Below are 112846 nucleotides of genomic sequence, written 5' to 3' on the forward strand. Positions count from 1 at the left end.
CTTCAGACCCTTGATGATTTCGATGGCGTCCGGGATCGACGGTTCATTGACGTCGATCTTCTGGAAGCGCCGCACGAGGGCGCGGTCCTTTTCGAAATACTGGCGGTATTCCTTATAGGTCGTCGAGCCGATGCAGCGCAGCACGCCCTGGGCGAGCGCGGGCTTCAACAGATTCGAGGCGTCCATGGCGCCGCCCGAGGTGGCGCCGGCGCCGATGACGGTGTGAATCTCGTCGATGAAGAGGATCGCGTCCTTGTGGTTCTCGATCTCTTTGACGACCTGTTTCAGGCGCTCTTCGAAATCGCCGCGGTAGCGCGTGCCGGCGAGCAGGGCGCCCATATCCAGCGCGAAGACCGTGGCGTTGCCCAGCACATCTGGAACCTCGCCTTGGATGATCTTGCGCGCCAGGCCTTCCGCGATCGCCGTCTTGCCGACGCCGGGGTCTCCGACGAGGAGCGGATTGTTCTTGTGACGGCGGCAGAGGACCTGAATAGTGCGCAGGACTTCGGCCTCGCGCCCGATCAGCGGGTCGATGCGGCCGTCGCGCGCCTTCTTGTTCAGATTGACGCAATAAGCCTCGAGCGCGCCCTCTTTCTTACGGCTGTCGCCGTCGCGGCTCTCGCGCCCTTCCGCGCGTTCGCTGTCCTCCTCGACGCCGCGCGGGGCGCGGGTCTGGTCCGAAAGGCCCGGCCGCTTGGCGATGCCATGGCTGATGTAGTTCACGGCGTCGTAGCGCGTCATATCCTGCTCCTGCAGGAAGTAGACGGCATGGCTCTCCCGCTCGGCGAAGAGCGCCACGAGTACATTTGCGCCGCTCACGTCCTCGCGGCCGGAGGATTGCACGCTGATGATCGCGCGCTGGACCACGCGCTGGAAGCCGGCGGTCGGCTTGCACTCGTCGGCGTCCTCGTTGACCAGATTGTCGAGCTCTCGGTCGATGTAGTCGCGCAAATTCTTGGCCAGCAGCTCGAGATCCACGGAGCAGGCCCGCAGGACGGCCGAGGCGTCGGCGTCCTCTATCAGGCTCAGCAGCAGATGTTCGAGGGTGGCGTATTCGTGATGACGCTCGCGCGCGGAGGCGAGGGCGCGGTCCAGGGTCTGCTTCAGATTGCGCGAGAACGTCGGCATATGCTGCGAGCCTCTCTATTTTTTCTCCATGATGCACTGCAAAGGATGCTGGTGCTTCCTTGCGAAATCCATCACTTGGGTGACCTTTGTTTCGGCGACTTCATATGTGTACACACCGCATTCGCCGACGCCATGGTTGTGGACATGCAGCATGATGCGCGTGGCTTCCTCGACGGATTTGTTAAAATACTTACGAAGAACGATAACGACGAACTCTTGTGTCGTATAATCGTCATTGAGCAACAATACCCGATACATGTTCGGGCGACGCGTCTGCTGGCGGGTGCGCGTGATCAGCGCCGTGCCGGCGCCGGAACCGCCGTCGCCGGATTTCTTTGGCTCTTTGCCGGCCCGCAGGGGCATGCCCAGCGGCTTGCCGCCCTGAAAAGGGGCCTGGCCGGGCTGGGAAGTCGCCTGTTGGGTTTGGATAGATGTCAACGCCGCCACGTCCGTCTCGTCCCCGGTCCTTTCCATGTAGGTCCCATGAAATGGTCTTTCAGGGGCGCATGGAGCAATTTCTTTGCCGCGGCCGCTCGCGCACATAATCGAAGGCGGCGGCGCAGCGCACACAGCATTCTGCTTCATGGGGGCCTTGGCAAGAGGCAAGGAGCCGCCCGGCGGATCAATCGCCGCCGTGAACCGGATTTTTACCATATCGCGCCAAAGAAAGGAGCGATCCTCATCAGGCGCCTCTCATGTCCAGATCTGACCAAAATATCCGCCGGTCATTCGCCTTGAGCGGATCTGTCCGGAACTTTGCAGCTTTTGCCGCCCTAGCGTTTTTTTGCAGTGTGGTGGGAGCCAAGCTCATGTCGAAGGTGGTCGATAGCGACGACTTTTCAAGGCTCGCCTATGAGCGCTCGATGCGTCAGGTGGCGCGCAATCTCGAGCGGCCGGAAACGCAAGTCTATTCGATCGTGCGGAGCGTGGGAGTCGACGGCGTGACGACCGCGACAATTCCCTTGCTCGGCCCCGCGCCGGCGTCCCCCTGCGGCGACGCTAAGCCAAAAAGATAGCTTTCTTCCCAATTTGCATGAAATGAACCCGTTCTTCGGGACACACGCCCGAAAAAATTCGGCCTAGGGCTCGCAATTTCATTGACATCTGCCCATTTGTTCTCCAAGCATGCGGCTGAGGCTCTCACCCCCGCTCCTTTGCGGCGACGGTAAGCGAGCTCTTCCGTCCTCGCGTCGATGACGGCGCCCTCTCTCAGGACATCTTGCGCGCTTTTCGATCGGCTGGCGCGCAGCGGCCTCCCGCTCTCGTAAGCCGTAACCAGGATAATTGATGACATTCAGCGAATTGGGCCTTTCGGAAAAGGTTCTCGGGGCCGTGCAAACGGCAGGCTACGCCAATCCGACGCCCATCCAGGCGCAGGCCATACCGCCGGCGCTTCAAGGCCGGGACATTTTGGGCATCGCCCAGACCGGCACCGGCAAAACAGCCGCCTTCACCCTGCCGATGCTCAGCCGCCTCGAACAGGGCCGCGCCCGGGCGAGAATGCCCCGGACGCTGATTCTCGAGCCCACCCGCGAGCTGGCGGCGCAGGTCGAGGAAAGCTTCAACAAATACGGCGCCCAGCACAAGCTGAACGTGGCGCTTCTCATCGGCGGCGTCGCCTTCGGCGACCAGGAAGCCAAGATCATGCGCGGCGCGGACGTGCTGATCGCCACGCCGGGCCGCCTTCTCGACTTCTTCGACCGCGGCAAGCTGCTGCTGACGGGCATCGAGATCCTCGTCATCGACGAAGCCGACCGCATGCTCGACATGGGCTTCATCCCCGACATCGAGCGCGTCTGCAAGCTCGTTCCCTTCACGCGCCAGACGCTTTTCTTCTCGGCGACCATGCCGCCGGAGATCACCCGCCTCACCGAGGCCTTCCTGCATAATCCGGTCAGGATCGAGGTCGCCCGCGCCTCCACCACGGCCTCGACGATCCGCCAGGCGCTCGTCGCATCGCACGGCCACGCCGACAAGCGCGAGACGCTGCGCAATCTGATCCGCGGCGCCGAAAACCTCAAGAACGCGATCGTCTTTTGCAACCGCAAGCGCGACGTGGCGATCCTGCATCGCTCGCTTGCAAAGCACGGCTTCCCGGTCGGCGCGCTGCATGGCGACATGGACCAGCTCGCCCGCATGGCCTCGCTGGACGCCTTCAAGAACGGCGACGTGTCGCTGCTCGTCTGCTCGGATGTCGCCGCGCGCGGCCTCGATATTCCGGACGTCAGCCACGTCATCAATTTCGACGTGCCGACGCATAGCGAGGATTACGTCCATCGCATCGGCCGCACAGGCCGCGCCGGCCGCTCGGGCGTGGCGCTGACCATCGTGACCGAGGACGACGCCAAATATGTCGATCAGATCCAGAGCCTGATCGGCAAGGCGATCGAGTGGGAAGGGCCGGGCTTCGCCGAATTGCCGCCACCCATGGAGACGACGCACGGGCATGAGCATCGCCGCGGCGCGAGAAACGAACGCGGCGGACGCCGCGAGCGTGGCGGAGAGCGCGGTCGCAGAGCCGAGCGCGGTGAGCGTGCGGAGCGGGCCGAGCGCCCAGCGCGGGTCGAACGTCCGGAGCGGGTCGAACGGGTCGAAGCCGAAGGTCCGGTGGCCATGGGCCGCCCGGCGCATGCGCCCCGGCGTCCGGACGCCGAACCGACGCGCCCACGCCCGCAACTGGACGATCGCCGCGACCGGCGTCCGCGCCGCCACCATGAGGACGACGGCCCGCCCGTCATTGGCCTCGGCGACCATGTGCCGTCCTTCCTGCTGCGGCCAGTGACGCTGCGGCCGGCGAAGGTAGCTGAGGAGTAAGGCCCTCATCCGACCCTCGCTGACGCGAGGGCCACCTTCTCCCGTAAACGGGAGAAGGAAGAATCCCCGAGATTTTGGATCACACCTTCTCCCGCTTGCGGGAGAAGGTGGCCCCTGCGTCAGCAGGGGTCGGATGAGGGCAGACCCCTCACCCCACAAAAGGCGCCATCGCCGCCCTGATCTTTTCCGCCTGTTCCGCGAGCTTGTCGTTATCCCCCATCGTTCCCGGCGGGCGCAGGGAGACGCCGTCCCAGCGCGGCAGCAGATGGAAGTGCAGGTGGTAAATCACCTGCCCGCCGGCGCTCTCGTTGAATTGATGCAGCGTCAGGCCGTCGCATTGGAAAGCCGCCTGCAGCGCCTTCGCGACATGCTGCACGCGCTTTATGAGTTCCCCGAGCGTGGTCGGAGACACGTCGACGAGCGTGCGCGCGCCCTCTTTGGGAATCACCAGCGCATGGCCCTCGGTGCGCGGCATGATGTCCATGAAGGCGAGGGCGACGTCGTCTTCATAGATCTTGTGCGCGGGGATCTCGCCGCGCAGCATCTTGCCGAAGATATTATTCGGATCATAAGCGGCGGGCATGTACTTCCCCCTGGTCAGTCCCCATACTCGAAGGCGCGTATATTGGTGACGCGGAACGCCGCCGCTGGATAAACGCCGAGTATCTCCACTTCCTTCGAAAAGAAGCGCAGTTCCTCCAGCGCGCGGGCGAGGGCCGGCTGCTCGGGATGGCCGTCGACGTCTGCGAGAAACTGCGTCGCTGCGAACTCGCCGCCGACCATATAGCTTTCGAGCTTGGTCATGTTAACGCCGTTTGTCGCGAAGCCGCCGAGCGCCTTGTAGAGGGCGGCGGGCACGTTGCGGACGCGGAAGATGAAAGTCGTCATCGTCGCGCCGCCATTGACGGGCGCCCATTGGCTCGTCTTCGACAGCACGACGAAGCGCGTCGTGTTATGCGCCTCGTCCTCGACATTCTCGCCGAGCACGTCGAGACCGTAGATGTCGGCCGCAAGGCGCGGCGCCAGCGCCGCCTTCGTGGGATCGTTCCATTCCGCCACCTCGCGCGCGGCGCCGGCGGTGTCGCCCGCCGTATGGGCTATGAGCCCGAGATCGCGAATCACGCGGCGGCATTGGCCGAGCGCATGGACATGGCTGTAGACGGCGCGCAATCCCTCGCGCGTTGCGCCCTTCGGCGCCATCAGGTGAAAATGGATCGGCAGAAAATATTCGCCGACGATATGCAGGCCCGAATGCGGCAGGAAATGATGAATGTCGGCGACGCGGCCGGCGATCGAATTTTCGATCGGAATCATGCCGAGCGCAGCGCGGCCTTCGGTCACGGCCGCGAAAGCGTCCTCGAAGCTGGCGCAGGGGAGGGGGGTAAGGTCGGGATAGGCCTCGCGGCAGACGATGTCGGAATTCGCGCCGGGCTCTCCCTGATAAGCGATGAACTGGTTCACTTGCGGCACTTTCACGACTCGCTCACCCCTCGGGATGAGGAAACTCGGCGCAGGGCTTCGAGGTCGCGCCCGGTATCTACCGATGGGCTCGTTTTGTCCAGCACAGTCGCGTCGATACGCATTCCCGCCTCGAGCGCCCGCAATTGCTCGAGGCGCTCGCTCAGCTCGAGCGGAGACGGCGCAAGCGACGCAAAGCGCTCGAGCGCGGCCCGCCGAAAAGCATAGACGCCGATATGCTTATAATGTGGTCCTTCGCCCCAGGGTGCGCGGGAGCGGGAGAAATAGAGCGAGCGTAGGCGGCGCGGCGTGACGTGCGTTCCCACGAGCTTGACCGCGTTCGGATCGTCGGCCTCTTGCGGCGCGGCGGGCGCCGCAAGCGTCCCGATATCGACGGCGGGGTCGCCGAGCAGCGCCAGCGCCGCTGCGAGCGCGCCCTCCGGAAGGAAGGGATTGTCGCCCTGGAGGTTGACGACGGCCTCGTAACGGCCTGCCGGATCGATCGCCCGCAGCGCCGCGGCGACGCGGTCGCTACCGCAGAGATGGGCGCCCGTTGTCAGCAGGGCCTCGCCGCCGACAGCCCGAACGGCTGCGGCGATTTCTTCCGAATCCGTCGCGACGACGACGGGGCCGATGTTCGCTTCGACGGCGCGCGACCAGACATGAGCGACCATCGGCCGCCCGCCGATATCGGCAAGCGCCTTTCCCGGCAGCCGAGTCGAGCCCAGCCGCGCGGGTATCACGACAAGCGCGCGCGGTTCCAAGAGAATCAGTAGACGTTGTTGTCTTCGGCCATCCAGCCTTTGTCGGTTTTCAAGAAATGCAGCGTGCCTTCGCTCGTGTGCACTTCGGCCTTCGCAAAGGTGCGATCCTCGTCGAGGCCGAGGAAGGCGCATTTTCCACGTTCGCGTTCCTCGCGGCACTTGGCCTCGAAGCCTTCGGGAAACTGAACTTCCGCCTCGTACATCAGCTCGAAGGCGTTGACCTTGTCGCGGTTGACTTCGCGGGCGTTGACCTTCTTGAAGGAGACGATCTTGGCGTCGACTCCATTCTTCTGGAGAATGTTGCGCAACACTTTCGCGCCGGTGGCGTCGCCGGGTTGGTGATCGCCGCAGCCAGCGAGCGCCAAAGCCGCCGCGAGTGCGATGGACAGGCGAAAGGTGTACGTAGTTATCATCTGTTTCCTCCAAGCGAGCGCGTCTTGAGCGCGCCATTTTCGGTCTCTTTAGCGGAAAAGCGCCGCTTCGTCGCCGTCTTTCATTTTTCAAATCGCGTCATTGTGAAAATCCATATCAGCCAGTTGCAATTTCGTGCAGTCGAGGTAACTTGATGTCCGCCAAATGGATTACGTGTCCGGCGGCGGCGCAAGGGCGAGAAATAAAGCCCACGTCGTAAGTCAAGCGTTCGATGCGTAACGGCAGAACTCGAATACCCTGCGGAGTGCTCAGGTCCGCCGCATCTCCTGGGTCCGTGGGGTTGGCCGGCTGACGATGGTTGGAGTGGCCTCCTTGAAGCCATTGTCAGTCGGCCGCCTTCATTCTGCTGGATGAAGGCGGCCGCTTCAGGCGCGCATTCTTCTTTTCACGACCATCTCGGCATTTCTCTCGTCGCTATGCGGGGAGAAATCGCTGGCGTCGACTCTTGCGCACTTCCACAGGCAAAAAAATTGGCCCCGCGGTCGGCGAGGCCATTTCGCAAAGACAAGTCGTCGGGCGGCGGCGCGGCCGCCTCCCGCTTTACTTGATCTTGGTTTCCTTGAACTCGACGTGCTTGCGCACGACGGGGTCATACTTCTTGAACACGAACTTCTCGGTCTTGGTGCGCGCATTCTTCTTGGTGACGTAAAAATAGCCCGTGTCCGCCGTGGACAGGAGCTTGATCTTGATCATGGCGGACTTGGCCATAGCGCTCGTTCCAGTTCGATTGAGAATAGGAAATCGTCCCCGCAGCATTTAGCGGCGGGCGACGAATTGGCGCGCAACATACGTGCGGCGCGTGGGATGTCAAGCTATATAGCCGGTGGCAATAGGGCAGTCGGGTGAAGGACCGTTTCCCTCTCCTCCATCCTACGGGGGCCGTCTCGAACGACGAAGGAGAGGAAATGCGATTTCGGCGTCGCTGCGGTCTTCCCATAATCTCTCCAAATTCAACGCCGCCGCTATGGTGGAGCGTCACCGAAAAGTGTATCCATCGCCGCCCAAGGAGTTACAGGCAATGGCAGGTTTTGCACCCGGCGACATCGCCGCGACGCCCGTCACGGGCGCGCGGATTCTCGTCGTCGCGGCGAGGTTCAACGCCGAGATCGTCGGCTTGCTGCGCGCTGGCGCGCAGGCGGCGATCGAGCGACTCGGCGCCAGCGCGACGATAATCGAAGTGCCCGGCGCGCTGGAGATCGCGACCGCTGCAGCGATTGCGCTCGATGCGGCCGAGCAGGCGGACGCGCCGTACGACGGGCTCGTCGCGCTCGGCTGCGTTATTCGCGGCGAGACCTATCACTTCGAGATCGTGGCGAATGAAAGCTCGCGCGCCCTGACCGACCTTTCGGTCGCGCGGCGTCTGCCTTTCGGGAATGGAATCCTCACCGTGGAAAATAACGAACAGGCGATTTTGCGCGCCGATCCGAAGCAGGGCGACAAGGGCGCCGATGCGGCGCTCGCGGCATTGTCCCTCATCCGCCTGAAGCGGAGCCTCGCATGAGCCTCGATCAGCGGTCCGCCGCGCGCCTGGCCATCGTGCAGGCGCTTTATCAAATGGAGGTCGCGGGCAAGGGCCTCAACGAGATTTACGCCGAATTCGAAGCCCATTGGATCGGCCGCGAGATCGAGGGCGTGCAATATAAGCCCGCGGAGCTGACCTTCTTTCGCGACGTGCTGCAGGGCGTGTTGACGGACCAGGTCGCGATCGATCGACAGATCGACCGCGTGCTCTCCGGCGGCTGGCCGCTGGCCCGCGTCGAGGCCGTGATGCGCGCCTCCTTGCGCGCCGGCGCCTATGAGCTGCGGTCCCGGAAAGACGTGCCGGCCCGCGCCGTCATCAAGGAATATGTCGACGTCGCCGGCGCCTTTTTCGGGCCGACGGAGTCGGGCATGGTCAACGCCGTGCTCGATAAGATCGCGCGGGAAGAGCGGTCGGGGGAGATGGGGGGATAATCCGAACCCTTGGTCGTGTTTCCCTCTCCCGCTTGCGGGAGAGGGTGGCCCTCGCGTAAGCGAGGGTCGGGTGAGGGCCCTCATCCGTCACGCCTTCGGCGCGACACCTTCTCCCGCAAGCGGGAGAAGGAGGGAGTCGTGATGCCCAGCCGCTACACCGAAGACGAGCTCATCGCCCGCGTCTTCGCGCCGATCGCCGGCGCGGCGGCGTTGGGATTGAAGGACGACGCTGCCCTCATCGGGGCCTCGCCCGAGCCGACCGTCGCCACGGTCGATATGCTCGTCGCGGGCGTGCATTTCTTCCCCGACGATCCGCCGGGCGCGGTCGCCAGAAAGGCGCTGCGGATCAATCTTTCGGATCTCGCGGCCAAGGGCGCCGCGCCTGTCGGTTTTCTTCTCTCGCTCGCCCTGCCGACCGGTTGGACGAACGACTGGCTCGCGGCCTTTGCGGCAGGCCTCGCGGAAGACGCCGCGACCTATGCCGCGCCGCTCATCGGCGGCGACACCACGGCCACGCCAGGGCCGCTGACGATCTCGATCACCGCATTGGGCCGGGCGTCTCGTTTCGTGCCGCGAACGGGCGCTAAGGCCGGCGATGCAATCTATGTGTCGGGGACGATTGGCGACGCGGCGCTCGGCCTCGCCATGCGCCGCGATGCAACGCTGGCGGCGCGGCTTTCGCCTGCAGCCCGCGCGCATCTCCTCGACCGCTATCTGCTCCCGCGTCCGCGGCTCGATCTCCTCCCGCTCCTGCGCGACCACGCCAACGCCGCAATGGATGTCTCGGATGGGCTCGCGGGCGATCTCGCCAAGCTTTGCGCGGCCTCGGGCGTGGGCGCGGTGGTGGAGGCGCCGATGGTCCCGCTGTCGGATGCGGCGCGGGAGGCGATTGCGCTTGCGCCAGGCCTCTTTGAAACCGCGCTGACGGGCGGCGACGACTACGAGATTCTGTTCACGGCCGCGCCCGGTTTCTCCCCGCCAGACGGGGTCGCGCGAATCGGCGAGATCGCTATCGGCCCGGCAACGCTCGAGTTCCGCAGTGCAGCAAAAAAGCCCCTCATTTTCAAGAAATTATCTTTCAGCCACTTTTGAGCGCTCCCAGTGGCGCCATTGCCGGAAGCCCCGGATTCTGGCACAAAGCGCGCCGGAAAATTTCGTGCGCCCGGGCGATTGAGCGGCTGGGAGGCGCTTCCTTTTTCCATTGCGCGACAGCCCTTTGTGGCGCGAATCGCTCGACCAACGCTGGTCGAAGAAAGAAAAGGCGAACCCAATGGTCCTTTTTCTAACCATCGTCTTTGGACTGACGTCCATCGCTTACGGCGTAAAAACTTCCCAAGAGTTGATCGCGGCTGATCCCGGCTCGCAGCGCATGCAAGAAATCTCCGGCGCCGTCGCGGAAGGCGCGCAGGCCTATCTCAATCGCCAATATAAGACCATCGGTTATGTCGGCGCCGTCATCTTCGTGCTGCTCGTCATCCTTCTGGGCTGGTCGGTGGGCTTTGGTTTCGCCATTGGCGCGGCCCTCTCCGGCGCGGCCGGCTATATCGGCATGAATGTCTCGGTGCGCGCCAATGTCCGCACCGCGCAGGCGGCGACTCAATCGCTCGCGGGCGGCCTCGACATCGCCTTCAAGGCGGGCGCCGTCACGGGCCTGCTGGTCGCCGGTCTCGCGCTGCTCGGCGTCACGATCTATTTCGCCATCCTCACCTGGTTCGTCGGCTATTCGGTCTCAGACCGCGCGGTTGTCGACGCGCTTGTCGCGCTCGGCTTCGGCGCCTCGCTCATCTCGATCTTCGCGCGCCTTGGCGGCGGCATCTTCACTAAGGGCGCCGACGTCGGCGCCGATCTCGTCGGCAAGGTCGAGGCGGGCATTCCCGAGGATGACCCACGCAACCCGGCCACCATCGCCGACAACGTGGGCGATAATGTCGGCGACTGCGCGGGCATGGCGGCCGATCTCTTCGAGACCTATGCGGTCACGGTCGTCGCCACCATGGTTCTGGCCTCGATCTTCTTCGCCGGCCAGGAAGGCCTCTATGGCGCGGTGATCTATCCGCTCGCCATCGGCGGCCTCTCCATCCTCACTTCCATCGCCGGCACCTATTTCGTGAAGCTCGGTCAGGACGACACGGAATGGGGCAAGTTCGCCGCCCCTTACTTTGAGAAGATCGGCCTCAAGAACGACTCGATCATGGACGCCCTCTACAAGGGCCTCATCGCGACAGGCGTTCTCTCGGTCGTTGGCCTGTTCCTCGCGACGCTCGTCACCGTTGGCCTCGGCGAGGTCGGCAAGGTGAACGGCCAGTCGATCTATGGCGTCGGCCTCTTCTTCTGCGGCATTGTCGGCCTGATCGTGACGGGCGCGATCGTCTACATCACCGAATATTACACCGGCACGGGCAAGCGCCCGGTGGTGTCGATCGCCCAGGCGTCGGTGACGGGCCACGGCACCAATGTCATCCAGGGTCTCGCCGTGTCGCTCGAGGCGACCGCCGCGCCGGCGCTGGTGATCGTGCTGGGCATCATCCTCACCTATAATTTCGGCGGCCTCTATGGCACGGCGATCGCGGTGACCACCATGCTCGGCCTCGCCGGCATGATCGTCGCGCTCGACGCCTTCGGTCCCGTGACCGACAACGCCGGCGGCATTGCCGAAATGGCGGGCCTGCCGAAGGAAGTGCGCCAGTCGACCGACGCGCTGGACGCCGTCGGCAACACCACCAAGGCCGTGACCAAGGGCTACGCCATTGGCTCCGCGGGCCTCGGCGCGCTGGTGCTGTTCGCAGCCTATACGAACGACATCAGGCACTTCGCCGAGACGGGCGTGCCCTTCTTCAAAGGGCTCGAGCACATCGACTTCAGCCTCTCCAACCCCTTCGTGGTCGCGGGCCTGATCTTCGGCGGCCTCATCCCTTACCTCTTCGGCGGCATCGCCATGACGGCTGTCGGCCGCGCGGCGGGCTCCGTGGTCGAGGAAGTGCGCCGTCAGTTCAAAGAGAAGCCCGGCATCATGGACGGCTCCGAGCGCCCGGATTACGGCCGTGCGGTCGACATGCTGACCCAGGCGGCGATCAAGGAGATGATCGTTCCCTCGCTGTTGCCAGTCGCTGCGCCGGTCGTGATGTTCATCGCCGTGCTGATCCTCGGCGGCGGCAAGGCCAATGCGCTGGCGGCGGTGGGCGCGCTGCTGCTCGGCGTGATCGTCAACGGCATATTCGTCGCCATCTCCATGACCTCGGGCGGCGGCGCCTGGGACAACGCCAAGAAGTCCTTCGAGGATGGCTTCATCGACAAGGACGGCGTGAAGCACCTCAAGGGCTCCGAGGCGCATAAGGCCTCGGTCACGGGCGACACGGTCGGCGACCCCTATAAGGACACCGCCGGCCCGGCCGTGAACCCGGCGATCAAGATCACCAATATCGTCGCGCTATTGCTGCTCGCCATACTGGCCCACTGGGGCTGAGCGGTCGCGATCAGATGTGGTAGGAAGGGCGGGGGAGACCTCGCCCTTTTCTTTTTGAGACTATGAAGGATCACTCCGTGCTGACGCTCGTCATCGGCAATAAGCGCTATTCGACCTGGTCGCTGCGGCCGTGGATTTTGCTCAAGGAATTCGGCGTTCCGTTTCAGGAAATCGTCATCCCACTTTATCGGGAGGACTCCAAAGGCGCTTTACTCGCACATTCTCCGGCAGGCAAGGTTCCGATCCTGCACGACGGCGAGACGAGCGTTTGGGATTCGCTGGCGATCATCGAATATGTCGCCGAGCTCTATCCTGATCTTCCGATCTGGCCGCGCAAACGAGAGACCCGCGCTCATGCGTGGGCGCTCGCCTGCGAAATGCACTCGGGTTTCGGCGCTTTGCGCAGCGAATGCTCCATGAATTTCGGCCGCGCGCCGCGCCCAATATCACTGACGGAGACGGCCCGCGCCGACGCCGCCCGTATCGACGCGGCGTGGCGCGACGCATTGGCGCGACATGGCGGGCCATTTCTGTTCGGGCAATTCAGCGCCGCCGACGCCATGTTCGCGCCTGTCGTCCAGCGGTTCGAAACCTACGTGATCCCCGTGTCTCAGGAAGCGCAGCGTTATATGGACGCGATCAAATCCCTGGAGTCGTGGAAAGAGTGGAGCCTGTCCGCGAAGAGCGAGGAATGGCGGCTGCCTCAATATGAGCGCGACTGACGGCCTCGCGGCCGCCTTGCTTTCCGGGCTCTGACCCACTCCAAAAGGATAGGTTTCCAGTTCCAGTGCTCGAGGGGATGTCATATCAGAGGGCTTTGAAGCGGCAAAGGAGCCTGCGCGCGGCCCTCTCCGGCGCGGCGCGATGCGCGCTCCTTGCCGCCGCCGTCGCGCTCTCAGGCTGCCTCCCGACCAATATTTCCTCTCTGGGGCCGAACATGGTGCGGCTCGATCTGCAAGGCGCCGATACGCTCGCGGATGAGAAGGCGCTCAAGGAAGCCTTGACGCTCGCCGCCAAGGAGACGCTCGCGCGCGGCTACACGCTTTTCCGCTTCACGGACTGGGCCGCCGGACCGCCGCAAATCATTCAACCGGGCCAGCCTGCAACGGCCAATTTCGCGGTGACGGTCGTCATGTTTCGCGACGGCGAGCAGGGCGCGAACCCGTTTTTCAACGCCCGTCAGATCGTGAAGGTTCAGTGACGCCAGCCCGCCGCGGCCAGCCTCTATCGGGGACTGCCAATCCACGCGGCTTTGAGGCATTATCCCGCCGTTCTCCACTGCGCTTCGGTCGCTGACGCGGGCTGATATGATCCATCCCTTCTTCTCGCTGCATACTCACGGCTTCATCCGCGCCGCCGTCGCCTGTCCGTCCGTTCGCGTCGCCGATCCCGCCTTCAATGCCGCCCGCACAATCGAGATGGCGCGCGACGCCCATGTACGCGGGGCCTCGCTCGTGCTCTTTCCCGAACTCGGGCTCTCGGCCTATGCGATCGACGATTTGTTGCAGCAGGAGGCGCTCCTCTCCGCCGTGGAGACTGCGCTTTGCGAGCTGGTCAAGGCGTCCCGCGCGCTGCAACCCATCATCGTTGTTGGCGCGCCGCTGCGCCATCGCGGCCGCCTCTATAATTGCGCGGTGGCCATCTTGCGCGGGCGCGTGCTGGCGGTGACACCCAAGACCTATCTGCCGAACTATCGCGAGTTTTACGAGAAGCGTCACTTCGCCTCGGGCGCCTTCGTCTCCGCCGAGGAGATAACGCTTGCCGGGCAGATTGCGCCTTTCGGTTCGGACGTGCTGCTCGAAGCCTCCGATTTCGACGGCCTCGCGATCCATATGGAAGTCTGCGAGGATGTGTGGGTTCCGATCCCGCCGTCATCGCGCGCGGCGCTAGCCGGGGCGACGGTGCTGCTCAATCTCTCCGCCTCCAACGCCATCGTCGGCAAGTCGGACTATCGGCAAACGCTGTGCGCCGCGCATTCGGCGCGCTGCCTCGCCGCCTATCTTTATTCTGCGGCAGGGCAGGGGGAGTCGACGACCGATCTCGCCTGGGACGGCGAAGCTTTGATCTACGAGAACGGCGATCTTCTCGCCAAGGCGCCGCGCTTTTCCGACGAACCGCAGATGGTCGTCGCGGACATCGATCTCGGACGGCTTCTTGCCGAGCGCGCGCGGCAGGGAACATTCGGCGATTGCGCCGATGTGGAAGCGGGCGCGACGCAATATCGCCGCGTCGAATTCGAGCTGGCGGCGCCGCGCGACGTGGACCTCGGCCTCCTGCGCGACGTTCCGCGCTTCCCCTTCGTGCCGAACGACGAGGCAAGACTGGCCGAGCTTTGCTTCGAGGCCTTCAACATACAGTCGCACGGGCTCGAGCAGCGCCTGCGCGCCGCGCGCATCCAGAAGGTCGTCATCGGCGTCTCGGGCGGTCTCGACTCCACGCAGGCTCTTCTGGTCGCCGTGACGGCGATGGAGCGTCTCGGCCTGCCGCGCACGAATATCCTCGCTTATACGCTACCCGCTTTCGCGACGACGGATCGCACCAAGAACAACGCCTGGCGTCTGATGCGCGCTGTGGGAGTCGCGGCGCAGGAGATCGACGCCTCCGCGGCCTGCAAGCAGATGTTGGAAGACATCGGCCATCCTGCGGCGCGGGGCGCGGCGGTTTACGATGCGACCTATGAGAATGTGCAGGCGGGCGCGCGGACGTCGCTTCTCTTCCGCTTGGCCAATCTTCACGACGCCATTGTCGTCGGCACAGGCGATCTTTCCGAGCTTGCGCTCGGCTGGTGCACCTATGGCGTCGGCGATCAGATGTCGCATTATAATGTCAATGGCTCGGTGCCCAAGACGCTGATCCAGCATCTCATCCGCTGGTGCGCGCGCGACGCGCGTTTCGGGATGGAAACGGTGTCGGTGCTGACCGACATTCTCGCAACCGAGATTTCACCGGAGCTTATCCCAGGCGAGGAGGCGCAGCGCACCGAGGCTTTCGTCGGGCCCTATGCGCTGCAGGATTTCAACCTCTATTACACCACGCGCTATGGCTTCGACCCGGCGAAGACGGCCTTCCTCTCCTGGCACGCCTGGCGTGACTCGCGCGCCGGCCAATGGCCTTCGGTGATCGCGGATAAGGACCGCGTCGCCTTCGACCTGCCAGAGATCAAGCATTGGCTCACGGTCTTTTTGCGCCGCTTCTTCGCGACGAGCCAGTTCAAGCGCACGGCCGTGCCCAACGGGCCGAAAGTCAGCTCTGGCGGATCGCTCTCGCCACGCGGCGACTGGCGGGCGCCGAGCGATTCCTCGCCCGAGGCCTGGCTCTCCGCGCTCTCTTCCATTCCCTAAAAAAGGACCGGCTGACGCCGGTCCAGTTGGGAGCACCGAAGAGAAAGATCGTCGTCAGGCTCTACGGACGAAGCTGATGACGGCGGAGATGACGAAGAGAACCAGCGCCACCCAGAACAGAATCCTTGCGCCTTCCATCGCCGTGCCCGCGACGCCTCCGAAACCGAAGAAGGCGGCGATGATGGCGACGACCAGAAACAAGATCGCATAGTGCAGCAGGCTGCCCATGTTGACCTCCGTTGGAAATTTCACTCGGAGGCAGAACGCACGCTTGCGAGCGCTGTTCCGGCGCAAGCGCCACAGAGGGCGTTTTGAGAACGTCGTACAGGCGTAAAATATATGAAGTGAGCTTGGGCGGAGTTCGCAAACCCCCGAGCCTTCCATGTGCTACTCACTTGAGGCGAGCGTTTTGGCTTGCGTCGGTCTCGCCGTCGCTGGCGGCGGGATGGTCGCGAAGGCCGCAATCCATGACCGGCGCATGTTCCTCTTCGCGCTTTTTCCGCTCGTGTTTTCGGTTCATCAGCTGACCGAGGGCGTGGTCTGGTACAGCTTGCGCCACCCATTCGAAGGCGACGCGGCCTTTCGCTATCTCTATACGATCATCGCTTTCATTGTCTGGCCGATGCTCACGCCTTTCGCCGCCGCTCACGCCGAGACCGATCCCGAGCGTCGGCGTCTGTGGCGCCTGCTGGGCGCGACGGGCGTCGCTCTCGGCGTCTATCTGATTGTCAAGCTGGCGTTCGCCGACGGAATCGAGCTTGCCGTGGTGAAGCATTCGCTTGCCTATACGCCCATGTTCGAGCGCCCGCCCGTTATCGTGCATTTTCTCTATGTCGTCTTGACCGTGGCGCCGCTCATCTTCAGCGAAAGGCGCTGGCTCGTGGTCTTTGGCGGAGTGGTATTCGTGACATTCGTCTGGGCGCTCCTCGAGAATCGGCCGGCCTGGTATTCGGTCTGGTGCATGGCGGCAGCCGTGTTCAGCCTTATCATCGCCTTCGCGATCGAGCGCGCGCGCGAGCCGCAATTGGGCGAGCTTGAGGCGCAGTAAGAGAAGGACCCCATCGTCGCTTTTCCAATCGCCGCGTCTACGTAATAGAGGGAGTGACGGAGGCGGCGTCGTGGGCCAGGAAATCAAGGCGGCGGGCTTTACGGAGGCGGACAAGGTGCGCTTTGCCGCCCGGCTTGCGGAAGAAACTGCGATCGCCCGCGCGCTTTACGACTCGGGCCGTTTTTCGTCTGCAGGCCATATGCTCGGCTTCGAGATCGAGATTTGGATCCTCGATCACAATTACTTCCCCGCCTCGATCAACCAGCAGCTCCTCGAAGCGATCGACAATCCCCTCGTCGTGCCGGAGCTGTCGCGTTTCAATCTCGAGCTCAACTGCGACCCTCTGGTCCTCGAAGGCGACGCTTTGGGGCGCGCCTATGATGCGCTGACCAGCGTCTGGGCGCAGTGCAATAGCGTGGCCCACCGCCTCGACGCCAATCTCGTCTTGATCGGTACCCTCCCGACGATCCGCGACGAGGATTTGACGCTTGCCAATATGTCGCCGCTCAACCGCTTTTACGCCTTGAACAGCGAAGTGCTGCGTTCACGCGGCGGCCGGCCCTTGCACGTCGATATATTGGGCCGCGGGCATCTCGTATCGGAGCACAGCGACGTAATGCTGGAGGCGGCGACGACCTCTTTCCAGGTGCATCTCAAGGCGCCGGCCGATCTCGCGCATCTTTATTACAACGCGTCCATCGCCGCCTCTGGGCCGGTTCTCGCCGCCTGCGGCAATGCGCCTTTCCTCTTCGGCAAGACGCTCTGGGAGGAGACGCGCATTCCGCTCTTCGAGCAGTCGGTCGTTGCGCCGGGGCCAGCGCGCGTCTGCATGGGGTCGGGCTTCGCCGCGTGCTCGCTGATGGAAATTTTCGAAGAGAATGCGCGAGACTATGAGGCGCTCCTGCCCATTGCCTTTGAGGATGCCCCCGAGGCCATGCGTCACCTTCGCCTGCACAATGGCGTGATCTGGCGTTGGAGTCGGCCGCTCATCGGCTTCGACGAAGATGGCGCGCCGCATTTTCGCGTGGAGAACCGCATTCTGCCGGCGGGACCAAGCTTCGTCGACATGATGGCGAACGCTGCGCTCTTTCTCGGCCTTGCGCGCGCGATTGCGCTGGCCGGCGAGACCGGAACAGGCGGGCTGTCCTTCGAGGAGGCGAAGCAGAATTTTTACACAGCCGCGCGCCTGGGGCTCGACGCGGTGCTTTACTGGCCGGGGCAGGGGGTGATCGGCGCGGACCGGCTTCTGCTCGAGCGGCTTATCCCTGCGGCGCGTGCGGGCCTCGCCGATCTCGGCGTCGAAGATCCGCGCGGCTTCCTCGATGTGATAGAAGCTCGCGTGCGCTCGCGCCAGACCGGCGCGGCTTGGCAGCGTCAGGCGCTCGAGGCCTGCGGCGGCGATCTCTTCGCGCTCATGGCCGCCTATTGCGAAGGGCAGCGCAGCGGCGCGCCCGTACATGAATGGGACTTGTGAGAATGGATGCAATCGACGCGCCCTGCGCCGTGATGGACAGACTGCCGGCGGGATTTCTCGACTGCCCGCCGGAAAAGCTCATCGACATATTGCCCGGCCCAACGCTCTTCGACTTCCCGGGCCACGACCCGCGTCCCTTGTTCGTCTCGACCCTGCTGCACGGCAACGAATATAGCGGCCTTGCCGCCATGCAGTCCGTGCTGCGCCGCCACATTGAGCGGGGCCTGCCGCGCTCGCTTTTGTTTTTCGTCGGCAATATTCGCGCCGCCGCGGCCGATTTGCGGACGCTTCCCGACCAGCTCGACTTTAATCGCGTCTGGCCTGGCACGCTTTATCCGGACGACCCGCAGGCGCTTCAGGCGTGCTGGATTTACGACTATGCGGCGAAACGCGGCGTTTTCGCCAGCATCGACATCCACAACAACACGGGCTTCAATCCGCACTACGCCTGCATCAAAAAGCTCGACCCGAAATTCATCGCTTTGGCGCGTCTCTTTTCGCGCATCGTCGTGCATTCGCAGCGGCCGGTCGGAACGCATGCGGCGGCCTTCGCAGATCTCTGTCCGGCGATGACGGTCGAATGCGGAAAGGCCGGCGCGGGCTCGGCTAATGAACATGCGATCGAGCTTGTCGAGGCGGCGCTTTCGATCTCGCATCTGCCCGACCACCCGCCGGCGTCGCATGACGTCGATCTGCTGCGCACCTATGCGATCGTGAAGCCGCCGAAGGGGACAAGCTTCTCCTTCGACGGGACGCAGGCGGACTTCATGTTCCGCTCCGATATCGACCACTTAAATTTCAGCGAGCTCACGCCGGGCGCTTCTTTCGGCAAGGCGCGCGCGGGGCTGAAGCTGGACATATTGCCGGGCGAGGGTGAGGGGACAGCGCCGGGCGAATATTTCGATTATGTGGATGGCGAGATCAGGCTGTCGCGGTCGGCGATACCCGCGATGCTGACGGTTGATCCACGCGCGGTCGAGCTCGATTGTCTGTGTTATTTGATGCATCGGATTGGGATGGATGGAGAGCGGGTGTGAGCGCGCCCTCATCCGACCCCTGCTGACGCAGGGGCCACCTTCTCCCGTTTACGGGAGAAGGGAGAACCTCGAGGTTTTGGATCACAAACCTCTCACCGCGATTCCTTCTCCCGCTTGCGGGAGAAGGTGGCCCCGCAGAGCGGGGTCGGATGAGGGCCTCCCTCTCAAAGCGCGAACTCCGCAACGATCGGCGCATGCAGCGATCCCAGGACCGGCTCCGGCGCAAACACCTCGTCCTGCAGCCCCTCGTTGAGAATACGCGTCTCTAGCCACGCCGTCGCCAGCGTCGGCGACGCCAGAATATGGTCGATCAGCTTCGGCCGTCCCGCATGCAGCACCGTGTAGCGCCGCGCAGCCTCGACTCGCTCCTCCAACGGCGCAAGCGCGCGCGCGCCCTGCTGAAGCTCATTGTCGCCGCCGCGCAACAACCGGGTCGGCGCGTCATATTCGTCGGCGTTGAAATCGCCGCAAATGGCGATGCGGGCGTCGGGCTCCGCGTCGAACAGCGTTTCGACGAAGAGTCGCGCCTCCAGCGCCTGGCCCTCGCGCTTCTGCGCGGCGACAAATTGCCCTTCGACTTGTGATTTGCTCGAGCCTTCGCCGCGCGCGGTCGCGACAGGCGTCGGCCGCGGGGCGCGCAAATGCAGGTCGATCACATGCAGCGCGGCGCCGGTCGGCAAGTCGATCGCCGCGTAAAGCAGCGGCCGGTCCCATTCGATGACGATCGGCGACGGCTCCACGTCGCCTTCGCGCGGCGGCGGCCATGACCAGCGCGCGACGATGTCGTGGTGAATCTGGCGCGTCGCCCGGATGGGCCAGCGGCTGAGAATCGCAAGATTATGCACATCTGCTGGCGCGCTCGTTCCCGGTCGCACGCTCGTTGCGCGGAAATAGTCTCGGTAAGGCGTGTCCGCCAGCAGCCGGTCCAGCGCAAGATATTCGCGGGCACCGTGCTTATGCGGCTTTTGCGCCCCGACTTCCTGAAGGCAAAGAACATCGGCGTCGAGCGCCGCCAGCGCGGGCAGCAGCGCCGCGCGGCGTTGGGCGAAATCGGCCTCGTGGGCGGCGGACCAGTCGAGATTTTCCAGATTGAAGGTCGCGAGCCGCACGTCCATTGTCGAATTCTCGCTTGTCTCGCCGTCTCACGCCCGCTCGGGTCGGCCAGGCTGGCATGCCCCTGAAATCTCTCCAGCAGAAGCCAAGATAGCGCGCTTCGCCCCTCGACGGCGGACTGTTTCGGCGTCTACTATTCAAAAAATCTTCGTGACTCCTACGGAGCTTAAATCCTTGTCGGTTTTTGATGGAATCCCTTTTTTCGCCGGTCTCGATCCCTCATACGGCGAGACCTTCGGGCGGCAATGCATACGTAAGCGCTTTTCCGAGGGTGAGCTGGTTCTCGACTTCGACGACCCCTCGACGGATGTTTATTTCATCGTGAGCGGGGACGTGCGCGTCCTCATCCGCACGGCGGCGGGCAAGGAGATGATCCTCGGCGACTTCGGTCCCGGCAAATTCTTCGGGGAGATGGCGGCGATCGACGGCGCCAACCGCTCCGCCAATGTCACGGCGCTCACCAACGCCGAGGTTTTACTCGTGCCGCCGACGGCCTTTCGCGAAATCGTCCTGCATTCGCCTGAGATCGCGGAGCGGCTTCTGCGGCTTCTCACCTCCCGCGTGCGCGAGCTCAACGTGCGCCTCTTTGAGCGTTCTGTGCTCGATCTGCGCCATCGCCTCTATGCAGAGCTGCTGCGCATGGCGTCGCCGCGCAAGGGGCACGAGGGGCAGTCCATCGTCTCGCCGCCGCCCTTCCAGCACGATCTCGCCGCCCGCATCGGCTGTCGCCGGGAGCAGGTCAGCCGCGAACTCGGCGCCATGACGGAGGAGGGCCTCGCCGAGAAAGTCCGCGGCGGGCTCGTGCTGCTGCGTCCCGGCGTGCTCGAAAAGCGCGTGCGCGATGCGATGAACGCCGCCGAATGAGCCATGTGCGGCCGCGCACAGCATTGAGCCCCGCCTGCTTTCATATTCGGGCGGCGCGGTGGAGCCCATCAATTCGGCCCACCGCTCCTACGGAGGAAAGTCCGATGGCTCCTCGATTGACGCCGATCGAACGCTGCGCGGAGGTCGCGGGTCTGGCCCCGCATGAGATCATGCTCGGGGTAAGCCCGAGCAAAAGGCACGGACAGATGCTTGCGAAATATCGCCGCGCGCGGCGCTCGATGGCCGTTGCGCGCGTGAAGATCGTCGCCGACCTTCGCGCCGCCATCCTGCGGGGCGCTCGCTGCGAGGCCGCTGATCTGCTGATCGTGCTGCGACGGCTCTTGGCTTTAGGCCCCGGCGCGAGAGGCGATCGCGCCATCTGGCCAGAGCGCCGGCCGCGCGGAGCGCCGAGGACGCGATCGAGGTGGCGTGCGCCAGCGGCGGCGGCATCGCATTTGAGTGTGCGGGCGGCGGAGGTCGTTGTACTGCGCCATTGCGATTTCGTCGTTTAGAAGCCGCTGCGGCAGGATGTTCAACCGCACTCGGATATTTCTCCTTTCGAGCCTCCTCGCCGCCGCGCTCGTCCTGCCATGGGGCGCGCTGCAGCCGCCGGCGCTCGACGATCTGCGCAACCTCGTCTTCGATAATTTTCAGCGCGCCGCCCCACGCGCCTATGATCGAGAGGCGCCGGTGCGGGTGATCGGCGTCGACGAAGAGAGCCTGAAGGCTTACGGCCAATGGCCCTGGCCGCGAACGCGGCTCGCCGAATTGGTTGATCGGCTCCGCGAGCTCGGCGCCGCGGTCATCGCATTCGATTTCATTTTCTCCGAGCCCGACCGGACCAGCCCGCGTGCTTTCATTCAGGCGCTTGCGGATACGAAGCTGCGCACGGATGTCTCGAAGCTCCTCGCCAAGGCACCCGATGGCGACATGGTTTTTGCAAGCGCGCTGAAGAGCGCGCCTGTCGTGCTCGGCGCAACACTTGCCAAGACCGGCGCAACGGATTTCACGGCGAAAGCCGGCTTTGTCACCGCGGGCGACGATCCCGCGCCTTTCCTTTATTCCTTCCCGGCGGTCGTCCTGCCATTGCCGGGGCTGATCGATAATGTGCAAGGCGTGGGCGCGACGAACTGGCTTCCGGACCGCGATCTCGTCGTGCGCCGCGTGCCGCTGCTCTCTCGTCTCGGCGCGGCGATCGCGCCGTCTCTCGCGCTCGAAGCCTTGCGCGTTGCGCAGGGGGAGCCGAGCATCGTCGTCCGATCCTCCAACGCCAGCGGCCAGACTGCTTTTGGCGCGCAGACGGGCGTCAATGCGGTGAAGGTCGGCGCCTTTCAGATTGCGACCGGCCCGAACGCCGAGGTGCGTCCGCGTTACAGCTACAGCGCGCCGGCGCGGGACATTTCGGCCAAGGCGGTGTTGGAAAACCAGGTCCCGCGCAGCGAGATCGACGGGCGCATTATTTTTGTCGGCGCGCTCGCCGTGGGGATTGGCGACGTGCGGGCGACGCCGTTGGAGCCTGTGGCGCCGGGCGTCGATGTGCATGCGCAGATCGTCGAGTCGCTCGCGAGCGGCGCGCTTCTATCGCGACCCGACTGGGCGCCGGGGCTGGAATATGTCTCCGCCATCGTCGCTTTCGCGCTCACCATGCCATTGCTCTTCGCCGCGCCGCAGCTTTTGTCGGCCGCCTTCGCCACGCTTGCGGTCGGCGCCTTCTTCGGCGGCTCTTTCTATCTTTTCGAGAAGCAGGGCCTCCTGCTCGATCCGGTCTATCCGAGCCTTGTCGTCATTGGCGCTTATGTCGTCGGCGCGGTGACGCTGTGGCGCACGGAAATTCTCGCGCGTCGGCAGGTGCGGCGCGCCTTCGGCAAATTCGTCGCGCCCGCGGTCGTCGACCGCATCGCCGAACATCCGGAGCGCCTGGTTCTCGGCGGCGAGACGCGCGAGCTGACTGTGCTTTTCTCGGACCTGCGGAATTTCTCCGGCATCTCGGAAGGCATGAGCGCGCGCGAGCTGACGCAGTTCATGAACGACTATCTGACGCCCATGACCGACGCCATTCTCGAATGCGAAGGCACGGTCGATAAATATATGGGCGACGCCATCCTCGCCTTCTGGAACGCCCCGCTCGACGTCGCCGACCATCCGCGCAAAGCGGTCGAGGCGGCGTTGCGCATGCGGGGTGAAATCGCGCGGTTCAATGCGCGCCGCGCGCAAGCGGCGCAGGAGGCTGGGCGTCGCCATGTCGAGGCCGCGATGGGGCTGGGGCTCAACATCGGGTCCTGCAGCGTCGGCAATATGGGCTCGATCCGCCGCTTCGACTATTCGATCCTGGGCGACAATGTGAATCTCGCCTCGCGGCTCGAAGGCGCGAGCAAGGCCTTTTCGACCGACATCATCGCCTCAGGCGCTGTCCGGGACGCCGTTCCAGACATGGCCTGGCTCGATCTCGGGCGCATCGTGGTCGCCGGACGGAGCGAGGCGACCCAGGTCTTCGCATTGGCGGGGAACGCGGAATTCGCCAAGAGGGACAAATATATGCGCTGGCGCACAATACATGAGGCCATGCGCGCGCAGTATGAGTCGGGTCGATTCGACGCCGCGTCCGAGAGCGCCGCCGAGCTGGCCCAGGTGGCTCCCGGCGCCTGGCCTGCGCTCTATGTGGCGATGGGAAAACGATATTCGGCGCTCGCCCAGGAGGGCTTGCATGAAGGTTGGTCTTCGGTATGGAATCTCCTGAGCAAGTGACCGCCGCCTGTCCCGCGCCACGCGCATCTCATCAATCTGCACCGAAAGATCGCCGCCCGCGCATGACAGAAACAATTGTCGAAAAATACTGGTCCCTCGTCGCTGCAAGGCATGACGGTGAGGCTTTCTCGACGATCGACGCCGCCTACAAAGAGCCGCAGCGCGCCTATCACGCTTGGGGACATATTGTGGATCTGCTCAGCAAGCTCGATGCGCTGGCGCATTTGGCGACGCGCGCCGATCTCGTCGCGGCGGCGATATTTTGGCACGATTCCGTTTACCTCACGCGCGACAGCGACGGACGTGCGCGCACGGACCCGGAAAATGTGCGCGCCAGCGCCGTGCTGTTTGAATTCCATTCGCGCTTCGACGAGGTCGAGGGACAGGCGATCCACGAGCTGATCATGGCGACGGCGAACCATATGAAGGCAAGAGCCGCGAGCGGGCATTACCCGGGATTTTCGCGTGACCTCGATTTTTTCCTCGATCTCGACCTATCGTCGCTTGCGGCGCCCTGGCCGATATTCGAGAGTAATCTCGACGATATTCACTTCGAATATGGCTGGGTTCCGGAGCGCGCCTTCTATCTTGGCCGCATGCAGATGCTCGAAAGCTTTCTTGCCGCCGGCGAGGGGCTGTACCGCCTGCCGGAAACGCGCGCCTTATGGCTCGGGCAGGCGCGCGCAAATTTGATGCGCGCCGAGGGGGCTCTACGCGATCGGCTGGCCGGCCCCGCTTCTGGGTGAGGCTTAGAGAAACGAGCGGCTAGGATTGGCTGTCATTCCCGACGGGCCGAAGGCCCGATCGGGAATCCAGAGCAAAACCCGCGCTGCTTCGGCTCTGGATTCCCGATCGTTTCGCTGGCGCGAAGCGCGGGGAATGACATCGCTGGATAAGCCCGGCTGCTTATTTTATCAAAAGCCGCCCATCAACCGCGGGCGCAATCGTCCCAGCCTTCTCGATCGCCTCCATCACCACCGTCGACAGCAGCGGAGCCTCGTCCTCGGTGACGAGCGGCTTGCCGCGCGTGAACGCCTCATAGCCGTCCTTGCCGCCGGCGAGATAGTCGTTGGTTGCGACCTTATAGCGGCGTGCGTCGTCGAGCGGCGCGCCGGCGATCTCGACGGAGACAAGGCGCGATCCAGGGACGGCGTCGCGCCGCACGACAATACGAGCGCCGGAAATTTGCGGGAAGCGGCCGGCGTCCTTGCCGAGCGTCCAGAGCCCGCTTTCGAGGGCCGCGCGCAGATCGGCGCCGCGCAATTCCAGCGTGACGAGCTTATTGTTGAAGGGAAGCGCCGCGACGACCATTTTGCGCGCGAGTTTCGCGCCTGGCGCAACGACCGTGTCGCTGCGAATGCCGCCGCCATTGATCAGCGCGAGGTCGGCGCCGGTCTTGGCGCGCATGGCGTCGGCGATGAAGTCGCCGATCGCCGTCTCCTGGCTACGCACGGAGGACTTGCGCGCATCGAGCTCGGTCTGCGTGACGCCGATGATCTGATCGAGGTCGTTGTCCATGCTCGCGCGATATTCCGCGACGCGGGCGGCGACAGCGGGGTCAGGCTTGGCGTCGGCGGTGTCGATGATGCGGAACTTCGGCGTCCAGCTCACCTTGCGGACGCCCGCGTCGGGTGTGGAAATCGTCAGATCGACCGCGACGACTTGCGCGCCGTCGGCCTGTGTTTCGGCGATCGCTGCGCGGCCGTCATAGGCGACGAAAAGATTATGATCGTGGCCGGAGAGCACAATGTCGATGGCGCCCGTCTTGGCGAGGCGCAAATCGTCACGCCACTCAGAATGAGTCACGACGACGATAAGATCGGCGCCTTCGTCGCGCAGCCGCTGCGCCTGTTGCTGCGCGGCGTCGATCGCCGGCGAGATTTGCAGCGAGCCGGTATTGGAGCGCTTGGCGGATTCAGCCTCGGTTAGTCCGAAGACGCCAATTTTCACGCCATCGACGTCGAAGATCTTGCTATCCGCAAAGCCAGGCAGGGGCTTGCCGGCGGAGTCGCGCAGATTGGCGGCGAGGCGCACGGCCTGCAATTCCGACATGCGCTTGCGGAACACGTCTTCGCCGAAATCGAATTCGTGATTGCCCGGCGTGAAGACGTCGATCTTCGTGCGATTGATGAGGTCGATGATATGCGCGCCCTTGTCGAGGCTCGACATCAGCGAAGGCGAGATCGTGTCGCCAGCAAGCGCGACGAGGACGTTCTTGGTCTTCGCGCGCTCGGCGCCGAGAACGCCGGCGACGCGCGCAAAGCCGCCGCGCCCGTTCTTCTCCGCCATTTCGTAAATGTCGCTGAAGACCAGCAGCGTAGCGTTGATCGTGCGTTCGGCGGCTTGCGCCGGCAAGGCGGCGAGGAAGAGGGCGATGGAGAGGGTGCGTAGGATTTTCATCGCTATATTCTTTGATTGCTTCGGTGACACGGATAATACGGTCGGCGATATACTCTCCCATTCGTCCTGACAATGGACAAATTCTTGAGGTTTCTCGTGTCGGGCGTCAACCGTCGGCGCGCGCCTCAATGCCATCAGCAGTCTATTGTCACGCGGATTTTTGAGGCCTAGGCTCGCCCTGAAGTAATTTTATTTCAGCTTAAATTCCCGGGTTGAATTCCATGTGCGCAACGCCATCCCCTTCCTTTCGCATTTTGTGTCTGAGCGCCGCGATTTGCGCGCTGGGGTCCACCCTCTCTGGCTGCATGGTGCCTGAAGCGCTGCCGATCCTGGGACACGACGCGAAGAAACGCATCTTCTACGATGTCGTTCGCGGCGTGCAATGCGAGATTCGTCACGCAGTCCTGAGCCAACTCAGGGACGATCGGAGCCATCGATGGGGACAGCGAAAGCTCGCCTGGCTGGAGGGCTGGAGCGCGCTGATGGATCTGAATTTGAATATTGTTGACTCGGTCAAATTCCATCCAGGGGTTTCTCTCAAAATGCCCAATTGGATGGACGCGGTTGTGTGGAGAGCCGACGGCTCCTCGCGCGTGTTTCCACAGAGTTTTAATTTCGGCGTCGGCGCAGGGCTCGATTATCAGGTCAGCAGATATGACAAGGTCCAGTTCGCCTATGACTTCGGTCAGTTCGACAAAGACCGAATGAAGGAGGACCTCGACAAGCCCTGTTACCACATCGCCGGGATAACGATCGAAGGGGATCTCAAACTCGGCGAGTGGCTGGACGACGTTTTGGAGCCCATCAAGACATGCGCCTTTTCTGGCGCGCCTTCCGGCTCGTTAGAAGCTGAGGAGGTTCAGAATCCGCTCGCGATGCTCAACGGCCCACCCCAACAATCAGAAGCTTGCCGGGCAAAGGATTTGACGAAGGCGTATAAAGGTAAATCGAGCCCGATCAAAGCTTTCCATCACGACATCACCTTTATGTTGGTGTTCGATGTGAACGCCACTCCGCAATGGAATCTGGTTCGCGTCGCCACGGTGAACAATCCCTTGTTCGACGCCAGCAGAAAGGACTTCAGCGAGCTTTTGATTAGCCTTGCGCCGGGCGATTCGAAGGTGGCGCAGGACGCGCATTTGGCGCTTCAGATCGGCTCGGCGGTGAGAAATAACCAATAGGGTCATGCATTAAAGCGACGACGGCACGCTTATCGGGCCGGACGGTTGTCTCTTTGGGATTTTCCCGTGTTGCAGAAAATTGCCTGGCTGTCAGAAGACATGATGACATTACTCGAGGCGTTGCTCCCTAGCGTACGATTAGAACAGATTCTGCGATGACCCCTAACTCCAAAGGGATATGATGCGACCGATATTGCCCGAGATCATTCGCATCGATCCGGACGTTTTTTTGCAGACGCCGACGGGGCGCGTGTGGTCCCCCGAGCGCAGCAGAGAGGCTTGGTTACGCTCATACGATGCGCTAAAGGAAGCGCTTGCCGCCGCCGAGCGGGGGGCGAACGTCGCCGCGTGATAATCGTCTGCGGACTGCAAGGCGCCGGTAAGTCATCATGGATAAAACTATACGGATATCGTTATTCGCCGTGTATTTTCTTTGATGCAGCTCTGCCAGGAGCGCGTCATCGCGGGAAGGTTTCCCAAATAGCAAAACAATTTGGCACCGAATTATGGGTAGTTTGGATCAAGACATCTCTTGCTATTGCCTTACAACGCAATGCGTTACGCGCAATGGACGAGCGTGTCCCGGAAAAAGCAATCCGTAGTGTTGCGGAACTATTTGAACCGCCAACTATGGATGAAGGCTTCGATAAAATTATCATCCTCGACTATGATTAGAGGCGGCGAGCGCGCCGTCGCATCTGATCGGCGTCCGCTTAGCGAAGGTTTTGGAACAGATTCTTTGATGCCCCCGTATGGGGAAGACGGTGCGGTCCCATCGAGCTATTCGAGCCCCCTCCTTCTGCTGGAAACGTAGCGGGAAATTGGGCGCACGCTCTCTAATGTTCCTCGGTTCAAGAGATACGCAGGGGCTCGAGCAACTTCAAAAAGAAACGGCGCCCGTGGGCGCCGCTCCATCTTTTGCTTGGGGATAGATCAGCAATCGTCAGTAATTGTAAGCGCGCTCGCCGTGATTGGTGATGTCCAGGCCCTCGCGCTCCTGATCGGGCGCCGGACGCAGGCCGACGATGAGGTCGACGACCTTGTAGAGGATCGCGGAGCCAATGCCCGAGAAGAGCAGCGTCGCGACGACCGCCGTGCCCTGCGCCTTCATCTGGGCGACCATGTCGTAGGTGCCGGCGTAGCTCTCGAGATTGGTGTAGTCGGTGATGCCGACGCCGCCAAAGTCGGGATTGACCAGCAGGCCGGTCGCCAGAGCGCCGGTGATGCCGCCGATGCAGTGCACGCCGAAGACGTCGAGCGCGTCGTCATAGCCGAGCTTCTTCTTGATCACGTCGACGAAGAAGAGGCAGATCGGGGAGACGGCGAGGCCGAGCACGATCGAGCCCATGGGGCCGGCGTAGCCGGAGGCCGGCGTCGCCGCGACGAGGCCAGCGACCGCGCCGGTGATGAGGCCGAGCAGCGAGGGCTTGCCCTTGATCAGCCACTCCACGATCATCCACGACAGCGCTGCAGCGGCGGTCGCGACCATGGTGTTGACGAAGGCGAGGGCCGTCGTGCCATTGGCTTCGAGGTTGGAGCCGGCGTTGAAGCCGAACCAGCCGACCCACAGCAGCGAGGCGCCGACCATCGACAGCGTCAGCGAATGCGGCGGCAGCGCTTCCTTGCCATACCCAATGCGCTTGCCCACGATGATGGCGCCGACCAGGCCCGCGATGCCCGCGTTGATGTGGACGACGGTGCCGCCCGCGAAGTCCAGCGCGCCCTTGCCGGCGAGCCAGCCGACATTGCTGGCGATCTCGTCGATCTTCGCCTGAGCGGCGGCCTTGGCGGCTTCGTCGGGCGCGGCGGCGAGCTGGGTCGCGGCGTCGACCAGAGCGTTCGGATCAGCAACCCCCCACACCCAATGCGCGATCGGGAAGTAGATGAAGGTGACCCACAGCGCCGTGAAGAGCAGAACGGCCGAGAACTTCATACGCTCGGCGAAGGCGCCGATGATGAGGGCCGGGGTGATCATGGCGAAGGTCATCTGGAAGACGAAGAAGGCGAATTCCGGAATGACATGGCCCGGCGTGAAGGTCGGCGCATTGGCGGACGCCGTCACGCCCTTCAGGAAGAGCTTGTTGAAGCCGCCGACATAATGGTTGAGCGAGCCGCCGTCGCCAAAGGCGAAGGAGTAGCCGTAGACCGCCCAGATCACGCCGACGAGCGAGACGATCGCGAAGGTCTGCGACAGAATGGCCGCCATGTTCTTGGTGCGCACCAGGCCGCCGTAGAACAGCGCGAGGCCCGGGATCGACATCATCAGCACGAGGAGCGACGAGGTCAGCATCCAGGCGGTGTCGCCGGGGTTGGGCGTGGGATCGTTGCCCGCGAAGGCCGATCCTGCCATCGCAACGAGCGCCGCTCCCGCGAGGGTCGAAGCCGCGAACGCGCTCCGAGACGAAGGAAGTTTCATGTAGAAAAGCTCCTGGTTTTCGGGAGGGTGGCGATCAGAGCGCCTCGGCGTCGGATTCGCCGGTGCGGATGCGGATGGCGCGTTCGAGCGGGCTGACGAAGATCTTGCCGTCGCCGATCTGGCCAGTGCGCGCCGTGGAGGTGATCGCGTCGACGACCTTTTCGACGAGATTTGCCGGGACCGCGACTTCGATCTTGAGCTTCGGCAAGAAGCTGATGGCGTATTCGGCCCCGCGATAAATTTCCGTGTGCCCCTTCTGCCGTCCGTAGCCCTTGACTTCCGTCACGGTAAGGCCGTGCACGCCGATATTCGTCAGCGCGTCCCGGACCTCATCGAGCTTGAACGGCTTGATGATCGCTGTCACGATTTTCATCTGCCAATCCTGTTTTGTTATCGACCCCTTGGACGGGCGCCGCTCACTTCAAGCGGAACGCCGCAGCGGCGCGGTCGTTTGGAGAGAGCGCTGGCGCGCCCGGCACGATTGCCATCAAAAGCCGTGCCAGCGGCTGTGGTTCCTGAAATCATAGGGATTTGCGTGGAGTGGGGGCGACGACCGCCCGCCCCCAGGCTGCGTATCGGCGGCTTGCGTCAACGGAAAAGCTTGGAGTCCCTTGGGACAGCAAGCCAATGGCCGGATTTGAGGGCAAAAACGCCAGGTGCCTCAGTAATAAGCAGGCGCCTAAATATTGGTGCGCAGGCGGATGAGTCCTTCCTGCGCCGCGGACGCGAGCAGCCGACCGTCGCGCGCGTAGATGCGGCCGAGGGTCAGGCCGCGCGCGTGCGAGGCCGCGGGGCTCTCCTGGACATAAAGCAGCCAGTCGTCGACGCGCGGCCGTTCGTGAAGCCAAAGCGCATGATCGAGGCTGGCGACCTGGATCTTCGGATCGAAAATATTGCGACCGTGCGCGACGAGCGCCGTGTTGAGCAGCGTCATGTCGGAAAGATAGGCGAGGATCGCCGTGTGGACGGCTTCGTCCTCGGGGAGGGGGCCTTGCACCCGGAACCAGATCTTTTGCCCTGCGGCGTTGGGGGCGATGAGCGTTTCCGGGGCGACGATGCGCATGTCGAGCGCGCTGGCGCGGGCCATCCAATTCGCTGCCGGCTGCGGCAGAAAGGCCCGGAATCGGTCGACGAGATCGTGGATGGGCTCCAGACTCTCGGGCGCCGGTGTCTCCGGCATGGCGACCGCGTGGGCAAATCCCTCTTCGCGGCGCTGGTAGGAGGCTGCAAGCGAGAAAATCGCGCGCCCGCGCTGCGTCGCGACGCAGCGGCGCGTGGCGAAGCTCTTGCCGTCGCGGATGCGCTCCACCGCAAAATCGATCGGAATTTGCGGATCGCCCGCCAGGATGAAATAGGCGTGGAGGGAATGCGCGGGCCGGTCGGCGTCGACGGTTCGCGTCGCGGCGACAAGAGCCTGGGCGACGACCTGTCCGCCATAGAGGTGTCTACCCGCGCAGGCCGGACTATGGCCCCGAAAGCGATCCTCTCCCAGCGTCTCCAGATCGAGGAGAGCGACGATTTCGCGGGCGGGCGCGTCATCCATTGCGGATGCGCCGCGTCACTCGATCGGCCGCGCCTCTTCCGGCAGCATGATCGGAATGCCGTCGCGGATGGGATAGGCGAGCCGCGCCGAGCGTGAAATCAGCTCCTGGCGCGCGCGGTCATATTCGAGCGTCGTCTTTGTCAGCGGGCAAACGAGAATCTCCAAAAGGCGCGGATCGACCTTCGTCGCCTCCGGCGCGCTGGCTTCCTGGTTCTCGGCGCCGGCCTCGATGTTCTCGCTCATCTCGCGTTTTCCCGTGTTTTAGCGGCTGCGCTCAGTGCCACTGTTGTCCTTCGCCGTCGCCAAGCGCCATGTCGAGCTTCGCGAGGGTGACGAGCGTTTCCGCCCGAGTCTTGAGGTCGATGGCCTCGATGAGCGCCTGTTTTTCATTGGCGCCGAAAGGGGACATCATCGCCAGCGCGTTGACCAGCGTTTCGGTGGGCGCGGCGTCTATGCTCGCCCAGTCGATCTCGAGTTTCGAATAATCTGCGAAATTACGCAACATCCCCACCATCGCCTCGCGATCCACGGCGCTTTCGCCGGCGCCGGGCAGAAGATCGGCGTCGAATCCGTCATAGTTCACGCGAAACTGGCGGTAGGGGGGCCCGGCCGCGAGCTCGTCGCCGAGACGGAAGCGTGCGATGCCCGTGAGCGTGACGAGGTAGCGCCCGTCCCCGGTTTCGGAAAAGCGGGTCAGGCGTCCGGCGCAGCCGATCTGGAAGAGGCGGGGCGTCACTGTGGCGCCGTCGCCTCCCGGCAGGGGTTGGATCATGCCGATCAATCGATTGCCGGCGATGGCCGCGTCGACCATGGCCACGTAACGCGGCTCGAAAATATTGAGCGGCAACTCCCCACGCGGCAGCAACACAGCCCCCGTCAACGGAAAAACGGGAAGGATTCCCGGAAGTTCGGCAATGTCCGTATAGGGGTGGTTCATGCTCATGGCGGACGTGCGGCGGATTTGGGATACCGCCTCTCCCTCTTACGAGAAAAGCAGGGTGGAGAGCCGGCGGCGGGCGGCGACGGCCGCTTTGTCCATCGGCCCCCAGGCTTCGAAGAACTGGACGAGCTGCTTCCTGGCCCCATCGTCGTTCCAACTACGGTCGCGCCGGATGATTTCAAGAAGCGCGTTGGCCGCTTCTTCGCGTCTGTCTTTGGCGTTGAGCGCGAGAGCGAGATCGAAATAGGCCTGAAGATCGTTGGGGTCGAAATTGATCCGGTTCTTGAGGTCTTCGATTTCGCCGAGATCCTGCGCGGCGGTCGCGTTTTCGATCGCGGCGGCGGCGGCGGCGACATCCACGTCCTTCCGGGTCGATTCCGGCAAGCGCTCCAGAACGGCGCGCGCCTCGTCCAACTGCCCGGCCGCGGTATAGAGGCGCGCCAGCATGGCGAAGGCCTTCGGATTGACAGGTTCCTGGCTGGTGAGCTCGGAGAGCAGCGCGTGGGCCGACGCGACGTCGCCCGCCTCGATCATCTCCTGAACGGCTTCCATCGCGTCCGCCGCGTCTTCGATCGGCCCCACCAGTCGCTCGAGGAACCCCTTGATCTGGCTTTCAGGCAGGGCGCCGACGAAGCCGTCCACCGGGCGGCCGCGCTGGAAGGCGACGACGGCGGGGATCGACTTGATGCCGAGCTGATCGGCGATTTCGGGTTCGGCGTCGATGTTCATTTTGGCGAGTTGGACCTTGCCGCCCGTCGCTGCGACGAGCCGCTCGAGGATTGGCGCAAGCTGCTTGCAAGGGCCGCACCAGGGCGCCCAAAAGTCCACGAGAACAACCTTGCGCAAGGAAGCTTCGAGGACGTCCATGCGAAAACGCGCCACCGTCGTCTCGATCGGCCCCGTCGCTTCCGCCGCCTTGTTTGCGAACTCCACCATGCGCCGCTCCCCTCTCGCTTCTTATTCCGCCTGTCTGACGAAGGTCAGATAGACCGGACGGCGTCCCGCCGCCATCGCTTTCGCCTCATATTTGGTTTGCGTCCAGCCCTCCCAGGGCGCCCGCCAATCCTGCGCCGCTTCCGCCTGCCAGCGGAAGGCGTCGCAGACGCGCAGACGCGCCAGCGTCCAGGCCGCGTAATCGTCGATGTCGGTCGCAAAGCGCAGCTCGGCCCCCGGTTGCATGACGCGGGCCAGCCGCGCGAGATTCTCGGGCGAGACGAAGCGGCGCTTGCGATGGCGGCGTTTCGGCCAGGGGTCGGGATAGAAGAGATAGACGCGGGAGAGGCTGGCGTCGGGCAGGCGGTCCAGCACCTCGGCGGCGTCGCCTCGATAGAGGCGGATATTGGTCAACCCCCGCGCTTCGATGCCGGCGAGCAGCTTCGCCATGCCGTTGATGAAGGGCTCGCAACCGAAGAAATCCACGTCGGGTTCGCGCGCGGCAACCTCGATGAGATGCTCGCCGCCGCCAAAGCCGATTTCGAGACGGGTTTCACGGCCGGGCCGCAGGGGCAGGGGGGCGGAAAGATCGAGCGCGAGCCTTGGCAGTAGGTCTGCGACGAGTTCGCTTTGATGCTGGCGTAACGCCTTGCCCTTGGAGCGGCCGTAGAGGCGACGGTGTGGCGGATGTTCGTTCATTGCGCCGAGATAGCCGCGACGGGCGCGGAATGGAAGAGGCGGCGCAGGGCGCGTTTCGTATCAAGTTCTTCGCGCGGCAATTTCACAAAACTACTTCTTCAAAATATCGCTAAAAGTGGCGGCGCTTGAATGAGCGGATTGAATATCCTCTTTGGCCGGATTTTATTTCATGAATTTCATTGCCGCGAGCAGAACCCCTAGGAGCGCGATCTGTGTGACAAACAGCCAGCGCAAAATCTCGACCTTGAGATTGGCCGCCAGGGTTTCCATTTTCGCTTCAAGTTTTGTTTCGAGCCGGTCTACGTCAGCTTTGGTCGCCACGCTGTCGCGCAAGGCGGCGTCGAGCGCTTCAGCATGGGCGCGCGCCTGCTTCTCGTCGAAACCGGCCTCGCGCAGCCGATCCATATAAGCAAGACGGTCGAAGGTCAGCCCGGCGGTGGTCATGCGGGCAAGATAGACTTCGACTCCTCAACAATCAATGAGCCGAGGCGGGCCGCTTCCCGCCGAGCGGGCCGCAGCGAAAGGGCCTCTCGCCAATGCGAAAGGCCCCTCACTTTCGATCAGGCGAAATGCGACTTCAGTGCATCCGCGAGGTCCGTCTTCTCCCAGGAGAAGCCGCCGTCGGTCTCCGGCGCGCGGCCGAAATGGCCGTAGGAGGAGGTGCGGGCGTAGATCGGACGGTTGAGCTGGAGATGCTCGCGGATGCCGCGCGGGGTCAGGCGCATGATCTGCGGCAGAACCGCCTCCAGCTTGTCTTCGGCGACATTGCCGGTGCCGTGCAGATCGACATAGATCGACAGCGGCTCGGCGACGCCGATGGCGTAGGCGAGCTGCAGCGTGCAGCGGTCGGCAAGGCCGGCAGCGACGATGTTCTTGGCGAGATAGCGCGCGGCGTAAGCGGCCGAGCGGTCGACCTTGGTCGGGTCTTTGCCGGAGAAAGCGCCGCCGCCATGCGGGGCCGCGCCGCCGTAAGTGTCCACAATGATCTTGCGGCCGGTGAGGCCGGCGTCGCCATCGGGGCCGCCGATGAAGAACTTGCCGGTCGGATTGACGTGCCAGACGGTCTTGTCGGTGATCCAGCCCTGGGGCAGCGCCTCGCGGATATAGGGCTCGGCCAAAGCGCGAACGTCGGCGGGCGTCAGGCTCTCGTCGACATGCTGATGCGAGAGGACAATCTGGGTCGCCTCGACCGGCTTGCCGTCGACATAACGCACGGTCACCTGGCTCTTGGCGTCCGGGCCGAGGCCCTTCTCCTTGCCGCTGTGACGCGCATGCGCCAGCTTCTCGAGGATCTTGTGCGAATAATAGAGCGGCGCTGGCATCAGATCGGGCGTCTCGCGCACGGCGTAGCCGAACATGATGCCCTGGTCGCCCGCGCCTTCGTCCTTGTTGCCGCTGGCGTCGACGCCCTGGGCGATGTCGACGGATTGCTCGTGCAGCAGGACCTCGACCTTCGTAGTGTTCCAGTGGAAGCCATGCTGCTCGTAGCCGATCGTGCGGATGGCGTTGCGGGCGATCTCGATGATCCGATCGAAGGGAATATGCGGGCCGCGCACTTCGCCGGCGATCACGACGCGGTTCGTGGTGGCGAGCGTCTCGGCGGCGACACGGATGGCGTAGGGGTCGACGCCCGCCTTCGGGCCTTCGCGGAAGAATTCGTCGACGATTTCGTCGGAGATGCGGTCGCAGACTTTGTCCGGGTGGCCTTCGGAAACGGACTCGCTGGTGAAAAGATAATTCTTCCGGGTCACTTCAGAATCTCCCAATGGCCGCCAGCGCCTGATCTGGACGCGAAATAATGGACGGTCTGGCTTCTGATCTGCCAGTCTGCGTTCGTTACGTCAAGCCAACTAGGTGGAAATCGTTCGATAAACAGAACTTGCGCTGCGGATCAGCCCTCGTTGGCGCCGTCGCTATCGGCGAGAGTCGTTACAAGGTCGAGGACGCGCTTTCGGATTTTGGCATCCTTGATTCGGGCGAAAGCCCGATTGAGGTGCAGCCCCTCGGCCGTTGATAGGAAGTCGACGACATATTGTGAGGAGGATTCTTCCGCGGAGCCGCCGTTCCCCTCGGCCGACCCTAGTGCGGGCGCGCCTTCGAAAAAAAACGAGGGAGGGACATTGAGGGTTTTGGAAATCTGTTGTAACCGGCTTGCGCCGATGCGATTCAATCCCTTCTCGTATTTTTGGACCTGCTGAAAGGTTAGGCCCAAGGCTTCGCCGAGCTTTTCCTGACTCATCTTCATCAGTATCCGTTGCATGCGCACCCGGCTGCCGACGTGACGGTCGATGGGATCTGGCGTCTTCTTCACTTCAACGACCTCCTGCCGCGTTTTAGCCGAACGGCGATCAATTGCAAACAGGCGATCGATTAGGGGCTGAATCCGGATAAATAACTCTTTTTTTGGTGCGTTTCGGTCAGTGCGTCCTCTGCGCAGCAAGTGCAGCATCGGCGCTGACCAACATTTGTAAGCAAGCAAGTTATAAAAGATAACGGCGTGAGCTATAAGTGTTTTTTAGCCTCGCCAGCGCCCAGCCAAAGCGGCGATCAGCAGGAGCGCCCATAGTATCGGGAAGACGATCGTCCCACGGCCAACGAACAGCGGCTCGGCGATCGCCTTGGGCAGCCCTCCGTCGATCAGCCCCTCTTCGCCGAGCGGGAGCGAATCGATGATCCGGCCATAGGGGTCGACGATCGCCGAAATGCCCGTGTTGGCGACGCGAACCAGAGGAAGCCCTTCCTCTATGGCGCGCAGGCGGGCTTGGGCGAAATGCTGATACGGCCCGGGCGTTTTGCCGAACCAGCCGTCATTGGTGACGTTGAGAAGCAGTTGCGGACGCTTGCCATCTTTATCCCTGGCCGCCGCTTCGCCCGGGAAGACCGCCTCGTAGCAGACGAGCGGCGCGATCAGCGGCAGGCCGGGCGCTGCGAGCGTGCGCGGGCCCTGTCCCTGGTCCCATGTGCCCGGAACCAGATGCGAGACGCCGAGCGGCCGCAACAATCCTTCGAGCGGCAAATATTCCCCGAAGGGAACGAGATGCATCTTGTCATAGAAAGCGAGTATCCGACCGTTCTGAAAAACCTCGACTGAGTTGAATATTTTCCCGCGCTTGCCGCCGCCGTCGCCTTCGACTCGCGCCGCGCCGGTGATCAGCACCTTGCCTTGCAGGGCGCGGGCGATGGCCGAAAGCGCTTGCGGCTCGCGCGACAGAACGTAGGGGAAGGCGGACTCCGGCCAGATGAGATGCGTGACGTCGGAGACGCCGGTGCGCTCCGGGCCGGTCGCACGGTCCGAAAGCGCGAGATAATGTCTCAGTATGTCTTGTCCGTTCTCCGGGCGGAATTTGGCGTCCTGCGGCAGATTGGGTTGCATGAGCCGCAGCTTGACGCCCTCGACAAACTCCCTCTCGCTCCTTGCGAGCCTTAGGGCGCCATAGGCCGCGAGCGCGAATAGAAGTAGGGCGGCCGTCCAGGCGGCCGCGTTGGAAAGAAAGCGCTGGCCGAGGCGTCGGTCGAGGACGGTGGCGGGCGCGGCGAAGATGACGATCGCGAATAGATCGAGGCCATGAAGTCCGACAAGCGACGCCGCCTGACCGATCGGGCCCGCCTGCGCGAGCGCCATGCCGACGTCGTTCCAGGGGAAGCCGGTCAGAATATGGCCGCGCAGCCACTCCGAAGCGCCCAGCCCTGTGGCCAGCGCAAAAATCCTCAGACTGCCCGACGACCACAGGAGACGCGACAGCGCGAAGCCGAAAGCCGGGAAGAAGGCGAGAGCTGCGGGCAAGCCGAGCACGGCGAGGGGAATGGCCCAGGCGAATTGGTCGGCTTCGACGAGCATGGCCGCGCCGAGCCACCAGAGGCTTGCAAGGAAATAGCCGAAGCCGAGCCACCATCCCGCCGCTGCGGCGGATCGGATCGGCGCGAAGCTGAAGCGCCCGCCTTGCACGGCGGAGCCGTCGATCAGCCACACGGCCGTCGTCAGCGGAATCGCCATGGCGGGCGCGAAATCGAAGGGAGGCAGGGCCAGTGCGCCAGCCGCGCCCGCGACCAGGGCGAGCAAGCGACGGGTCCAGCCGTCGGCGAGAATGACGCGTTGCGGCAGAGAGGTCAGTCCAGCCCGAGCGCTCGTCAATTCGGCAATTTGCGCCATCGGTTTGGAGTCTCCCAGAATCGGCGGTCCGACTCTAGCCGCTTTCGGGGCAAGGCAAAGGCTGAGATGTGGGGCGATTATGATTTGGCTTGCGGCGGAAGCGTGGACCGCGAGTCGTCAGCTCGCTCTTATATTGCGCGCCTGAAGGCGCGCGGTCCCCTCTGTCACGGATGCCTGCGCGCGCGCACCCGCAGCTTTCCGACCCTGCGCGGATCAGCGTCGACAATCTCGAATTCGTGAGTGTCGACCGGAGTGGCGATGATCTCGCCGCGCATAGGCACGCGTCCGGCAAGCCAGGCGACAAGTCCGCCGATGGTCGTCACTTCCGCAGGCGTGTCCTCCAGCCGGAAATCGACTCCCAGCCGCGCGGTCGCTTCATCGAGATCGGCGCGGGCGTCGACGAGGAAGTCGCCATTGTCGAGTTCCTCGATCTCCGGCGGCTCGGCGACATCGTGCTCGTCTTCGATGTCGCCGACGATCATTTCCATAATGTCTTCGATGGTGACGAGACCGTCGGTTCCGCCATATTCGTCGATGACCAGCGCGAGATGGGTGTGAGAAGCCTGCATGCGGACCAGCAGATCGAGCGCCGGCATGGAGCGGGGCACGAAAAGCACGGGCTTGAGCAGATTGGCCTGAAAGAGCGGCGTGTCGAAGTCGACCTTGGGTGTCGCCGCGCCATCGGAGCTTGCGTGTTTCTCGGCGCAGATCGCAAAGTAATTCACGAAGTCGCGGATGTGGACCATGCCGCGCGGATCGTCGAGCGTCTCGACATAAACGGGCAGGCGTGAGTGGCCTGCGTCGCGGAAAACATCCAGAGCCTCGCGAAGCGTCGAATCCTGTGAGATTGCGACAATATCCGCGCGCGGGATCATGGCGTCCTCGACGCGCAGATCATGCAGGCCGAGCACATTTTTCAGCAGCGCGCGCTCGTGCGGCGTGACGTCGCCGGCGGTTTCCTCCAGCGCGTCCTCGATGTCCTCGCGCACGGAGGCTGGCGAAAGGCCCAGCAATCCGCGCAGGCGGTCCAAGAGCGTCAGCCGCGTCTCGTGCCTGCGACTTAAAGGCTCCTCGCCATTTTCAGATCGTATCGACATGACCTTCGTTCAGTTCGCCCGCTTCATCCTCTTCGCCGGCCGCCTCGCCGGCGTAGGGGTCGCGCAAGCCCAACCGCGACGCGATCCGTCTTTCGAGGCTTTCCATTTCGTCGGCCTCGGCGGCAGTCTCGTGATCATAACCGATCAGATGCAGAAATCCATGGATGACCATATGGGCCGTATGCTCACGCAAAGTTTTATCCTGCTCCTCTGCCTCCCGCGCCACCGTCTCGAAGGCGATGACAATGTCGCCCAGGAGCGGACGCGCGGAAAGGGGCCCCGGCGTCGGGAAGGAGAGGACGTTGGTCGGCTTGTCCTTGCCGCGCCATTCGGCGTTGAGCTCCTGGATTTCAGCGTCGTCGCAAAATGTGACGCTGATCTCACAGCCCTCGGCCAGCCTCGCGCCGCTCTCGGCGAGGCTCGCCTCGACGCAGTCGCGGGTGAGCGTCTCGAGACCGTCGAAGCTCTCCCAAGCGTCGGCGGAAAGGTTGACGTCTATCTCTATCGTCATATGTCTCGCGGCTTGTTCTTGGCGCGGGCGGCGCGGTCATAGGCGCCCACGATCTGGCGCACGAGGTCGTGACGCACCACGTCGCTCTCGGAAAAGCGCACGCGCCCGACGCTGTCGATGTCGGAGAGCAGCGAAATCGCCTCTGACAATCCCGAGACCTGGCCGGGCGGCAGGTCGGTCTGCGACGGATCGCCCGTGACGATCATGCGCGAGCCCTCGCCGAGGCGGGTGAGGAACATTTTCATCTGCATGGAGGTGGCGTTCTGCGCCTCGTCGAGGAGGATGCAGGCGCGCGTCAGCGTGCGGCCGCGCATGAAGGCGAGCGGCGCCACCTCGATAATGCCGGTCTGCATGCCGCGCTCGACCATGCGCGAGTCCATGAAGTCGTGCAGCGCGTCGTAGATCGGGCGGAGGTACGGATCGACCTTCTCGCGCATGTCGCCGGGGAGAAACCCCAGCCGCTCGCCGGCCTCGACCGCGGGGCGCGAGAGGATGAGCCGCTCGACTGCGCCTTGCTCCATGAGCTGCACGGCGTGGCCGACGGCGAGCCAGGTTTTGCCGGTGCCGGCCGGGCCCTCGCCGAAGACCAGTTCATAGCGCTTCATGGCGCGCAAATATTGATCCTGCGCGGCGTTGCGGGCGCGCACCAGGCCGCGTTTGCGGGTGATGAGCTGTTCGAAGGCGCCCCGCGCCGGCTCTGCGTCGGGGAAGAGGCTGCGTTGGCCGGCGGTCTCTTCGATAGCTCCGTCGACGTCGCCGAGCGCGATGGCCTGCCCCTTGGAGATGCGCTCGTAAAGCGCCTCCAGCACGCGGCGACCGTGCTCGCAGGCCTCAGCCTTGCCCTTGAGCGTGACGTGATTGCCGTTGGCGAAGGAGGCGATTTTCAGCCGGCGCTCGATCTTGGCGAGATTCTGGTCGTAATGGCCGAAGACGAGTGAAGCATATTTATTGTTTTCGAAGGCCAGAGTGATTTCCGCATCGGGCTCGGTCATCGTTTCGTCCCGCCGAAGCCGCACGTCGTCGATCGTCGTCAAGCCTTCGCCTCCTCGCCCTCACCCATAAGCCGGCCCGCCAGCGAATTGGAGCCCGCCGCGACGATCGCGACCCGGCCCACTTCGCCAATCATGTCAGCGGGGCCGCTGACATGCACAGGCTGCATATAGGGACTTTTGCCAGCGATTTGACCCTCGTGGCGGCCGGGTTTTTCGAACAGCACATCGATCGTTCTACCGACCGTCGCAGCGTTGAAAGCCTGACGCTGTTCTTCGAGCAGCGTCTGAAGTGCGGCGAGACGCGCGCGCTTGACTTCTTCGTCGATCTGATCCGCGCGCTCCGCGCCGGGCGTGCCTGGACGGGGGGAGTATTTGAAGGAGAAACTCGACGCGAAGCCGGCTTCCCGCACGAGCGCCATAGTGGCCTCGAAATCTTCGTCCGTCTCGCCCGGGAAGCCGACGATGAAGTCGGACGACATCGCCACATCCGGCCGCGCCTTGCGCAGACGGGCGATGATGTCGAGATAGTCGGCAACCGTATGCTTGCGGTTCATGGCTTTGAGCACGCGGTCCGAGCCCGACTGCACGGGGAGATGGACAAAGGGCATGAGCTTTGGAATCGCCTCATGCGCATCAATCAAATCCTGCGCCATGTCGACAGGATGACTGGTGGTGTAGCGCAGGCGCTCTATCCCCTGCATTTCTGAAAGGTGAGCCAGGAGGCGGGCGAGGCTCCAGTCCGCGCCCTCTTCATCCGCGCCGCAATAGGCGTTCACATTCTGCCCGATGAGCGTGATCTCGCGCACCCCGGCGTCGACGAGGCGTCTGGTTTCGGCGACGATATCCCCAACAGGCCGGGAGACCTCCGCGCCGCGCGTGTAGGGAACCACGCAGAAGGAACAGAATTTGTCACATCCCTCCTGCACCGTGACGAAGGCGGAGACGCCGCGGGCGCGGATTTGCGCGCGGCTCGGCTGGGGTAGGGCGTCGAACTTGTCTTCGACGGCGAATTCCGTGTCGGTGAGGCGCTGGCCGCCCTTCGCCTGTTTCAACAGACCGGGCAGGCGGTGGTAGCTCTGCGGGCCGACGACGAGATCAACCGCGCGCTGGCGCCTCAAGACCTCCTCGCCCTCGGCCTGCGCCACGCAGCCGGCGACGACGATCTTCATCCCGCGGCCAGAGGCCTCGCGTTCGCGCTTTTCGAGCGCCAGTTTGCCGAGCTCGGAGTAGATTTTCTCGGCCGCTTTCTCGCGGATATGGCAGGTGTTGAGAATGACGAGATCAGCTTCGGCTTCATCCGCGGTCTCGGCATAGCCCTCGCGGCCGAGCAAATCCGCCATGCGCGTCGCGTCATAGACATTCATCTGGCAGCCGTAGGACTTGACCAGAACCTTGCCGCCCTCCGAGGGCGCCGATTCGGGCGCGGGCGACGGCAGCTCAGACGCGTTCTGAACCTGGGTGGAAATCTTGTCTGCTCCTTCGAGAGATCGTGCGACTCTTTCTTGCAAGTCGCATTATAGGCGTTTTTCCGAGGGCCGCCGACTCGAATTATTTCTGGTCCAGTTTGAGAGCGAACGTCTCACTCTTCGCCCGCGAACATGCCCTCAATCTCCGAGGCGCCCATAGTATCGAAGTCGTCGGGGACTGAAATTCTCCCGCCGAGAAAACCGAGCCGCCGAACCTTCTTCTTCTCGGGCGCGTCGAGCGCGGTCACTTTCACCATCGGCTTTCCAGCTTTGGCGATAACGAAGGGCTCTCCCTTCGCCGCTTCCTCGACGAGGCGTGAAAGCTGCTTTTTGGCCTCTTGGATGTCGACAATACGCATGGGGTCGAGCCTAGCCGGCTTGGTTGTATTAGGCTACGGCGGGCGATCAAGGTGAGCCATCTGGCGTTATTATCCCACCCGACCCCGCTTACGCGGGGCCACCCTCCCCGTAAAGGGGAGGGATAAGCTCATTCCCGGCGCTCTCTCACATCTCCAGTCTCAAATTCACCGCTGCGCGCTTTGTCCCGTCGGCACGCAGGTAATAATTCTGCCGCCGGCCAATCTCCTTGAACCCGAAGCGGTAATAGAGCTTCAGCGCCGCCTCGTTGTCGTCCGCGACTTCCAGAAACACCAGTCGCGCTCCGCCGCGCTCCAGATTTTCCAGATGCTTATCGAGGATCCTGCGGCCGAGCCCGACGCTGCGCCGCGCCGGGTCGACGGCGAAGGTCAGCACTTCGGAGTCCGGGGGCAGCAGGCGCGATAGGATAAAGCCGCCGAGCCTGCTTCTGAGGCCCTCGGTCACGGCGCCGTCGGCGATGACGTTGGGGTCGGTGAGATAGCTCTCGAAGTCGATCTTGGACCAGCCGAAGGCGAAGGAGGCGCCGTGCAGGGCCTCGCATTCTTCCGCGCGCTCGGCGCCGATGGGCTGAACGACAAAGGTCGGCTTGGCAAAAAAAGAAGCGATCAGGCTCATGGGTGGATTCTAGGCCTGCGCGGGCGCGGAGGCGAGCTTTTCGGAGGGAGTGATTGTTTGTGCGCTGCTTTCGGGCGCGGTCTCGGCGAGGGCGGTGGGTGGCGCGACGGCGGCCTCGGCCGGCGCGGGGGGGGGCTCGGGCGCCGGCGCAGCCTCCTGCGGCTTGCCGGCGATCGTTACGTCGGGCTCCTTGAGGTAGAGCGGCTTCGCGGGCGCGGTTTCCGGCTTGGCGGCGAGGCCGAGGCGAGCGACGAATTCGATGTCGGGCGCGGCCTGTTCGCTCACGATCTTCACCGCCAGACCGCGCGCGCGGGCTTCCTTGGCGAGAAGCTCGGCCCCGGAGCCGATCAAAAGCAGTGGCCCGTCGCCCAGCGCGCGAAGCGCCTCATGCGCGCCAGCGCGGCGAGGCGTCAGCAGGGCGCGGCCGTCCGGGCCAAAGGCCGCGACAAAGACCTTGCCATGGCGTGCGTCGATCGCCGCCGCGATCACGCTGTCGGCTGCGTCGAGAATGAGCGGCGCCGCCAGCGCGGCCAGCGTCGAGACGCCGACCACCTCGGCCTTGCAGGCAAGCGCAATCGCCTGCCCGGCGGCGAGCCCGATGCGAATGCCAGTGAAGGAGCCGGGCCCCACGGCGACGGCGACGCGGTCGATGGTGGAGAAGCCGCCCTCCACCTTGCCCATGACCCGCTCGATGAGCGGCATGATCGCTTCCGCGTGACCGCGCTCCATGGCGATGGTCTCGGAAGCGATAGGCTGCTCCGCGTCGTGGTCGAGCACGCAGGCTGAAACGGCGGGCAGGGCGGTGTCGATCGCAAGGATTCGCATGAGGGGATTATGACCCTTTTGAGGGCGCGATCAATAAAGAGGCGCGCGAATCCCGCGCGGGCCTTAAGCCGGCTCCACCGCCTTCACCTGCGGCACGAAATGGCGCAGCAGGTTTTCGATGCCGTTTCGCAGCGTCGCGGTCGAGGAGGGGCAGCCCGAGCAGGCGCCTTTCATGCCGAGATAGACGACACCGTCGCGAAAGCCGCGGAAGACGATGTCGCCGCCGTCGCCGGCCACCGCCGGGCGCACGCGGGTCTCGATCAGCTCCTTGATGGTCGCCACCGTCTCGGCGTCCGCCGGGTCGTAGAACTCGCCGCCATGGTCGGCCACAGCCGAGCCGCCGTCGGTGAAGAGCGGCGCGCCGGAGGCGAAATGCTCCATGATCGTGCCGAGGATCGCAGGCTTGAGATGCGCCCAATCGGCCTCGTTCTTGGTGACGGAGACGAAGTCGCCCCCGTACATCACCGCCTCGACGCCGTCGATCGCGAGCAGCGCCTGCGCCAGCGGCGCGTTGGCGGCCGCCTCGCGCGAACGAAACTCCATGGCGCCCTGGCCAAGGACATTTTGGCCGGGCAGGAATTTCAGCGTGGCGGGGTTCGGGGTGGCTTCGGTCTGGATGAACATTGCTGGGCTCCTGCGCCCGGTTCAAGGCCGGGGCTCTGGCGCGGGCTTTAGCACAGTTTGGGCTTGCCGCGATACGGTCGCCTTTTACGTGGGGTTTCAGTCCTCTGGCTGGGAGTCCCCGCGCCGCGCGCGCCAGCGATTGAGGGCGACGACCGACCACACGCCCTCGACGAAACCGAACGGCCAGGCGCCCTGCAGAAAGCCGTAGATCGAGCCGAGCGCGCAGGAGGCAGAAAAGCCCAGCACGAACCAGTGACTGCGCTCTTCCAGCGCATAAGTGAGCAGCATGGCGCTCACTGCGAAAAGGCCGAAGAGGCTCAGAGCGTCCATAGGCCTCCTTTGGTCCTGCAACGCTGCGCTTTGGCCAAGCATATTGCGTCCGACGCGTAAATCCACCACTCTGCGCGCATGGACGAAGACGCCCTTCTCGCCGCGGACGCTGCCTACTACCGCGCCTTCGCCGCCCGCGACCTTCCCGCCATGGAGGCGATCTGGGCGGAGGAGGGCGTGAGTTGCGTGCATCCCGGCTGGCCGGCGCTCGTCGGCCGGACGCCGGTCATCGCCTCCTATCGCGATATTTTCAAAAATCCCACGCAGGACGCCGTGACGGCGCGCGAGGAAAAGGTCTTGATCGAGGGCTTCGACGGCAGAGTGTTCTGCATCGAGGAGGTCGGCGGCGGGATATTATTGGCCACCAACTGGTTTCGCGCGATCGAGGGCAAATGGCGGCTCCTGCATCATCAGGCGAGCCCGCTCGCCGTCGCGCCGACCGCGCCGTCACGAGGACCGAAGCCGTCGTTTCATTGACGCATAGCTTGGAGGCGAATCAGGGCTTTTCCCCCTCTGCCTCTTCGAGCTTCTTGCGCCGCCACACCTTCTTGGGATCGCGTCGCGGGCCTTCGACCAGCCGCACCACCAAGCCCCAGAGCGTGCGCACGTCCTGCTGGGTGAGGCCCATGCGGTGGAACATATTGCGCAGGTTTCGCGACATCACCGGCTTCTTGTCCAATGGACGGAAGAAGCCGCGCTTGTCGAGCTCCTCTTCGAGGAAATCGAAAAAGGCCAGCGTCATCTCGCGAGTCGCCGGCGGCGAGCGCTCCTCGACCTCGTAAGGCAAAGCGTCACCATAGGCGGCGCGGAACCATTCGTAGCCGACGAGCAACACCGATTGCGCAAGATTGAGCGAAGCGTAGGCGGGGTTGACCGGGAAGGTCAGTATGGCGTCAGCGAGCGCCACATCGTCATTGTCGAGCCCCGTGCGCTCGGGGCCGAAGAGCACGCCATGTTTCTCTCCGGCCGCGACGCGCGCGGCCGTATCGGCGAGGGCTTTACCGGGTGGGAGCACCGGCTTCATCTGCCCGCGTCCGCGCGCGGTAGCGGCATAAACAAAATTGAGGTCGGCGATCGCCTCGCGGGTCGAGTCGTAGAGCTTGGCGCTTTCGAGCAGATGGGTGGCGCCGGCGGCGGCGGCGTAGGCGCCCTTGCGATAGGCGCCGGTGCGCGGCCAGCCCTCGCGGGGCGACACCAGGCGCAGATCCGAGAGGCCGAAATTGGCCATGGCGCGGGCGCACATGCCAATGTTCACGGCAAGCTGCGGGCGCACCAATATAATGGCCGGCCCGCCCGTCAGCGCCGGCTTGCTATGATCCGTCCCCGCTCCAACCAATTCCCGTTCCTCTTGCAAAGAAACCGCTAATTAGGCGGAAGCGGCGCGCGGGGGAAGGGGTCACATCACGGGGCCGCTGACGAGACCCCTTCGGGGCCTATCGCGCGGCGCCCCAGCCGATCTTTCTCAACTGTCGTGTCTCTCGTGCGTCACGATGCAAGCCGTCTGGCGAAGGGCAATGCAGAAGCGCAGCTGCCGACCGCGACAGAGGGGACGGTGCTAACGGGCGGCTAGTAGCACGGAAAACGCCGCGACCTTGACAACTTTACTGTAAACGAGGCCGCCGCCGCTAATTCGTCAGTCGAAGCTTGGACGCCGCCAGCGCCTTGTTGAAGAGCTGCTGCATGCCCTTTTGGATGTCGCCGGGATTGGACGCCGTGAAGAAATAGTCGGGCGTCGCGCATTCCTGGAGATTGGGCGCGATATTGCTCGCGAAGGGACCGATGAGCTTGTCATACTGCTCGGTTCCGATGAAAGGCACATAGGTCGTGTAGACCACGGCGACGATGGCGTTCTTCTGTTTCAGCGCCGTGCAAGCCCCGTGCGGAAAGGCGCCGGTGTTTGCCTTGGTCATCGATTTCGGCCACCAGGAGAGCGGCTTTCCATAGGGCGCGGACATTCCCTGCCAACCCGTATAAATGCCGTCGTCCACGCCATCGGTCACAATGAAGATGATCTCCTGGGGCGTTGTCGCCTTTTGCCCGTTCCCGTTTGCGGAAACTTTGCTGTTGATCCATTGAATGGCGTCATTTGTCTGCGTGCCGTCGTCGGTTGTTAGCAAATCGAGCGCCTTGACGGCCGAGGCGACTTTGTTGAGGTCCGTCGTCAGGTCGACGAGCGTTGCGACCTGATTATTGAAGGCATGGGCGGCCATCTGGATATGGGTGCGGGCGTTGGACGCGGTCACCGTCTTGGCCGTGGCGATCAGAGCCGTGGTTGCATCCCGCAATTCGTCGATGCGGAAGCGAATGCCCTGCGCCTTGGGCTGGTCGTAATAGGTCGAAGACCAGCCTTGCGTGTGACAGCCGAAAGCGCAGCCCGTCAGGTTCTGCATTCGGGAGATGTCGTCCGCCGTGGCGCCGATGCCCATCGACATGGACCGGTCGAGCAGAAGGCGGACATTGAGATAAATTTGGCTTCCCAGCGAAATATTCGACGTCACCGTTCCGCCGACGGGGATCGACGCGAAGCCAATGAGCCCGGTCATGGCGGCGGGCGATTGCGCCGAATAGGCCACTGTCGCCGACCAGGAGCCGTTGTTGTTGGCCAGCGTGACGCTGCTGGACCGACCGGAGCTGGCGAAGGCGGAATCTGCGGCAAAGAACCTGAGGCCGGCGGCCTGGCCGGCTTTCATAATGTTGTCCGGCGTGCATGAGCCGGTCGTGGAGCTCTTCGCCATGCAATCGGCTTCCTGGAGCGCGGCCGCCTTCACGGCGGCGAGCGCGGCAGTATCCGCGAGCCGGGTAAAGCGCGTCCGCATCGTGGAGGCGCGGGTGTAGTCGATCGTGGCCCCGACAATCATGACGAGGGGGATCAAAGACAGGGCGAAGAGCAGGGCGACAGACCCGCGCTCGTCAGCCTGAAAGCCGGCGCTCGTCCAATGGAAACCTTTATCTTTCACGCCTTCCAACTCCGCCAATGGAAAACCGCGGGCAAAGTGAAAGGTAGACGTTGAGCTTTCCTTTATAGATTAGGCGTGTGGCGCAGTTGATGCTTGGCGGACGTCGCGCAAAGTCGGAGAAAGGGGCGGGTTTTCAAGGCGTTGGTGGCTAACGACACTGTTGCGCGCCTCTTTTGCCCATAGTTTACAGCCTATTCCTCGAAATCCGCACGTCCCAGGCGCCGCTTTCCCTGGCCTCGAGCCAAGGATATAAGGCGCGCGCAGCTTGAGGATCGATTAGACATGCAAAAGATCAAGGTGGCCAATCCAGTCGTCGAGCTCGACGGCGACGAAATGACTCGCATCATCTGGGCCTTCATCAAGGACAAGCTGATCCGCCCCTACCTGGACATCGACCTTCTCTACTACGATCTCTCGATCCAGAGTCGCGACGCCACCAACGATCAAATCACGATCGACGCAGCCAACGCCATCAAGCAGCATGGCGTGGGCGTGAAATGCGCGACAATTACGCCCGATGAAGCGCGCGTGAAGGAATTCGGCCTCAAGGAAATGTGGAAATCGCCGAACGGCACCATCCGCAATATCCTAGGCGGCGTCATCTTCCGCGAACCGATCATTTGCAGCAATGTGCCGCGCCTCGTGCCGCATTGGACGCAGCCGATCGTCGTCGGCCGTCACGCATTCGGCGATCAATATCGCGCCACCGATTTCAAAGTGCCGGGCAAGGGCCGTCTCACCATCAAATTCGAGGGCGATGACGGTCAGACCATCGAGAAGGAAGTTTTCAAATTCCCCAGCGCCGGCGTCGCGTTGTCGATGTACAACGTCGACGAGTCGATCCTGGAATTCGCCCGCGCGACGTTCAATTACGGCCTGCAGCGCAAATTCCCTGTCTATCTCTCGACCAAGAACACGATCCTCAAGGCCTATGACGGCCGCTTCAAGGACATCTTCCAGGATGTCTATGAGACGGAGTTCAAGTCGCAGTTCGAGACGCTGGGGCTTTGGTACGAGCATCGCTTGATCGACGACATGGTGGCCTCGGCGCTGAAATGGGCGGGCGGCTATATTTGGGCCTGTAAAAACTACGATGGCGACGTGCAGTCCGACATTGTCGCGCAAGGCTTCGGCTCGCTCGGCCTCATGACCAGCGTGCTGATGTCGCCCGACGGTAAGACGGTCGAGGCGGAAGCCGCTCACGGAACGGTGACGCGCCATTACCGCGAGCACCAGAAGGGCCATGAGACGTCGACGAATTCGATCGCTTCGATTTTCGCCTGGACCCGCGGCCTCGCTCACCGCGCCAAGCTCGACGGCAATGAGGAACTCGCGCGCTTTTCGCAAACGCTCGAAGACGTTTGCGTGAAGACGGTTGAATCCGGCTTTATGACGAAGGATCTCGCGCTTCTCGTCGGCCATCACCAAAGCTGGCTGTCGACCACGGGATTCCTCGACAAAGTGGACGAGAACCTGCGCAAGGCGATGGGATAATCAATCGTCATCCGCCGCTGAGCGTCTTAGAGCGACTCGGCGGCGGCACGCATAAGTGAGATTGTAAGTGTCACGCGCCGCGTCTATATAGGCGCGCCAACGGTCCAACGAGGGGATTCCCGGCCATGTCGGTGGAGCTGGACGAAGCCTATAAACCTTCCGACGACGAGCCTTTCATGTGCGATCGGCAGCGCGAATATTTTCGTCGCAAGCTGCTTGCGTGGAAAGAAGATATTCTCCAGGAAAGCCGCGAGACATTGGCGGCGCTTCAAAACGAGAATGAAAACCACCCCGACCTCGCCGATCGCGCCTCCTCTGAGACGGATCGAGCGATCGAGCTTCGCGCCCGCGACCGGCAGAGAAAGCTGATCGCCAAGATCGACGCCGCGCTCGGGCGTCTCGACGATGGCACTTACGGCTATTGCGAGGAGACGGGGGAGCCGATCTCCTTGAAGCGGCTCGATGCGCGACCGATCGCGACGCTCTCAATCGAGGCGCAGGAGCGCCATGAAAGACGCGAAAAGGTCTATCGCGACGATTAAAAAAGAGGGCGGGATCTCTCCAAGAAATTTAAAAAGGGCGTCGCCGGTTGGCGACGCCCTTCTTTTTTATTCTTTCTCGGGCCGGCCGAGCAGGCGGGCCATTTCGGCTTCGAGCGATTCCAGCGGATCGACCTCTGCTGCCGCCGGCGGCGGAGGCGGGGCGGGCTGGGGGGCCGACGGTCGTGTCGGGCCCGGCGGCGGCGCTGGCGGAGGAGCCGGCGGCCGGGCTTGGGCCGGAGCCGGCGGCGCGGGAGGCGCAGCTGGCGGCTCGGCCGGGGCCTGCGCGGCAGGCGGCGGCGGGGGAGCCGGCGGCGCGGCAGGCCTTGGCGCGGGCGACGGGACCTCGGTCTTCGGCTGAATCAGGCGCTGGGTGCGCGCCAGGAAAGGGGGAGTCGCGGGGCGCGGCGGGGCGCCTGGGCGCGGCGGCGGCGCCGGAGGAGGCGCAGCAGGGCGCGGCGGCGCTGCAGTCGGCCCGGCGAGCGGCGGCGCGGGCGTGGGCTCCGGCGGCTTAGACGGGGCCGGCGCGAAGAGGTCCGGCGGCAGATTGAGAGGCGCCGGGGCGGCAGGCTTCGGAATCGGTCCGGGCGCGGGTTCGCCCTGAGGGCCAGGCGGCCAGGCCGTAGCTGGCGCCTGAGCGCGCGCTTCCGCAGGCGCACGGGCGGGGACAACTTCGGCGCGCGCGATCGATCCTTCGACCAGAAGGTCGTTGGGTCCGCCGATCAGCAGCAGATGCTCGGTGTTGTCGCGACGGACGATGACGAGCTGACGCTCACGATCGAGGTCGAACACGTCGACGACGTCGAGGCGCCTGGGTCCCTTCTTTGCCGCATCGGAGCGAATCTTTCGTCCAAACAGCAGACGGAAGATATAAAGCACCAGAAGCGCGGCGATGAGGAACGCCACGATTGCTCCGAGAACCGGTAGCAGTTGTGAGAATCTGTCTTGCATGAACCGCAGGTCTCTCTTCGAACGCGCTGAACCTTGCCAAATTAACAGCTTTTCTGGCAAGCGGGCCCAAAAGGTTAATCAATGGTTAACGCTTATTTGGACGAAAACCGAAATTGCCCGACGCGCGGTTGCCATCTTGCATGCGCGCCGCCATTCTTGCACACGATTCTAAAAGACTTCGCAAACTTGGCAATTTTGTCGGCGCCGCTCCACGCACGCCTTCGTTAACCATATTCTGACATGCAGACCGAATCGTACCGCGAGCAGGCTCCCGCGGGCGTCATGGGCGGGGCGTACAGGATGAGCGAGAGGGCAGCGTCGTCTGCATTTGATCGAAGCGAGCGGCCGGGGAGCGCCGGGCTCGTGCTGACGTTCGCTATCGCGATCCTGACTGTCTTGGCCGGCTATTTTCTTGCGCCGGCGGCCATGGCGCCGCGGCTGGTCATGCTGGCGCTGGCGCTCTTCGGCGTCGCGGGCGTGTTTTCGCTTTTCGCTTATGCGGTGGGGCTCATACAGTTCTCGTCCCGCATTCCACGCAACGACATTACCAAGCTCATCGCCGATACGACGACCGAGGGTCTTGTCGTCACCAAGGGCGATATGCAGATCGTCTACGCCAACGAAGCTTATATGGAGCTCTGCGGCGCCCGCGACGCTTCAGGCTTGCAAGCCGTCGAACGGCTTTTTTCGGGCCCGCCGGAAGTTTCCGAAGCGATATATCGGCTGGCGCAGGCCGCGCGTACCGGAAGAGCGCATGTCGAGGATCTGCGTTTGTCGCCGCCGCTCACGGGCGCCGGGGCTGTCGGCTGGTATCGCATCAAGGTGCGCCCCTTGCCGGAGGCCGGCCAGCGCGCGACTCTGTGGGGCGTCGCGGATGTCACGAGCGAGCGGCAGCGGCAGGAGGGCGTGTTCCAGGAGCTGCAGCACGCCATCGACTTCCTCGACCACGCGCCAGCGGGCTTTTTCTCGTCCACTCCGGACGGCGCCGTCTCTTATATGAATAAGACGCTCGCCGGTTGGCTCGGCTATGACCTCACCCAGGTGGGTTCGGGAGGCGCAAGTCTTTCCGCGATCGTCGCCAATAGCGGCGCGGCCTTGCTGGCGGCCGTCTCGGGCTCGCCCGGAGAGGTGCGCACCGAGCAGATCGATCTCGATCTGCGCTGCCGGAACGGCCGCTCCTTGCCGGTGCGGCTCCTTCACCAGGTGGCTTTCGGCCAGGACGGCGTCGCCGGACCCTCGCGGACGCTCGTCCTCAATCGCACGGCCGGCGAAAAGCCGGAGGAGGGGCTGCGCGCCGCCGAGGTGCGTTTCGCGCGCTTCTTCAATTCGACGCCCATGGCCATCGCGACGCTCGACGCGCAAGGCCGCGTGCTCGACTCCAACGCCGCCTTCGCCAAGCTCCTCCCCAAGGCGGCGCTTCACGGCAAGGAAGGCTGGTCGCTGCTCGCCGGCCTCTCGGAGAGTGACGCGCAGGCCTTGCGCAAGGCGATCGAGGAGGCGGTCGAAGGCAAGAGCGACGTCAAGCCGGTCAATGTGTCCTTCGAGGAAGGGGCCGGCCCGCGCTCGGCGCGCTTCTTCGCGTCGCTCGCGGAGGATTCAGGCCAGAAGGGCGCGACCATCTATGCGCTCGACACGAGCGAGCAGCGCAAGCTGCAGGAGGAATTTGCCCAATCGCAGAAGATGAACGCCGTCGGCCAGCTCGCGGGCGGCATCGCGCATGACTTCAACAACATGCTGACGGCGATCATCGGCTATTCCGATCTTCTGCTCTCGAGCCATCGGCCGACCGACCCCGCCTTCCGCGATATTCGGCAGATCAAGGAGACGGCGAATCGCGCCGCCGGCCTGACGCGCCAGTTGCTCGCCTTCTCGCGCCGCCAGACCCTGCGTCCGCAGGTGCTCCAGCTCGGCGACGCCTTGTCCGAGCTGCAGAATCTGCTGCGCCGAATCGTCGGCGAGAAGAATGAGCTCGATCTGCGCCAGGGGCGCGATTTGTGGTTCGTGAAGGCTGACCTCACCCAATTCGAGCAGGTCGTCATCAATCTCGTCGTCAACGCCCGCGACGCAATGGCGGAAACGGGCGGCCGGGTGCAAATCCGCACCCGCAACGTCACAAAGGACGACTGCGCCAGCTTCAGTGAGATTCATCTCGTTCCAGCGGATTATGTGCTGGTCGAGGTCGAGGACACGGGCTGCGGCATTCCGCCCGAGGTGATGGAGAAGATTTTCGAGCCCTTCTTCACCACCAAGGAGGTCGGCAAGGGCACGGGTCTTGGCCTCTCGACGGTCTTCGGCATCGTCAAACAATCGGGCGGCTTCATCTTCGCGCGGAGCGAAGTGGGCAAGGGGACGGTCTTCCGCATCTTCATGCCGCGCTACATCCCTGACGAGAAGGAAGCGCCGAAATCAGAAGCCGAGGCCCCCAAGGCCACGGCTGATTATACGGGGCAGGGGGTGATCCTCCTGGTCGAGGACGAGGACGCCGTGCGCTCCATCGGCGCGCGCTCACTCAAGTCGCGCGGCTTCACCGTGCTCGAGGCTGCAACCGGCCTCGAGGCGCTGGAGGTTGTCGAGGAGGTCGGCGGCAAGATCGACCTCATCGTCTCGGACGTGGTCATGCCGGAGATGGACGGACCGGCCATGTTCGCCGAATTGCGCAAGCGCGGCGTCACCGCCAAGGTGATATTTGTCTCGGGATATGCGGAGGAGGCCTTCGCCAAGAATTTGCCGGAAGGCGATTTCGGCTTCCTGCCGAAGCCCTTCTCGATCAAGCAGCTCATCGAGACGGTGAAAACGCATATGGCGTCGCAGGGCGGATAGGCGCTATTCGACGTGGGCGCCGTCCGAGTTCTGGCGGCTCTTGGCGGGGGGCGTCATTCCCGAGGGCCAAAGGCCCAATCCAAAGTCGCCACCGCCGTCATTGCGAGGGGCAAAGCGACGAAGCAATCCAGAGCCACGTCACGGACCTGGATTGCTTCGCTTCGCTCGCAATGACGGCGCTGGTTTTGTTCTGGATTCCAGATCGCTCGCTCAAGCGAGCGCCGGGAATGACGATACCCGGCTTGCAGCACCAAACGACCAATGTCCTCAAAGCTATGTTTTCGAGCATGATGAAGATCGATTTCAAAAAGGCGTTCCCCTCGCTCTACCGCGCCCCGACGGACCGCTTTGCGCTCGTCGAGGTTCCGCCTATGCGTTTCGTTATGGTCGACGGCGCCGGCGATCCCAATGCGGCGCCCTCCTACAAGCAGGCCATCGAATGGCTTTTCTCGGTGAGCTACGCGATGAAATTCTCGGCGAAGGCGTCGCTTGAGAAAGACTATGTCGTGCTGCCGCTGGAGGGTTTGTGGTGGTCCGACGATCCCGACGATTTCGTCGCGCGCCATAAGGATCGTTGGCGCTGGACGATGATGGTCATGGCGCCCGACTTCCTCGACCAAGCCATGTTTCTTGCGGCGGTCGAAAAGGCGGAAAAGAAGCTCGGCGCGCCGCCTGATAGCCTGCGCCTGGAATTATATGACGACGATGAAGGGCCGACGCTCGCGCGGCTTCATCACGAGGAAATGCCGTCGCGAGGGTTTGTCTTCGCGGGCAAGCATCACGAAATCTATCTCAGCGACGCGCGCAAGACCGAGCCCACGAAACTGCGGACGATTCTCCGGCAGCCTGTCAGCCGGATGTCGCAGTCCGACGTGCGCCCTACAACGTCGGCGCCACAACGCGCACCCGCCGCTTCACGCCATCGGGACCGATGATGTCTCGGAAGACCTCGGGCCCGCCGGTCGTAACGCTTCCCTCTGCGCCACGCAGGCCGGCGCTGGCCTCTGCGGGCCCGGGCGGCAAGGAAAGCGCCGGCTTTTTCGCGCGCGGATCGCCTGGCAGAATTGGTCGCGACAGTTGCTCAGCCTGTTCGGCCGTGACCATCTGATCCTTCTTGTTGCGTTCGGCGAGAATGCGTTCGGCCTCGGCCAGCGCCTCCGTCCAGCTCTGGCCCTTGGGCTTGCAGCCGCAGGAGGCGTCGTAGTTCTTCTCGAACTTGTGGGCGTTGGGAAGATCCGCATAGGCCTCGCCGTCGATGGAGATCGCCGACTCGAGACCTTTCCCTTGCGACTGCGTATAGAGCTTGGCCTCGGTTCCCGGACACATGGCCTTGCAGAGCGTGTTGAGGTCGTCGAGCTGCCCGCTTCTGGCCGAATAGGTGATCGGGAAGAAGCCGCCGTCGCAAGTCCGCACACAGATCGCCATGGGGCCGCCCTGCGGGCGCCCATCGGCCATCTGTCCCTCTCCGTCGTAGTTGGGGTCGAGCGTCTCGTAGCCTGGTTCGACAGGCGCCTCTCGATAACCGGCCCCCGGCTCGGGCTGCCGGACCCCGAAAAGCTCCTCGAAGAAGCTCTTGGGCTCGGGTTCGCGCGCCGCCACGCGTTGGTTGCGGCAGTCGACTTCGTAGCGCGCCATGAGCGCCTGTCTTTGGCTGTCGTCGGCGGCGCCTTGCTCATAGGCGGCGATGCTGCCCTGCAAGGAGCTGAGCCGTGCGCTGATCGGCGAGCATTGCGCCGGCGGCGGGTTGCCGAAGAACAGGAATTGCTCGCGGTCGCAGCCCATGGCGCGGCCCTTGGCGGCGAGGCGGGCATATTCGCCCCGCTGCTTGGCGGCGGCGGCGCGATAGCGGGCGGCCATGCCCTCGGCGCCCGCCTTGGCGATCTGGGCGCGTAGATCCGTGCAATAGGCGCTTTCGGCGCGCGCGCTCCCGCCGGGCAAGAAGAGGAGGGCACCGAGCGCCAAGGCAAGGAAAATGCGGGTAGTCGTCGGCCCCAAGGTCGGCCTCATCTCGTGCTCCGGCTGCCGGCCCGGCGCGACAATGGTCGTCAAGCGCCCAAGCTTAAGAATCGCGGGCGGCTCGAGCATATCCGCTTTTTCGCGCCGCCGATCAATCTTACGGGGCATTCTCCCCGTCGGTCGAAGGATCTTTCGTCCTTCGAGACGCCGCCTGCGGCGGCGGTTCAGGATGCACGCGTCCTACGCCCGATCGCCTCGGATTCTCTCCTGCATCATGTCGGCAACAAGGCGGTAGCGAGGGCCACGCGGCGGCATTTTTTTGCAGGGGCGAAGCCTCCGGCACTTCCCATGCGCCAAGTCCTCGCCCATATCCGGCGCGACGGCATTGGAGACCGGCTTATGAAGACGAACCGTTTTGGAGCGATATTCTCGATTGCTTTCGCGGCCGCGCTCGGCGCGAGCGCGGCTAGCGCACAGGAAGGGCCGGATCTGATCTTCCGCAAGTCGACCGACTTCAAATTGCTGACGCCCAACGACAAGCTCGCGACCTATGTTGTCGACGATCCGCTGATCGACGGCGTCGCCTGCGCTTTTACGGCGCATGAAAAGGGGGGCGTCGCCGGCATGTTCGGCGTCGCCGAGCAGACCTCGGAAGTATCGCTCGCCTGCAGCCAATTCGGGCCGATCAAGCTGCGCGCCGGCAAGGAGAATGAGAAATTTTCGCAAGGCGAGCTCGCCATCAGCGAGCGCCGGTCGCTGTTCTTCAAGCAGATGCATATTGCGCGCGGCTGCGACACGAGGCGCAACATGCTTGTCTACATGGTTTATTCGGACAAGCTGGTCGAGGGCTCGCCGGAGAATTCGACGTCGAGCGTGGCGATCCAGCCCTGGGGCGGGAGCGAGCCCGCCAAATGCGCCAATTGGGTGAAGTAGGCGGTTATTCTGCGCAGGAGACCACCGCCGCGCCGGGCTTGACCGGCTGGCGCGGCGCATCGGCTCCGATGGAGGCCGTGATGTCTTCGGCGCGGCCAAAGGCCTTCGCCGGACCATGGCCGTGAGATTCGCACCAAGCATCGGCCACGATCTTCCCGCATTCGGATTTCTGGGTGAGGCAATCCAGCACGCCATAGCCGTCGTCATCGACGACGATATAGGAGGCCGGGGCCGCATGGGCGCTGGCGTGACAGGCTGCCGAAATGAGAAGCCCTGCGACGAGCGGCGCGGTGAGGCGCGGCCAGAGAGACTTTTCGTGTTTCGACGAGAGAATGAACATGCCGGCGCCCGCTCCATGGCCGCCAGGGAAAACGGGGCGGCATCGTTAAAAGTATCGGGACGCAGTTAATCTTGCGTTAAGTCGCCACGATCCTGCCGCAAATGCGGCGCGGCGCCGGGATGCGATGCGGCGAACCCAGAGCGGCGGCAAAGCGCTCTTGCGGCGCTGCGAAAGCGCGCTTGACGCGGCGGCGGTTTCGGGCGCATGGTCGCCGCCATGACGCTTCCCTCGCCGCTCCCCTGCCGAATTTGTGGCCGGATCATTATCAGCTAGCAGCCCACGCTGGCCGGAGCCGTCACGTCCCCTAAACGACATGAAACGCGCCGGCTCAGCTGGCGACAGAGGTTTTCATGTCGACGCCCGCGCTCAAAATCTACAATACGCTGACGCGAACGAAGGAGGCCTTCGAGCCCATCGATCGCAACAATGTGCGCATGTATGTCTGCGGGCCGACGGTCTATGATTACGCCCATATCGGCAATGCAAGGCCGCTGATCGTCTTCGACGTGCTCTACCGGCTGCTACGGCATCTCTACGGGCCCAAGCATGTCAAATATGTCCGCAACATCACCGACGTCGACGACAAGATCAACGCGCGCGCCGCCCAGCGCGGCATTACCATCCGCGAGCTGACCGAAGCGACCAACAAGGTCTTTCAGGAAGACGTGCGGGCGTTGGGCTGCCTGGAGCCCGACGTGCAGCCGCGCGCGACGGAACATATCGCGCAGATGATCGCGATCATCGAGCGGCTGATCGAGTCCGGCCACGCCTATGCAGCCGACGGCCATGTGCTGTTCGACGTGCCGTCCATGCCGGAGTATGGGCGCTTGTCTCGGCGTTCGCTCGACGAAATGCTCGCAGGCGCCCGCGTGGACGTCGCGCCCTATAAGCGCGGCGACATGGATTTCGTGCTGTGGAAGCCGTCGAAAGAGGGCGAGCCCGGCTGGGAGTCGCCATGGGGCAGGGGGCGCCCGGGCTGGCATATCGAGTGCTCGGCGATGTCGTGGAAGCATCTCGGCGAGACCTTCGACATCCACGGCGGCGGCATCGATCTCGTCTTTCCGCATCACGAGAACGAGATCGCGCAGTCATGCTGCGCTTTTGGCCGCGATGTGATGGCGAGATACTGGATGCATAACGGGTTCCTGCAGGTCGAGGGCGAGAAGATGTCCAAGAGCCTGGGGAATTTCGTGACTATTCACGAGCTGCTGCATACGGAGAAGTTTGGCGGGCGGAAGTGGCCGGGCGAAGTGCTGCGGCTGGCGATGTTGCGCACGCATTACCGGCAGCCGATCGACTGGACGGTGAAAGCGCTGGAGGAGGCGGAGAAGACGCTGGATGATTGGTACAAGAAGGTAGAGTCCATCGAGACGGACAAAGCGGAAATACAGCTGGATCCCGATTTTGCAGAGGCCCTCTGTGATGACCTCAATTTTCCGAAGGCCGTCTCAATTCTACATTCTTTGTACCATAAGGCTGGTCCGCCCTTGGCTGGTAAGGAGCAGATCGACGCCAAATATAGATTCAAGAAGGCTGCCCACTTGCTTGGGCTCCTGCAGGGGAGGACCAGCGATTGGTTTGAGCAACGGACGCCTATCGAAATCGACAAGCAAGACATTGAAAAATTGATCTCCGCCCGCCTCGCCGCCCGGGCCGCCAAGAACTGGGCCGAGTCCGACCGCATCCGTGACGAGCTTGCTGCGATGGGCATTGCGCTCAAGGACAATAAGGACGGCACGACGACTTGGGAGGTGAAGCGGTGAACGCGCCGCCTCCCAGTGGTCCCCAAACGCGCCAATTCCGTCATGGCCGGGCTTGTCCCGGCCATCCACGCCGAGACATTGCGCCTCTGCGGGGCGTGGATGCCCGCGTCAAGCGCGGGCATGACGTGCCGAGAGATGCAGGCCAACGAAGCAGGGAAGCGTAAGATGTCCAACAACGACTGGAAAAACACGCTGCCGTTCAAGCGCCATTGGGCGGTCTATCTTCTGTTCAAGATTCTCGTTCTCGCCGGCGCCGCCTTCGTCGCTTGGCAGATCTTGCGCAGCTTCGAGGTCGTGTAATGGCGCAGCGCGGGGCTTCGCCCGGTCTTCGGCCCTATCTCCCGAGCGACACGGCGGCGCTCTCGGCGCTCTTTCGCGCGAGCATTGAGGCGCTCTCGGCCGAGGATTATGACCCGGACCAGCGCGAGGCCTGGGCCTCGGCTGCGGACGACGCCGCCGCTTTTGCCGCCCGGCTCGCCGGCGCCCTCACTATTGTGGCGCTGGTCGGCGGCGAGATCGCGGGCTTCGCCTCGCTCAAGGACAACAAGCTCCTCGATATGCTCTATGTGCGCCCGGACTTCGCGGGGCAGGGCGTCGGCGGCGCGCTTGCAGAAGCGATCGAGAAGCTCGCCGGCGCGCGGGGGACCAAGACGCTCACCGTCGAAGCCTCCGACACGGCGCGCGACTTCTTCGCCGCGCGCGGCTATGTCGCGCAAAGCCGCAATACGGTGACGATCGCCGGCGAATGGCTCGGCAACACCACCATGACCAGAGAATTGGCGGCCCCGCCGGCCGCCGCGGGATCGCATTGATGACCAGGGAACGCGTGACGCTTTACGACACCACGCTGCGCGACGGCGCGCAGACCACAGGAGTCGATTTCTCGCTCGACGACAAACGGCAGATCGCCGCCATGCTCGACGATCTCGGGATCGACTATGTCGAAGGCGGCTATCCGGGAGCCAATCCGCTCGACACGGAATTCTTCGCGCAGCGGCCGAAGCTGCGGGCGCGTTTCTGCGCCTTCGGCATGACGCGCCGGCAGGGGCGTTCGGTGGAGAACGATCCGGGCGTCGCGGCGCTCTTGGGTAGCTCCGCCGATACGGTGACCTTCGTCGCCAAAAGCTGGGACTATCAGGTCAAGGTCGCCTTACGCTCCACGGAAGAGGATAATCTCGCGGCAATTACGCAATCCGTAAAAGCGGCTGTCGCGCGCGAGAAAGAAGCGGCCGTCGATTGCGAGCATTTCTTCGACGGCTTCAAGGACAATCCGCAATATGCGCTCGCCTGCGCCAAGGCGGCGTACGAGGCCGGCGCGCGCTGGGTGGTGCTTTGCGACACGAATGGCGGCACGCTGCCACATGAGGTCGAGCGCATTGTCGCGGAGGTCGCCAAGATTATTCCGGGCGATCATATCGGCGTGCATTGCCACGACGACACGGGGCAGGCGGTGGCGAATTCATTGGCGGCCCTGCGCGCGGGCGCGCGGCAGATTCAGGGCACGCTCAACGGATTGGGCGAGCGCTGCGGCAACGCCAATCTTACGACCATCATCCCGACGCTGCTGCTCAAGGATGAATACGCCGCGCGCTTCGAGATTGGCGTTACGCGCGAGAAGCTGGCGCATCTCACGCGCACCAGCCATGCGCTGGACGAGCTTCTCAATCGCGCGCCGAACCGCCACGCGCCATATGTGGGCGCCAGCGCCTTCGCGACGAAAGCTGGCATTCACGCCTCCGCCGTGCTGACCGACCCGCGCACCTATGAGCATGTGGCGCCGGAAACGGTGGGCAATCAGCGTCGGGTGCTGGTCTCCGACCAGGCCGGGCGGTCCAATATCATTGCCGAGCTGACGCGCCTCGGCGTGACGCTGGACAAGAACGATCCGCGCCTGACTCGCCTGCTCGACGAGGTGAAGGAGAAGGAATCGCAGGGCTACGCCTATGAAGGCGCTGACGCGTCCTTCTTTCTGCTCGCCAAGCGCGTGCTCGGCGAAGCCCCACATTATTTTGACATCGAGCGCTATAGCGTGGCGGTCGATCGGCGCTTCGCGCGCAACGGCTTCGAGGACAAGGGCGCCGAGGCGATCGTCAAGATCAATGTTCATGGCGAGACGCGCATCTCGGCGGCCGAAGGCAACGGCCCGGTCAATGCGCTCGATGTCGCGCTGCGAAAGGATCTTGGCGCCTATCAGAAATTCGTCGACGACGTCCGGCTTGTGGATTACCGCGTGCGCGTCTTCCAGGGCGGCACGGACGCAGTGACGCGCGTTCTGGTGGAATGCGCGGACGGGGAGGGGAATCGCTGGTCGACGGTGGGCGTCTCGGCCAATGTGATAGACGCCTCTTTCGAGGCGATCGTCGACGCGATCAACTACAAGCTGCTGGTGTCAGGCGCGCGGTGACCCGCAGGCGTGATCCGGAAAGGGTGAAAAGCGACGGGGCGGAAAGAGCTTCCCGCCCCGTTCGGGCCTGCGTCAGTGGCGTGTTTCGCTGGCCGCCAATTTGACGAGCTCGTCCTTTATTTGCAGCTTCTTGCGCTTCAACTCGATGATTTTGACTTCGTCGGCATTGCGGTGAAGCTGCTCTTTCTCGATTTCCTTCTCGAGCGCCTCGTGGCGACGTTGGAGTTCGACGATATGGCCCTGTAAGGACATGCGAAACCTCCTTTGTGACTTTCCCCTCTCGCGAGGAGCGCACGGTCAAGCATGCCACAATGGGAGAGGCTCGCAAGACAAGAATTGTCGCAGCGTCATAAATCTTTCGTTCGGGCGACATCCGGCTTCAATAGGCTGTTAACTCCCCCTCCTGCCAGGCCGCTGCTGGTGGGGTTTTCGCGGTGCCGCATGGCCGTGAAATTTTTCTGCACAAAGGCGCTTGCGCCCCGCCGCGTCCGCCACTATACACACGCCACCCGAGCCGCCGCCAAGGCGGAACCCCGGAAGGGGGCGCGTAGCTCAGCGGGAGAGCACTACGTTGACATCGTAGGGGTCACAGGTTCAATCCCTGTCGCGCCCACCATTCTAATCAGCCACTTACGAGAAACGCGGCCAGCCAGCTGAGAAGCTGGGGAAGCAAGCGGCCAGATTTTGCGGTCTGCTGTGTCAATCTAATTGGCCGAGCGACACAGCCGATTACGGCCACTCCCGTGGTGGGCAATGTTTGCTTGCGCGTGTCTGCTGCGCATTCAGGCGCTCGTCGAGCAGGTGTTGCCGCTCTCCCAGAGCGAGGGCGCGTCGTCGCCACCACGGCGGGTCAAGCCGGGGGAAGCGGGGCGCGGGTGCGAACTTTAGAGTGACGCTTCCGCAGGCGGAGCCGAGATGAGCCTTCCCGGTGGCCGTCCACAGCGACGCGAGGGGGCGTGCTACAGTCGCCGTGTCTCCACATGAAACTCGATCTTCTTCGAGCCGCCGCTTTCGAAGCGTAGGGAACCTTCGATCCTTTGCCCCAGCTCCAAAGATGATTTCAGCTCGAGGAGCATGAGATGATAGCCGTGGGTATGAAAGTCGACCGATGTTTTGGCGGGGATTTCGACGCCGCGAGGGACGGGGCGCATTTTCATGATCCCGTCGGCGACATCCGTTTCATGCAGTTCCGTATGGTTGCACACGGCGATATCCACGCCGACGATTCTGATCGGCGTCGTTCCTAGGTTCCGCACCGTCACATAGCAGGCGCCCGTGACGACGCCCTTTGGAGACGCCGCGCACCACGGATGCTCCACCTCGACGTCGAGAGGGCCAGCGACGCCCGCGCTGGCTCCGAGACCGAAACAAAGAATGCCTCGCGCGACAGCAATAACGGGATTGCGTCGTCTGGACCGGGTATGGCTCGTTCTGCTCATGGCCAGCGTTCGGCAACATCGGCGCCAGAGCACGATCCGAGCCGGCAAAATTCGGAACCACCGGCATTCTCAGGCGGCGGCCGACGGTTCACAGTGCTTATGCTGTAAATACGGCGAGCCGCGATGAATAGTGTTGATACATATGCGCGAATTTCCAGTCAGATTCGCGAACAGAGAGCGGATCATGAGGCTGTCGTAATTTTCGATCGGGGAAACGACAGCTCCGAGGCGCGCAAAACTGTCCATTTATTGAACGCGACGTCCTGTCGCAGGATTTATTGCCCAGCGGCAATTGACGCAATAGCTCGACGATTCTTATGGTCTATCTCGTTCTTCCGTTCGAGGATCTCGGATCGACGTAGGCGCATCTACGCATTGCCGTCGCGTCTTCTTTCCTATGTCCCGCACGCGGGGCTTTCGACCCATTTCAACGCACCGGTAAATGCTCGTGCTTATTCGACCGCGCTCGACCGTCTTGATCGACTCCGCCTTGGACGCCGGCGACATTCGCGCTGAAGCGTCGGCCAGAAGGCGCGAGATGAAGAGAACGGCCTGCAAGCGCGTGCTGATGCTCGTGCTCGCATACGCCGCGTTCGAGAGCCTGTCGGCCATCTTCGCGATCGAGGCGAACGCGCAGATCGTCGGCGCTCTTTCCATCGTCGGCCTCGCTTGGGCCTGCTCGTCGCTGTTTGCGAAGCGGCGCGTCACGGAGTGCATGACGATCGAGCGAGGCATTGTCTGCATCTCACGCTATGTCGACGGCGAGCTCGTCAGTCGACGCAGAGTGAAGGCGGTCCGAGTCTTCCGGCGCGTCGACGACGCAGGTGTCTGCCAGCGCGTCGAGATCGCAGGAGCCGCGCGCCAATTCGAAATCGCGCGTGATGTCCTGCCCGCCGAACGCGAAAGGATCGTCGAGCGGCTGGCCGCAGCGTTGCGCGAGGCGAGCGTCGAGGCGCCGGTGCAAACCATCCGCGGAGCGCCAACACGAGGGGCGCAGGAAATCGTGCCGCCGTCGCCGGCTTTTTTGCGCGGCGTTCTACCGAAATTCCGAGTCAGGCGGTGCGCGAGCATCGAAGCTTCGACCTCCATTCCGCCCGAAGCTTCATCTTACGAAATGCGCCTCGGGGCGTTCGATGCGCCGTTGGGCGCCAGAGCCAAAGACGTGGCTGTGAAGCGCCTGAAGACCACATGGATCGTCTGCGCGGCCGTATCGGCGGTGATGGTCATTCCGATGCTGCAGGCGGCGCCGCGGCCTCGCGACGCGATCGCGGCGCCGCGCAAGGCCGCGCCGGCGTTTCGTCTGACATCGTCTACTGGCGAAGCGGTCGACGACCGCTCGATGCTCGGACGTCCCTTTGCCTTGTTCTTCGGCTTCACGAGATGTCCTGAGGCGTGCCCGACGACACTGCTCGAGCTGACCAGCGTCGTGAAGGAGGCTGGCGCAGATGCTTCCGATTTCGAGATTCTGTTCGTCAGTCTCGACGTCGAACATGATACGCCCGAGCTCCTCTCGGATTTTGTCGGGTCCTTCGGACAGCGCGTTGTCGGACTGACGGGATCGGTTGACGATATCGCGCGAGCGGCGCGGGCCTTTCGGGTCTATCAGCGCAAGGTTCCTCTCGAAGGCGGCGGCTACACGATCGACCACACGACGCTCGTCTATCTCGTGGATCGTCGCGGCCGGCTCGTCGATACGCTCTCCTTCACGGAGCAGGCCGACATAGCCGCTAAGAGGCTGAAGGCCTTCCTCCTCGAGGAGGCCACGCATGGCGTCGGACGAAGCGGGCGACGCAGGTCGCGCATACGCGGCCGGCGCGGCGCGGCGGCGACGCCAGCGCGTCGCTCTCGCAAGACACATGCGCGACAACCTGCCGCATTGCGTGCGACAAGCGGTCGCTGGACCCTGTATCGCTGCTATAGCGCGTCTCGATCCGACACGCGGGGTGAGCGATCTTGAAAGCGTCAGGCCGGTCATATCGGAGCATCGCGCGGACGGCCTCAGCCCGAGCCGTCGCGACCCGAGCGGTCGTGAGCGCGGCGGTTGCGATCCTCTTGCTGTTGCAAGCGGCGTCGATCGGATTCGCAGCCGGCGCGACCGCCAATGGCGCCGCCGGCCCGCTGTTCGGAACGATCTGCCAGAACGCGGACACGGCGAATAGGGATTCGTCCAAGCCGGTCGAGCAACAGCATGTCGGCCCCTGCTGCGTTCTGCATTGCAGCTCTTTCATCGAGGCCGATGCGGGGCGCGCTCCCGTCGAAATCCTGCCTCTGGAAACCGTTTCCGCTTCTCCGGCGTGCGATGATCAGATCGACGCCGTCATCGTCGCGCCAGAGCTGCGCGCCCTCTGTCCTCGCGCGCCCCCGCCGCGCGGCGTCTGATCCCCTCAACAGTCATCGTCAACTGCCGGGCGGCTTTGTTCGATTGAACGGCCAACCCAAGGGATTCATTCGCACGCGCCGATCGTCGATCGCGCGGGACTAGAGGAATTTTATCATGAGCATCTCGATATATCGGGCCGTGAGCATTGGCGCGCTCGGCGGCGTGGCCGCCTTTCTCGCCGAGGGGCCTGCCGCCCACTACGGCGCGCAGCTCTTTCCCATTCTGATCGGCTGGGCCGGCTACTACCACTTCGGCGGCAAGATCGAGGGCGTGAAGAAAGCGCTTCTTCATCTTCTTGCCGGCGTCGTTCTCGCTGGCGTCGCCCTGGCTCTCTCAACGCGTCTCCCCTATGGCGAGACGCTGGGCGCTCCGGCGTGGACGGCGATCGCCGTGGCGATCACGCTCGGCGTCCTCGTCTTCGCGTCGCGACTGTCGGCGCTCAGCGACTTCGCCGTCGCGATCCTCGGCTATGCGACGCTTTTCGCGCTCGCGGGCGTCTCGGACCGTGGCGAGAGAATCATCGCGCTGTCGCAAGACAATCCGATCGCCGTCGCGGTTCCGCTCCTGGCGGGCGTGATCTTCGCGCTCTTGTCGGACTATCTGACGGAAGCGCTGCAAAGATACGTCCCGCTTCGCGGGCAGCGGCCGCAATCGGCCACGAGCGCCTGATCCAAGGACCGACGCCTCTCACTCGACCAGAAGCGCTCGCCATTCCTTAGGAATGGCGAGCGAAAGCCGTCGCCGCGCTGCATGCCGCCGCGCCACGACGACATTCATCATCGGGAGGATCGCCTTGAGCGACTTCATAGTGAGACAGCCCTGCGTGGAACGCGAGGGGGCTTTCGCGGGCGTGCTCTGTTCCGCCGAAGCGACAGGCCTCTATGGGGTGGACCGCCCGGGCGTCGCCTGGGATTGGATGAAGCAGACGGGACAAGCCCCTTGCGGCGTGGATTGGGTGCGGCCGCTGGTGGCGGACGCCTGGATGCGCTGCGTCGAAGACCATGCGCTGCCGACCGGCGTGGATTTTCCGCCGCGCCAACGCCAGGGCGATGGCTTCGCTCCCGACGTCGACGCGACGTCCCGCGCCGCGAACGGCGCCGTCGCATCGCATCTCTCGGCGATGATCTACGAACTCGGCGCGCTGCTCGACGACGCGGACGTTACGCTCCTGCTGACCGATGCGGCCGGCCGCGTGATCCATCTGCTCGACTCCGGTCGGCGGATATGGGCGGGCGGTATGCAGATGGCGCGCATCGGTGCGGACTGGCGCGAAGCGAGCCTCGGCGCCAATGGCGTCGGGACGGCGGCGCTGTTGCGCGAGCCTGTCGCTTTTGCCGGCAAGGAGCATTTCAACGCCGCGCTGCATCGCTGCGCGACCGCCGGCTGTCCCATTTCCGGCCCCGACGGCGGGATCGTCGCAATCATCGGCGTGATCTGCGATCGCCCCGACGCGGCCAGATTGCTGCTCGGGTTCTTGAAGGTTGCTCGTCGCCTCCTCGAAGCTTCTCTTTTCGAACGCATGTCTTGCGACGGCTTCTTGCTGCGGCTACGTTGCGACGACGAGGCGGGCGGCGAGGGCGGCCCGTTGAGCGCCGGGCGCTTGTTCGTCGCAAAAAACGGCCGCGTGTGCGGCGCCGATCGAGACGCGCTGGACATTCTCGGTGCAGGCGACGCGGCGGCGATATTAGGAAAAGATGCGGCGACTACGATCGGCGTCGATCTGACGGCGCTCGCTGCCGCAAGCGATAATGCGGACCTCGTCATGCTCGTCGCGCGCGAAGGACGCGCTGTCGCGGCGGAAGTCCACCGCACGGCGAAACGCAGGAGCGACCCAGCCGTTTCGTCGGCCGCCTCGCCCGCCGCGACGGGCGCGCTCGGCCATCCTGCGAACGCCTTCGACGGCGAGTGGTCCGACAGCGTGCTCGACTCGGCGCTGCGCAAAGCGACAGGGCTGCAGGAGCGCAACATTTCCATCCTGATCACGGGCGAATCCGGCGTTGGGAAGGATCATCTCGTCCGTCGCCTGCACGCTTCCGGACCTCGCAAGGATCGGCCGCTCGTTGCGATCAACTGCGCGGCGATCCCCCGCGAGCTCATCGAAAGTGAGTTGTTCGGCTATGAGGGCGGCAGCTTCACCGGCGCGCGCGCAAAGGGCAAAGCGGGGAAATTCGTCGAAGCGGACAAGGGCATTCTGTTCCTCGATGAAATCGGCGACATGGCGCTCGATCTGCAAGCAACGCTGCTGCGCGTGCTCGATTCGAGCGAGGTCACGCCGATCGGCTCGAGCAAGCCCATCCGAGTCGATGTGCGAGTGGTCGCCGCGACCAATCGCAGCCTTCAGGAGATGGTGCAAAAAGGCGCGTTCCGGCGCGACCTCTATTACCGATTGAACGGCGTGCAGCTTCGATTGCCGTCGTTGTGCGAGCGTCCCGATCGATTGCGCCTCCTCGCGCATCTGTTCCGGCTTGAGCAGGAGGCGCTCGGCGTCACCGAGGAGATGTCTTTCGAAGACGACGTCTGGCGTATTTTCGATCGGCACCCTTGGCCCGGAAACATCCGCGAGGCGCGCAATGTGCTGAGATCGTCGATCGCAGTCGCGAGAGGAAAGCTGATAGCGATCGACGATCTGCCCGCCGACTTCTTGCAGGAGCTGAGCGCCGATTGCCCTGGCGCCGCCGAGGCGTGCCGGAGTGTCGCACGAGACGCGCAATGTGCGGAAGCGGGCGACGAAACCTCCTTCGATCTCGCGGACTGGGAGGCGAGGGCGGTGCGCTTCGCGCTTGCGTCGAGTAACGGCAACATCGCCAAGGCGGCCCGCAACCTCGGCATCACCCGCGCGACGCTCTACCACAAAATGGCGCGTTTCGGCCTGCGCAGCGACAAGCGGATCGTTTCCAAGAGGTGACGCGATGGACCCTGACGACCGCGCATTTCTGGAAGAGATGGCGCGCACGCTCGACGCCTCGATGCGCGAACTCGAGCAAGAGGCAGATCGTCTGACGGCGATTATCGGCGAGGAACGCGTCGCCGAGCTCGCGGCCTATCTGCGCAAGGAGTTCGAGCCTGTCGATCTCGAAGAGATGCGCCGTGGCCTCGATTACGACGACCGACGCCTGTTGTCGATCTGGATACGCCTGGAACGAAATCGCAGCCATCGCGTCGCGGCTGGACGTCGCACGATGATCCTCGACGCCGGACGCGAGGACATCGACATTACATCCTTCGACAAGTCGAAGAACAAATGAGGAAGCGTCGCTGCGTCACTTCCGACGCGCGACAAGTGGAGAAAAATCGTGGCGAGACATATTGGTTTTGGCGATCCCGTGCGCATGAAATTGCTCGACGGCGTGAATACGCTTGCGGACGCAGTGGGCGTCACGCTCGGCCCGCGCGGCCGCAACGTCGTCATCGAGCATCGAGCGGCGGGCCTGCCGCCGGTCGCGACGAAGGACGGCGTGACCGTCGCACAGGCGATCGAATTGGCGGGCCGGACGGAGAGCGTCGGCGTGTCCCTCGTGCGCCAGATGGCGACGACGGTCGCCAAGGAGGCCGGCGACGGGACGACGACCTCCGTCGTGCTGACGCGTCGCATCGCCGTCGAGACGCGAAAGGCGCTCGCTGCCGGATTCAATCCGCGTGATCTCGCAATCGGTATGGAGCGCGCCGCGCGCGCGGTCGACGCGGAGCTCGCGCGGCGCGCGCGGCCCTGCGTCGACGTGCGATCGCTCGCACATGTCGCAACGCTCGCGGCGGCGGGCGAGGAATCGATCGGCGCCATTGTCGCCGAGGCGCTCGGGCAGGCCGGCGAGGGCGGCATAGTGGACGTCGAGCTGGGGAACGCGCTTCACGACGAGATCGAGTCCGTCGAGGGCATGCGTTGGGCGCAGGGCTATCGCTCGCCCTATTTCATGACCGACAGCACGCGCAAGCTCGCCGAGCTCGAGGACGCCTATGTGCTCGTTTATGATCGCGTGATAAATGATTTCGTCGAACTCTTGCCTGCGCTGGAGTTGGTGCGCCGGCGCAAAGGCAGCTTGCTCGTCGTCGCCGAAAACATCGCCGAAGAGGCTCTCCCCGGCCTGCTGCTCAATCATATCCGCAAGAACCTCTGCTCCATCGCGGTCAAAGGTCCGGGATATGGCGACAGCCGCTATGAATATTTGCTCGATCTCGCCGCTTTGACCGGCGGGCGAGCGATTATGGAAGCGTTCGGCGAAGAACTCTCCAGCGTGACGACGGAACATCTCGGCCGCGCGCGGCGCATCGTCGTCAGCGAGGACGAGACGGTCGTGATCGGCGCCGGCGGCGACCCGGCTTTGATCGCCGACCGTCTTGCCTCCGCGCGACGGCAAGCAGAGCTGATTACTGGCGGCGACGCATCCAAAGGCTCGCCCAGCGGGAAGCGACACGACCTCGAGAATTTGCACGCGAGAATCCAGGCGCTCACGGGCAAGGTCGTTACGATCAAAGCTGGCGGCTTCTCCGACATTCTCATCAAGGAACGGATGCAGCGCATCGAAAATGCGTTGAACTCGGCGCGGGCGGCGCGCGACGAAGGCGTCGTCGCCGGCGGCGGCGTCGCGCTGTATCGCGCCCGCGCGGCGCTCGCCAATCTTGACGGCGACAATCTCGATGAGCGCCACGGCATCGCCATCATACGCGAAGCGCTCGACGAGCCGATACGCCGTATCGCCGGCAACGCAGGCGTCGACGTCAATGAATTGCTGTTCGAGCTCAAACGAACCGATGACGACTTCTGGGGAATGGACATGCGCAGCGGCGCCTATGGCGACCTCTATGCTGCGGGCGTGATAGATCCTGCACGCGTCTCCCGTCTCGCGCTCCGCAACGCTATCGCGACGGCGTCATCACTGATGACCGTCGAATGCGCCGTTACGCACGTTTCCCCGAGCGATCCGACGTTCGGCTTCGATCCGCATCTCGCTGCGCTGACGAGAGAAGATCCGCGTTCCTGAGCTTCAAGCGGATACAAGTATCGCAAACAAGCGGTGCGCATGGCTCCTCCGCAGCATTTTGTTGCGGGGCTGCAGCCATGCGCGCCGCTTGTTCTGTGCGTTAGTTTGGCGCCGATAGCGTCCTGGCGAAATTCGTGCGCAGATCGTGCGTATGGTTCCTTTACACATGTATCGCTGATCATCTTTCAGCATCGGCGCCATCGCTCAAGGGATATTTCGACATCACCACAAATCCTTTGCAAACGCTTCGATTCACGAATCTCGTGATGACTGGCACGCGCCTTGCCAAACAAGTCGGGTCATCGCTTGCACAAGAAGCGCGGCGGTGGCGTCGAAAGGTTTCCTTATTCGAAATTTGTAAGCGAGTCGCCCGAGCAGAACGTGCGGGGCGTCACGAAAAGCAAAGCCCACGAAGCTGGAAACGATAAGTCTGGTAGGAGGAACAAGAATGGCGATCAGTCTCGCAACCAAGGCGGCGACCGACGCTCTGAAAGTCAACCGCGCTCCGGTCGGCGTCGAGCCGCAAGAGGTGCACAAGTGGCTGCAGAGCTTCAACTGGGACTTCAAGGACAACCGCACCAAATACGCCACCAAATATCATATGGCGAACCAGACCAAGGAGCAGTTCAAGGTCATCGCCAAGGAATACGCCCGTATGGAGGCGGCCAAGGACGAGCGCCAGTTCGGCACTCTGCTTGACGGCCTCACCCGTCTCGGCGCCGGCAACAAAGTGCATCCGCGCTGGGGCGAGACCATGAAGGTGATCTCGAACTTCCTCGAGGTCGGCGAGTATAACGCCATCGCCGCTTCGGCCATGCTGTGGGACTCCGCCACCGCCGCCGAGCAGAAGAATGGCTATCTCGCGCAGGTGCTCGACGAAATTCGTCATACGCATCAGTGCGCTTTCATCAATCACTATTATTCCAAGCATTATCACGATCCGGCCGGCCACAATGACGCCCGCCGCACGCGCGCGATTGGCCCGCTGTGGAAGGGCATGAAGCGCGTCTTCGCCGACGGCTTCATCTCCGGCGACGCCGTGGAGTGCTCGGTCAATCTTCAGTTGGTCGGCGAAGCCTGCTTCACCAATCCGCTGATCGTCGCCGTTACCGAATGGGCTTCGGCCAATGGCGATGAGATCACGCCGACGGTGTTCCTGTCGGTGGAGACGGACGAGCTGCGCCATATGGCGAATGGCTATCAGACGGTGGTGTCGATCGCCAATGATCCGGCGGCGGCCAAATATCTCAACACCGATCTCAACAACGCCTTCTGGACGCAGCAGAAGTATTTCACGCCGGCCCTCGGCTATCTGTTCGAATACGGCTCCAAGTTCAAGGTCGAGCCTTGGGTGAAGACCTGGAACCGCTGGGTCTACGAGGATTGGGGTGGAATCTGGATCGGCCGTCTCGGCAAATATGGCGTCGAGAGCCCGCGCTCTCTGCGCGACGCCAAGCGCGACGCCTATTGGGCGCATCACGATCTGGCGCTCGCCGCCTATGCGCTGTGGCCGCTCGGCTTTTCGCGTCTGGCGCTGCCGGACGAGGAGGACCAGGAATGGTTCGAGGCGAACTATCCGGGTTGGGCCGACCATTACGGCAAGATCTACAATGAGTGGAAGAAGCTCGGCTACGAGGATCCCAAGAGCGGGTTCATCCCCTACGCCTGGCTGCTGGAGAACGGTCACGACGTCTATATCGACCGCGTCTCGCAGGTTCCGTTCATTCCGTCGCTCGCCAAGGGCTCGGGTTCGCTGCGCGTGCACGAGTTCAACGGCAAGAAGCACTCGCTCACGGATGATTGGGGTGAGCGCATGTGGCTGACGGAGCCTGAGCGCTATGAGTGCCACAATATCTTCGAGCAGTATGAGGGACGCGAATTGTCGGAGGTAATCGCCGAGGGCCATGGCGTTCGCTCCGACGGCAAGACGCTGATCGCCCAGCCTCACGTGCGCGGCGACAATCTCTGGACGCTCGAGGACATCAAGCGTGCGGGCTGCGTTTTCCCCGATCCGCTCTCCAAATTCAACTGATTTCCGTTCGACGGCGCAAGCTGTCGAACCGACGGGAATTCCCGGCGCGTCTCGCACGCGCCGGGATCTCGGCGGGCGATGCGCGCCCGCCCACTGCAAGCACGAACAAATCCCTTAGTGGAGGACATCTAATGTCACAGCCTCAGAGCTCTCAGGTTACGAAACGAGGTCTCACCGATCCAGAGCGCGCGGCGATCATCGCCGCCGCTGTTCCGGATCACGCGCTCGATACGCAGCGCAAATATCACTATTTCATTCAGCCGCGCTGGAAGCGCCTGTCTGAATATGAGCAACTGTCGGTCTATGCGCAGCCCAACCCCGACTGGATCGCCGGCGGCCTCGATTGGGGCGACTGGACGCAGAAGTTCCACGGCGGCCGCCCGTCCTGGGGCAATGAGAGCACCGAGCTGCGCACGACCGATTGGTATCGCCATCGCGATCCGGCCCGTCGCTGGCACGCGCCTTATGTGAAGGACAAATCGGAAGAGGCGCGCTACACGCAACGCTTCCTCGAGGCCTATTCGTCCGAAGGCTCGATCCGCACCATCGACCCTTATTGGCGCGACGAAATTCTCAATAAATATTACGGCGCTTTGCTCTTCAACGAGTATGGCCTGTTCAACGCGCATTCGTCGGTCGGCCGCGATTGCCTGTCTGACACGATCCGCCAGTCGGCGACCTTCGCTGGTCTCGACAAGGTCGACAATGCGCAGATGATCCAGATGGAGCGCCTGTTCATCGCCAAGCTCGTCCCCGGCTTCGACGCCTCGACCGACGTGCCGAAGAAGATTTGGACGAGCGATCCGATCTACGCCGGCGCGCGTGGCACCGTCGAGGAGATCTGGCAGGGCATTCAGGACTGGAACGAGATCCTCTGGGCGGGTCACGCCGTCTATGACGCGACCTTCGGCCAGTTCGCCCGTCGCGAATTCTTCCAGCGTCTGGCGACGGTCTATGGTGACACGCTGACGCCCTTCTTCACGGCGCAGTCGCAGACCTATTTCCAGATCACCCGCGGCGCGATCGAAGACCTCTTCGTCTACAGCCTCGCTAATGATCCGGAGTTTGGCGCGCACAACCGCACCTTCCTCAACGCCTGGACCGACCATTATCTCGCGCGGTCGGTCAGCGCGCTCAAGGATTTCGTCGGCATCTACGCGAAAGTCGAAAAGGTCGCGGGCGCGACCGACCGCGCTGGCGTCAGCGAAGCGCTGCAACGCGTCTTCGGCGATTGGAAGATCGATTACGCGGAGAAGATCGGGTTCAAGATCGACGTCGACGAGAAGGTCGACGCTGTTCTCGCCGGCTACAAGAATTGAGAAGGAAACGCTCCTATGTCTAGCGCGCATAACGCTTATAACGCCGGAATCATGCAGAAGACCGGCAAGGCCTTCGCGGATGAGTTCTTCGCCGAGGAGAACCAGGTCGTCCATGAATCCAACGCCGTGGTTTTGGTCCTGATGAAGAGCGACGAGATCGACGCGATCATCGAGGACATCGTGCTCAAGGGCGGCAAGGCGAAGAATCCGTCGATCGTCGTCGAGGACAAGGCCGGCTTCTGGTGGATCAAGGCCGACGGCGCGATCGAGATCGACGCCGCCGAAGCCTCAGACCTGCTCGGCAAGCCGTTCTCGGTCTACGACCTTCTCGTGAATGTGTCATCGACCGTCGGCCGCGCCTATACGCTCGGGTCGAAATTCACCATCACCTCGGAACTCATGGGCCTCGATCGCGCCCTGACCGACATCTGATCGGTCGACGACAAGGAATGCCACAATGGCGAAGAGAGAACCGATCCACGACAATTCCACTCGTGCAGAGTGGGAAGGTAAGATCCAAAAGCTGAACAGCGTGGAACAGGCGACGAGGTTCATCCAGGACTTCCGCGTCAATTACAGCTCGCCGTTCCGCAAGAACTACGATCTCGACGTCGATTACCAATATATCGAACGAAAGATCGAGGAGCGTCTCTCGGTGCTCAAGACCGAGAAGCTCTCCGTCGCGGAACTCATCACCAAGGCGACGACCGGAGAGGACGCCGCCGCGGTGGAGGCCGCCTGGGTCGCCAAGATGAAGTCCGCCAAGAGCAAATATGAGGCGGAACGCATTCACATCGAGTTCCGTCAGCTCTACAAGCCGCCGGTTTTGCCGGTGAATGTGTTCCTGCGCACGGATGCGGCGCTCGGCACCATTCTCATGGAGCTGCGCAACACGGACTATTACGCAACGCCTCTCGAGGGCCTGCGTAAGGAGCGCGGCGTCAAGGTCCTGCATCTGCAGGCGTGATGGCGTTATCCGCAGCGTAAAGAACGAGCGTTCGGGCGGCTTTCGCCCGAACGCCGCCTCTAGAGAGGAGAGAAAGCCATGACGCTTTCGGCGGAACATGCGACGGCCGAGCAGGGGATTCTGATTCACGCGGATTCACGCTACGCCGCCTATACGATGGACCTTGATTATATGTGGCGCTGGGAAATCCTGCGTGACGGCGAGTTTATCCAGGAAGGATGCTCACTGTCGCAGGATTCAGCGCGCGAGGCGGTCGCTCACGTGTTGAGCTACTTCAGACGGCAGGACGAAGCCGCCGGAACGCCGGGCGACAATAGCGAAGAGATCAGGCGGCTACTGCGCGCGATCGGCACGCCGGAGCCCATCAACAAGAACGGCACGACCAAAAACGAACTGGCGCAGCCAGAGTAGCATAGGGCGGGAGACGTATGTACCAGATTGTCATTGAGACAGAGGATGGAGAAACCTGTTCATTCGAATGCGGACCGAGCGAGGACGTCATCTCTGCGGGCCTTCGTCAGAGTGTGATTCTTCTGGCCTCCTGCCGCGCCGGCGGTTGTGCGACTTGCAAGGCCGATTGCACGGATGGGGACTATGAGCTCATTGACGTCAAGGTCCAGGCGTTGCCGCCGGACGAGGAGGAGGATGGCAAGGTTCTTCTGTGCCGCACCTTTCCGCGCAGCGATCTACACGTCATCGTGCCCTACACCTATGATCGCATCTCCTTCCAGGCGATTCAGACCAATTGGCTCGCCGAGATCACCGAATGCGACAGGGTGTCGTCGAATGTCGTGCGGCTCGTTCTGCAGCCGTTGACGGCCGACGGCGCGGCGCCCATTTCGTTGAACTTCATGCCTGGGCAATTCGTCGACATCGAAATTCCGGGCACACATACGCGCCGCTCTTATTCGATGGCCTCGGTCGCTGAGGACGGTCGATTGGAGTTCTTCATCCGCCTGCTTCCGGATGGCGCCTTTTCCAATTATCTGCGCACGCAGGCGCGCGTCGGCCAACGCGTTGCGCTGCGTGGGCCGGCTGGCTCGTTCTCGCTGCACAAGAGCGACCGGCCGCGCTTCTTCGTCGCCGGCGGGACGGGATTGTCGCCGGTCCTGTCGATGATCCGGCAATTGCACAAGGAGAGCGATCCGCAGCCCGCGACTCTGTTCTTCGGCGTCACCAATTATGACGAGCTTTTTTATGTCGAGGAGCTGAAGGCGCTGCAGCAATCAATGCCGGGCCTCGATGTGCAGATTGCTGTCGTGAACGTCTCGGAGGGCAATGGCGTCGCCAAGGGAACGGTGATCGACCTCCTTCACGACGAACTCGGCAGGCTCTCGGACAAGCCCGACATCTATCTCTGCGGCCCTCCGGGAATGATCGAGGCGGCGTTCGCGGCGGCTTCTTCGGCCGGCGTTCCCAAGGAACAGGTGTATCTCGAAAAATTCCTGGCGAGCGGTTGATCTGCTCGATTAGGCAATTTCCTGATCTCTGCCCGGCTGTGCTCGTCGGGCAGGGCTCCCCAACTCCTGCCCGGGCAATGTCCTGGGCAGGCTTTTTCCGTCAGAGCTTCATCCGCGCGCTCAGCGCCCTTTATACTCAAGCTCTATCTCGACTACGGTGCGCTCGGCGGCTTCGCTCGCCGCGTTCTTGAGCGCTGCATCGCCTTCGCGCCCTCCATACTGGATCACGGCGGCGAGCTTCGCGCCCACCTTCAACATCAAAGACTTCCGAATATCATAGCGGCGGCGCCGTGGATGCGCGCGCCGTTTCGTCAGCCTGTGCGATCAATTTGCTTGCTTATCTCTTTTCCTGATTGATTATTCCCGTCATGCCCTCGGCTGCCCAACTCGGGATGGCGTTAGCTTCATTCAAGAGGAGATTACCGATGACGAAACCGGCGCTGATCGCCATTTACGCCCTGGCAGCCGCCTTCCTGCTGTATTGGCACTGGCGGCACGTTCTCGACGCTTTGCCCTTCCTGGTCGTGCTGGCCTGTCCGCTCATGCATCTCTTTATGCATCATGGCCATGGTCACCACCACGAGAGGCGGCCCGACGATGCGGAAAAGCATGATGTCTAATTGAGCAGCTGGCGCCTTGCCCAGAAGGAACCACCATGATTCCCGAGCATCCCCACGATCATTTTGGGCATGGAAGCCATCACGGGCATCAGCGCGAACATGATGCGCCGGCAGGCCGGGCTCCCACCCGCGCGGACCTAAAGGAGCTCGCAAGCGCACCCGCCCAAGGTGTCATTTATACCTGCCCCATGCACCCGCAAATTCGGCAGGCTGGTCCCGGCAATTGCCCGATCTGCGGCATGGCCCTCGAGCCTCTCGTCACCACGGCGGACGAGGCGCCGAGCGCCGAGCTCATCGATATGACGTGGCGGTTTTGGATTGGACTCGCGCTCACAGTCCCGGTGGTCATTCTTGAAATGGGCGGCCATTTCTTCAACCTCCATCATTACATCGCGCCACAGCTTTCGAATTGGGCGCAACTGGCCCTCGCCACCCCGGTCGTCCTCTGGGCTGGGTGGCCTTTCTTCGTGCGGGGCGCGAAATCACTCGTTACCCGCAATCTCAACATGTTCACGCTGATCGCCATGGGCACGGGCGTCGCATGGATCTACAGCATCGTAGCTACGCTTGCGCCGTCGCTGTTCCCGCCCGCCTTTCGGAGCTCTGATGGGTCTGCGCCAATTTATTTTGAGGCTGCGGCCGTCATCACCGTGCTGGTGTTGCTGGGCCAAGTCCTCGAATTGCGCGCCCGCGAACAGACCGGGGGCGCCATCCGTGCGCTGCTCAATCTGGCGCCTGTCACGGCGAAGCGAGTGACAGAGGACGGGTCCGACGAAGAGATTGCGCTCGACCAGGTTCACGTCGGCGACAGGCTGCGCGTGCGCCCTGGCGAAAAAGTGCCGGTCGACGGCGCGTTGCTCGAAGGCCGCAGCTCGGTCGATGAATCCATGGTCACAGGCGAGTCCATGCCAGTGACGAAGAGCGTCGGTGACACGGTCATCGGCGGGACGCTCAACCAGACGGGCGGCTTCATCATGCGGGCCGACAGAGTTGGCGCCGATACCATGCTGTCGCGCATCGTCGACATGGTCGCCTCCGCCCAGCGCAGCCGCGCCCCCATTCAGCGGCTCGCGGACCAGGTTTCGGGCTGGTTCGTGCCGCTTGTGATCCTCGTCGCCATTCTTGCTTTCGCCTCCTGGGCGGTTTGGGGCCCCGAGCCACGGATGAGTTATGGCCTCGTCGCCGCCGTCTCGGTGTTGATCATTGCCTGCCCCTGCGCGCTTGGTCTCGCGACGCCAATGTCGGTGATGGTCGGCGTTGGGCGCGGCGCGCAATATGGCGTGCTCATCAAGAACGCGGAGGCGCTGGAGCGTTTCGAGAAGGTCGATACGCTCGTCGCCGACAAGACCGGCACGCTGACCGAAGGCAAGCCCAAAGTCACAGTTATTCGCCCCGTCGCCGGCGTGAGCGAGAATGAGCTCCTGTCGGTCGCGGCGAGCCTAGAGCGGGGGAGCGAACATCCCCTGGCGCGAGCGATCGTCGACGCCGCCGTTTCGCGAGGCCTGCCGCTGAGCGAGGCCTCGGAGTTCAATTCACCTGTCGGCAAAGGCGTCACTGGGCGTATCGGGACGCAATTCGTCGCCATCGGCAATCGCCGCTTCCTGGCCGAGGTCGGCGTCGATTTAAGCGCGCTCGACAGCGACGCCGAGCGTTTGCGCGAAGATGGGGCGACGGCGATCTTCGTTGCGATCGACGGCCGTGCAGCCGGAATCCTCGCCATAGCCGACCCTATCAAGGAGACGACGCCCGACGCGTTGCAGGCGCTCTATGATGATGGCGTCTCGGTCGTCATGCTCACCGGCGACAATTGGACGTCGGCGCGGGCTGTGGCCAAGCGCCTCGGCATCAAGGACGTCGAGGCGGAAATCCTCCCCGAGGATAAAAGCAAAGTCGTCGCCCGGCTGCGGCAGGCCGGTCGCGTTGTCGCCATGGCGGGCGATGGGGTGAATGACGCGCCTGCCCTTGCCGCGGCGGATGTCGGGATCGCCATGGGCGCCGGGACCGACGTGGCGATCGAAAGCGCCGGCGTCACCTTGCTCAAGGGCGACCTTCGGGGGATCGTGCGCGGCCGGCGGCTTTCGCGAGCCACCATGCGGAATATCCGCCAGAACCTCTTCTTCGCCTTCATTTACAACGCGGCGGGCGTGCCGCTCGCGGCCGGCGCGCTTTACCCGGCCTTTGGCCTGCTGCTCTCGCCCACGATAGCCGCCGCCGCTATGGCGCTGTCGTCGATTAGCGTCGTCGCCAACGCGCTGCGCCTGCGTCAGACAAAGATCGAGCCTGAAAGGCTGTTGGAGATGCCGCCGTTTGCCGGACTTGGTTAGCGCGCCATTGCTCGCTGCAGATTGACGGTCGTCAAACTCAACCAGCTAGTCGCGCGTCGCCGCGCTTCGCGGCGCCTGCAATCGCGCCGCGTTCTCGGGGGCTGCTTATCCGTTGACAACGCTAGAGGCCGACCTAGCTAGCCGATTGATCGCTATGCGTCCTTTGTCGATCTCCGGAACGACCTCGAATATGCAGCTCGAAACGCAAATCCAGAACGATCGGGTCGCCATCATCGTCAAGGAGGAGCGTCTGGACGCGCATAACTCGAGCGAGCTCAAGGAGCGCATTTTACGAACCCTGGAAGAGGGCGGGCGCCGTCTGGTCGTGGATCTGGCGGATGTTAAATTCATCGACAGCTCCGGATTGGGCGCTTTGCTCTCGGGCTACAAGAATGCAAATCAGCGCTCGGGGACGTTCGTGCTCTCTGGCTTGCAGCCCCGTGTGCGCTCGATGTTCGAGCTGACGCGGCTCAATCGCGTCTTTGAAATCTACCCACGCCTGCAGGAGGCGATCAGCAGCCAAGGCGTCAGCTAGCGATGCGGGCATGTCCAAGACAAGCGTGAGCGTCGACATCGTCGTGCCGAACCAGACGCGCTATCTGCGGCTGATCGGCAATATCGGCGAGCAAATCGCGAGAGAACTCGAGACGGATTCTTTCGACAAGGACATGCTTGCCTATCATCTCAATCTCGTGCTCACCGAGGCCGTCGCCAACGCCATGGAATACTCCGACGATAAATGCCTCGACCACACGGTGAAAGTTTGCCTGTCGATCGAGGATGAAGACCTGAGGATCCGCGTTTACGACCATGGGCAGGGTTTCGACATAGGGGCCGTGCCAATCCCCGACCTCGATCAACTCCACGAGCGCGGTCGCGGCATATTCCTTATCCGCACTCTGATGGACTCCGTCGCTTACCATCGCGGCGAGGCCGGGAACGTTCTCGAAATGCACAAGAGCCTGAAGTAAGGCGCTCCGGCGGCAGCCGTAATGGAAGAGAAAGCGCGCCATGGAGGGGGACATCCGCCTTCGCAACCCCGTGCAGAAACCTCCGCAGAGATCGCCCCGCGGCAAACCGCTGAACGTCGCCGCCGCGGAGTTTTCTCCGGATTATCGCGATCTCGTCGCGCCCCGGCAGCGCTTGCGAGATCTGCTGAAGCTGGGCGAGGTCTTCGAGCCCAGCGGCCACGCCATCGATCTTCGCCGGCTTGCTGACGGGCGGGAATATGATCTTCGCATCTACAGCGCGCAGACGCGTGCGCTCGATGATCTCATTCCGGTCCTGCATAACCTCGGGCTCCCCGCTGTCGACCAGATTCTGTTTGCGGCGACGGTTTCGGGGGAAAAGCGCTTTATTCGCAGTTTCCGGGTGAGGCCGGCAGATCCTGAGCGGGTTCAGCAATCACGGGCGCAGCTCCTCGCGGCGTTGGCGGCATTGCTGTCAGGTGAGGCGGAGGACGATCCTCTCAACAAGCTCGTCCTGCTCGCGGGGTTGAGCGCGAGGGAGATTGGCGTTCTTCGGGCCTACTGCTGCTACTATCTGCAACTTGGCGTGCGCGTGGATCGCTCTCGACTCTATGATGCGCTTCTCGGTGACGTCGAGGTCACGCGCCTGCTCTTTGCTTATTTCGAAACCCGGTTTCATCCGGATCATGCAGGCCGAGGCTCCTTTGACGCGATGGTTGACGTCAGACAGCGCCTGATCGCCGCCTTCGACAAGGTGACAAATCTGACCGACGATCGCGTTTTTCGCGATCTCTTCAATCTCATCGACGCAACGCTTCGCACGAATTTTTATCTGCACGACGAACCGAAGCCGAAAGTTCTCGCGCTCAAGATCAACAGCCTCGGCGTGATCGGCGCGCCGGCTCCCAAGCCAATGTTCGAGATCTTCGTTCACGCGCGCTCCATGCAAGGGATACATTTGCGCGGCGCCAAGGTCGCGCGAGGCGGCATCCGCTGGTCCGATCGCGCCCATGATCTGCGGACCGAGATTCTCGATCTCATGCAAACGCAGATGACCAAGAACGCCTTGATCGTTCCGCAGGGCGCCAAGGGCGGTTTTGTTTTGAAGGTCTCGAGCGCCGACCCTACCAGGCGCGAAGAGGCGGGAAAGTCCGCCTATCGCGCCTTTATTGGCGCGCTGCTCGATCTGACGGACAATCTCGATCCCGCCAAGTCCGGGCCAGCCGAGCGCATCTCCTACGACGAACCCGATCCCTATCTTGTCGTCGCAGCCGACAAGGGCACGGGCGGGTGGTCGGATATCGCAAATGAGATTGCGCGGTCTCGTTCCTTCTGGCTCGACGACGCCTTCGCCACCGGCGGGTCCAACGGTTACAGCCATAAGCGACTTGGAATAACCTCGCGGGGAGCCTGGGTCTGTGTGAGGCGTCATTTCCGCGAGATTGGCCGCAACATCGACGACCAGGCCTTCACCGTCGTCGGCGTCGGCTCGATGGATGGAGACGTCTTCGGAAACGGCATGCTGGAGACTCGCACGATCAGGCTGTTGGGCGCGTTCAGCGGCGAACATATCTTCATCGATCCGAACCCCGACCCGCTGATCTCTTACGCCGAACGCCGACGGCTGTTCGACAAGCCGCGTTCGTCTTGGGCGGATTACGACCCCTCGAAGATCTCGCGCGGCGGCGGCGTCTACCGCCGTGACGCCAAGGATATAGAACTGAGCCCTGAGGCGCGGTCGTGGCTGCAAGCGAGAAACCGCCTGGTCGATGGAGAGGGGCTTATCCGTCTTCTGTTGGCGGCGCCTGTGGATCTGCTTTGGATGGGCGGCGTCGGCTCTTATGTAAAGGCAGGTCCGGAGACGGACGAAAGCGTTGGCGACCGGGTCAATGACGGCGCGCGCATCGACGCCAATCAACTGCGCGCCAAAGTCGTGGGGGAGGGCGCGAACCTCGGTTTCACCCAGCGCGGCCGCATCGAATACGCTTTGAATGGCGGCCGGATCAATACCGACGCCGTCGACAACTCGGCGGGCGTTGATCTATCCGACCACGAAGTCAATCTGAAGATCTTGTTGCGTGGAACGCGTCAGGCGCCGCTCGCGGCCTCTGACGAAATTCATCGTCTTCTCGAAAGTCTGACCGACGAAGTTTGCGCCGCGGTCCTGGACGACAATTATCACCAAAGCCTCTGCATCTCGCTCGAGCGCGAGCGATCGCTCTCCGACATTGCGTCCTATTTGGACGTGGCGGATCGCCTGGAGGCCTCGGGACAGCTCGACCGCCAGAGCGACGCATTTCCAAATCGACGGGAGCTGCTCGCGAGAACAGAAGGGGGCCTGACAAGGCCCGAGCTGAGTATACTCATGGCGGACGCGAAGCTGGCGTTGAAGCGGGCTCTTCTGGAAGCGCCGCGCTTTTTCGAGGTCGAATGGATTTCAGATTTTCTCGTCACCTATTTTCCCGAATCCTTGCGCTCGAGCTATGCCCCTCGGATTGCGTCTCATCCACTGGCGCGCGAAATCGCCGCGACGGTCATCTGCAACAAGATCGTCAATCAGGCGGGCGCAAGATTTCTTCTGTTCGGAGACCCTCTCGCCCCGACCCTCCTGACCGACGCGGTCGGCCTTTATCTCGCTTTCGACCAGATATTGGGGGGCGAGCGTTGGCGCAGCGCGGTCCGGAGCTTGGATGGGCGAATGAACAGCGGCCGGCAGTATGAATATCTGCTGCAGCTCGAAGACGCTTTGGCCTATCTGTGCCGCTGGGCGCTGCAAGGCGGGCGACGGCTTCAGCCGGTGGAGAGCGAGGTCGCCGAATGGCGCGCCTATCTGGAGAAATATCTCGCTTATTTTTCGCAAAGCGCAGAAGTCTCGATCCTGGACGCCAATGCGCCAGAGGCGTCTCGCGAGATGTTCCTCAACAGGCTGCGGGACTTTCCGTTTCTCGTCGATCTTGCGCAGCAGGCTGGCAAAGACATCGCCGTAGCGGCGCGGCTCTTCGACGAGGTGGGAGGAAGCCTCGGGATGCGCCAGATTGCTGCGTTGGCTGCCGAGCTTACCGCCAGGGACGCTTGGGAAGGCAAACTGCAGAGCGCGGTCGATGAACGATTGCGTTCCGCAACCGCTCGTATTGCGGCAATCGCTCTGAGAGTTGGCGTCGATGAGCCCGCGGCGGTTTTCCGGCTTGCGGGTCTAGCGCCAAAGCTGACGGAACTTCGAAAACTGCGCGGCGAAATCATCGAAAGCGCGCCGAAGACGGTTGTGCCCTTTGCGCTCTTCGCCTCTGAGCTAGACGCCTTGGTTGAGGCCTGTGACTCTCCCCGGCGAGCAGCGTGACATGCGGGAAGGACGAGGTCGTGGAAGAAAAACCGCTCACGCATCTCCTTCTTGAAACCAGCAACGAAGCTGCATGCTTGATGGACCCGTCCGGTCTCGTGCTGGCGTTGAATAGCCGCGCCGAGCAAATGACCGGATTCAAGGAAGGCGAGCTGATCGGACGCCCGTTCCCCGGCAAACCAAAGGCGGCAATGGGAAACGCGAAAGAGGCGCCGCTCGCCTGGCTGGTCGCGCCGGCTCGGCAGTGGTTCGATATGCGGATCAAGCGCAAGGACGAGAAGGAGATCGACGCGAGCTGCGAGATTTATCGGCTTGGGACGAAAAGTCTCGCTGGCATATTGCTGAAATTGAGAACCGAAGGGGCGGAGGGAGCGGCGCTCGAGGATATGAAAATCAAGCTCCAGGCGATTTTTGGCGGGATGGCCGACGGCTTTGTCGTCATCGATGAATTTGGAAAAATCGAGTTCTTCAGCACGGGCGCGGAAAAACTCTTCGGCTACGGCGCCGAGGAAGTTATGGGCGCGAACGTCAAATTGCTGATGCCTTCTCCCTACAAGGACGAGCACGACGGCTATCTTGCGGCCTACCGTGAGACAGGCGTCCGCAAGATAATCGGAAGCGGGCGGGAGGTTTCGGGAAGGCGCAAGGATGGCGTGGTTTTTCCCATGTATCTTTCGGTAGGCGAAATCTGGCTCGAGGGGCGCCGTCACTTTGTCGGCGTTACACACGACCTCACAAAGACCAAGCGCGCCGAGAGCCGCCTATGGATGCTGACGGCGGCCATCGAGCAAAGCCCAGTGGCCGTCATGATTTCCGATACGCATGGGGTCATCGAATATGTGAACGATTATTTTGCAAAGCTGACCGGCTACAGCGAAGCGGAGGTCATCGGCCAGAACCCGCGCATCCTTCATTCTGCGGGCACACCGAGAGACCAGCATCAGCGTCTGTGGCGAACGATCGAAGCTGGAGCGGAATGGCGTGGAGAAATTCAGGACCAGCGAAAAGACGGCGCGCTTTACTGGGCGTATGAGATCATCGCGCCTCTGCGCGACGAGGAAGGGCAGATCAGGCATTATCTCGCGATTCAGCAGGACGTCACCGAACAGAGGCGCGATAAGGAGGCGCTCGCAGAAAGCGAGGAGCGCTTCCGCAAAGTTGCCGAGATGGTTGGCGAGTGGCTTTGGGAGCAGGACGCGGACGGACGCTATACCTATAGCAGCGACGCTGTAAGGGATATCCTCGGGCTCGAGCCCGAGGAAATATTGGGCAAGTGTTATCTTGACCTTCTCCAGGACGACGCAAATCCGGCGGCTCCCCGACAGCCGACGCCGCCCACGCCTTTCCGTCGCATCGTCAATTGCTATCGGCGGCAGGACGGGCGGCGCGTTTTTACCGAGTCGAGCGGCGCTCCCATACTCAACGGAAAAGGTCGTTTGGTGAAATGGCGCGGAGTCGACCGCGATATCACGGAGCGAATGGAATATGAGGACGCCTTGCGCGTGCGCAACCGAGCGATGGAGGCGGTTCATGTCGGGATCGTGATCTGCGACGCGCGCGTCGAAGGAAACCCCAATATATACGTCAATCCGGCGCTGGCCGAAATGACCGGTTATACCCAAGACGAGCTGCTGCAGGGCGGTGGCATGCGTTTGTTGCAGGGGCCCGGAACCGATCCTGCCGCGATCGCCAAGATCCGTCAGGCGCTCCAAACCGGCCGAGGCTGTGAAGTCACCCTGAGAAACTACCGTAAGAACGGCGAAGCCTTCTGGAACGAACTTCTTATTTCTCCAGTGCCTGACGAAGCTGGAGAGATTACGCATTACATCGGCGTCCAGACGGACGTCACCGAAAAGCGGCGGGCGGAGGAAAGCCGCCGCGATCTCGAGATCGCAAAACAAATTCAGCTGTCGCTTCTGCCCGACAAGCCGCTGCGTCTGCCGAATGCTGAGATTGCGGGAATCTGCCTACCGGCGACCCATGTCGGCGGGGATTATTTCGATTTTTTCGAAAGTGGCGAGAACGTCGACTTCGTCGTTGCGGATGTCTCGGGCCATAGCGTCGGCGCGGCGCTTATCATGACGGAAGTCAGAAGCATGGTCCGCGCACAATCGCGCCGACCGGCGAGCGCCCATCCCGCCCATATGCTGCGTGAGCTCAACGAGCTGCTATATGAGGACCTCGACCGGTCAGAATTGTTCATAACAATGTTTTTCTGTCGATATGAGTCGACGACGCGCCGTCTGAAATATGCAAGCGCCGGCCATAATCCTGGGCTGCTGTTGCGATCCGGACAGCAGAACTGCATGGAGCTCGATAGCGACGGGCTCGTGCTGGGAGCCAAGCGCATGGTCGATTTCGAAGAACGTAGCGTGCTTCTTTCACAGGGCGACAAGCTGCTCTTTTACACCGACGGCGTGATCGAGGCCCAAGACTCGTCCGGCGATTTTTTTGGCACGGAGCGCTTATGCCGGCGCTTTTCCGCCAATCGACGGTTCGCGCCGGAGGTCATCGCCCAAAAGCTTCTGCGGGAGGTGAAGGATTTTTGCGCGCCGTCGGCCATGGGCGATGACGCGGCGTTGGTTGTTTTGGAAGTGAGGTGACGTCGTCCAACTCGCTCTATTGGAGAATGAAGGATATGGCCGCGGCGATCGGCAATCCCTTTGGGCGACGCAAGATCGGTCTTGCGCTGAGCAGCGGCGTGGCGAGAGGCTGGGCGCATATAGGCGCGATCGGCGCGCTGACGAGACTGGGCGTTCCTCTCGATATCGTCGCTGGGACTTCGGCAGGCGCATTAATCGGCGCCTGCTATCTCGCCAAGGAGTTGGAGGAGCTGGAGAGGTGGGCCTTGTCGCTCACCAAACGCAGGATTCTCGGCTACATCGACTTGCACTTTGGGCGCGGAAGCCTGCTCAGCGGCAATCGGATCGTGGACGAGATGCGGCGGCTCTTGGGAACACGTCGCGTCGAGGATTTGCAAAATCCCTTTGTCGCGGTCGCAACGGATCTGGGGACCGGTCACGAGATATGGCTTCAACATGGCAGCCTCGTCGAGGCTGTTCGCGCCTCCATTGCGCTGCCGGGTCTTTTGCCGCCGATAGAGTCCGGCAATCGTGTCCTTGCGGATGGCGCGCTTGTCGATCCCCTGCCGGTTGCGCCTTGCCGCGCCTTGGGAGCCGATCTCGTAATCGCGATCAATTTGAATACCGACGTCATCGGCAAAATGAGCCGCCAGGCGGCAACGCCTCGAACGTCGATCGGCTTCGATCCGATGGTGCTGGGCGTCGATGATTTTACACCAGAGCGACGCCTGGCAAGCGCAACCCGCGCCTTCGTTCAACAGGAAGCCAATATCCCGAGCCTGTTCGGCGTGATGACGACGTCGCTTGGCATTATGCAGGACCGGCTGACTCGTTCGCGCCTCGCAGGCGATCCGCCCGACGTTCACATCACCCCTCGCGTTGGACACATCGGATTGCTTGAGTTCGAGCGCGCCAAGGAGGCGATCTGGGAGGGGGAGCAATCGGTCGAACGCAAGCGCGGCGAGCTGATAGATTTATTGCGCGCCGCGGGGATGAATTTTTCGATCTAAGCGAGGCGCCGGCCCTACCGGTTTTGGGCCTCTCTCTTCATTTGCCCGACTCGCATTGCGATATCGGCAAACGACAGGCTCGGCTCCGCGGAAGAACCGTGAATGGCTTGCCTGAGAAAGCGCGCCGGGAAACAGATCGCTTCGACGTTCGAGCCCCGCATTTCTTCGGGCCTATTCGGATCCTCGCTCAACGCCGCCTCTACTTTGGAAAGAAGCGCGTCGATTTCCTCTCTTTTGAAAACGCCTTTCTCGCACATTGCACCAAGAATGGCGGCAAGGATGACATAAATTCCCTCGAGCTGAAGATTGGCAGTATTCATGGCGCCCTCTGCTTTGGAAACGCCTACGCGAAATTGCGGAGAGTAGGCGCATCGAGTCGTCATTTAGGGCGGCGCGGTCGAGCGTCAGGCGAGCGACGAGCGATCATGCAATTAGCTTGAGCGCACGAACGACACGCCCCGACCGTAGAGGGCGGCGGGGGGCGTGTCGCTGTTTCGATGAGCGTGCGTGCTCAGCACTCCCATTCCCATTGGCGCATGTAATCGTTCCAATACCAGCAGACTCCGGGATTGAGTGGGTGCCCTGGCCCGCTCCAATCGCGGTGTTGGTAGCGCCAGTGGCCGCCATAGGCCTGTATGTCGCCATCATAGGGAAACGGCCCGGCGCGCTGCGCATAGGCCGAACCGGCGGCCGCCATAAGCGCGGCGATTGTGAGAAGCGTGAGTTTTCGCATTACTGCCTCCCGCACTGAGGCAGAAAAACTTAGGGCGCTTTGTCGGCGCCTCAACTCTCGCAAGAAGCGGTTCGAATGCGTGTTAACGCTCGGGCGCTCCGCTAAGCAGGCGCTTGGGATCATCAAAGTCCTGAACTGCCGGTTCCTGTGCACGGCTGCGGGAGCGGAACTTATGAAATTGGAATGCTGACCGATCGCTCTAGATGAGATTTCAGATTTTGAATGAGGTTGGTGGAAGGGAGGAAAAAATGACAACGATTCATATATCGGAAGGGGCACAAATTGACTTGGGGGCCGTTGGAACTCTGGTCAAGCAAGGCAAAACAATCATTTCTGCCGAAGATTCGGAAATCATCGAATTGGTAATGAAGACCATTCAGGAGGGTAAAACTGCAACGTTCTACCTCAAGACGATGGTGTGCAATGAGATCACGAGACGATACTGGACGCCCGAACGCGTCGAGACCGTCGGCCTTCAACCTATTCCGACCGAGCAAGTTAGCCGAATTAAATCGGATTTCAACATAGAGATAGATGGATACGCCAACAATATGGACTGCCCGCGTTGCGGAAATCACTATAGTACCTATGAGTTCATAGAACAAGGCATGAAGGAGCACGGGGAAGAGACCGTGAGAGCGGTGTTCTCACTCAAGGACGTCGGTCTTCTTCAGGTTCATCCCATGCAAAATTCTGTTTGTCCACGTTGCGGATTATATTTGGCCAGAGTTAGGGGCGGCTACACCTATGATTATAGGTGCTCGCAGAACAACGCCTATGCCTGCTGCAAATAGGCGGCAGGGGTTTCTAGGTTAGTGAAGGGCGAATTTTCGCTCCAGTGGCGGCGAGGCGAAGCGTCCGCGATCATGGATCGGCGTCGAACACATGGAGATGCCGAATGGGCAACCTGATCCTCTTCACCTTTGATTGGGTTCCGGAGACGCCGCGCGGCTATGTGCGCGACCTACGCGTGCGTTGGGCGTTGGAAGAGGCCGGGCTGTCTTATCGTGTGGAGAGTGTGCCGTTTGGTTCTCGGAATGCCGAGCATCTCGCCCATCAACCCTTTGGCCAAGCGCCATGGTTGGCGGATGGAGACATCTCGATCTTCGAGAGTGGCGCGATCCTGCTGCACTTGGCGGAGCGAGGCGACGCGCTGACGCCACGCGATCCGCGCGGGCGCAGCGAAGTGCTGGAATGGGTGTTTGCGGCGCTCAACTCAGTCGAGATGGCGAGCCTGCCGTGGTCCCTATTCCAGTTCTCCGGCTATACCGGCGACACGCCCGGCTGGAAGCGTTTGGACGACTTCTTGAGCGCTCGGCTTCGGCACATGGAAGCTGTGTTGGCGGGGCGCGAATGGCTAGCGGGTAACTTCTCCATCGCTGACATTCTCATGGCGGATGTGCTGCGTCTGGTCGACCGGTTCGATGGGCTGGTGGAATATCCCACAACTGTCGCGCCTATGTCGCGCGCGCGACAGCGCGCCCTGCTTTCTTGAAAGCACACTCGGACCAAATGGCGCATTTTGCTGCGGTAGACTGAGCACGTGCGTCAGTCAACGCGCATGGTTCCCCGTTGGTATGCCGGCAGCTAGGCCAGCCCATATCAACGAGGCGCCAACAATCCGCACACGCGCTAAATTCGGCTCGGAATGAACCGCGGTGAACGCTGTGGGAAAAAGGCGGATGGCTCCCCGAGTAGGACTCGAACCTACGACCTAGCGATTAACAGTCGCGTGCTCTACCAGCTGAGCTATCGGGGAACGACGTGGTGGAGGGCGTATACAAGGCCCTGGCGGGTTTGCCAAGCCCTTTCGCGTAGCCTGTTGATAACTCCCTCAGACCTGGGCTTCCGCAGCAGCGGCCTCGCTGAATTCGGCGAGCGCCCTCGCAATCTCCTCGCGGCCCGGCAGGCCGGCTTCATTGCCGAGATGTTGGACCTTATGCGCCGATGCCGCGCGCGCGAATTCGAAATGCTCGCGCCAACCTGCCTCTGGCCGCTCAAGATAGGAGGCGCAATAGGCGCCGTGGAAGACGTCGCCCGCGCCTGAGGTGTCGATGACCCGCTCGGATGGCACGTGCAGCGAGCGCAGATGCTGCGAAACCCCGTCCTCGCCGCACCAGAAGGTGCCTTTCTCGCCCACCGTCACGGCGGCGATTCGGCAGCCCTTGGATTTCAGCCAGGCGAGCATCTCCGATTCGGAGAAGGACATCTGCTTGCAGAGCTGCTTCGAGACCACGGCGACGTCGACGAATTCAATCAGCTCCTCGAGGCGGGGGCGCAGCGCGCCGCCGTCCAGCGAGACCAGGACGCCGCGCTCGCGCGCCGCCTTGGCATAATGGATCGCGGCGTCGGCCATATGGCCGTCGAGATGCAGCACGCGCGCGCTCGAAATGTCGAGGCGCACGAAAGGCTGCAGATAGTGATCGTCGCGGGCGCGCAGAATGGCGCGCTTGCCGTCGTTGGGCAGCACGAAGGAGAGCGAGGAGCGCGCCACCTTGCGCGGATGCAGGCCAACTCCGTAAGCGTCGGCCATTTCCGCGAACATATGGCCGAGCCAGTCGCGTGCCTGCGTCGTCAGGAGATGGACATCGTGGCCGAGCTTGGCGCAGGCGAAGCCCGCGGTGACGGCGTTGCCGCCGAAGCTCACGGCGTAGTCGCGGGCGACCATTTTCTCGTCGCCGGCCGGCATTTCGTCGGCGAGCATGGTGACGTCGATATAGGCGTGGCCGAGGAAAAGCGCTTCCAAGAATCAGGCTCCGCGATGGTGGGGCGATGCGGTCACTTTTGCCGGTTTCGATGGCGCCGGCATGTCATAGGATCGCCAGCTGTCAGGCTCGCATCTGGCGGCGAGCCCGAAGGCTCGCGGTCCTGTCGATCAGAGCGCGAAGCTCGTGCCGCAGCCGCAGGAAGAGACGGCGTTCGGGTTCTCGATCCGGAACGACTGTCCCATCAGATCGTCCACAAAATCGATCTTGGCCCCGGCGAGAAAGCCCAGCGACGCCGAATCGATCGCAACGCGGGCGCCGCCCTGCTCCAAAAGCGCGTCGTCGGCGGCGGGCGCTGGGTCCACGATGAATTTATATTGGAAGCCGGAACAGCCGCCGCCCTCCACGGCGACGCGGAAAACCGCGCCCGTGGGCTCATTGGCGAGAATTGCGGCAATTCGTTTTGCCGCCGGTTCTGTGAGCGCCACGTCGCTCGACAGGGTCGCTGTCATGCCTGTCCTCTTTGGATTCTTGCTTATGCCGTCGATTGCGGGCTATGGCGGCAACATAGGTCCGATCTCCCGGCCTTTCAATGACTGGAGCCCGACCGTGGCGCTGCGCCAGCCCCTCGCGCCCTATGCCTGCGACGCCACAAAATCGCGCGGGCGCCTCTACGCCGTTGCGCCTTCGCCGACGCGCAGCGAGTTCCAGCGCGACCGCGATCGCATCATCCATTCCACGGCTTTTCGGCGCCTTGCGCATAAGACGCAGGTCTTCGTGCCGCTCGACGGCGATCATTTCCGCACGCGGCTGACCCATACGATCGAAGTGGGGCAGATCGCCCGCGCCATCGCCCGGGCCCTGAGGGTCGACGAGGACCTCGCCGAGGCTGTGGCGCTGGCGCATGATCTCGGCCACACGCCCTTCGGCCATGCTGGCGAGGAGGCGCTCGAAGCCTGCATGAAGCCCTATGGCGGCTTCGACCACAACTCCCAGGCGCTGCGCGTCGTGACGCTGCTGGAGCGCCGTTACGCCGACTACGACGGGCTCGATCTCACATGGGAGGCGCTCGAGGGCATTGTGAAGCACAATGGGCCGCTTGCGGGGACCAAGGCGTTGAAGCCCCCGTCGCGCTATATTTGCGAATTCGACGCCGGCTATCCGCTGGAGCTTTCTTCCTTCGCGGGCGTGGAGGCGCAGGCGGCGGCGCTCGCCGACGATATCGCCTATATCGGTCACGACATGGACGATGGCCTGCGAGCCAATCTCTTCACGCTCGACGACATTGCGGGCGCTACGCCCTTCGTCGCCGGGCTGCTGGAGGAGATCGCGCGCAAGCATCCTGGCCTCGAACGCGGCCGCGTTATCCATGAGCTGGTGCGCCGGGTGATCACGCGCTTCGTCGAGGATGCGATCGGGACGGCGCAGGCGCGTCTCGAGCAGCATTCTCCGCGCTCGGCCGAAGAGGTCCGCGGGGCAGGGGAGGCGATGGTCGCGCTCTCCGCCGCGATGCGCGAGGCCGAGCGCGACATCAAGCGCTTTCTATTCGCCAATATGTATCGGCACGAGCTGATCATGCGCGTGTGGACGCGCGCGGAGGAGGCGATTTCCCGCCTATTCCCGGCGTTTTTCGAACAGCCGTCGCGCATGCCGGCGGAATGGGCGACGCAGGCCGCAGCGCGCGACGGCGCCGCAAGAGCGGTGGTGGTCGCGGATTACATCGCCGGCATGACCGACAGATATGCGCTCGGCGAGGTCAAACGGCTTTTTGGGTAGCTGTTGCGAAGGAAATACGCTTGCGTTACGCAGGGTTTAAGCGCTCGAAGGCAATTAGCCGAAGGGGCGTGCGTCGCCGCACATTTTCTTCCCCCGGTGTCGGGGATGCTTTTCGAGGGCTGATTTTTCAGGAGGGACTTAGTGATGACTCTGAACTTCGAAAACCATTTGCCGCTGGGAGCGCTCGATATCGTTACGACGGGGCAGACGAGCGTATGGGGCTGCCTCACATTTACAGTCGAAGCGCGTAACGTGAAGTTCATCGACGCGGTCGATCCCAACAACCCGCCCGACCCGAAGAATGTGAACGCGTGGTGCTATATTCGCACCGGCTCGCCGCAGGAGCGGGCGGCGACGCTAGAAAACTATCTTGGGCCTGTGATCAACGTCCAGCGCGGTCAGCCGCTGACGACGGTCTGGATCAACAAGCTGCCCTCCATGGGCGCGGCGAATCCGGGCGAAGCGCGCCCGCTCGCCATGCCGCCGATCCATCCCGCCGACATGGAGATCGGCAAGGATATTCCCCAGTTCAGCTCCATGAACTACGCGCTCGGCGTCGTCACCCATCTGCATGGCGGCAAGGTATTGCCGACCTCGGACGGCTGGCCGCTGCATCCGGCGAGCTACGAAGGCAATCCCTTCCATATGCCCTCGCATCGGACCTATTTTTACCCGAATGATCAGCGGGCGACGATGCTGTGGTTCCACGACCATTCGATGGATAATACGGCGCAGCAGGTTCACGCCGGCCTGGCCGGCCTTTATTTCATCCGCGACCACTCGGACGCCGAGATTTTCCATCTGATCGGCGGCGAAGCGCAGGAAATTCCGCTCGTCATCCAGGACCGCTGCTTCGCGTCGAAGGGCCAGGAAACCGACTATACGCACATCGACTATCAGAAGGGCGTCCCGCTTCTGAGAACCAGGACGCTCGGGGACAGGCCGGAGTTTCTCGGCGACACGATTTTCGTGAATGGGCGGCCGTGGCCGCATGTTCACGTCGATCGGAAGATTTATCGGCTGCGCGTGCTCAACGGCTCGAACGCCCGCACTTATGCGCTCACCTTGGCCGATCCTGCTGGAGCGGACAACGGCAAGGTTTGGTACGGGGATCGGCTGACCGCGATCGGCAATGAAGCGGGCTTGCTCGGCAAAAGCGTGACGCTGCAGGACAAGCAATATCTGCTGCTGGCGCCGGGCGAACGTCTCGACCTTTTGGTCGATTTCACGAAGGTCAAGCCCGAGGTCAACGCGCTCATCCTCGTCAATTTGGCGCTCGCGGGATACGATCCCGGCGCCCCGGACGCGGAACCGATTTTCCAGTTCGACGGAAACTCGGTGATGCCGCCGGACAGCGACAAGGCGCTCGCCGCCATTGGCGCCGCCAATCAGCCTAATCCGGGCCCTTATCTCCCGCTCGCCAATTTGCTCCAGTTCAGGTTCGCTGGGGCCGGGCACGTCCACGGCGGCGGGGGCCACGGAATGAACGACGGCGACGCCTCGGCGCTCGACGTCTGCATATTGGACAAAATTCTGCGCCGCGACGCTGACGACGAGAGCTTCCATTGGGTCCCGGGGGCATCGCCGGAGCTCGCGCCGAGCCCTGCCAACGCGCCGATCGCTCACAATCGTTTCATTCTTTTGATGAACGACACGCGCCAGCTGGCTAAAAAACGCGAAAACTCCCCTTACACGGGCGACACGCCGTGGCGCGATACGCAAATCTGGGAGCTTCGCCCGGCGACCGCGCCGTCAGGCGATCCTACCGCTTTCCCCGTGCCTTTCGACGCCAAGCTCGACGATCCGACGCAACAAGGCGCGCCGGCGCCGGCCGTGCCCTATCAGGTGGCGCGGGCCTTCTTCTTCGAGCCGGAGAAGCCAATGCCGCCGCATGCGCCCACACATAAGGACCCGCTCTGGGGGCTTGCGACACAGAACAGCAATCCGGCGGGTTTTCCGCCGATCTACCGCTACCCCCACCTCTATCGGATCAATCCGGCGCAGGGCCGTCAGGTGATCCAGCCGGTGGAAGGGACCTATGAGCGGTGGTACGTCGCGAATATCGGCAACGACCCGGGGAACCTCGCGGGCGGCACGCCGGATATGCACCCCTTCCACCTGCATCTGGCGAATTTCGTCGTCACCCGGCGCTGGGCGCTGAACAGCGCGAACCAATTCGTGGAGACAACGGGAAACCGCCCGCTCGATTTCGACAAGGCGGCGCGCCACGACACCGTGCGCATCCAGTCGAATGAGCTGGTCGAGCTGCTGGTGCATTTCCCGAAGGGTTACACCGGCCACTACCCCTACCATTGCCACCTCGTCGAGCACGAGGACATGGGGATGATGCTGCATTTCGACGTCCAGGCCCGGCAAGGGGCCTGAGGGGCCGGCCCGCCGGAGATGCATTCGCGCGCGGGGTCTGCTAGACCCGCGCGCGAAATCCCTTGATCCGGACCCCCATGAACATTTTTGACATCTTCCACGCCCGCATCGCTTCGATCCTCGACCGGCTCCAGGCAGACGGCCGCCTGCCGACGCTCGACCCTGCGCGCTTCGTCGTCGAGCCGCCGAAGGATGCGGCGCTGGGCGATCTCGCCTGCAACGCCGCCATGGTCTTCGCCAAGGAGGCCAAGCCCTCTTTCGCCAATCCGCGCCAGCTGGCCGTGGCGATCTGCTACGCCCTGGCCGAATCCGAGGGGGTCGCGACAGCCGAGGTGGCCGGGCCGGGCTTCATCAATATCCGCCTGAAGCCTGAAATCTTCTCGCAGGTGCTGCGCGCCGCTTTGAGCGACCCCGAGAATTTCGGCCGCGTCGCGAAGGGCCGGGCAGGGGCGCTGCAGGGCAAAGTGAACGTCGAATATGTCTCGGCCAATCCGACCGGACCGATGCATGTGGGCCATGGCCGCGGCGCGGTGTTCGGCGACGCGCTCGCCAATCTCCTGGCCTTCTCCGGCTGCGAGGTGACGCGCGAATATTACATCAATGACGCCGGCGCCCAGGTCGACGTGCTCGCCCGCTCAGCCTTCATGCGCTACCGCGAGGCGCTGGGCGAGACGATCGCGATTCCCGAGGGGCTTTATCCAGGCGACTATCTCGTGCCTGTGGGCCAGGCGCTCGCAAAGGCGCATGGCAAGGCGCTTTTGGACAAGTCCGAGAGCGAATGGCTGCCGATCGTCAAGAACGCAGCCATCGACGCCATGATGGATATGATCCGCGACGATCTCGCCGCGCTCAATATCCGCCATGAGGTCTTCTTCTCCGAGCGCACCCTGCACGACGGCTCCAACGGCCCGTCGAAGATCGACGCCTCGATCGAGTGGCTGCGCGAGAAGGGGCTCGTCTATGAGGGCCGTCTGCCGCCGCCCAAGGGCCAGCTTCCCGACGATTGGGAGGATCGCGAGCAGACGCTCTTCCGTTCGACGGACTTCGGCGACGACGTCGATCGAGCGCTCAAGAAATCGGACGGCTCGCCGACCTATTTCGCCGCCGACATCGCCTATCACAAGGACAAAATCGACCGCGGCTTCGATACGCTGGTCGACGTCTGGGGCGCCGATCACGGCGGCTATGTGAAGCGCATGGGCGCCGCCGTCGCCGCGCTCTCCGACCGGAAGGCCACCCTCGACGTGAAGCTTTGCCAGCTCGTGAAGCTGATGCGCAACGGCGAGCCGGTGAAGATGTCGAAGCGCGCCGGCGATTTCGTGACCCTGCGCGAGGTGGTCGACGAAGTCGGCTTGGACGCCGTGCGCTTCATGATGCTCTATCGCAAGAATGACGCGCCGCTCGACTTCGACCTCGCCAAGGTCATCGAGCAGTCGAAGGACAACGCCGTCTTCTATGTGCAATACGCCCATGCGCGGGCGAAATCGGCGCTGCGCCAGGCGCTCGCGGCCTTCCCCGATCTCGACGTCTCCTTGCCGGCGCTGGCCGGGGCGAAGCTCGAGCTGCTCACGGATGAAGGCGAATTGCAGCTTGCCCGCGTGATCGCCCAATATCCGCGCGCGATAGAGGCGGCGGCCGCCGCCCATGAGCCGCACCGCGTGGCGTTCTACCTCTATGAGACCGCAAGCGTCTTCCATGCGCATTGGAACCGCGGCAAAGATCAGCCACAATTACGCTTTGTTAATGCCAAGGAGAGAGATTTAACGAGCGCCCGGGTCGCGTTGGTTTTATCCTTAACAATCGTCCTGGGGTCGGGCTTGAGACTTCTCGGCGTGAGCGCCCCCGACGAAATGCGTTGACGCGCGACTTTCGGCCTTAGCCCGCGCGACGCCTGACGATAAGCTCCGCGACGGGGAAGAGGATTGAGGTAGATCATGCGTGAATCGTCCGTTAGAGGCCCAGCCATCGACCTCTCGGAATTCGAGCGGCGCATGCGGGCGGCGGAGGCGCCGCAGGTTACGCCGAAGGCCAACCCTCTGAGCGAGCTCGCCCGGCTGATGCAGGGCGAGCCGGCGCAGGCCGATCCCTACAGCAAGATCCTGCCCGATCCTCATGCAGCGCGCGCGGCTCCCCCGCCGCCGCAACAGCCGCAATGGGACGCGCCGCTACGCGGCTCCTTGGACGCCGCGCCGCCGGTGGAGCCCGAGCCGCGCCATTACGAAGAGGCGCATCCGCATTACGCGCAGCATCAGGGCCATGAGCAGCATCAGGGCTATGACGAGCACGCCTATGCCCATCACGGCCAGCCTGACCAGCATTACGATGCGGCCTATCACGGCGGGGCCGAGGGCGGCTGGCCCGACGACGCGGAATATCTCGACTATGGGGCCGAGGAGGCTCCCGAGACGGCGCGCGGCGGCGTCGGCAAATATCTGCGCCCCTGGCATGCGGTCGCGGCGATTTCCGTTATCGCCGTCGCCAGCATCGGCTGGGGCTTCCTGCATCGCGGCGGCGCAGGCGGCTCCAAGGAGATCGCCGTGGTCAACGCGCCCGACGGCCCCGTGAAGGTGAAGCCCTCGGCCGAGACCGAGCAGGAGACGGCGAGCGACAGCGGGGCTGCGGTGCTCGACCGCAAGGACGCGACGCCGGTTAAGCAGGTGGTGAAGCATCAGGAGCAGGCGATCGACCCGACGGTCGCGCCGAAGGCCGTGACGCTAGGCGACGGTCCCGTCGATGCGCCGCACGAGCCGGCGCTCGGCACGCAGCCCCGTAAGGTGAAAACCGTCACCGTCCGCCCCGACGGCAGCCGGGTGGACGACGCCAGCGTGCCGCCGGCGGTCGCCAAGAGCGCCAATCCGGTCGTGCCATTGGATCCGTTCCAGTCCAAAGGCGCGACGCCAAAACCGGAGACGAAGACCGCGACCACGCCGGCTCCGAAACCCAAGCCGGCCCCGAAGGTCGCCGCTGTGGAGCCACCGGCCGACGCCGGGGACGCCGCCGCTGCGCCTGCGACGACGAGCGGCGGCTACGCCGTGCAATTCGGCGCCGCCAACACCGAAGATGAGGCCCGCACGCTCCTGAAGACCGTCGCGGCCAAATATGGTGTGCGGCCGACCTTCAAGCCCGCCAAGGTCGGCGACAAGACCGTCTATCGCGTCCGCGTCGCCGGGGTTAGCAAGGAGTCCGCCAACGCCATCTGCAACAAGGTCAAGGCGTCCGGCGGCAATTGCTTTGTCGCAGGGAACTGACGCCATTTCCGCTTAAATAGCTTTGTCATTCCCGGCGCGCTGAAAGCCCGACCGGGAATCCAGAACCGCCAGAGCGCTGGTTTTGCTCTGGATTCCCCATCGCTCGCTTCGCGAGCGTCGGGAATGACAAGAAGCCCAATCGAACGGATCCTGGCCGGGCGGCCATCCACGCCGAGACGACGCGGAACTCGCCGCTCGATAATGATGGTCGCGTGGATGCCCGCGACGAGCGCGGGCGTGACACGCGGTCGAATACCCGAAAGCTTATACATGCGTGCTTTCATCTGCGGCCTCAAAGGCCTCTCCCTTGACGCCGAAGAGCGCGCCTTCCTGCGCGAAACCAGCCCCTGGGGCGTCATCCTCTTTTGCCGCAATGTCGAGAGTCGCGAGCAGGTCGCGCGCCTGACGGCGCAATTGCGCGACGCGCTCGGCCGTCACGCGCCGGTGCTGGTCGATCAGGAAGGCGGCCGGGTGCAGCGGCTCAATACGCCGAACTGGCGCGTGTATCCGAGCGCCGCACGCTTCGAGCAGACGGGGGCCGACGCCGCAAAGGCGGAGCGCCTCGCCTGGCTCGGCGCGCGGCTGATGGCGCATGACCTGCGTGAAGTGGGCATCGATGTCGACTGTTTGCCAGTGCTGGACGTGCCAGCCGAAAGCTCACACGCCATCATCAGCGATCGCGCCTACAGCCGCGACCCTGCCCGCGCCGCGAAGCTAGGCCGCGCCGCCGCCGAAGGGCTGATGGCGGGCGGCGTCGCGCCGGTGATGAAACATATCCCCGGCCACGGCCGCGCCAAGGCCGACAGCCATTTGGAGCTACCCACGGTGGAGGCGAGCCGTGCGGAGCTGGAGGCGGTGGATTTTCAGCCCTTCAAGGCCAACGCCGATCTGCCCATGGCGATGAGCGCCCATGTGGTCTACACGGCCATCGATCCGAGCGCGCCCGGCACCCAGTCGAAGACCGTGGTGAACGACATCATTCGCGGCTCGATCGGCTTCGATGGCCTGCTCATGACCGACGATCTCTCCATGAGGGCCCTCACCGGAAATTTCCGCGACCGCGCCGAGCGCGCCATCGCCGCGGGATGCGACATGGTTCTGCATTGCAATGCCGACCTCGCCGAGGCTCTCCCGGTGGCCGAAGGCGCGCCGGCGTTGGCGGGCAAGGCGTTGGAGCGGGCGGAAAAGGCGCTTGCGTGCGTGCGTGAGGTCGAGGCCTTCGACGTCGCCGCCGGCGTTGCGGAGTTCGAGGCGGCGATAGGAGCGGGGGCGCGAGTCTGAAGGCGGCTTCAGGCTAATGGCGCTTCCTACCCAGTCGCGGCCCATCCAAACAAACGCCCCGACCGTCGATGCAACGGGTCGGGGCGTTTTCGTCTCAGGCCAAATCTTGCAAGCCTAGTGGCACCTGCCGGTCCAGTGGCGGATGCCCTTGGTGACTTCTGCCGGCGAATAGGAAACGAAGCAGTCGGGCCGAGCATTGGTCTGGGGCGCGCCGGCCATGAGGTCGTCGGCGCTATTCTCTGCAGCGCGCGCATAGAAATCCTGAGGGTGTGCGCGTTTGTGCTTCTCTGCCGCGAGCGCTCCCGAGGCCAGGCTGGTTCCCACCAAAATCAGGGTCAAAAAAAGCCGGTTACGGATCATGGATATTCCCCCTTGTGTCGATGCGTTCTTACATTTTGTGCCTATTAACAAGGCAAATAACCGTCCATTGATTAGGCATAGTGACGATTAGTTAGTCATATGGACTACATTTCGATCACCAATTCACAAAGAGCCACGCGGGACGATTTTCGTTGGTCCAATTCGGGTGGATGAGAGGAAAGAAGGCCGGCGAAAGCATGCGCTTGCTGAATAAGGTATTGAATATATTTACAATAATATTTGTTCGGGCGGGTCTGCTCGAGAAGCTGCGCGTTCGTGGCTTACGCCTTCGGAGCGTCACGCAAGGATCAATGGGCGACCGCGCAGGCGTTTTCGCTCGCGCCTGATTCGCGGGCGCACGCGCTGCTTTGGCGATAGTGCGGGGAGCAGAGCCGATTCGGCGAGTGGCGCGGGCAGTCCGGCCGCGCTATCCTCGCTTCATGTCCGCCGCCGCCCTTCCGAAAGAGCGCATGAGCGCCGAAGAATTCATCGCTTGGTCGCAGACTCAGGCGAGGCGCTATGAACTCGCCGACGGCGAGGTTTTCGCCCAGGCGTCGGAGCGCGTCGCGCATGCGAAGATCAAAGGCCGGGTCTATATGGCCCTGCACAACGCCATCCGCGCCAAGGGCCTGCCATGCCATTCTTTGCCAGACGGCATGGCCATCCGCATCGACGCCGACACGGTCTTCGAGCCGGATGCGCAGGTCTATTGCGGCCCGGAGCTGCCGCCCGACACGATCATCGTCGAGAATCCGGTCGTCGTGGTCGAGGTTCTTTCGCCGTCGACCGGGAAGAACGACTCCCTCGGCAAGCTCGCGGCCTATTTCCGACTGCCGAGCGTCGCGCATTACCTGATCGTCTCGCCGGATGCGCGGCTCATTTTCCACCACGCGCGCGGGGAGGGGGAGACGATCCTGACGCGGATCATCCGCGAGGGCTCGGTCACGCTCGACCCGCCGGGGATGGAGATTGCGCTCGCCGACATCTACGGGGAGTAGCGGGGGCTTTATCCACTCCTCTATCTTGTGGATGGGCGCCGCAACGACCCCGCTGCGCTTGCGGGACTGTCACAAAGGGACCAATCTCGGCTCGACATGGTGAATAAGCCGCTTAGACGGCGCGTCGCCGGAGACTGAATGGCCCAGGACCTCTCATTCGATCTGTCCGATGAACCGCGCGCGGAAGGCGAGGCCTTTCTCGTCGACGTCGACGGATTCGAGGGGCCGCTCGATCTGCTGCTGGAGCTTGCCCGCCGCCAGAAGGTCGACCTGTCCCGCATCTCCATTCTGGCGCTTGCCGAGCAATATCTGGCCTTCATCGAGGCGGCGCAGCGGGTGCGGCTGGAGCTGGCGGCCGATTATCTCGTCATGGCCGCCTGGCTCGCCTTTCTGAAGTCGCGGCTGCTGCTGCCGGAGCCGCCCAAGAACAGCGACGAACCCTCGGCGGCCGAGCTCGCCGCCGCGCTCGCCGAGCGCCTCAAGCGGCTGGAGCTGATCCGGCTGGCCGCCGACAAGCTGACCCAGCGGGGGCGGCTCGGGCGCGATATGTTCCTGCGCGGCGGGCCGGAGGGGCTGGAGACCATCTCGCAGGCGAAATATCAGGCGAGCCTTTTCGATCTGCTTTCCGCCTATTCCCGCCAGCGGCAGAAGACAGCCGCCGTCCATGTGGTGCTGAAACAGCGCACGGTCTGGTCGCTCGCCGAGGCGCGCGAGGCACTGGAGCGGCTTGCCGGCGCCGCGGCGGAATGGACCGTGCTCGACGACTATCTGCTGCAATATTGCGCCGACCTGCAAACCGCGCGCACCGTCCGCGCCTCCTCCTTTTCGGCGTCGCTCGAAATGGTGCGCGAGGGGTTTTTCGACATTCGGCAGGACCGGCCTTTCGCGCCGCTCTGGCTCCGCCGCCGCGCTACGCCGGTGGAGAGCGAGGCGTTGATCTAGGCAGGATTTCGGACCGCGAGCCGTCAGGCTTGCTCTTTATCGGCTGCGAGCCTGAGGGCTCGGGATCCTTAAAGGAGGTGGCGCATTGGCGCAGCCAGCGGAAAAAATAGAGCTTTTCGACATCAACAGCGATGAGGCACTGGCCCGCAACGAGGTTGCGTTGCGCGAGGCCGAACGCGTCGTCGAAGCGATGCTTTTCGCCTCGGCCGAACCGCTCGATGAAAGCGAAATGGCGCGGCGCGTCGACGACAGGGTCGAGCTCGCCCAGGTGCTGGAGCGGCTGCGCAACCATTACGCCAATCGCGGCGTGAACCTCACCCGCGTGGGCAAAAAGTGGTTCTTCCGCACCGCAGGGGATTTGAACTGGATCCTCGCCCGCGAGCAGGTGGAGGAAAAGAAGCTCTCCCGCGCCGCGCTCGAGACGCTCGCCATCATCGCCTATCACCAGCCGGCGACCCGCGCCGAGATCGAGGAGATTCGCGGCGTCGCCATTTCCAAGGGCACGCTCGACACGCTGATGGAAACCGGCTGGGTCCGCCTGCGCGGCCGCCGCAAGGCGCCGGGGCGGCCGATCACCTATGGCACGACCGATGCTTTCCTGATGCATTTCGGCCTGGAGCAGATCAGCGATCTACCCGGCCTCGACGAGCTCAAGGCGGCGGGCCTGTTCGACGGCCGCCTGCCCAAGGGCTTCGGCGTGCCGCAGCCCTCCGACGACTCGGCGCTGCGCGACGACGAGGAGCCGCTGGAGGACGACGCCCCGCAGGCGCTGGAGATGGACTTTCCGGAGGAGCCCGAGCCAATCGACGCGCCGGACGCGTTCAACGACGATTGATCCATCATTGCGAGGAGCGAAGCGACGAAGCAATCGATCTGAACTTCTTTATTTCGGAGATCTGGAAATCACCTGCTGAAACGGCCGCTTCAATGCGAAGAGCAACAGGTGAGCGCCGCCCGAAATAACCTGCTCGTCATTTGGCTCGGCGCTTCTGGACCGGAGCCGGCAACTCGACCGTCGAAATCCGGATCAGATCCGCGAGCCACTCGTCATCGTCCCATCTCTCGGGCGAGATGACGAAGCAGGGCTTCGCTCCCTTGTAGGGTGCGCCCACGGTGACGTCGCCGATGAAGTCTCGTCCCCCAGCAGTCGGCTTCACGAAAAGCTGGTCATCGCAGACGAGGGCGACCATTTTCCCGTCGCAGTAGATCCCGTATTCCCCGAACATCTTCCGCGCGGAAACCGCGCCCGCCTTCGCCATCTGCTCGACGATGTAGTCCACGGTGCTTTGTCGAGACGACATGACAACTCCTGCCCGCCGATGGGGCGCGATATTACCTTACAATGGCCGACCGGCCACTTATACCGGACGGGAATGCGCCGCGAGCCCCACCGTCGGCTCTTTAGGGTCGGTCCACTCGACCCGGCGCTTCTTGCGCGCCGGGGTCTCGGCGTCGTCGCCCGGGCGCAGGATGCGCGGCGTCTTCTCCCCATCGAGAAGCCGCGACGCCGCTCTGGATCGCTTCGCTCCGCTCGCAATGACGGTGAAAACCTATCATTTCGCTAGCCTGTCGCCTTGTTTTTGAGCCGCGGGCCGCATAGGTTCCCGTGAGTTTGGTCGGCGGTCCCGGCCTGTTTCCCAACGGAGGTTTCCGCCATGGGCGGTCTCTCGATCTGGCACTGGATCATCGTCGGCGGCGTAGCGTTCATTTTGTTCGGCGGAAAGTTCAAGATTTCCGACGTGATGGGCGACGTCGCCAAGGGCATCAAAGCCTTCAAGAAGGGCATGGCCGAGGATGAAACCGCCGAGGCGGCGAAGCCGGTCGGAGAGCGCGTCGAGCCGCGGGCCATCGAGGCGAATAAATCGGCGAGCGGCGATAAGGTTTGACGGCGTAGGGGCGGCTTTGGCCCCTCCCTGTCCCTCCCCCGTTAAAGCCGGAGAGGGGACGCTCACGATCAGCGTTGTCGATGCAGGCCGCAATCTGCTCCCTCTCCCTCGATAGCGGGGGAGGGTTGGGGAGGGGGCGCCTCCCATACTCTTCTCGGACTGGGAATGTTCGATCTCGACCCCGGAAAACTCCTCGTCATCGGCATCGTCGCGTTGATCGCGATTCCGTCGAAGGATTTGCCGCGCGTGCTGCGCACTTTGGGCCAGGTGACGGGCCGCATGCGGCGCATGGCCAATGAGTTCCAGGACCAGTTCATGGCGGCCATGCGCGAGGCCGAGCTCGACGATCTGAAAAAGCAGATCGAAGAGACGAACAGCGCCATCATGGCCGGCACGAATCTCAACGGCGCCTTCGATCCGCTGGCGGAGGCGCGCAAGCAGATCGTGAGCGCGATCGAGGACGGCGACAAAAAATCCCCGCAGGAGCACCTGCCTCATTCCGAGGAGCCGCAAAGCGGCGTCTCGACGGAGGGGCAGCCTGCCACGGACGCTTCACCCCTCGAGACGCCTTCGACCGCTCCTCAGGATGAGGTCGGCGGTAACGTCGAGGCGGGCGCTGCGCAAAAGGCCGATAAATGACCGAGGCCGACGAAGCCGAAATCGAAGCCTCCAAGGCGCCGCTGATCGAACATCTGATGGAATTGCGCGAGCGGCTCATCAAGGCGCTGCTCGCCTTTCTGGCGACGTTCATCCTGGCCTTCTTCTTCGCCAAGGACATCTACAACATTCTCGTCATCCCCTACACGCAAGTGGCGGGACCGGAGGCGCGACTGATCTACACCGCGCCGCAGGAATATTTCTTCACCCAGATCAAGGTCGCGCTCTTTATGGCGGCCTTCCTGTCTTGCCCGATCGTGCTGTCGCAGCTTTACGCCTTCGTCGCGCCCGGGCTCTATCGGAACGAGCGCGCGGCCTTCCGGCCGTATCTGTTCGCGACCCCCGTGTTCTTCGCCGTCGGCGCGCTGGTGGTTTACTTCCTCGTGATGCCCAATCTGCTGCGCTTCTTCATCGGCATGCAGCAGGCCAACGAGCCGGGGAAGGCGCAGATCGAGCTGTTGCCGCGCGTCTCGGAATATCTCTCGCTCATCATGACGCTGGTGCTCGCCTTCGGCGTCGTCTTCCAGATGCCGGTGATTCTGACTCTCCTGGGGCAGGTGGGCATCGTCTCTTCCGAATTCCTGAAAGAGAAGCGCCGCTACGCTATCGTCATCGTCTTCGTCATCGCGGCGGTCCTGACGCCGCCGGACGTCTTCTCGCAGCTCGCGCTCGCGCTGCCGGGGATGCTGCTTTACGAGGCGTCGATCTATTCCGTCCGCATGGTCGAGAAGAAGAGGGCGGAGCAGGAAGCAGCGGCGCAGGAATAAGCGACAGCGCGCCGCTTGACCGCATTACGCGCCTGCGGGAGAAGGCCCCAAGTTTTTCCAGCGTCATGGCCGGGCTTGTCCCGGCCATCCACGCCGAGACGTCGCGGCCACGCTAGAGCGCATTCCGCAAAAGTTGATAGACTTTTGCGAAAAGAATGCGCTCCAGCTTTTTGAATTTGCGCGCTTTCTCATCGCTCGGATGATGCGAGCGGAAAGCGCGCAGGAGCACTGCCGCAGCGGCGCGGCGTGGATGCCCGGCACAAGGCCGGGCATGACGCGGTTACATTCGAACTCTGACGCCAAACGCCCGGTAGCCCGACATGTATGACATCAAATGGATTCGCGAGAACGCTGAAGTCTTCGACAAAGGCCGTGAGCGGCGCGGGCTTGCCCCGATGTCGGCCGAACTCTTCGCGCTCGACGACGCGCGCCGTGCGGCCATCGCTGAATTGCAGAAGGCGCAGGAGCGCCGCAATGCGGCCTCGAAGGAAATCGGCGCCGCGATGAAGGCCGGCGACAGCGCCAAGGCGGAAGCGCTCAAGGCCGAAGTCGCGCAGATCAAGGATAATTGGCCGGCGCTGGAGCAGGCGGAGCGCGACGCCATCGCGGCGCTCGATACTGCGTTGTCGAGCATCCCCAACACGCCGCTCGATGCTGTGCCGGATGGCAAGGACGAGAATGAGAATGTCGAGGTCTTCCGTTGGGGGACGCCGCGCACATTCGACTTCACCGCGAAAGAGCATTTCGAGATCGGCGAGGGTCTCGGCTTCATGGATTTCGAGACGGCCGCCAAGCTTTCGGGCGCGCGTTTCGTTGTGAATAAAGGCCCGCTGGCGCGGCTGGAGCGCGCGCTCGCGCAATTCATGCTCGATCTGCACACGGGCGAGCATGGCTATATGGAAGTGAACCCGCCGCTGCTCGTGCGCGACGAAGCAATGGTCGGCACGGCGCAACTGCCGAAATTTGACGAGGACCAGTTCTACGTTAGCTATACGCCAGAGCTTTCGAAGTTGGCTGCGGCAAATGCATTAGAAGGATCGGCAGCAAAGCAAGAGGCCGCCGCTGCTGCGGCTAGGGAAAAATTAGATGCCGGCGCACAAAATCGGCACGGCCTTCAGCTTGAAGAGATCGCAAAAAAGCAACAAGCGTCGCGAAGCCGCGAAGCAGCGGCTGCACTGCGGAATGCGGATCATTACTGGCTCATTCCCACGGCCGAAGTCCCGCTGACGAACCTCGTCCGCGAATCCATTCTCGACGAGTCCCAGCTCCCGATCCGCATGACCGCCGGCACCTATTGCTTCCGCGCCGAGGCGGGCGCGGCGGGCAAGGACACCCGCGGTATGATCCGCCAGCATCAGTTCTACAAGGTGGAGCTCGTCTCGATCACCGCGCCCGAGCAATCGCTGGAAGAGCACGAGCGCATGACCGGCTGCGCCGAGAAAGTGCTGCAGGCGCTGGAGTTGCCCTATCGCAAGGTCGTGCTCTGCACCGGCGACATGGGCTTCGCCTCGCAGAAGACCTACGATCTCGAAGTTTGGCTGCCGGGGCAGGGGAAATATCGCGAGATTTCCTCCTGCTCGGTCTGCGGCGACTTCCAGGCGCGCCGCATGAACGCGCGCTCGCGCGGACCGGATGGCAAGCCGCGTTTCGTGCATACGCTCAACGGCTCGGGCGTCGCGGTCGGCCGCGCCATGGTGGCGGTGCTGGAGAATTATCAGGAGGCCGACGGCGCAGTGACAGTGCCGGCGGCGCTGCAACCCTATATGGGCGGCCTCACGCGCATTGCGCGAAGCGTGTAACGAGACAACGGAAGCGCTGGCGGCAGCGGCGCCAAATACCTCCCCTTTACGGCGAGGTCGGCGGCCAAAGGCCGCCGGGTGGGGCTCGCGCCGTTACGACTCGGGTTGGGGCGGACCCCACCCGACCCCGCTTGCGCGGGGCCACCCTCCCCGTAAAGGGGAGGGATTTGCCGGCGCCTAGCAAATGCCGGGCGACCAGGGCGTCAGCTAGCGCAGAACGCTGACGCCGGCGTCGACGATTTGCCCCGCGGCCATCACCGGCGCGGAGACGATTGCGACGCCCAGCTCCGCCGGGCCGCCATCCTGATAGCCGGCGACGCCGCCGCGCGGGCCGTATACCGTCCCGTCGAGGACGCGCGGCATGTAAATGTAGCCGGCGTGCGGGCCGTGAATCACGGCGCACCAGCTATGGTTGCAGTGGTCGATATTGATGATGTCGCCGGCGGCGAGCGTCATCAAATGGGGTCCATTGGGGTGCGCGTGAAGCATGAAGTTTCCGCCGAGCATGGCCTCGAAGGCGGACGCGCTCGAAACCGAGCCAACAAAAGCGACAGCAGCGATCAGTGAATAGTAAATCGTACGCATGATTGCCTCCCCACTTAAGATGCAGGCAAGCGAGGATATGGGGCGCTAAAACGCGAGGGCTATGCCCGAGGCCGCGTTTTTTCTCGGGCTTCACTAAGAGCGGGTCAAAAGGCCGCGGCGGATTCGACCGAAGCAAACCCGGGGGAGGAGCCGCTCCTCCGGATTGCTTCGCCTTGCAGCACAATGCTCAGTAGCCTGCGACGACCGGCGGTTGCATCGGTCCTGCCTGCCCATAAGCAGCCGGACCGCCGAAAATGTCGCCAGCGGCTTCGAACGGGGCCGCCAGCAATCCGAACGGGCCCGCGTCTCCGTAACCGGCCGAACCGTAATAGCCGGCCGCGCCCGTGCCTGCGACGAGCAGCGGCGATGGAACGAAGCCCACGGCAGGCCCATATTGAACGCGGCACCAGGCGCGGCACGGGCCGGCCTCGACGGCCGCGCCAGCCGGGATCGTGGCGAGGATGGCGCTACGCATACCCGGGCGGGCGCGCAAGGCGGTGTCCGCCGAAACAATGGCGGGGGCGGCGACCGCCCAGCCAACCGAAGCCGCAAGCCCAACAGCGACAAACACAGGCGTGAATTTCGAACGCATGGCAGACTCCCTACGCTTTACCCAGACCCCTGAACCATGTAGGGCGTGCGTGGGCGCGAGCCTTTGCCCAGCGCTCAAAAACATGCCCTTTCCTCCACGGTCACGCCCGAGCGATGCGTATTCTCATCACCAATGACGATGGCGTTCACGCGCCCGGCCTCGCAGTCGCGGAAAAGATCGCGCGGGCGATTTCCGACGACATTTTCATCGTGGCGCCGGAAACCGAGCAGTCGGGCGTCGCGCATTCGCTGTCGATCAACGATCCGCTGCGATTGCGCGAAATCTCGCCGCGCCATTTCGCGGTGAAGGGCACGCCGACCGATTGCGTGATCATGGCCGTGCGCAAGCTGATGCTCGATAGCCCGCCCGATCTCGTGATCTCTGGCGTCAACAGCGGCCAGAACCTCGCCGAGGATGTGACTTACTCCGGCACGATCGCGGGCGCGATGGAGGCGACGATCCTCGGCATTCCGGCGATCGCGCTCTCGCAATGCTATGATTTTTTCTCGGGCCGGCGCACGATCCATTGGGAATGCGCGGAGGCGCATGGCGGGGCCATTGTGCGCAAGGTGCTGGCGGCGGGCATTCCCGGCAATGTGCTGATGAACGTCAATTTCCCGGCCTGCGTCCCCGGCGACGTCAAGGGCGTCGCCGTCACCATGCAGGGGCGGCGCAGCAATGATCTCATGCGCATCGAGGATCGCCAGGACGGGCGCGGCAATCCCTATCATTGGATTTCCTTCCAGCGCGGCAGCTTCACGCCGGGGCAGGGAACGGATCTGCTGGCGATCGACGAGAACAGGATCTCCGTCACGCCGCTTCAGCTCGATCTTACGGATCATCCGACGGTGACGCGGCTCGCCGGCGCTTTCGAGGAAGGCCTGAAGGAGCCCATATGAACGATCCCGCCGCCAAGGCTGCCGTCGAGGAGCGCGCGGCCTTGCTCCTCGCCGTGCGTCGGGCGGGGGTGCGGGATATCTCGGTCATGCGCGCCGTCGAGGCCGTGCCGCGCGAGGCCTTTGCCCCTTACAAGTTCCACGATCTTGCCAATCGCAACCTGGCGTTGCCGCTCGGCTGCGGGCAGGTCATGTCTCGCCCAGCCGATGTGGGCCAGCGCATAGAAGCGCTGCGGGTCGGCAAGGGGCATCGGGTGCTGGAGGTGGGGACCGGCTCCGGTTATGGGACGGCGATCCTCGCGCGTCTTGCCTGGGAGGTCGTCTCGCTCGAGCGGTTCGAGACTCTCGCCATCGAAGCCGTGCGGCGGCTCGCCGCCTTGGAGGTCGCCAACGCCGCCGTGCTTCATGCCGACGGTCTCGCGCCGGAGCCGACGCTTGGGGAGTTCGACCGCATCCTTGTCGAGGCCGCGCTCGACACCCCGCCTGATGCGCTCATCGCCATGCTTTCGCCCGGCGGAACGCTGGTTTACGCCCGCAGGGAGCCTCAGACGGGCGAGAAGCGCGCGCGTCAACGATTGATTAAGGTTGATCGCACGGAAAGCGACGGGCCGCGCGAGACCGATCTCGGGCCGCACAGGCTCGGCGCAGCGGCGATCGGCCTTGCAAAAGCCTTATGAATTGAGAATTTGCATATGATGAAGATTTTCATGAAGGCGCTCGTCAAAGATTCATCTTAAACGCCTCCTTAACCGACCTGCGCCTACAACCAAGACGTTGTTGGTGCGTGCGAGTGGGTCGGCGTCATGGCTATCAAGCGTCAAATTTCCAATTCGCGGGTCGCATTGCGGCTCATGATGGCCGCCGGGGCGGCCGCTCTGATGTCGGGTTGCTCCGACGCCACGCGTTTTTCCGATCCCTTCTCTGATCCTTTCGGCGGGTCCGGCTCCAGCGCCGCCGCCCAGCGAAGCGCCGCCGTGCGCGGCGTCGATCGTTCGCCGACCGGCGCGATCGCCAATCCGGCTCCGGCTCGCGTCGAATCCCGTCCATTAGCGCCGCCGACCGCCGCTACGGCCCCCAACGCTGCCGCCGCTGCGCCCCGCACGCCTGTCGCCGCCGCTGCGCCCGCTTCAGCGGGGCCCGCCCAGGCCCATTGGACCGCGGATGGCGGCACGCCGATCACTGTGGCGCCAAGCGAGACGGCGGCCATGCTCGCCACCCGCTACGGCGTCCCGGCCGATGCGCTGCTGCATACGAATGGCTACAACAACGCCGCTCAGGTGCAGCCGGGCGCTCGTTTGATCATTCCGGTCTATCGCGCCGGCGCGGTCGCCCGTTCGACGGCGCCCGCCGCGGCTCCGGCGCCGGCCCCTGCGCCAGCAAAGGTCGCGGCCGCCGAGCCGAAGGTCGATCCCAAGGCGGAAGCCGCCGCCGCCCGCGCGGAGCAGCGCAAGGCGGAAGCCGCTGCGAAGGTCGCTCGCGAGGAGCAGGCGAAAGCCGAACGCGCCGCCAAGGTCGCCCGCGAGGACGAGGCCAAGGCCAAAAAGGCCGAAGCGACCGCCCGCGAGCTTGATGCGAAGCGTCTGAAGAAGGCCGAGGCCGAAAAGGCCGCCGAAGGGGCGCGCCTCGCCAAGATCGACGCCGAGAAGGCGGTTGCCGAAAAGGCGGCCGAGACCAAGAAGCTCGCGGAGGTGAAAAAGCTCGAGGCGAAGAAGCAGGCGGAAGCCAAGGCCGCCGAGGCCAAAGTCGCCGCCGAGAAAGCCAAGCTCGCAAAGGCCGAGGCTTCTAAATCCAAGGCCGACGCCGTGGCGAAGGCCGAAGCCGCGAAGGCGGCGGCGGAGGCGAAGCTCGCTAAGGCTGAGGCCGACAAGGCGGCCAAGGCCGAGCGCCTCGCCAAGGCGGCCGCCGAACGTGAGCAGCCGAAAGTTGCGATGGCCGAGAGGTCGGTTGAGCCGGCTCCCGCCGGCAAGCAGGTCGATCGGGGAACAACTGCCTCCATCCCGTCCGCCGAGGAGACGACCAAGGTCGCGGCGACCGAGGGCGACCGTCCCGAGTTCCGGTGGCCGGCGCGCGGCCGCATCATTCAGGGCTTCTCGTCCGGCGGCAATGACGGCATCAACATCGCCGTGCCGGAGGGCACGCCTGTGAAGGCCGCCGAAGGCGGGCAGGTGGCTTACGCCGGCAGCGAGCTGAAGGGCTACGGCAATCTGGTGCTGATCCGTCACCCGAACGGCTTCGTCACCGCCTACGCCCACAATGGCGAGCTCGAGGTCAAGCGCGGCGAGACGGTGAAGCGCGGCCAGACCATCGCCCGGTCGGGGCAGTCCGGCAATGTCGGCTCGCCACAGCTTCACTTCGAGCTGCGCAAGGGCTCGACCCCGGTCGATCCGACGAATTATCTCGCCGGTCTCTGAACGAGCGAGAGAGGAACTCTCCGGCGTCCGCGAGACACTGGCGGCGGAGATAGCGAGGCGGCGGGTCCCAAGAAAGGCCCGCCGCCTGATTTTTTATAATCCAGCGAGCCCGTAGCTCGACCGCGCCCGCAGGCATTTCTCGTCACCCGGCTCGACCGATCGGCAAGGGGAAGGGCGCGCGTCATAGACGGCGCAGCGCGTCTCCTGGCCGACCTCGCCGCTCAGCGCCGCGCAGCGCGGCTTCCTGCAATTCGTCCCGAGCATATGCGCCATGGTCGGGGTAAGCGGGCCATAGAATTCCTCTGGCAGCCCGCGTTCGAGCGCCTCCGCCCAGTAGAAGGACACGCGAAATTGGGCGCAACAGGCGCCGCAGGTCGTGCAGGGATTGATCTGTTCCATAAGGGGCGGCTGCGCGATCGCTTCCGATCTTTGGACGTTCGATATAGGCCGGGTGGCGATGGCCGCGCAATGGACGTCGGGAGAAGGGGGCTTGGCGTTAAGCCGCGCTCACTGTCCGCCGGGATTGAATATGTTGCGCGGGAAGCGCCTTGCCGTCGCGCACCGCGAGCCAGCGCTCCAATTCGTCTGCAGGCATTGGGCGCGCGAAGAGGAAGCCCTGCATCTTGTCGCAGCCGGCGAGGCGCAGGAAGGCGGCCTGTTCGTCGGTCTCTATGCCTTCTGCGATCGTCGCATGACCCAGCGCATGCGCCATGCTGATCGTCGCGCGAACGATCGCCTGCGCCTTCTGATCGGAGGCCACCGCCTCGGTGAGCGAGCGGTCGATCTTCAGGAAATTGACCGGAAGCTTCGCAAGCTGCGAGAGGTTCGAGAATCCAACGCCGAAATCGTCGATGGAAATGGCGAGGCCCGCGTCGCGCAAGGCGGCGACGCGGGCTGCGGCGGTGTCGAAGTCCGTCATCACCATGGTCTCGGTGATTTCGACTTCGATCAACCCAGGGTCGACGCCGTGATGCCTCAGGAGCGAAATGAGGCCCGGCACGAATAAGGGGTCGTCGAATTGCGCGGGAGACACGTTGATCGCGACCGGAATCCGCATCCCCTGATCGGCCCACTTCCGGCATTGCCTCAGCGCCAGGTTGAGGACCGCGGTCCCAAGCTCCGGCATAAGCCCGGCCTGCTCGGCGATGGGGATGAATTTGCCCGGTGGCACCATGCCGCGGATTGGATGGTTCCAACGCAGCAGCGCCTCGACGCCCGCGACAGACAGGCGCGCAGACTCGACCTTCGGTTGGAAATACATGGTCAGCGCGTCTGACTCGATGGCCTCGCGCAGCTCATATTCCAGCTCGTTTCTTTCGACCGCGCTCGACCGCAGCGCCGGCTCGAAGCGGACATAATTGTTTTTTCCTTTTTGCTTCGCCGCGTACATCGCAATGTCAGCGAGGCGGAGAAGCTCGTGCGGGTTCGTGGCGTCCTGGGGCGCGCGCGCCACGCCGACGCTGGCCCCGATCTGAATCTTATGTCCCTCGATCTCGAAAGGCCTTGCCAGCGACGCCACAATCGTCCGCGCGATATGCTCGACATGCGCGGGATCATTTACCTCGGGAACGAGCGCGATGAACTCGTCTCCGGCGAAACGGGCGAAGACAATATCTTCGGGGCAGGTGTCGCAAAGCTCTCCAAAGGCGGTCATGCAAGTGGCGAGATCCTCGAAGCGCCGGTGGAAGGCCTCGGCCGCAACCCTCCGGCTGACCGCCCTGAGAAGTTCGTCGCCGATCTCATGGCCGAAAGTGTCATTGATCGATTTGAAACCGTCCAGGTCGATGAAAAAAAGGCTTCCGCGACAGGCGCCGGGCTCGCCGCTGAGCTTCGCTCCCAGGGACAGAACGTGATTGATCGCAGCGCGGTTGGGCAGGCCGGTGACGGCGTCGCTATGCGCCAGCGTATTCATCCGCCTGATGTTGGCGTTCAGGCGCTCGACCATCTTGTGGAAGCTTTTCGCCAGCCCCCCAACCTCGCAAGCGCAGTCGATTTCCACGGGGCTGTTGACGTCGCCCGCCGCGATGGCGTCGGCGCTTTCGCGAAGCGCGACGATGGTTCCCGCGAGCCGACTGGCCGCCGCATAGGTGATCATTGCAGGCAGGGCCGCGGTCTCGGCGATGGCTAGGCCAATGACCGCCCAATCCGGCTGCGGCCCGACGGCGTGAAGCAGGAGATAGGTCAGGCCCAACGCACAGGCGCCCGAGACAACCATGCTCATCAGACAGAAACGGATTGGAATGCTGTTCAGCCCCCGCCCAAAGTCGGCGTCTCTGTCATCCTCGATCATGGGTCGGCTTTCGGTCCTTTGCGCGCCCGGACTTCGGCGCTCGATTGGGCCGGCAGCTTTGACCGCGCCAGATGTCGGCTAAGTTAAACTAGCGGTTGTGCTTTCGAAAAGCGCTTCTGAAGGTGTGCGGTTTATTGAACGCGACGCCAATCGTTAACTGCCGCTAAAGCACATTTCGGATTGGCGGAAAGCGCGCTAGAAATCACCCGCCTGCACCGCAGCTTGAAGGA

111 protein-coding genes, 2 tRNA genes and 1 pseudogene (1 of these 114 only partly in view) are annotated in these 112846 nt (G+C 63.3%); 66 read left to right on the top strand and 48 right to left on the bottom strand.

The features are described 5' to 3' along the window. Positions 1 to 1128 carry the start of an ATP-dependent Clp protease ATP-binding subunit ClpA gene (clpA, locus tag OGR47_RS06740; protein WP_165048121.1) on the bottom strand. It extends 1305 nt beyond the left edge of the window, so 1128 of the gene's 2433 nt are visible here — the first part of the coding sequence; it begins with the start codon at positions 1126 to 1128; its stop codon lies off the left edge, out of view. A 15-nt stretch (positions 1129 to 1143) separates the two neighbouring features. Then, the gene (gene clpS / locus OGR47_RS06745; protein WP_165048427.1) at positions 1144 to 1491 is read right to left on the bottom strand and encodes an ATP-dependent Clp protease adapter ClpS; all 348 of its coding nucleotides are present in this window, start codon (positions 1489 to 1491) and stop codon (positions 1144 to 1146) included. Between the two features lie 446 nt (positions 1492 to 1937). On the opposite strand from clpS, the gene OGR47_RS06750 reads away from it, so the two are divergent. Continuing rightward, the gene (locus tag OGR47_RS06750; protein WP_165048123.1) at positions 1938 to 2144 is read left to right on the top strand and encodes a hypothetical protein; all 207 of its coding nucleotides are present in this window, start codon (positions 1938 to 1940) and stop codon (positions 2142 to 2144) included. A gap of 271 nt (positions 2145 to 2415) precedes the next feature. After that, on the top strand, positions 2416 to 3942 hold the full coding sequence (locus OGR47_RS06755; protein WP_165048126.1) for a DEAD/DEAH box helicase: 1527 nt from the start codon (positions 2416 to 2418) through the stop codon (positions 3940 to 3942). Positions 3943 to 4090: 148 nt separating this feature from the next. Here OGR47_RS06755 and OGR47_RS06760 read toward each other — a convergent pair whose 3' ends face one another. The 5 genes from OGR47_RS06760 to rpmG all read right to left on the bottom strand — a co-directional run bounded on the left by OGR47_RS06760 (position 4091) and on the right by rpmG (position 7304). Continuing rightward, positions 4091 to 4525, bottom strand: coding sequence for an HIT family protein (locus tag OGR47_RS06760; RefSeq protein WP_165048128.1), 435 nt, complete (start codon positions 4523 to 4525; stop codon positions 4091 to 4093). Between the two features lie 14 nt (positions 4526 to 4539). After that, positions 4540 to 5403 carry a prephenate dehydratase gene (locus OGR47_RS06765; RefSeq protein WP_165048429.1) on the bottom strand — a complete coding sequence of 288 codons (864 nt, stop codon included), beginning with the start codon at positions 5401 to 5403 and terminating at the stop codon, positions 4540 to 4542. An 11-nt stretch (positions 5404 to 5414) separates the two neighbouring features. After that, positions 5415 to 6143, bottom strand: coding sequence for a 3-deoxy-manno-octulosonate cytidylyltransferase (locus OGR47_RS06770; protein WP_246729525.1), 729 nt, complete (start codon positions 6141 to 6143; stop codon positions 5415 to 5417). A gap of 26 nt (positions 6144 to 6169) precedes the next feature. Continuing rightward, the gene (locus tag OGR47_RS06775) at positions 6170 to 6577 is read right to left on the bottom strand and encodes a hypothetical protein (RefSeq protein ID WP_165048130.1); all 408 of its coding nucleotides are present in this window, start codon (positions 6575 to 6577) and stop codon (positions 6170 to 6172) included. A 559-nt stretch (positions 6578 to 7136) separates the two neighbouring features. Then, the gene (rpmG, locus tag OGR47_RS06780; protein ID WP_165048134.1) at positions 7137 to 7304 is read right to left on the bottom strand and encodes a 50S ribosomal protein L33; all 168 of its coding nucleotides are present in this window, start codon (positions 7302 to 7304) and stop codon (positions 7137 to 7139) included. Between the two features lie 310 nt (positions 7305 to 7614). On the opposite strand from rpmG, the gene ribH reads away from it, so the two are divergent. The 7 genes from ribH to OGR47_RS06815 all read left to right on the top strand — a co-directional run bounded on the left by ribH (position 7615) and on the right by OGR47_RS06815 (position 15353). Continuing rightward, positions 7615 to 8097, top strand: a complete 483-nt coding sequence (ribH, locus tag OGR47_RS06785) for a 6,7-dimethyl-8-ribityllumazine synthase (RefSeq protein ID WP_165048136.1) — start codon at positions 7615 to 7617, stop codon at positions 8095 to 8097. Next, positions 8094 to 8549: a transcription antitermination factor NusB gene (gene nusB, locus OGR47_RS06790; RefSeq protein WP_165048138.1), complete on the top strand. Its 456-nt coding sequence runs from the start codon at positions 8094 to 8096 to the stop codon at positions 8547 to 8549. Before ribH ends, nusB begins: the two co-directional genes overlap by 4 nt. Positions 8550 to 8690: 141 nt before the next feature. Beyond that, on the top strand, positions 8691 to 9641 hold the full coding sequence (gene thiL / locus OGR47_RS06795; protein WP_165048434.1) for a thiamine-phosphate kinase: 951 nt from the start codon (positions 8691 to 8693) through the stop codon (positions 9639 to 9641). A 178-nt stretch (positions 9642 to 9819) separates the two neighbouring features. Further along, positions 9820 to 12012, top strand: coding sequence for a sodium-translocating pyrophosphatase (locus OGR47_RS06800; RefSeq protein ID WP_165048139.1), 2193 nt, complete (start codon positions 9820 to 9822; stop codon positions 12010 to 12012). A 62-nt stretch (positions 12013 to 12074) separates the two neighbouring features. After that, positions 12075 to 12734: a glutathione S-transferase family protein gene (locus OGR47_RS06805; RefSeq protein WP_246729526.1), complete on the top strand. Its 660-nt coding sequence runs from the start codon at positions 12075 to 12077 to the stop codon at positions 12732 to 12734. Between the two features lie 77 nt (positions 12735 to 12811). Beyond that, positions 12812 to 13213, top strand: coding sequence for a hypothetical protein (locus OGR47_RS06810; RefSeq protein WP_165048144.1), 402 nt, complete (start codon positions 12812 to 12814; stop codon positions 13211 to 13213). Positions 13214 to 13319: 106 nt separating this feature from the next. Then, positions 13320 to 15353, top strand: a complete 2034-nt coding sequence (locus OGR47_RS06815; protein ID WP_165048146.1) for an NAD(+) synthase — start codon at positions 13320 to 13322, stop codon at positions 15351 to 15353. 54 nt (positions 15354 to 15407) lie between these two features. On the opposite strand, the gene OGR47_RS06820 is transcribed toward OGR47_RS06815, so the two are convergent. After that, positions 15408 to 15581, bottom strand: a complete 174-nt coding sequence (locus OGR47_RS06820) for a DUF1328 domain-containing protein (protein ID WP_165048148.1) — start codon at positions 15579 to 15581, stop codon at positions 15408 to 15410. A 154-nt stretch (positions 15582 to 15735) separates the two neighbouring features. Here OGR47_RS06820 and OGR47_RS06825 point away from each other — a divergent pair, with 154 nt between their 5' ends. The 3 genes from OGR47_RS06825 (at position 15736) to OGR47_RS06835 (ending at position 18912) form a co-directional block, all read left to right on the top strand. Further along, on the top strand, positions 15736 to 16401 hold the full coding sequence (locus tag OGR47_RS06825) for a DUF6629 family protein (protein WP_165048151.1): 666 nt from the start codon (positions 15736 to 15738) through the stop codon (positions 16399 to 16401). 70 nt (positions 16402 to 16471) lie between these two features. After that, complete coding sequence (locus OGR47_RS06830; RefSeq protein WP_165048153.1) at positions 16472 to 17875, top strand: hypothetical protein; 1404 nt, start codon at positions 16472 to 16474, stop codon at positions 17873 to 17875. Positions 17876 to 17877: 2 nt separating this feature from the next. Next, positions 17878 to 18912: a M14 family metallopeptidase gene (locus tag OGR47_RS06835; protein ID WP_165048155.1), complete on the top strand. Its 1035-nt coding sequence runs from the start codon at positions 17878 to 17880 to the stop codon at positions 18910 to 18912. A 164-nt stretch (positions 18913 to 19076) separates the two neighbouring features. On the opposite strand, the gene OGR47_RS06840 is transcribed toward OGR47_RS06835, so the two are convergent. Beyond that, on the bottom strand, positions 19077 to 20027 hold the full coding sequence (locus OGR47_RS06840; protein WP_165048157.1) for an endonuclease/exonuclease/phosphatase family protein: 951 nt from the start codon (positions 20025 to 20027) through the stop codon (positions 19077 to 19079). A gap of 172 nt (positions 20028 to 20199) precedes the next feature. Here OGR47_RS06840 and OGR47_RS06845 point away from each other — a divergent pair, with 172 nt between their 5' ends. From OGR47_RS06845 to OGR47_RS06860, 4 genes are all read left to right on the top strand, one after another. Beyond that, positions 20200 to 20889, top strand: coding sequence for a Crp/Fnr family transcriptional regulator (locus OGR47_RS06845; protein WP_165048160.1), 690 nt, complete (start codon positions 20200 to 20202; stop codon positions 20887 to 20889). A gap of 104 nt (positions 20890 to 20993) precedes the next feature. Continuing rightward, positions 20994 to 21401, top strand: coding sequence for a polysaccharide deacetylase (locus OGR47_RS06850; protein WP_165048162.1), 408 nt, complete (start codon positions 20994 to 20996; stop codon positions 21399 to 21401). A 16-nt stretch (positions 21402 to 21417) separates the two neighbouring features. Continuing rightward, positions 21418 to 23634, top strand: a complete 2217-nt coding sequence (locus OGR47_RS06855) for a CHASE2 domain-containing protein (RefSeq protein ID WP_165048164.1) — start codon at positions 21418 to 21420, stop codon at positions 23632 to 23634. Positions 23635 to 23696: 62 nt separating this feature from the next. Next, positions 23697 to 24380 (top strand): hypothetical protein, encoded by a 684-nt coding sequence (locus tag OGR47_RS06860; RefSeq protein WP_165048167.1) that lies wholly within the window; start codon positions 23697 to 23699, stop codon positions 24378 to 24380. 160 nt (positions 24381 to 24540) lie between these two features. On the opposite strand, the gene OGR47_RS06865 is transcribed toward OGR47_RS06860, so the two are convergent. Continuing rightward, positions 24541 to 26034 (bottom strand): bifunctional metallophosphatase/5'-nucleotidase, encoded by a 1494-nt coding sequence (locus OGR47_RS06865; RefSeq protein ID WP_165048169.1) that lies wholly within the window; start codon positions 26032 to 26034, stop codon positions 24541 to 24543. Positions 26035 to 26339: 305 nt separating this feature from the next. Between OGR47_RS06865 and OGR47_RS06870 the strand changes: the two genes are divergently transcribed. Further along, on the top strand, positions 26340 to 27215 hold the full coding sequence (locus tag OGR47_RS06870) for a hypothetical protein (protein WP_165048171.1): 876 nt from the start codon (positions 26340 to 26342) through the stop codon (positions 27213 to 27215). A gap of 348 nt (positions 27216 to 27563) precedes the next feature. Continuing rightward, on the top strand, positions 27564 to 27890 hold the full coding sequence (locus OGR47_RS06875) for an ATP-binding protein (RefSeq protein ID WP_246729527.1): 327 nt from the start codon (positions 27564 to 27566) through the stop codon (positions 27888 to 27890). A gap of 268 nt (positions 27891 to 28158) precedes the next feature. On the opposite strand, the gene OGR47_RS06880 is transcribed toward OGR47_RS06875, so the two are convergent. The 20 genes from OGR47_RS06880 to OGR47_RS06975 all read right to left on the bottom strand — a co-directional run bounded on the left by OGR47_RS06880 (position 28159) and on the right by OGR47_RS06975 (position 44734). Further along, positions 28159 to 29631: an ammonium transporter gene (locus tag OGR47_RS06880; protein WP_165048174.1), complete on the bottom strand. Its 1473-nt coding sequence runs from the start codon at positions 29629 to 29631 to the stop codon at positions 28159 to 28161. A 34-nt stretch (positions 29632 to 29665) separates the two neighbouring features. Continuing rightward, a complete protein-coding gene (locus OGR47_RS06885; RefSeq protein ID WP_165048176.1) occupies positions 29666 to 30004 on the bottom strand; it encodes a P-II family nitrogen regulator in 339 nt (112 codons plus the stop codon). Between the two features lie 306 nt (positions 30005 to 30310). Next, a complete protein-coding gene (locus tag OGR47_RS06890; RefSeq protein ID WP_165048178.1) occupies positions 30311 to 31174 on the bottom strand; it encodes an acyl-CoA thioesterase in 864 nt (287 codons plus the stop codon). Positions 31175 to 31189: 15 nt separating this feature from the next. Then, positions 31190 to 31417, bottom strand: a complete 228-nt coding sequence (locus OGR47_RS06895) for a Trm112 family protein (protein WP_165048180.1) — start codon at positions 31415 to 31417, stop codon at positions 31190 to 31192. A gap of 31 nt (positions 31418 to 31448) precedes the next feature. After that, entirely contained in the window at positions 31449 to 32117 is a 669-nt protein-coding gene (locus OGR47_RS06900; RefSeq protein WP_165048182.1) for an LON peptidase substrate-binding domain-containing protein, read from the bottom strand. Positions 32118 to 32156: 39 nt separating this feature from the next. Continuing rightward, positions 32157 to 33050, bottom strand: coding sequence for a thioredoxin (gene trxA / locus OGR47_RS06905; RefSeq protein ID WP_165048184.1), 894 nt, complete (start codon positions 33048 to 33050; stop codon positions 32157 to 32159). A 21-nt stretch (positions 33051 to 33071) separates the two neighbouring features. After that, positions 33072 to 33746, bottom strand: coding sequence for a tRNA (guanosine(46)-N7)-methyltransferase TrmB (trmB, locus tag OGR47_RS06910; protein WP_165048186.1), 675 nt, complete (start codon positions 33744 to 33746; stop codon positions 33072 to 33074). A gap of 162 nt (positions 33747 to 33908) precedes the next feature. After that, positions 33909 to 34190, bottom strand: coding sequence for a hypothetical protein (locus tag OGR47_RS06915; protein ID WP_165048188.1), 282 nt, complete (start codon positions 34188 to 34190; stop codon positions 33909 to 33911). Between the two features lie 116 nt (positions 34191 to 34306). Continuing rightward, entirely contained in the window at positions 34307 to 35497 is a 1191-nt protein-coding gene (metK, locus tag OGR47_RS06920) for a methionine adenosyltransferase (protein WP_165048190.1), read from the bottom strand. Between the two features lie 140 nt (positions 35498 to 35637). Then, a complete protein-coding gene (locus tag OGR47_RS06925; RefSeq protein WP_165048436.1) occupies positions 35638 to 36057 on the bottom strand; it encodes a helix-turn-helix domain-containing protein in 420 nt (139 codons plus the stop codon). A gap of 204 nt (positions 36058 to 36261) precedes the next feature. After that, positions 36262 to 37896, bottom strand: coding sequence for an apolipoprotein N-acyltransferase (gene lnt, locus OGR47_RS06930; RefSeq protein WP_165048192.1), 1635 nt, complete (start codon positions 37894 to 37896; stop codon positions 36262 to 36264). A gap of 164 nt (positions 37897 to 38060) precedes the next feature. After that, a complete protein-coding gene (locus OGR47_RS06935) occupies positions 38061 to 38993 on the bottom strand; it encodes a hemolysin family protein (protein WP_165048194.1) in 933 nt (310 codons plus the stop codon). Continuing rightward, complete coding sequence (ybeY, locus tag OGR47_RS06940; protein ID WP_206527380.1) at positions 38977 to 39504, bottom strand: rRNA maturation RNase YbeY; 528 nt, start codon at positions 39502 to 39504, stop codon at positions 38977 to 38979. Before ybeY ends, OGR47_RS06935 begins: the two co-directional genes overlap by 17 nt. Continuing rightward, entirely contained in the window at positions 39501 to 40538 is a 1038-nt protein-coding gene (locus tag OGR47_RS06945; protein ID WP_371824416.1) for a PhoH family protein, read from the bottom strand. Before OGR47_RS06945 ends, ybeY begins: the two co-directional genes overlap by 4 nt. After that, complete coding sequence (gene miaB / locus OGR47_RS06950) at positions 40535 to 41860, bottom strand: tRNA (N6-isopentenyl adenosine(37)-C2)-methylthiotransferase MiaB (RefSeq protein ID WP_246729542.1); 1326 nt, start codon at positions 41858 to 41860, stop codon at positions 40535 to 40537. Before miaB ends, OGR47_RS06945 begins: the two co-directional genes overlap by 4 nt. Before the next feature lie 215 nt (positions 41861 to 42075). Beyond that, the gene (locus tag OGR47_RS06955) at positions 42076 to 42321 is read right to left on the bottom strand and encodes a type II toxin-antitoxin system Phd/YefM family antitoxin (RefSeq protein WP_165048196.1); all 246 of its coding nucleotides are present in this window, start codon (positions 42319 to 42321) and stop codon (positions 42076 to 42078) included. Between the two features lie 145 nt (positions 42322 to 42466). After that, a complete protein-coding gene (locus OGR47_RS06960; RefSeq protein WP_165048199.1) occupies positions 42467 to 42955 on the bottom strand; it encodes a GNAT family N-acetyltransferase in 489 nt (162 codons plus the stop codon). A gap of 9 nt (positions 42956 to 42964) precedes the next feature. Beyond that, positions 42965 to 43780: a tRNA (adenosine(37)-N6)-threonylcarbamoyltransferase complex dimerization subunit type 1 TsaB gene (tsaB, locus tag OGR47_RS06965; RefSeq protein WP_246729528.1), complete on the bottom strand. Its 816-nt coding sequence runs from the start codon at positions 43778 to 43780 to the stop codon at positions 42965 to 42967. A gap of 63 nt (positions 43781 to 43843) precedes the next feature. Further along, the gene (locus OGR47_RS06970; protein WP_165048202.1) at positions 43844 to 44404 is read right to left on the bottom strand and encodes a NifU family protein; all 561 of its coding nucleotides are present in this window, start codon (positions 44402 to 44404) and stop codon (positions 43844 to 43846) included. 96 nt (positions 44405 to 44500) lie between these two features. Next, complete coding sequence (locus OGR47_RS06975; protein ID WP_165048204.1) at positions 44501 to 44734, bottom strand: hypothetical protein; 234 nt, start codon at positions 44732 to 44734, stop codon at positions 44501 to 44503. Positions 44735 to 44812: 78 nt separating this feature from the next. Here OGR47_RS06975 and OGR47_RS06980 point away from each other — a divergent pair, with 78 nt between their 5' ends. Beyond that, positions 44813 to 45211 carry a nuclear transport factor 2 family protein gene (locus OGR47_RS06980; protein WP_165048206.1) on the top strand — a complete coding sequence of 133 codons (399 nt, stop codon included), beginning with the start codon at positions 44813 to 44815 and terminating at the stop codon, positions 45209 to 45211. 19 nt (positions 45212 to 45230) lie between these two features. Here OGR47_RS06980 and OGR47_RS06985 read toward each other — a convergent pair whose 3' ends face one another. Beyond that, positions 45231 to 46070, bottom strand: coding sequence for an RNA methyltransferase (locus OGR47_RS06985; RefSeq protein WP_165048208.1), 840 nt, complete (start codon positions 46068 to 46070; stop codon positions 45231 to 45233). 289 nt (positions 46071 to 46359) lie between these two features. Then, entirely contained in the window at positions 46360 to 47691 is a 1332-nt protein-coding gene (locus tag OGR47_RS06990; protein WP_165048210.1) for a pilus assembly protein, read from the bottom strand. Positions 47692 to 47973: 282 nt separating this feature from the next. Here OGR47_RS06990 and OGR47_RS06995 point away from each other — a divergent pair, with 282 nt between their 5' ends. Both OGR47_RS06995 and dksA read left to right on the top strand, forming a co-directional pair. Then, positions 47974 to 49185, top strand: coding sequence for an NADP-dependent isocitrate dehydrogenase (locus tag OGR47_RS06995; protein ID WP_165048212.1), 1212 nt, complete (start codon positions 47974 to 47976; stop codon positions 49183 to 49185). A 125-nt stretch (positions 49186 to 49310) separates the two neighbouring features. After that, on the top strand, positions 49311 to 49727 hold the full coding sequence (gene dksA, locus OGR47_RS07000; RefSeq protein WP_165048214.1) for an RNA polymerase-binding protein DksA: 417 nt from the start codon (positions 49311 to 49313) through the stop codon (positions 49725 to 49727). Positions 49728 to 49793: 66 nt separating this feature from the next. Here the strand turns inward: dksA and OGR47_RS07005 are convergent, their stop codons facing one another. After that, positions 49794 to 50675 carry a flagellar biosynthetic protein FliO gene (locus OGR47_RS07005; RefSeq protein WP_165048217.1) on the bottom strand — a complete coding sequence of 294 codons (882 nt, stop codon included), beginning with the start codon at positions 50673 to 50675 and terminating at the stop codon, positions 49794 to 49796. A 300-nt stretch (positions 50676 to 50975) separates the two neighbouring features. Between OGR47_RS07005 and cckA the strand changes: the two genes are divergently transcribed. Both cckA and OGR47_RS07015 read left to right on the top strand, forming a co-directional pair. Next, a complete protein-coding gene (gene cckA / locus OGR47_RS07010) occupies positions 50976 to 53495 on the top strand; it encodes a cell cycle histidine kinase CckA (RefSeq protein ID WP_165048220.1) in 2520 nt (839 codons plus the stop codon). A 227-nt stretch (positions 53496 to 53722) separates the two neighbouring features. After that, entirely contained in the window at positions 53723 to 54430 is a 708-nt protein-coding gene (locus OGR47_RS07015; protein WP_246729529.1) for a GyrI-like domain-containing protein, read from the top strand. On the opposite strand, the gene OGR47_RS07020 is transcribed toward OGR47_RS07015, so the two are convergent. Next, a complete protein-coding gene (locus OGR47_RS07020; protein WP_246729530.1) occupies positions 54375 to 55619 on the bottom strand; it encodes a DUF2865 domain-containing protein in 1245 nt (414 codons plus the stop codon). The two genes, OGR47_RS07015 and OGR47_RS07020, sit on opposite strands and share 56 nt — an antisense overlap. A 231-nt stretch (positions 55620 to 55850) precedes the next feature. Here OGR47_RS07020 and OGR47_RS07025 point away from each other — a divergent pair, with 231 nt between their 5' ends. Further along, positions 55851 to 56384 (top strand): CreA family protein, encoded by a 534-nt coding sequence (locus tag OGR47_RS07025; protein WP_165048448.1) that lies wholly within the window; start codon positions 55851 to 55853, stop codon positions 56382 to 56384. A 4-nt stretch (positions 56385 to 56388) separates the two neighbouring features. On the opposite strand, the gene OGR47_RS07030 is transcribed toward OGR47_RS07025, so the two are convergent. After that, on the bottom strand, positions 56389 to 56724 hold the full coding sequence (locus tag OGR47_RS07030; protein WP_165048222.1) for a hypothetical protein: 336 nt from the start codon (positions 56722 to 56724) through the stop codon (positions 56389 to 56391). A gap of 350 nt (positions 56725 to 57074) precedes the next feature. Here OGR47_RS07030 and cysS point away from each other — a divergent pair, with 350 nt between their 5' ends. The 4 genes from cysS (at position 57075) to cimA (ending at position 60891) form a co-directional block, all read left to right on the top strand. Next, positions 57075 to 58487, top strand: a complete 1413-nt coding sequence (gene cysS / locus OGR47_RS07035) for a cysteine--tRNA ligase (protein WP_165048224.1) — start codon at positions 57075 to 57077, stop codon at positions 58485 to 58487. A gap of 165 nt (positions 58488 to 58652) precedes the next feature. Continuing rightward, positions 58653 to 58787: a hypothetical protein gene (locus OGR47_RS07040; RefSeq protein WP_256367609.1), complete on the top strand. Its 135-nt coding sequence runs from the start codon at positions 58653 to 58655 to the stop codon at positions 58785 to 58787. After that, entirely contained in the window at positions 58787 to 59299 is a 513-nt protein-coding gene (locus OGR47_RS07045) for a GNAT family N-acetyltransferase (protein ID WP_165048226.1), read from the top strand. Before OGR47_RS07040 ends, OGR47_RS07045 begins: the two co-directional genes overlap by 1 nt. Further along, positions 59299 to 60891: a citramalate synthase gene (gene cimA, locus OGR47_RS07050; RefSeq protein WP_165048228.1), complete on the top strand. Its 1593-nt coding sequence runs from the start codon at positions 59299 to 59301 to the stop codon at positions 60889 to 60891. The genes OGR47_RS07045 and cimA overlap by 1 nt, the downstream gene beginning before the upstream one ends. 72 nt (positions 60892 to 60963) lie before the next feature. Here cimA and OGR47_RS07055 read toward each other — a convergent pair whose 3' ends face one another. Next, complete coding sequence (locus OGR47_RS07055) at positions 60964 to 61143, bottom strand: YdcH family protein (RefSeq protein ID WP_165048231.1); 180 nt, start codon at positions 61141 to 61143, stop codon at positions 60964 to 60966. Positions 61144 to 61432: 289 nt separating this feature from the next. Here OGR47_RS07055 and OGR47_RS07060 point away from each other — a divergent pair. After that, positions 61433 to 61507: transfer RNA gene (locus OGR47_RS07060), tRNA-Val, on the top strand. Positions 61508 to 61850: 343 nt separating this feature from the next. On the opposite strand, the gene OGR47_RS07065 is transcribed toward OGR47_RS07060, so the two are convergent. Continuing rightward, complete coding sequence (locus OGR47_RS07065) at positions 61851 to 62330, bottom strand: copper chaperone PCu(A)C (RefSeq protein ID WP_165048233.1); 480 nt, start codon at positions 62328 to 62330, stop codon at positions 61851 to 61853. Between the two features lie 442 nt (positions 62331 to 62772). Here OGR47_RS07065 and OGR47_RS07070 point away from each other — a divergent pair, with 442 nt between their 5' ends. The 12 genes from OGR47_RS07070 (at position 62773) to mmoC (ending at position 75464) form a co-directional block, all read left to right on the top strand. Beyond that, a complete protein-coding gene (locus OGR47_RS07070) occupies positions 62773 to 64287 on the top strand; it encodes an SCO family protein (RefSeq protein WP_165048235.1) in 1515 nt (504 codons plus the stop codon). 71 nt (positions 64288 to 64358) lie between these two features. Next, the gene (locus OGR47_RS07075; RefSeq protein ID WP_165048237.1) at positions 64359 to 64709 is read left to right on the top strand and encodes a hypothetical protein; all 351 of its coding nucleotides are present in this window, start codon (positions 64359 to 64361) and stop codon (positions 64707 to 64709) included. A gap of 115 nt (positions 64710 to 64824) precedes the next feature. Continuing rightward, on the top strand, positions 64825 to 65379 hold the full coding sequence (locus tag OGR47_RS07080; protein ID WP_165048239.1) for a DUF1097 domain-containing protein: 555 nt from the start codon (positions 64825 to 64827) through the stop codon (positions 65377 to 65379). A 124-nt stretch (positions 65380 to 65503) separates the two neighbouring features. Further along, positions 65504 to 67615, top strand: coding sequence for a sigma-54-dependent Fis family transcriptional regulator (locus OGR47_RS07085; protein WP_246729531.1), 2112 nt, complete (start codon positions 65504 to 65506; stop codon positions 67613 to 67615). Positions 67616 to 67619: 4 nt separating this feature from the next. Beyond that, positions 67620 to 67955, top strand: coding sequence for a hypothetical protein (locus tag OGR47_RS07090; protein ID WP_165048243.1), 336 nt, complete (start codon positions 67620 to 67622; stop codon positions 67953 to 67955). Between the two features lie 48 nt (positions 67956 to 68003). Further along, a complete protein-coding gene (locus OGR47_RS07095; RefSeq protein ID WP_165048245.1) occupies positions 68004 to 69686 on the top strand; it encodes an Hsp60 family chaperonin in 1683 nt (560 codons plus the stop codon). 448 nt (positions 69687 to 70134) lie between these two features. Beyond that, entirely contained in the window at positions 70135 to 71718 is a 1584-nt protein-coding gene (gene mmoX / locus OGR47_RS07100; protein WP_165048247.1) for an aromatic/alkene monooxygenase hydroxylase subunit alpha, read from the top strand. Between the two features lie 131 nt (positions 71719 to 71849). Further along, entirely contained in the window at positions 71850 to 73037 is a 1188-nt protein-coding gene (mmoY, locus tag OGR47_RS07105) for an aromatic/alkene monooxygenase hydroxylase subunit beta (protein ID WP_165048249.1), read from the top strand. 15 nt (positions 73038 to 73052) lie between these two features. Beyond that, a complete protein-coding gene (gene mmoB, locus OGR47_RS07110) occupies positions 73053 to 73469 on the top strand; it encodes a methane monooxygenase regulator MmoB (RefSeq protein WP_165048252.1) in 417 nt (138 codons plus the stop codon). Positions 73470 to 73494: 25 nt separating this feature from the next. Then, positions 73495 to 74004, top strand: coding sequence for an aromatic/alkene monooxygenase hydroxylase subunit gamma (gene mmoZ, locus OGR47_RS07115; protein WP_165048254.1), 510 nt, complete (start codon positions 73495 to 73497; stop codon positions 74002 to 74004). 78 nt (positions 74005 to 74082) lie between these two features. Continuing rightward, positions 74083 to 74415 carry a soluble methane monooxygenase-binding protein MmoD gene (gene mmoD, locus OGR47_RS07120; RefSeq protein ID WP_165048256.1) on the top strand — a complete coding sequence of 111 codons (333 nt, stop codon included), beginning with the start codon at positions 74083 to 74085 and terminating at the stop codon, positions 74413 to 74415. Positions 74416 to 74432: 17 nt separating this feature from the next. Further along, positions 74433 to 75464, top strand: a complete 1032-nt coding sequence (gene mmoC / locus OGR47_RS07125; RefSeq protein ID WP_165048258.1) for an aromatic/alkene monooxygenase hydroxylase FAD-binding subunit MmoC — start codon at positions 74433 to 74435, stop codon at positions 75462 to 75464. A gap of 120 nt (positions 75465 to 75584) precedes the next feature. Here the strand turns inward: mmoC and OGR47_RS07130 are convergent, their stop codons facing one another. Beyond that, positions 75585 to 75722, bottom strand: coding sequence for a hypothetical protein (locus OGR47_RS07130; protein WP_165048260.1), 138 nt, complete (start codon positions 75720 to 75722; stop codon positions 75585 to 75587). A 167-nt stretch (positions 75723 to 75889) separates the two neighbouring features. Between OGR47_RS07130 and OGR47_RS07135 the strand changes: the two genes are divergently transcribed. The 8 genes from OGR47_RS07135 to OGR47_RS07170 all read left to right on the top strand — a co-directional run bounded on the left by OGR47_RS07135 (position 75890) and on the right by OGR47_RS07170 (position 86745). Next, positions 75890 to 76084: a DUF2933 domain-containing protein gene (locus OGR47_RS07135; protein ID WP_371824417.1), complete on the top strand. Its 195-nt coding sequence runs from the start codon at positions 75890 to 75892 to the stop codon at positions 76082 to 76084. Positions 76085 to 76119: 35 nt separating this feature from the next. Beyond that, positions 76120 to 78408 carry a copper-transporting P-type ATPase gene (locus tag OGR47_RS07140; protein ID WP_165048262.1) on the top strand — a complete coding sequence of 763 codons (2289 nt, stop codon included), beginning with the start codon at positions 76120 to 76122 and terminating at the stop codon, positions 78406 to 78408. A gap of 154 nt (positions 78409 to 78562) precedes the next feature. Beyond that, entirely contained in the window at positions 78563 to 78943 is a 381-nt protein-coding gene (locus OGR47_RS07145) for an STAS domain-containing protein (protein ID WP_246729532.1), read from the top strand. Between the two features lie 10 nt (positions 78944 to 78953). After that, a complete protein-coding gene (locus tag OGR47_RS07150) occupies positions 78954 to 79379 on the top strand; it encodes an ATP-binding protein (protein ID WP_165048265.1) in 426 nt (141 codons plus the stop codon). A 40-nt stretch (positions 79380 to 79419) separates the two neighbouring features. Continuing rightward, complete coding sequence (locus tag OGR47_RS07155) at positions 79420 to 82713, top strand: NAD-glutamate dehydrogenase domain-containing protein (protein ID WP_165048267.1); 3294 nt, start codon at positions 79420 to 79422, stop codon at positions 82711 to 82713. Positions 82714 to 82733: 20 nt separating this feature from the next. Further along, a complete protein-coding gene (locus OGR47_RS07160; RefSeq protein WP_246729533.1) occupies positions 82734 to 85316 on the top strand; it encodes a PAS domain S-box protein in 2583 nt (860 codons plus the stop codon). 26 nt (positions 85317 to 85342) lie between these two features. Continuing rightward, complete coding sequence (locus OGR47_RS07165) at positions 85343 to 86305, top strand: patatin-like phospholipase family protein (RefSeq protein ID WP_246729534.1); 963 nt, start codon at positions 85343 to 85345, stop codon at positions 86303 to 86305. Between the two features lie 98 nt (positions 86306 to 86403). Next, positions 86404 to 86745: a hypothetical protein gene (locus tag OGR47_RS07170; RefSeq protein WP_165048269.1), complete on the top strand. Its 342-nt coding sequence runs from the start codon at positions 86404 to 86406 to the stop codon at positions 86743 to 86745. Positions 86746 to 86816: 71 nt separating this feature from the next. Here the strand turns inward: OGR47_RS07170 and OGR47_RS07175 are convergent, their stop codons facing one another. Then, the gene (locus tag OGR47_RS07175) at positions 86817 to 87038 is read right to left on the bottom strand and encodes a hypothetical protein (RefSeq protein WP_165048271.1); all 222 of its coding nucleotides are present in this window, start codon (positions 87036 to 87038) and stop codon (positions 86817 to 86819) included. Positions 87039 to 87286: 248 nt separating this feature from the next. Between OGR47_RS07175 and OGR47_RS07180 the strand changes: the two genes are divergently transcribed. Together OGR47_RS07180 and OGR47_RS07185 are read left to right on the top strand one after the other, a co-directional pair. Continuing rightward, positions 87287 to 87832 (top strand): hypothetical protein, encoded by a 546-nt coding sequence (locus OGR47_RS07180; RefSeq protein ID WP_165048273.1) that lies wholly within the window; start codon positions 87287 to 87289, stop codon positions 87830 to 87832. 104 nt (positions 87833 to 87936) lie between these two features. After that, a pseudogene (locus OGR47_RS07185) lies at positions 87937 to 88577 on the top strand (glutathione S-transferase family protein). Between the two features lie 144 nt (positions 88578 to 88721). On the opposite strand, the gene OGR47_RS07190 reads toward OGR47_RS07185, so the two are convergent. The 3 genes from OGR47_RS07190 to OGR47_RS07200 form a co-directional block, all read right to left on the bottom strand. Beyond that, a tRNA-Asn gene (locus tag OGR47_RS07190) sits at positions 88722 to 88797 on the bottom strand. 75 nt (positions 88798 to 88872) lie between these two features. Next, a complete protein-coding gene (locus OGR47_RS07195) occupies positions 88873 to 89784 on the bottom strand; it encodes a sugar kinase (protein WP_165048276.1) in 912 nt (303 codons plus the stop codon). 129 nt (positions 89785 to 89913) lie between these two features. Next, complete coding sequence (locus OGR47_RS07200) at positions 89914 to 90255, bottom strand: HesB/IscA family protein (RefSeq protein WP_165048278.1); 342 nt, start codon at positions 90253 to 90255, stop codon at positions 89914 to 89916. A gap of 97 nt (positions 90256 to 90352) precedes the next feature. Here OGR47_RS07200 and OGR47_RS07205 point away from each other — a divergent pair, with 97 nt between their 5' ends. From OGR47_RS07205 to nagZ, 5 genes are all read left to right on the top strand, one after another. Next, complete coding sequence (locus tag OGR47_RS07205; RefSeq protein ID WP_371824437.1) at positions 90353 to 91519, top strand: deoxyguanosinetriphosphate triphosphohydrolase; 1167 nt, start codon at positions 90353 to 90355, stop codon at positions 91517 to 91519. A 144-nt stretch (positions 91520 to 91663) separates the two neighbouring features. Beyond that, positions 91664 to 93904, top strand: a complete 2241-nt coding sequence (locus tag OGR47_RS07210; protein WP_165048283.1) for a multicopper oxidase family protein — start codon at positions 91664 to 91666, stop codon at positions 93902 to 93904. A gap of 77 nt (positions 93905 to 93981) precedes the next feature. Further along, complete coding sequence (gene argS / locus OGR47_RS07215) at positions 93982 to 95763, top strand: arginine--tRNA ligase (RefSeq protein WP_165048285.1); 1782 nt, start codon at positions 93982 to 93984, stop codon at positions 95761 to 95763. A 75-nt stretch (positions 95764 to 95838) separates the two neighbouring features. Further along, the gene (locus tag OGR47_RS07220; protein ID WP_165048288.1) at positions 95839 to 97152 is read left to right on the top strand and encodes an SPOR domain-containing protein; all 1314 of its coding nucleotides are present in this window, start codon (positions 95839 to 95841) and stop codon (positions 97150 to 97152) included. Between the two features lie 270 nt (positions 97153 to 97422). Continuing rightward, a complete protein-coding gene (gene nagZ / locus OGR47_RS07225) occupies positions 97423 to 98433 on the top strand; it encodes a beta-N-acetylhexosaminidase (RefSeq protein WP_165048291.1) in 1011 nt (336 codons plus the stop codon). A gap of 114 nt (positions 98434 to 98547) precedes the next feature. On the opposite strand, the gene OGR47_RS07230 is transcribed toward nagZ, so the two are convergent. Further along, positions 98548 to 98793, bottom strand: a complete 246-nt coding sequence (locus OGR47_RS07230; RefSeq protein WP_165048293.1) for a hypothetical protein — start codon at positions 98791 to 98793, stop codon at positions 98548 to 98550. A gap of 470 nt (positions 98794 to 99263) precedes the next feature. Between OGR47_RS07230 and OGR47_RS07235 the strand changes: the two genes are divergently transcribed. The 3 genes from OGR47_RS07235 to scpB all read left to right on the top strand — a co-directional run bounded on the left by OGR47_RS07235 (position 99264) and on the right by scpB (position 101568). Then, a complete protein-coding gene (locus tag OGR47_RS07235) occupies positions 99264 to 99791 on the top strand; it encodes a Uma2 family endonuclease (protein ID WP_246729535.1) in 528 nt (175 codons plus the stop codon). Positions 99792 to 99929: 138 nt separating this feature from the next. Continuing rightward, positions 99930 to 100733, top strand: a complete 804-nt coding sequence (locus OGR47_RS07240) for a segregation and condensation protein A (protein WP_165048297.1) — start codon at positions 99930 to 99932, stop codon at positions 100731 to 100733. Between the two features lie 85 nt (positions 100734 to 100818). Further along, positions 100819 to 101568, top strand: a complete 750-nt coding sequence (gene scpB / locus OGR47_RS07245; RefSeq protein ID WP_165048299.1) for an SMC-Scp complex subunit ScpB — start codon at positions 100819 to 100821, stop codon at positions 101566 to 101568. A 136-nt stretch (positions 101569 to 101704) separates the two neighbouring features. Here scpB and OGR47_RS07250 read toward each other — a convergent pair whose 3' ends face one another. Beyond that, complete coding sequence (locus tag OGR47_RS07250) at positions 101705 to 102034, bottom strand: TfoX/Sxy family protein (protein ID WP_165048301.1); 330 nt, start codon at positions 102032 to 102034, stop codon at positions 101705 to 101707. 354 nt (positions 102035 to 102388) lie between these two features. Here OGR47_RS07250 and OGR47_RS07255 point away from each other — a divergent pair, with 354 nt between their 5' ends. The 4 genes from OGR47_RS07255 to serS all read left to right on the top strand — a co-directional run bounded on the left by OGR47_RS07255 (position 102389) and on the right by serS (position 105842). Continuing rightward, positions 102389 to 102619 carry a twin-arginine translocase TatA/TatE family subunit gene (locus OGR47_RS07255; protein ID WP_165048304.1) on the top strand — a complete coding sequence of 77 codons (231 nt, stop codon included), beginning with the start codon at positions 102389 to 102391 and terminating at the stop codon, positions 102617 to 102619. Positions 102620 to 102784: 165 nt separating this feature from the next. Beyond that, the gene (locus OGR47_RS07260; RefSeq protein WP_165048306.1) at positions 102785 to 103258 is read left to right on the top strand and encodes a preprotein translocase subunit TatA; all 474 of its coding nucleotides are present in this window, start codon (positions 102785 to 102787) and stop codon (positions 103256 to 103258) included. After that, positions 103255 to 104043, top strand: a complete 789-nt coding sequence (gene tatC, locus OGR47_RS07265; RefSeq protein ID WP_165048308.1) for a twin-arginine translocase subunit TatC — start codon at positions 103255 to 103257, stop codon at positions 104041 to 104043. The genes OGR47_RS07260 and tatC overlap by 4 nt, the downstream gene beginning before the upstream one ends. 320 nt (positions 104044 to 104363) lie before the next feature. Further along, positions 104364 to 105842: a serine--tRNA ligase gene (gene serS / locus OGR47_RS07270; protein ID WP_165048310.1), complete on the top strand. Its 1479-nt coding sequence runs from the start codon at positions 104364 to 104366 to the stop codon at positions 105840 to 105842. A 207-nt stretch (positions 105843 to 106049) separates the two neighbouring features. On the opposite strand, the gene OGR47_RS07275 is transcribed toward serS, so the two are convergent. After that, on the bottom strand, positions 106050 to 106427 hold the full coding sequence (locus OGR47_RS07275; RefSeq protein WP_165048313.1) for a hypothetical protein: 378 nt from the start codon (positions 106425 to 106427) through the stop codon (positions 106050 to 106052). Positions 106428 to 106614: 187 nt separating this feature from the next. Beyond that, positions 106615 to 107019, bottom strand: a complete 405-nt coding sequence (locus tag OGR47_RS07280) for an SH3 domain-containing protein (RefSeq protein ID WP_165048315.1) — start codon at positions 107017 to 107019, stop codon at positions 106615 to 106617. 113 nt (positions 107020 to 107132) lie between these two features. Between OGR47_RS07280 and surE the strand changes: the two genes are divergently transcribed. The 3 genes from surE (at position 107133) to OGR47_RS07295 (ending at position 110326) form a co-directional block, all read left to right on the top strand. Continuing rightward, complete coding sequence (surE, locus tag OGR47_RS07285) at positions 107133 to 107918, top strand: 5'/3'-nucleotidase SurE (RefSeq protein WP_165048317.1); 786 nt, start codon at positions 107133 to 107135, stop codon at positions 107916 to 107918. Next, positions 107915 to 108592, top strand: a complete 678-nt coding sequence (locus OGR47_RS07290) for a protein-L-isoaspartate O-methyltransferase family protein (protein WP_165048319.1) — start codon at positions 107915 to 107917, stop codon at positions 108590 to 108592. Before surE ends, OGR47_RS07290 begins: the two co-directional genes overlap by 4 nt. A 126-nt stretch (positions 108593 to 108718) precedes the next feature. Next, complete coding sequence (locus tag OGR47_RS07295) at positions 108719 to 110326, top strand: LysM peptidoglycan-binding domain-containing M23 family metallopeptidase (protein ID WP_246729536.1); 1608 nt, start codon at positions 108719 to 108721, stop codon at positions 110324 to 110326. A gap of 93 nt (positions 110327 to 110419) precedes the next feature. On the opposite strand, the gene OGR47_RS07300 is transcribed toward OGR47_RS07295, so the two are convergent. Together OGR47_RS07300 and OGR47_RS07305 are read right to left on the bottom strand one after the other, a co-directional pair. Further along, positions 110420 to 110725, bottom strand: a complete 306-nt coding sequence (locus OGR47_RS07300; protein WP_165048321.1) for a YkgJ family cysteine cluster protein — start codon at positions 110723 to 110725, stop codon at positions 110420 to 110422. Positions 110726 to 110822: 97 nt separating this feature from the next. After that, complete coding sequence (locus OGR47_RS07305) at positions 110823 to 112616, bottom strand: putative bifunctional diguanylate cyclase/phosphodiesterase (protein ID WP_165048323.1); 1794 nt, start codon at positions 112614 to 112616, stop codon at positions 110823 to 110825. Between the last annotated feature and the right edge of the window lie 230 nt (positions 112617 to 112846).

The organism is Methylocystis sp. MJC1 (genome assembly GCF_026427715.1).
Lineage (GTDB): Bacteria > Pseudomonadota > Alphaproteobacteria > Rhizobiales > Beijerinckiaceae > Methylocystis.

Excerpts from the sequence above, each read along its gene's own strand:
- dksA (WP_165048214.1), top strand. The coding sequence starts at position 49,311 with ATGTCGGTGGAGCTGGACGAAGCCTATAAACCTTCCGACGACGAGCCT.
- mmoZ (WP_165048254.1), top strand. The coding sequence starts at position 73,495 with ATGGCGAAGAGAGAACCGATCCACGACAATTCCACTCGTGCAGAGTGG.
- OGR47_RS06805 (WP_246729526.1), top strand. The coding sequence starts at position 12,075 with ATGAAGGATCACTCCGTGCTGACGCTCGTCATCGGCAATAAGCGCTAT.
- OGR47_RS07305 (WP_165048323.1), bottom strand. The coding sequence starts at position 112,616 with ATGATCGAGGATGACAGAGACGCCGACTTTGGGCGGGGGCTGAACAGC.
- OGR47_RS06810 (WP_165048144.1), top strand. The coding sequence starts at position 12,812 with ATGTCATATCAGAGGGCTTTGAAGCGGCAAAGGAGCCTGCGCGCGGCC.
- trxA (WP_165048184.1), bottom strand. The coding sequence starts at position 33,050 with ATGGTGGAGTTCGCAAACAAGGCGGCGGAAGCGACGGGGCCGATCGAG.
- OGR47_RS07175 (WP_165048271.1), bottom strand. The coding sequence starts at position 87,038 with ATGCGAAAACTCACGCTTCTCACAATCGCCGCGCTTATGGCGGCCGCC.
- OGR47_RS06960 (WP_165048199.1), bottom strand. The coding sequence starts at position 42,955 with ATGAGCCTGATCGCTTCTTTTTTTGCCAAGCCGACCTTTGTCGTTCAG.
- OGR47_RS06775 (WP_165048130.1), bottom strand. The coding sequence starts at position 6,577 with ATGATAACTACGTACACCTTTCGCCTGTCCATCGCACTCGCGGCGGCT.
- tatC (WP_165048308.1), top strand. The coding sequence starts at position 103,255 with ATGACCGAGGCCGACGAAGCCGAAATCGAAGCCTCCAAGGCGCCGCTG.
- OGR47_RS06800 (WP_165048139.1), top strand. The coding sequence starts at position 9,820 with ATGGTCCTTTTTCTAACCATCGTCTTTGGACTGACGTCCATCGCTTAC.
- OGR47_RS07255 (WP_165048304.1), top strand. The coding sequence starts at position 102,389 with ATGGGCGGTCTCTCGATCTGGCACTGGATCATCGTCGGCGGCGTAGCG.
- mmoB (WP_165048252.1), top strand. The coding sequence starts at position 73,053 with ATGTCTAGCGCGCATAACGCTTATAACGCCGGAATCATGCAGAAGACC.
- OGR47_RS07280 (WP_165048315.1), bottom strand. The coding sequence starts at position 107,019 with ATGCGTTCGAAATTCACGCCTGTGTTTGTCGCTGTTGGGCTTGCGGCT.
- OGR47_RS06995 (WP_165048212.1), top strand. The coding sequence starts at position 47,974 with ATGCAAAAGATCAAGGTGGCCAATCCAGTCGTCGAGCTCGACGGCGAC.
- OGR47_RS06880 (WP_165048174.1), bottom strand. The coding sequence starts at position 29,631 with ATGAAACTTCCTTCGTCTCGGAGCGCGTTCGCGGCTTCGACCCTCGCG.
- OGR47_RS06955 (WP_165048196.1), bottom strand. The coding sequence starts at position 42,321 with ATGCGTATTGTCGACATCCAAGAGGCCAAAAAGCAGCTTTCACGCCTC.
- OGR47_RS07130 (WP_165048260.1), bottom strand. The coding sequence starts at position 75,722 with ATGTTGAAGGTGGGCGCGAAGCTCGCCGCCGTGATCCAGTATGGAGGG.
- OGR47_RS07180 (WP_165048273.1), top strand. The coding sequence starts at position 87,287 with ATGACAACGATTCATATATCGGAAGGGGCACAAATTGACTTGGGGGCC.
- OGR47_RS07200 (WP_165048278.1), bottom strand. The coding sequence starts at position 90,255 with ATGACAGCGACCCTGTCGAGCGACGTGGCGCTCACAGAACCGGCGGCA.
- OGR47_RS07275 (WP_165048313.1), bottom strand. The coding sequence starts at position 106,427 with ATGCGTACGATTTACTATTCACTGATCGCTGCTGTCGCTTTTGTTGGC.
- mmoD (WP_165048256.1), top strand. The coding sequence starts at position 74,083 with ATGACGCTTTCGGCGGAACATGCGACGGCCGAGCAGGGGATTCTGATT.
- miaB (WP_246729542.1), bottom strand. The coding sequence starts at position 41,860 with ATGAATGTCTATGACGCGACGCGCATGGCGGATTTGCTCGGCCGCGAG.
- OGR47_RS06755 (WP_165048126.1), top strand. The coding sequence starts at position 2,416 with ATGACATTCAGCGAATTGGGCCTTTCGGAAAAGGTTCTCGGGGCCGTG.
- OGR47_RS06820 (WP_165048148.1), bottom strand. The coding sequence starts at position 15,581 with ATGGGCAGCCTGCTGCACTATGCGATCTTGTTTCTGGTCGTCGCCATC.
- nusB (WP_165048138.1), top strand. The coding sequence starts at position 8,094 with ATGAGCCTCGATCAGCGGTCCGCCGCGCGCCTGGCCATCGTGCAGGCG.
- serS (WP_165048310.1), top strand. The coding sequence starts at position 104,364 with ATGTATGACATCAAATGGATTCGCGAGAACGCTGAAGTCTTCGACAAA.
- OGR47_RS07250 (WP_165048301.1), bottom strand. The coding sequence starts at position 102,034 with ATGTCGTCTCGACAAAGCACCGTGGACTACATCGTCGAGCAGATGGCG.
- OGR47_RS07260 (WP_165048306.1), top strand. The coding sequence starts at position 102,785 with ATGTTCGATCTCGACCCCGGAAAACTCCTCGTCATCGGCATCGTCGCG.
- nagZ (WP_165048291.1), top strand. The coding sequence starts at position 97,423 with ATGCGTGCTTTCATCTGCGGCCTCAAAGGCCTCTCCCTTGACGCCGAA.
- OGR47_RS06855 (WP_165048164.1), top strand. The coding sequence starts at position 21,418 with ATGTTCAACCGCACTCGGATATTTCTCCTTTCGAGCCTCCTCGCCGCC.
- rpmG (WP_165048134.1), bottom strand. The coding sequence starts at position 7,304 with ATGGCCAAGTCCGCCATGATCAAGATCAAGCTCCTGTCCACGGCGGAC.
- mmoY (WP_165048249.1), top strand. The coding sequence starts at position 71,850 with ATGTCACAGCCTCAGAGCTCTCAGGTTACGAAACGAGGTCTCACCGAT.
- OGR47_RS07070 (WP_165048235.1), top strand. The coding sequence starts at position 62,773 with ATGCTCGTGCTTATTCGACCGCGCTCGACCGTCTTGATCGACTCCGCC.
- lnt (WP_165048192.1), bottom strand. The coding sequence starts at position 37,896 with ATGGCGCAAATTGCCGAATTGACGAGCGCTCGGGCTGGACTGACCTCT.
- OGR47_RS07025 (WP_165048448.1), top strand. The coding sequence starts at position 55,851 with ATGAAGACGAACCGTTTTGGAGCGATATTCTCGATTGCTTTCGCGGCC.
- OGR47_RS06825 (WP_165048151.1), top strand. The coding sequence starts at position 15,736 with ATGTGCTACTCACTTGAGGCGAGCGTTTTGGCTTGCGTCGGTCTCGCC.
- cckA (WP_165048220.1), top strand. The coding sequence starts at position 50,976 with ATGAGCGAGAGGGCAGCGTCGTCTGCATTTGATCGAAGCGAGCGGCCG.
- OGR47_RS07140 (WP_165048262.1), top strand. The coding sequence starts at position 76,120 with ATGATTCCCGAGCATCCCCACGATCATTTTGGGCATGGAAGCCATCAC.
- OGR47_RS07240 (WP_165048297.1), top strand. The coding sequence starts at position 99,930 with ATGGCCCAGGACCTCTCATTCGATCTGTCCGATGAACCGCGCGCGGAA.
- OGR47_RS07145 (WP_246729532.1), top strand. The coding sequence starts at position 78,563 with ATGCGTCCTTTGTCGATCTCCGGAACGACCTCGAATATGCAGCTCGAA.
- cimA (WP_165048228.1), top strand. The coding sequence starts at position 59,299 with ATGACCAGGGAACGCGTGACGCTTTACGACACCACGCTGCGCGACGGC.
- OGR47_RS06870 (WP_165048171.1), top strand. The coding sequence starts at position 26,340 with ATGGTGCCTGAAGCGCTGCCGATCCTGGGACACGACGCGAAGAAACGC.
- tsaB (WP_246729528.1), bottom strand. The coding sequence starts at position 43,780 with ATGCGAATCCTTGCGATCGACACCGCCCTGCCCGCCGTTTCAGCCTGC.
- thiL (WP_165048434.1), top strand. The coding sequence starts at position 8,691 with ATGCCCAGCCGCTACACCGAAGACGAGCTCATCGCCCGCGTCTTCGCG.
- mmoX (WP_165048247.1), top strand. The coding sequence starts at position 70,135 with ATGGCGATCAGTCTCGCAACCAAGGCGGCGACCGACGCTCTGAAAGTC.
- OGR47_RS07235 (WP_246729535.1), top strand. The coding sequence starts at position 99,264 with ATGAGCGCCGAAGAATTCATCGCTTGGTCGCAGACTCAGGCGAGGCGC.
- OGR47_RS06815 (WP_165048146.1), top strand. The coding sequence starts at position 13,320 with ATGATCCATCCCTTCTTCTCGCTGCATACTCACGGCTTCATCCGCGCC.
- OGR47_RS07150 (WP_165048265.1), top strand. The coding sequence starts at position 78,954 with ATGTCCAAGACAAGCGTGAGCGTCGACATCGTCGTGCCGAACCAGACG.
- mmoC (WP_165048258.1), top strand. The coding sequence starts at position 74,433 with ATGTACCAGATTGTCATTGAGACAGAGGATGGAGAAACCTGTTCATTC.
- surE (WP_165048317.1), top strand. The coding sequence starts at position 107,133 with ATGCGTATTCTCATCACCAATGACGATGGCGTTCACGCGCCCGGCCTC.
- OGR47_RS06980 (WP_165048206.1), top strand. The coding sequence starts at position 44,813 with ATGGACGAAGACGCCCTTCTCGCCGCGGACGCTGCCTACTACCGCGCC.
- OGR47_RS06975 (WP_165048204.1), bottom strand. The coding sequence starts at position 44,734 with ATGGACGCTCTGAGCCTCTTCGGCCTTTTCGCAGTGAGCGCCATGCTG.
- OGR47_RS07135 (WP_371824417.1), top strand. The coding sequence starts at position 75,890 with ATGACGAAACCGGCGCTGATCGCCATTTACGCCCTGGCAGCCGCCTTC.
- OGR47_RS06865 (WP_165048169.1), bottom strand. The coding sequence starts at position 26,034 with ATGAAAATCCTACGCACCCTCTCCATCGCCCTCTTCCTCGCCGCCTTG.
- OGR47_RS06885 (WP_165048176.1), bottom strand. The coding sequence starts at position 30,004 with ATGAAAATCGTGACAGCGATCATCAAGCCGTTCAAGCTCGATGAGGTC.
- OGR47_RS07295 (WP_246729536.1), top strand. The coding sequence starts at position 108,719 with ATGGCTATCAAGCGTCAAATTTCCAATTCGCGGGTCGCATTGCGGCTC.
- OGR47_RS07090 (WP_165048243.1), top strand. The coding sequence starts at position 67,620 with ATGGACCCTGACGACCGCGCATTTCTGGAAGAGATGGCGCGCACGCTC.
- cysS (WP_165048224.1), top strand. The coding sequence starts at position 57,075 with ATGTCGACGCCCGCGCTCAAAATCTACAATACGCTGACGCGAACGAAG.
- OGR47_RS07300 (WP_165048321.1), bottom strand. The coding sequence starts at position 110,725 with ATGGAACAGATCAATCCCTGCACGACCTGCGGCGCCTGTTGCGCCCAA.
- OGR47_RS06860 (WP_165048167.1), top strand. The coding sequence starts at position 23,697 with ATGACAGAAACAATTGTCGAAAAATACTGGTCCCTCGTCGCTGCAAGG.
- OGR47_RS07165 (WP_246729534.1), top strand. The coding sequence starts at position 85,343 with ATGAAGGATATGGCCGCGGCGATCGGCAATCCCTTTGGGCGACGCAAG.
- OGR47_RS07290 (WP_165048319.1), top strand. The coding sequence starts at position 107,915 with ATGAACGATCCCGCCGCCAAGGCTGCCGTCGAGGAGCGCGCGGCCTTG.
- OGR47_RS06760 (WP_165048128.1), bottom strand. The coding sequence starts at position 4,525 with ATGCCCGCCGCTTATGATCCGAATAATATCTTCGGCAAGATGCTGCGC.
- OGR47_RS07005 (WP_165048217.1), bottom strand. The coding sequence starts at position 50,675 with ATGCAAGACAGATTCTCACAACTGCTACCGGTTCTCGGAGCAATCGTG.
- OGR47_RS07045 (WP_165048226.1), top strand. The coding sequence starts at position 58,787 with ATGGCGCAGCGCGGGGCTTCGCCCGGTCTTCGGCCCTATCTCCCGAGC.
- OGR47_RS06890 (WP_165048178.1), bottom strand. The coding sequence starts at position 31,174 with ATGGATGACGCGCCCGCCCGCGAAATCGTCGCTCTCCTCGATCTGGAG.
- OGR47_RS07080 (WP_165048239.1), top strand. The coding sequence starts at position 64,825 with ATGAGCATCTCGATATATCGGGCCGTGAGCATTGGCGCGCTCGGCGGC.
- trmB (WP_165048186.1), bottom strand. The coding sequence starts at position 33,746 with ATGAACGAACATCCGCCACACCGTCGCCTCTACGGCCGCTCCAAGGGC.
- OGR47_RS07065 (WP_165048233.1), bottom strand. The coding sequence starts at position 62,330 with ATGAGCAGAACGAGCCATACCCGGTCCAGACGACGCAATCCCGTTATT.
- OGR47_RS07040 (WP_256367609.1), top strand. The coding sequence starts at position 58,653 with ATGTCCAACAACGACTGGAAAAACACGCTGCCGTTCAAGCGCCATTGG.
- ribH (WP_165048136.1), top strand. The coding sequence starts at position 7,615 with ATGGCAGGTTTTGCACCCGGCGACATCGCCGCGACGCCCGTCACGGGC.
- OGR47_RS06750 (WP_165048123.1), top strand. The coding sequence starts at position 1,938 with ATGTCGAAGGTGGTCGATAGCGACGACTTTTCAAGGCTCGCCTATGAG.
- OGR47_RS06840 (WP_165048157.1), bottom strand. The coding sequence starts at position 20,027 with ATGGACGTGCGGCTCGCGACCTTCAATCTGGAAAATCTCGACTGGTCC.
- OGR47_RS06895 (WP_165048180.1), bottom strand. The coding sequence starts at position 31,417 with ATGAGCGAGAACATCGAGGCCGGCGCCGAGAACCAGGAAGCCAGCGCG.
- OGR47_RS06850 (WP_165048162.1), top strand. The coding sequence starts at position 20,994 with ATGGCTCCTCGATTGACGCCGATCGAACGCTGCGCGGAGGTCGCGGGT.
- OGR47_RS07220 (WP_165048288.1), top strand. The coding sequence starts at position 95,839 with ATGCGTGAATCGTCCGTTAGAGGCCCAGCCATCGACCTCTCGGAATTC.
- OGR47_RS07055 (WP_165048231.1), bottom strand. The coding sequence starts at position 61,143 with ATGTCCTTACAGGGCCATATCGTCGAACTCCAACGTCGCCACGAGGCG.
- OGR47_RS07230 (WP_165048293.1), bottom strand. The coding sequence starts at position 98,793 with ATGATCCGTAACCGGCTTTTTTTGACCCTGATTTTGGTGGGAACCAGC.
- OGR47_RS07030 (WP_165048222.1), bottom strand. The coding sequence starts at position 56,724 with ATGTTCATTCTCTCGTCGAAACACGAAAAGTCTCTCTGGCCGCGCCTC.
- OGR47_RS06900 (WP_165048182.1), bottom strand. The coding sequence starts at position 32,117 with ATGAGCATGAACCACCCCTATACGGACATTGCCGAACTTCCGGGAATC.
- OGR47_RS07210 (WP_165048283.1), top strand. The coding sequence starts at position 91,664 with ATGACTCTGAACTTCGAAAACCATTTGCCGCTGGGAGCGCTCGATATC.
- OGR47_RS07015 (WP_246729529.1), top strand. The coding sequence starts at position 53,723 with ATGACGATACCCGGCTTGCAGCACCAAACGACCAATGTCCTCAAAGCT.
- OGR47_RS06970 (WP_165048202.1), bottom strand. The coding sequence starts at position 44,404 with ATGTTCATCCAGACCGAAGCCACCCCGAACCCCGCCACGCTGAAATTC.
- OGR47_RS06835 (WP_165048155.1), top strand. The coding sequence starts at position 17,878 with ATGGATGCAATCGACGCGCCCTGCGCCGTGATGGACAGACTGCCGGCG.
- clpS (WP_165048427.1), bottom strand. The coding sequence starts at position 1,491 with ATGCCCCTGCGGGCCGGCAAAGAGCCAAAGAAATCCGGCGACGGCGGT.
- OGR47_RS06915 (WP_165048188.1), bottom strand. The coding sequence starts at position 34,190 with ATGACCACCGCCGGGCTGACCTTCGACCGTCTTGCTTATATGGATCGG.
- OGR47_RS07155 (WP_165048267.1), top strand. The coding sequence starts at position 79,420 with ATGGAGGGGGACATCCGCCTTCGCAACCCCGTGCAGAAACCTCCGCAG.
- ybeY (WP_206527380.1), bottom strand. The coding sequence starts at position 39,504 with ATGACGATAGAGATAGACGTCAACCTTTCCGCCGACGCTTGGGAGAGC.
- argS (WP_165048285.1), top strand. The coding sequence starts at position 93,982 with ATGAACATTTTTGACATCTTCCACGCCCGCATCGCTTCGATCCTCGAC.
- OGR47_RS06935 (WP_165048194.1), bottom strand. The coding sequence starts at position 38,993 with ATGTCGATACGATCTGAAAATGGCGAGGAGCCTTTAAGTCGCAGGCAC.
- OGR47_RS07020 (WP_246729530.1), bottom strand. The coding sequence starts at position 55,619 with ATGCCCCGTAAGATTGATCGGCGGCGCGAAAAAGCGGATATGCTCGAG.